The sequence below is a fragment of the Nocardia brevicatena NBRC 12119 genome, from assembly GCF_000308495.1.
Classification (GTDB): Bacteria; Actinomycetota; Actinomycetes; order Mycobacteriales; family Mycobacteriaceae; genus Nocardia; species Nocardia brevicatena.
Genome location: NZ_BAFU01000078.1, coordinates 1 through 100,059 on the forward strand (window position 1 = coordinate 1; position 100,059 = coordinate 100,059).

Annotated in this window: 73 protein-coding genes and 1 pseudogene; 34 read left to right on the top strand and 40 right to left on the bottom strand. The window is 67.8% G+C overall.

Translation table 11 applies throughout. The annotated features are described in order from the left end of the window. The 3 genes from ON20_RS22340 to ON20_RS22350 form a co-directional block, all read right to left on the bottom strand. Nucleotides 1-25,858 (bottom strand): non-ribosomal peptide synthetase (locus tag ON20_RS22340; RefSeq protein ID WP_040838317.1); only part of this gene is annotated, 25,858 nt, incomplete at its 3' end. A gap of 409 nt (nt 25,859-26,267) precedes the next feature. After that, complete coding sequence (cobM, locus tag ON20_RS22345; protein WP_040838318.1) at nt 26,268-27,026, bottom strand: precorrin-4 C(11)-methyltransferase; 759 nt, start codon at nt 27,024-27,026, stop codon at nt 26,268-26,270. A gap of 125 nt (nt 27,027-27,151) precedes the next feature. Further along, on the bottom strand, nt 27,152-27,574 hold the full coding sequence (locus ON20_RS22350; protein WP_040838320.1) for a PPOX class F420-dependent oxidoreductase: 423 nt from the start codon (nt 27,572-27,574) through the stop codon (nt 27,152-27,154). Between the two features lie 286 nt (nt 27,575-27,860). Here ON20_RS22350 and ON20_RS22355 point away from each other — a divergent pair, with 286 nt between their 5' ends. After that, on the top strand, nt 27,861-29,246 hold the full coding sequence (locus ON20_RS22355; RefSeq protein WP_040838321.1) for an MFS transporter: 1,386 nt from the start codon (nt 27,861-27,863) through the stop codon (nt 29,244-29,246). Between the two features lie 190 nt (nt 29,247-29,436). On the opposite strand, the gene ON20_RS22360 is transcribed toward ON20_RS22355, so the two are convergent. Genes ON20_RS22360 through ON20_RS22370 form a run of 3 tightly spaced genes read right to left on the bottom strand, consistent with a single transcriptional unit; the run spans nt 29,437 to nt 30,994 of the window. Then, nucleotides 29,437-30,219 (bottom strand): AraC family transcriptional regulator, encoded by a 783-nt coding sequence (locus ON20_RS22360; RefSeq protein ID WP_245547394.1) that lies wholly within the window; start codon nt 30,217-30,219, stop codon nt 29,437-29,439. Between the two features lie 14 nt (nt 30,220-30,233). Further along, nucleotides 30,234-30,599, bottom strand: coding sequence for a DUF4345 domain-containing protein (locus ON20_RS22365; protein ID WP_086009050.1), 366 nt, complete (start codon nt 30,597-30,599; stop codon nt 30,234-30,236). Beyond that, on the bottom strand, nt 30,596-30,994 hold the full coding sequence (locus ON20_RS22370) for a phosphopantetheine adenylyltransferase (RefSeq protein WP_157228945.1): 399 nt from the start codon (nt 30,992-30,994) through the stop codon (nt 30,596-30,598). Before ON20_RS22370 ends, ON20_RS22365 begins: the two co-directional genes overlap by 4 nt. Nucleotides 30,995-31,591: 597 nt before the next feature. Between ON20_RS22370 and ON20_RS22375 the strand changes: the two genes are divergently transcribed. Then, nucleotides 31,592-32,056 (top strand): helix-turn-helix domain-containing protein, encoded by a 465-nt coding sequence (locus ON20_RS22375; protein WP_040838323.1) that lies wholly within the window; start codon nt 31,592-31,594, stop codon nt 32,054-32,056. Nucleotides 32,057-32,087: 31 nt separating this feature from the next. Here the strand turns inward: ON20_RS22375 and ON20_RS22380 are convergent, their stop codons facing one another. Beyond that, complete coding sequence (locus ON20_RS22380) at nt 32,088-32,939, bottom strand: DUF6545 domain-containing protein (protein WP_157228946.1); 852 nt, start codon at nt 32,937-32,939, stop codon at nt 32,088-32,090. A gap of 189 nt (nt 32,940-33,128) precedes the next feature. Here ON20_RS22380 and ON20_RS22385 point away from each other — a divergent pair, with 189 nt between their 5' ends. Next, the gene (locus ON20_RS22385) at nt 33,129-33,884 is read left to right on the top strand and encodes an MmyB family transcriptional regulator (RefSeq protein WP_157228947.1); all 756 of its coding nucleotides are present in this window, start codon (nt 33,129-33,131) and stop codon (nt 33,882-33,884) included. A 16-nt stretch (nt 33,885-33,900) separates the two neighbouring features. Here ON20_RS22385 and ON20_RS22390 read toward each other — a convergent pair whose 3' ends face one another. From ON20_RS22390 to ON20_RS22405, 3 genes are all read right to left on the bottom strand, one after another. After that, complete coding sequence (locus ON20_RS22390; protein WP_040838329.1) at nt 33,901-34,275, bottom strand: hypothetical protein; 375 nt, start codon at nt 34,273-34,275, stop codon at nt 33,901-33,903. 491 nt (nt 34,276-34,766) lie between these two features. After that, nucleotides 34,767-36,131: a cytochrome P450 gene (locus ON20_RS22395; protein ID WP_083865139.1), complete on the bottom strand. Its 1,365-nt coding sequence runs from the start codon at nt 36,129-36,131 to the stop codon at nt 34,767-34,769. Nucleotides 36,132-36,739: 608 nt separating this feature from the next. Beyond that, nucleotides 36,740-37,369, bottom strand: a complete 630-nt coding sequence (locus ON20_RS22405) for an SACE_7040 family transcriptional regulator (RefSeq protein WP_040838331.1) — start codon at nt 37,367-37,369, stop codon at nt 36,740-36,742. A 149-nt stretch (nt 37,370-37,518) separates the two neighbouring features. Here ON20_RS22405 and ON20_RS22410 point away from each other — a divergent pair, with 149 nt between their 5' ends. The 6 genes from ON20_RS22410 (at nt 37,519) to ON20_RS22435 (ending at nt 46,322) form a co-directional block, all read left to right on the top strand. Next, nucleotides 37,519-39,072, top strand: coding sequence for a carboxyl transferase domain-containing protein (locus ON20_RS22410; RefSeq protein WP_051163129.1), 1,554 nt, complete (start codon nt 37,519-37,521; stop codon nt 39,070-39,072). Between the two features lie 8 nt (nt 39,073-39,080). After that, nucleotides 39,081-41,426 carry an ATP-binding protein gene (locus tag ON20_RS22415; RefSeq protein ID WP_083865147.1) on the top strand — a complete coding sequence of 782 codons (2,346 nt, stop codon included), beginning with the start codon at nt 39,081-39,083 and terminating at the stop codon, nt 41,424-41,426. A 7-nt stretch (nt 41,427-41,433) separates the two neighbouring features. Then, a complete protein-coding gene (locus ON20_RS22420; RefSeq protein WP_040838332.1) occupies nt 41,434-42,594 on the top strand; it encodes an acyl-CoA dehydrogenase family protein in 1,161 nt (386 codons plus the stop codon). A gap of 56 nt (nt 42,595-42,650) precedes the next feature. Beyond that, nucleotides 42,651-43,133: a MaoC family dehydratase gene (locus ON20_RS22425; protein WP_040838402.1), complete on the top strand. Its 483-nt coding sequence runs from the start codon at nt 42,651-42,653 to the stop codon at nt 43,131-43,133. Continuing rightward, nucleotides 43,130-43,966 carry an HpcH/HpaI aldolase/citrate lyase family protein gene (locus ON20_RS22430; protein WP_040838335.1) on the top strand — a complete coding sequence of 279 codons (837 nt, stop codon included), beginning with the start codon at nt 43,130-43,132 and terminating at the stop codon, nt 43,964-43,966. The genes ON20_RS22425 and ON20_RS22430 overlap by 4 nt, the downstream gene beginning before the upstream one ends. A 403-nt stretch (nt 43,967-44,369) precedes the next feature. Beyond that, a complete protein-coding gene (locus ON20_RS22435) occupies nt 44,370-46,322 on the top strand; it encodes an acetoacetate--CoA ligase (protein WP_040838403.1) in 1,953 nt (650 codons plus the stop codon). A 135-nt stretch (nt 46,323-46,457) separates the two neighbouring features. Here the strand turns inward: ON20_RS22435 and ON20_RS22440 are convergent, their stop codons facing one another. Further along, a complete protein-coding gene (locus ON20_RS22440) occupies nt 46,458-47,144 on the bottom strand; it encodes a TetR/AcrR family transcriptional regulator (protein WP_218002587.1) in 687 nt (228 codons plus the stop codon). 66 nt (nt 47,145-47,210) lie between these two features. Here ON20_RS22440 and ON20_RS22445 point away from each other — a divergent pair, with 66 nt between their 5' ends. Next, on the top strand, nt 47,211-47,642 hold the full coding sequence (locus ON20_RS22445) for a hypothetical protein (protein ID WP_174361918.1): 432 nt from the start codon (nt 47,211-47,213) through the stop codon (nt 47,640-47,642). A gap of 46 nt (nt 47,643-47,688) precedes the next feature. Here ON20_RS22445 and ON20_RS22450 read toward each other — a convergent pair whose 3' ends face one another. Beyond that, entirely contained in the window at nt 47,689-48,072 is a 384-nt protein-coding gene (locus ON20_RS22450; protein ID WP_040838336.1) for a VOC family protein, read from the bottom strand. 416 nt (nt 48,073-48,488) lie between these two features. Here ON20_RS22450 and ON20_RS22455 point away from each other — a divergent pair, with 416 nt between their 5' ends. After that, nucleotides 48,489-49,643, top strand: coding sequence for an MFS transporter (locus ON20_RS22455; RefSeq protein WP_218002588.1), 1,155 nt, complete (start codon nt 48,489-48,491; stop codon nt 49,641-49,643). Further along, on the top strand, nt 49,616-50,653 hold the full coding sequence (locus tag ON20_RS22460) for a hypothetical protein (RefSeq protein ID WP_218002589.1): 1,038 nt from the start codon (nt 49,616-49,618) through the stop codon (nt 50,651-50,653). Before ON20_RS22455 ends, ON20_RS22460 begins: the two co-directional genes overlap by 28 nt. On the opposite strand, the gene ON20_RS22465 is transcribed toward ON20_RS22460, so the two are convergent. From ON20_RS22465 to ON20_RS22480, 4 genes are all read right to left on the bottom strand, one after another. Next, nucleotides 50,631-51,230, bottom strand: coding sequence for a GNAT family N-acetyltransferase (locus ON20_RS22465; RefSeq protein WP_218002590.1), 600 nt, complete (start codon nt 51,228-51,230; stop codon nt 50,631-50,633). The genes ON20_RS22460 and ON20_RS22465 overlap by 23 nt on opposite strands. A gap of 448 nt (nt 51,231-51,678) precedes the next feature. Next, nucleotides 51,679-52,476 (bottom strand): substrate-binding domain-containing protein, encoded by a 798-nt coding sequence (locus ON20_RS22470; protein ID WP_040838338.1) that lies wholly within the window; start codon nt 52,474-52,476, stop codon nt 51,679-51,681. Continuing rightward, a complete protein-coding gene (locus ON20_RS22475; protein ID WP_040838339.1) occupies nt 52,419-53,297 on the bottom strand; it encodes a metal ABC transporter permease in 879 nt (292 codons plus the stop codon). The genes ON20_RS22470 and ON20_RS22475 overlap by 58 nt, the downstream gene beginning before the upstream one ends. Beyond that, complete coding sequence (locus ON20_RS22480; RefSeq protein ID WP_040838342.1) at nt 53,294-53,959, bottom strand: ATP-binding cassette domain-containing protein; 666 nt, start codon at nt 53,957-53,959, stop codon at nt 53,294-53,296. Before ON20_RS22480 ends, ON20_RS22475 begins: the two co-directional genes overlap by 4 nt. 362 nt (nt 53,960-54,321) lie before the next feature. On the opposite strand from ON20_RS22480, the gene ON20_RS22485 reads away from it, so the two are divergent. Next, complete coding sequence (locus ON20_RS22485; protein WP_040838344.1) at nt 54,322-54,978, top strand: SRPBCC family protein; 657 nt, start codon at nt 54,322-54,324, stop codon at nt 54,976-54,978. Beyond that, nucleotides 54,978-55,385, top strand: a complete 408-nt coding sequence (locus ON20_RS22490; RefSeq protein WP_040838346.1) for an ArsR/SmtB family transcription factor — start codon at nt 54,978-54,980, stop codon at nt 55,383-55,385. The genes ON20_RS22485 and ON20_RS22490 overlap by 1 nt, the downstream gene beginning before the upstream one ends. Nucleotides 55,386-55,564: 179 nt before the next feature. Here the strand turns inward: ON20_RS22490 and ON20_RS22495 are convergent, their stop codons facing one another. Next, on the bottom strand, nt 55,565-56,440 hold the full coding sequence (locus ON20_RS22495) for a LysR family transcriptional regulator (protein ID WP_040838347.1): 876 nt from the start codon (nt 56,438-56,440) through the stop codon (nt 55,565-55,567). An 82-nt stretch (nt 56,441-56,522) separates the two neighbouring features. Here ON20_RS22495 and ON20_RS22500 point away from each other — a divergent pair, with 82 nt between their 5' ends. Then, nucleotides 56,523-57,503 carry a bile acid:sodium symporter family protein gene (locus ON20_RS22500; RefSeq protein WP_040838348.1) on the top strand — a complete coding sequence of 327 codons (981 nt, stop codon included), beginning with the start codon at nt 56,523-56,525 and terminating at the stop codon, nt 57,501-57,503. Here the strand turns inward: ON20_RS22500 and ON20_RS22505 are convergent. Continuing rightward, a complete protein-coding gene (locus tag ON20_RS22505) occupies nt 57,484-58,677 on the bottom strand; it encodes an acyl-CoA dehydrogenase family protein (RefSeq protein WP_051163112.1) in 1,194 nt (397 codons plus the stop codon). The genes ON20_RS22500 and ON20_RS22505 overlap by 20 nt on opposite strands. A gap of 87 nt (nt 58,678-58,764) precedes the next feature. Between ON20_RS22505 and ON20_RS22510 the strand changes: the two genes are divergently transcribed. The 3 genes from ON20_RS22510 to ON20_RS22520 all read left to right on the top strand — a co-directional run bounded on the left by ON20_RS22510 (nt 58,765) and on the right by ON20_RS22520 (nt 62,942). Beyond that, nucleotides 58,765-60,447: a CoA transferase gene (locus tag ON20_RS22510; RefSeq protein WP_051163114.1), complete on the top strand. Its 1,683-nt coding sequence runs from the start codon at nt 58,765-58,767 to the stop codon at nt 60,445-60,447. Continuing rightward, nucleotides 60,444-62,141 carry a class I adenylate-forming enzyme family protein gene (locus ON20_RS22515; protein WP_218002591.1) on the top strand — a complete coding sequence of 566 codons (1,698 nt, stop codon included), beginning with the start codon at nt 60,444-60,446 and terminating at the stop codon, nt 62,139-62,141. Before ON20_RS22510 ends, ON20_RS22515 begins: the two co-directional genes overlap by 4 nt. 102 nt (nt 62,142-62,243) lie before the next feature. Beyond that, nucleotides 62,244-62,942 carry a DUF8020 domain-containing protein gene (locus ON20_RS22520; protein ID WP_040838350.1) on the top strand — a complete coding sequence of 233 codons (699 nt, stop codon included), beginning with the start codon at nt 62,244-62,246 and terminating at the stop codon, nt 62,940-62,942. An 80-nt stretch (nt 62,943-63,022) separates the two neighbouring features. Here the strand turns inward: ON20_RS22520 and ON20_RS22525 are convergent, their stop codons facing one another. The 4 genes from ON20_RS22525 to ON20_RS36665 all read right to left on the bottom strand — a co-directional run bounded on the left by ON20_RS22525 (nt 63,023) and on the right by ON20_RS36665 (nt 65,195). Further along, complete coding sequence (locus ON20_RS22525; protein WP_040838352.1) at nt 63,023-63,631, bottom strand: sigma-70 family RNA polymerase sigma factor; 609 nt, start codon at nt 63,629-63,631, stop codon at nt 63,023-63,025. A 323-nt stretch (nt 63,632-63,954) separates the two neighbouring features. Then, on the bottom strand, nt 63,955-64,512 hold the full coding sequence (locus tag ON20_RS22530) for a hypothetical protein (RefSeq protein WP_218002592.1): 558 nt from the start codon (nt 64,510-64,512) through the stop codon (nt 63,955-63,957). A 57-nt stretch (nt 64,513-64,569) separates the two neighbouring features. Next, a complete protein-coding gene (locus tag ON20_RS36660) occupies nt 64,570-64,869 on the bottom strand; it encodes a zf-HC2 domain-containing protein (RefSeq protein WP_051163118.1) in 300 nt (99 codons plus the stop codon). 125 nt (nt 64,870-64,994) lie between these two features. Continuing rightward, a complete protein-coding gene (locus tag ON20_RS36665; RefSeq protein WP_157228950.1) occupies nt 64,995-65,195 on the bottom strand; it encodes a hypothetical protein in 201 nt (66 codons plus the stop codon). A 746-nt stretch (nt 65,196-65,941) separates the two neighbouring features. On the opposite strand from ON20_RS36665, the gene ON20_RS34715 reads away from it, so the two are divergent. Both ON20_RS34715 and ON20_RS34720 read left to right on the top strand, forming a co-directional pair. After that, nucleotides 65,942-67,309 carry a helix-turn-helix transcriptional regulator gene (locus ON20_RS34715; protein ID WP_083865141.1) on the top strand — a complete coding sequence of 456 codons (1,368 nt, stop codon included), beginning with the start codon at nt 65,942-65,944 and terminating at the stop codon, nt 67,307-67,309. Then, nucleotides 67,309-68,028, top strand: a complete 720-nt coding sequence (locus ON20_RS34720) for a flavin reductase family protein (RefSeq protein ID WP_083865142.1) — start codon at nt 67,309-67,311, stop codon at nt 68,026-68,028. The genes ON20_RS34715 and ON20_RS34720 overlap by 1 nt, the downstream gene beginning before the upstream one ends. Here the strand turns inward: ON20_RS34720 and ON20_RS22550 are convergent. Then, nucleotides 68,025-68,846 carry a MerR family transcriptional regulator gene (locus ON20_RS22550; RefSeq protein ID WP_245547396.1) on the bottom strand — a complete coding sequence of 274 codons (822 nt, stop codon included), beginning with the start codon at nt 68,844-68,846 and terminating at the stop codon, nt 68,025-68,027. The two genes, ON20_RS34720 and ON20_RS22550, sit on opposite strands and share 4 nt — an antisense overlap. A 138-nt stretch (nt 68,847-68,984) precedes the next feature. Between ON20_RS22550 and ON20_RS22555 the strand changes: the two genes are divergently transcribed. Continuing rightward, nucleotides 68,985-69,620, top strand: a complete 636-nt coding sequence (locus ON20_RS22555) for a putative DNA-mimic protein (RefSeq protein WP_051163121.1) — start codon at nt 68,985-68,987, stop codon at nt 69,618-69,620. Nucleotides 69,621-69,777: 157 nt separating this feature from the next. On the opposite strand, the gene ON20_RS22560 is transcribed toward ON20_RS22555, so the two are convergent. After that, nucleotides 69,778-70,224 carry a hypothetical protein gene (locus ON20_RS22560; RefSeq protein WP_040838356.1) on the bottom strand — a complete coding sequence of 149 codons (447 nt, stop codon included), beginning with the start codon at nt 70,222-70,224 and terminating at the stop codon, nt 69,778-69,780. A 394-nt stretch (nt 70,225-70,618) separates the two neighbouring features. On the opposite strand from ON20_RS22560, the gene ON20_RS22565 reads away from it, so the two are divergent. Further along, nucleotides 70,619-71,896, top strand: a complete 1,278-nt coding sequence (locus ON20_RS22565; protein WP_040838358.1) for a TetR/AcrR family transcriptional regulator — start codon at nt 70,619-70,621, stop codon at nt 71,894-71,896. Between the two features lie 131 nt (nt 71,897-72,027). Next, complete coding sequence (locus ON20_RS22570) at nt 72,028-72,324, top strand: hypothetical protein (RefSeq protein ID WP_157228951.1); 297 nt, start codon at nt 72,028-72,030, stop codon at nt 72,322-72,324. A gap of 349 nt (nt 72,325-72,673) precedes the next feature. On the opposite strand, the gene mftG is transcribed toward ON20_RS22570, so the two are convergent. From mftG to mftA, 4 genes are all read right to left on the bottom strand, one after another. Further along, nucleotides 72,674-74,158, bottom strand: a complete 1,485-nt coding sequence (gene mftG, locus ON20_RS22575; RefSeq protein ID WP_040838360.1) for a mycofactocin dehydrogenase MftG — start codon at nt 74,156-74,158, stop codon at nt 72,674-72,676. A gap of 16 nt (nt 74,159-74,174) precedes the next feature. Beyond that, entirely contained in the window at nt 74,175-75,575 is a 1,401-nt protein-coding gene (mftF, locus tag ON20_RS22580; RefSeq protein ID WP_040838362.1) for a mycofactocin biosynthesis glycosyltransferase MftF, read from the bottom strand. Nucleotides 75,576-75,802: 227 nt separating this feature from the next. Further along, nucleotides 75,803-77,308, bottom strand: coding sequence for a mycofactocin radical SAM maturase (mftC, locus tag ON20_RS22585; protein ID WP_083865143.1), 1,506 nt, complete (start codon nt 77,306-77,308; stop codon nt 75,803-75,805). A 13-nt stretch (nt 77,309-77,321) separates the two neighbouring features. Further along, the gene (gene mftA / locus ON20_RS34725; protein WP_083865144.1) at nt 77,322-77,468 is read right to left on the bottom strand and encodes a mycofactocin precursor MftA; all 147 of its coding nucleotides are present in this window, start codon (nt 77,466-77,468) and stop codon (nt 77,322-77,324) included. A gap of 264 nt (nt 77,469-77,732) precedes the next feature. Here mftA and mftR2 point away from each other — a divergent pair, with 264 nt between their 5' ends. The 4 genes from mftR2 to ON20_RS22605 all read left to right on the top strand — a co-directional run bounded on the left by mftR2 (nt 77,733) and on the right by ON20_RS22605 (nt 80,168). Beyond that, nucleotides 77,733-78,356 carry a mycofactocin system transcriptional regulator MftR2 gene (mftR2, locus tag ON20_RS22590; protein ID WP_051163133.1) on the top strand — a complete coding sequence of 208 codons (624 nt, stop codon included), beginning with the start codon at nt 77,733-77,735 and terminating at the stop codon, nt 78,354-78,356. Between the two features lie 58 nt (nt 78,357-78,414). Continuing rightward, a complete protein-coding gene (locus tag ON20_RS22595; RefSeq protein WP_040838424.1) occupies nt 78,415-79,470 on the top strand; it encodes a ferredoxin--NADP reductase in 1,056 nt (351 codons plus the stop codon). Between the two features lie 82 nt (nt 79,471-79,552). Then, a complete protein-coding gene (locus ON20_RS22600; RefSeq protein ID WP_040838363.1) occupies nt 79,553-79,798 on the top strand; it encodes a type II toxin-antitoxin system Phd/YefM family antitoxin in 246 nt (81 codons plus the stop codon). Beyond that, complete coding sequence (locus tag ON20_RS22605; RefSeq protein WP_157228952.1) at nt 79,785-80,168, top strand: type II toxin-antitoxin system VapC family toxin; 384 nt, start codon at nt 79,785-79,787, stop codon at nt 80,166-80,168. Before ON20_RS22600 ends, ON20_RS22605 begins: the two co-directional genes overlap by 14 nt. Here ON20_RS22605 and ON20_RS22610 read toward each other — a convergent pair. Next, nucleotides 80,127-80,921, bottom strand: coding sequence for a glutamate racemase (locus ON20_RS22610; RefSeq protein WP_040838367.1), 795 nt, complete (start codon nt 80,919-80,921; stop codon nt 80,127-80,129). The two genes, ON20_RS22605 and ON20_RS22610, sit on opposite strands and share 42 nt — an antisense overlap. A gap of 9 nt (nt 80,922-80,930) precedes the next feature. Next, a complete protein-coding gene (locus ON20_RS22615) occupies nt 80,931-82,130 on the bottom strand; it encodes an NAD(P)/FAD-dependent oxidoreductase (RefSeq protein ID WP_040838426.1) in 1,200 nt (399 codons plus the stop codon). Nucleotides 82,131-82,367: 237 nt separating this feature from the next. Here ON20_RS22615 and ON20_RS22620 point away from each other — a divergent pair, with 237 nt between their 5' ends. The 3 genes from ON20_RS22620 (at nt 82,368) to ON20_RS22630 (ending at nt 85,393) form a co-directional block, all read left to right on the top strand. Beyond that, nucleotides 82,368-82,724 carry an SPW repeat protein gene (locus ON20_RS22620; protein WP_040838369.1) on the top strand — a complete coding sequence of 119 codons (357 nt, stop codon included), beginning with the start codon at nt 82,368-82,370 and terminating at the stop codon, nt 82,722-82,724. Next, nucleotides 82,724-83,338, top strand: a complete 615-nt coding sequence (locus ON20_RS22625; protein ID WP_040838371.1) for a TetR/AcrR family transcriptional regulator — start codon at nt 82,724-82,726, stop codon at nt 83,336-83,338. Before ON20_RS22620 ends, ON20_RS22625 begins: the two co-directional genes overlap by 1 nt. A gap of 132 nt (nt 83,339-83,470) precedes the next feature. Then, on the top strand, nt 83,471-85,393 hold the full coding sequence (locus ON20_RS22630) for a hypothetical protein (RefSeq protein ID WP_157228953.1): 1,923 nt from the start codon (nt 83,471-83,473) through the stop codon (nt 85,391-85,393). A gap of 70 nt (nt 85,394-85,463) precedes the next feature. Here ON20_RS22630 and fusA (ON20_RS22635) read toward each other — a convergent pair. The 7 genes and pseudogenes from fusA (ON20_RS22635) to ON20_RS22665 all read right to left on the bottom strand — a co-directional run bounded on the left by fusA (ON20_RS22635) (nt 85,464) and on the right by ON20_RS22665 (nt 93,688). Then, nucleotides 85,464-87,546, bottom strand: a pseudogene (gene fusA, locus ON20_RS22635) (elongation factor G). A 258-nt stretch (nt 87,547-87,804) separates the two neighbouring features. Continuing rightward, a complete protein-coding gene (gene tuf, locus ON20_RS22640) occupies nt 87,805-88,995 on the bottom strand; it encodes an elongation factor Tu (RefSeq protein WP_040838375.1) in 1,191 nt (396 codons plus the stop codon). An 84-nt stretch (nt 88,996-89,079) separates the two neighbouring features. Then, complete coding sequence (fusA, locus tag ON20_RS22645; RefSeq protein WP_040838377.1) at nt 89,080-91,182, bottom strand: elongation factor G; 2,103 nt, start codon at nt 91,180-91,182, stop codon at nt 89,080-89,082. A 217-nt stretch (nt 91,183-91,399) separates the two neighbouring features. Further along, nucleotides 91,400-91,870, bottom strand: coding sequence for a 30S ribosomal protein S7 (gene rpsG, locus ON20_RS22650; protein ID WP_040722238.1), 471 nt, complete (start codon nt 91,868-91,870; stop codon nt 91,400-91,402). A gap of 1 nt (nt 91,871) precedes the next feature. Continuing rightward, nucleotides 91,872-92,246 carry a 30S ribosomal protein S12 gene (gene rpsL, locus ON20_RS22655; protein ID WP_030525247.1) on the bottom strand — a complete coding sequence of 125 codons (375 nt, stop codon included), beginning with the start codon at nt 92,244-92,246 and terminating at the stop codon, nt 91,872-91,874. Nucleotides 92,247-92,606: 360 nt separating this feature from the next. Beyond that, nucleotides 92,607-93,149, bottom strand: coding sequence for a DUF3558 domain-containing protein (locus ON20_RS22660; RefSeq protein WP_040838428.1), 543 nt, complete (start codon nt 93,147-93,149; stop codon nt 92,607-92,609). An 8-nt stretch (nt 93,150-93,157) separates the two neighbouring features. Then, entirely contained in the window at nt 93,158-93,688 is a 531-nt protein-coding gene (locus ON20_RS22665; protein ID WP_051163125.1) for a DUF3558 domain-containing protein, read from the bottom strand. 322 nt (nt 93,689-94,010) lie between these two features. Between ON20_RS22665 and ON20_RS22670 the strand changes: the two genes are divergently transcribed. After that, a complete protein-coding gene (locus tag ON20_RS22670; protein ID WP_040838383.1) occupies nt 94,011-94,241 on the top strand; it encodes a hypothetical protein in 231 nt (76 codons plus the stop codon). 118 nt (nt 94,242-94,359) lie between these two features. On the opposite strand, the gene hppD is transcribed toward ON20_RS22670, so the two are convergent. Further along, complete coding sequence (gene hppD, locus ON20_RS22675; RefSeq protein WP_040838385.1) at nt 94,360-95,559, bottom strand: 4-hydroxyphenylpyruvate dioxygenase; 1,200 nt, start codon at nt 95,557-95,559, stop codon at nt 94,360-94,362. 126 nt (nt 95,560-95,685) lie between these two features. Between hppD and ON20_RS22680 the strand changes: the two genes are divergently transcribed. Next, nucleotides 95,686-96,210, top strand: coding sequence for an Lrp/AsnC family transcriptional regulator (locus tag ON20_RS22680; protein ID WP_040838387.1), 525 nt, complete (start codon nt 95,686-95,688; stop codon nt 96,208-96,210). 37 nt (nt 96,211-96,247) lie between these two features. Here ON20_RS22680 and ON20_RS34730 read toward each other — a convergent pair whose 3' ends face one another. Then, entirely contained in the window at nt 96,248-96,439 is a 192-nt protein-coding gene (locus ON20_RS34730) for a hypothetical protein (protein ID WP_157228955.1), read from the bottom strand. Nucleotides 96,440-97,077: 638 nt separating this feature from the next. Between ON20_RS34730 and ON20_RS36670 the strand changes: the two genes are divergently transcribed. Beyond that, nucleotides 97,078-97,554, top strand: a complete 477-nt coding sequence (locus ON20_RS36670) for an integrase core domain-containing protein (RefSeq protein ID WP_218002593.1) — start codon at nt 97,078-97,080, stop codon at nt 97,552-97,554. Here ON20_RS36670 and ON20_RS22690 read toward each other — a convergent pair. After that, nucleotides 97,541-98,515, bottom strand: a complete 975-nt coding sequence (locus ON20_RS22690; RefSeq protein WP_040838389.1) for an NADPH:quinone oxidoreductase family protein — start codon at nt 98,513-98,515, stop codon at nt 97,541-97,543. The two genes, ON20_RS36670 and ON20_RS22690, sit on opposite strands and share 14 nt — an antisense overlap. A 294-nt stretch (nt 98,516-98,809) precedes the next feature. Here ON20_RS22690 and ON20_RS22695 point away from each other — a divergent pair, with 294 nt between their 5' ends. Beyond that, a complete protein-coding gene (locus ON20_RS22695; RefSeq protein ID WP_040838391.1) occupies nt 98,810-99,586 on the top strand; it encodes an acyl-[acyl-carrier-protein] thioesterase in 777 nt (258 codons plus the stop codon). Nucleotides 99,587-100,059 lie beyond the last annotated feature (473 nt).

The following is a 100,059-nucleotide window of genomic DNA, read 5'->3' on the forward strand; positions in this document are numbered from 1 at the left end:
CGGTATCGATCTCGACCACCGTGTGGGCACGCGTATCGAAACCGCCGGCGGCCGTGGCCAATACGCACACCGGGCGGACGGTGTCGAGGATGTAGTCGATGCGCTCGGCCGGATGGTCCGGGTCCAACGGCACATACGCACCACCCGCGGCGTGCACCGCGTACATCCCGACCACCAGGTCGAGCGAACGCCGCATGCCCAGTGCCACGGTCGAATTCGGCCCCACACCCACGGCGATCAGATGACGGGCCAGTCGATGCGCCCGCGCCGCGAACTCGGCGTAGGACAGACCTGTCCCCTCGAACGTGATCGCGGGCGCGTCCGGGGTGCGCTCGACCTGGGCCTCGAACAGCTCGACCAGGGTCTCGATGCCCGGCAGCGCGTGGGCGGTGTCGTTCCACCGCCGCAGCACCAGCTCGGTTTCGGCGGAGTCCAGCAGGTCGATATCACCGACCGGGCGGTTCGGGTCGTCGACGACGGCGCGCAGCAGGCGGGTGAACCGCCGGGCGAACTCCACCATCGTGGACCCGTCGAACAGATCGGTGGCGTAGACGAGCTCGGCGGCGATCCCGGAGTTGTCCGGGTTCTCCGACAGCACCAGTTGCAGATCGAATTTGGCGGTCTCGATGGGCAGTTCCACCCCGGCAGCCGTGAGACCGGACAGTTCGAGGCTGCTCTGGCCCTGGTTCTGGAAGGCCAGCATCACCTGGAACAGCGGATGCCGCGCGGTGGAGCGGGCCGGGTTGAGGATTTCCACCAGCCGCTCGAACGGCAGATCGGCATGGCCGAAGGCGGCGATATCGGCGGCGCGCACCGACCGCAGCAGATCGGTGAAACCGGTGCCCGCGTCGACCGGTGTCCGCAGCACCAGGGTGTTGACGAACATGCCGATCAGATCGTCCAGCGCGCGTTCACCGCGACCGGCGACCGGGGTGCCGATGGCGATGTCCTCTTCCCCGGACAGCCGCGACAACAGCACCGCGAGCGCGGTGTGCGCGACCATGAACAGCGTCGCGCCGCGGGCACGGGCCAGGTCGGCGAGCCGGGCGTGGGTGTCGGCGTCGATCTCGAAGACATGGGTGGCACCGTGCCCGGTGGCCACCGCGGGGCGCTGCCGGTCGGCCGGCAGGTCCAGCTGATCCGGCAGGCCGGCCAGGGCCTCGGTCCAGTAGGCGATCTGTGCGGCGATCACCGAAGCGGGGTCGTCCTCGGAGCCGAGCACCTCGCGCTGCCACAGCGCGTAGTCCGCGTACTGCACCTCCAGCGGTCGCCAGGCGGGTTCCGCGCCGTCGACCCGGGCGGCGTAGGCGGTCATCAGGTCCCGGGTCAGCGGGCCCATGGAGAAACCGTCGGCCGAGATGTGGTGCACCACCAACGCCAGCACGTGCTCGGTGGGGCTGAGTTCGAACAGTCGGGCCCGGAACGGCACCTCGGCGGTGACGTCGAAACCGGTCAGCACCAGTTCGGACAGTTTCGCGGGCAGATCGGCCTCGGTGACCTCGACCGGGGTCAGGTCGGGGATGACCCGCCCGGTCGGCACGATCTGCTGGTAGGCGGTGCCGTCGACCTCCGGGTAGTAGGTGCGCAGCGATTCGTGCCGGGCCAGCACATCGGCGACCGCGACCTGCAGGGCCTGCCGGTCCAGCAGGCCGGACAGCCGCACCGCGGCCGGGATGTTGTCCACCGCCGAGGCCGGGTCGAACCGGTTGAGGAACCACATCCGCTGCTGAGCCGGCGACAGCGGCACCCGTTGCACCGTCTCCCCGGACGGCAGGGTCTGCGTCGGACGCTGCTGCGGGACCAGAGCGGCCCGGGTTCCGGCACCGGCCCGGGTTTCGGCGCGGGCGGCCAGCGCGGCCACCGTGGACGCCTCGAACAGTTCCCGGACCGCGAGCTCGGTGTCCAGGGCGGCGGACAGCCGGGCCGCGACCTGGGTGGCGCTGAGCGAGTTGCCGCCGAGGGCGAAGAAGTCATCGTCCAGGCCGACCCGTTCCAGGCCGAGCACCTCGGCGAAGGTCTGGGCCACGATCTCCTCGACCGGGGTGGTCGGGGCGCGGAACACCGCGGCCTCGAACACCGGTGCGGGCAGCGCCAAGCGGGCGAGCTTGCCGGAGGCGTTGAGCGGGAACTCGTCCAGCTCGATGATGACGGCGGGGACCATGTAGCTCGGCAGCTGCCGGGACAGGTCCTCGCGCACGGTCTCGGTGTCGAGCACCACGTCCGGCGCGGCGATCACATAGGCGACGAGCTGGTCGCCGGTGTGCTGGTCACTGCGCACCACCACCACCGATTGGGCGATCTCGTCCAGCGCGGTGAAGGCGGCCTCGACCTCGCCGAGCTCGATACGCAGACCGCGCAGCTTCACCTGGAAGTCGGTGCGACCCAGGTATTCCAGCTCACCGTCGGCGGTCCAGGACACCAGGTCGCCGGTGCGGTACATCCGCTCACCGCTACCGAACGGGTTCGCCGCGAACCGGTCCGCGCTCAGATCCGGGCGCGCCACATAGCCGCGCGCCAGCTGGGTACCCGCCAGATACAGCTCACCCGCGACACCCACCGGAACCGGCCGCAGCCGGGCGTCGAGCACGTACACGCGGGTGTTGAACACGGGTGCGCCGATCGGCACCGAGACGGTGTCGGCGTCGGTCACCTCGTGATAGGTGACGTCGACCGCGGCCTCGGTGGGGCCGTACAGGTTGTGCAGGCTCGCGCCGGTCAGCTCACGCAGCCGGTGCGCGGGCTTCGGCGACAGCGCCTCACCGGAGGCGAACACCAGGCGCAGCGAGGCGCACTGCTCCGCGGCGGGATCGGCCACGAAAACGGCCAGCATGGATGGCACGAAGTGGATGACGGTGATCCGCTCCTCGGCGATCACCGATGCCAGATACGCCGGATCGCGGTGGCCGTCCGGTTTGGCGACCACCAGCCGGGCACCGACCTGCAGCGGCCAGAAGAACTCCCACACCGACACGTCGAAGGTGGCCGGTGTCTTCTGCAGGACCGCGTCGGAGCCGGTCAGGCCGTACTGCGACTGCATCCACACCAGGCGGTTCACGATCGCGGCATGCGAAACCGCCACACCCTTCGGGCGGCCGGTGGAACCGGAGGTGAAGATCACGTAGGCGGTGTTCGACGTACGCAGCGGAGCCCGCCGGTGGGCGTCGGTGACCGGCTCGTCGGGCAGCCCGGACAGATCGAGCAGATCGATGCGCACCTGGGCGGTATCGATCTTCAGATCGTCACCCGCGGTGAGTACGCAGACCGGGTCCGCGGTCTGGAGGATGTACTCGGTGCGCTCGGCCGGATGATCCGGATCCAGCGGCACATACGCACCGCCGGCGACGCTCACCGCGTACATGCCGATCACCAGATCGAGCGAACGCCGCATCCCCAGCGCCACATACGACTCGGGGCCGACACCGCGTTCGATCAGCCAGCGGGCCAACCGGTTCACCCGGCGAGCGAACTCGGCGTAGGACAGAGTCGTCCCCTCGTAGGTGACCGCGGACGCGTCCGGGGTGCGCGCGAGCTGCGCGGAGAACATCGACACCAGGGTCGCGGCGGTGTCGACCGGGCGCGCGGTGTCGTTCCACCGCGACACCACCAGTTCTCGTTCGGCGGCTTCCAGCAGATCGATATCGCCCACCGCCGCATCGGGTTCGACGGTGATCGCGGTGAGCACCCGCACCAGGCGGTCGGCGATCCGGCGCACGGTGGGCTCGGCGAACAGATCGCGCAGATAGCCGGCGCGGATCCGCAGTCGGCTGTCCAGTTGCGCGATGAGGGTCAGCGGATAGTGGGTGGCGTCGACGGCCTCCAGACCGGACACGCTCATACCGTCGATATCGGCGGCCTGCGCCTGCAGGCCCTCGGAGTCCACCGGGTAGGACTCGAACACCACCAGGGTGTCGAACAGGTTCCCGATCCCGGCCGCGGACTGGATATCGGCCAGCCCCACATAGTGGTGGTCGAGCAGGTCGGCCTGTTCACCCTGGATTCGGGTGAGCAGCCGGCGTGCCGATTCGGCCGGGTCGAACCGCACCCGCACCGGCACGGTGTTGATGAACAGGCCGACCATGGACTCCACCCCGGCCAGCTGCGGCGGCCGGCCGGACACCGTTGCGCCGAACAGCACATCGTCGCGGTCGGTCATCCGGCCGAGCAGGACCGCCCACGCGACCTGCAGCACCGTATTCGGAGTGACACCCAGTTCGGCGGCCAGCGCGGTGAGCCGCGCGGTGGCCGGTTCGTCGAGGTCGAACACGTATTCGCCGGACAGGCTGGTGATCTCCCGCGACGAACCCGCGCCGTCCGGGCGCGACAGCATCGTCGGTTCGGTCACGCCGCGCAGTGCCTCGGACCAGGTGGCCAGCGAGACTGCGTGGTCCTGTTCGGCCAGCCATTCCAGGAAATACCGGTAGGACCGGGCGGCGGGCAGCGCGCCGGTATCGGCGTGCGCCGCGTACAGCACCAGCAGATCCCGCATGAGCAGCGGCATGGACCAGCCGTCGAGCAGGATGTGGTGGTTGGACACCACGAATTCCCAGCGCTGCTCCGCCACCTGGATCAGGGTGAACCGGATCAACGGCGGTTCGGTGAGGTCGAAGCGGCGCAGCCGGTCCTCGGTGATCAGGTCCGCCGCGTCGCCGGTGGCGGTGCGGTCGTGTTCGGTCCAGTCCACCCGGACGCCGTCGAGCACCACCTGCACCGGGTTGCCGGCGCTGTCGGTGAGGAACGCGGTGCGCAGGTTCTCGTAGCGGTCCACCAGCGCCTGCGCCGCGGCCCGCAGTCGGGTCGAATCCAGCCGGCCGGTGAGGGTGAGTACCGCCTGCGCGGTGTACACGTCGACCGACGCGGCGGCCAACCGGGCGTGGAACAGCAGACCGGACTGCAGCGCCGACAGCGGCCACATATCCGTCAGTGTCGGGAACCGCCGCTCGAAGGTGTCGATATCGCCCTGGGCGATCCGCACCAGCGGGAAGTCCGACGGGGTGTGTCCACCCGCGGTCTCCGATTCGGCGTGGCGGGCGACGGCTTCCAGCGCCGCGACCCACAGGTCGGCGAATTCGCGGATCTCGGCGGCCGACAACAGCGTGGACGGGTAGCGGATGGTGGTGGTCAGCGTTTCGCCGATCACGATGGCGTTCAGGTCCAGCGGTGCCATGGCGGGCATGTCCGCGTCGTAGTCGCCACCGAGCGCGCCCAGTTCGGGCGCGGGTACCCAGCCGAAACTGTGCAGCGCCTCCGGGATCTCGCCGGCGGTCACCCGGCCCAGGTAGTTGAAGCTCACCTGGCCCGGCAGTTCGATCGGGAGTTCGCCCGAGGTATCGCGGTTCAGGTAGCGCAGCAGGCCGTAACCGATGCCCTTGTCGGGCACGGCGAGCAGCTGTTCCTTGACCGCCTTGAGCACGGCGCCGAGTTGGTGGCCGCCGCCCAGGGCGGCCTCGATATCGAGGCCGGCCAGGTCGAACCGCACCGGGAAGATCGCGGTGAACCAGCCGACCGTCCGCGACAGATCCGCGCCGGGGACGACGTCCTCTTCACGGCCGTGGCCCTCCAACCGGATCAACAGCGGATCGTCGGTGCGGGTCTCGGGTCGGCGGCGGGCCCGCCAGGTGGCGGTCGCCAGTGCGAGCGCGGTCAGCAGACCGTCGTTGACGCTGCCGTGGAAGAGCGCCGGCACCGTGGTGAGCAGTGACCGGGTGGCCTCCGGCGAGATCTCGACCTGCATCAGGTCGATCACGCCCACGGTGTCGACCGCCGGTTCCATCGGACGGTCGGTGAGCAGCGGATCCGGGGTGTGGACCACCGAACGCCAGTAGTCCAGCTCGGTCACCCGCTCGGGGGTGTACGCCTCGCGTTCCAGCGCGTGCGCCCACGCCCGCATGGAGGTGGCGGGGGCGACGAGTTCGGGCTGCCGGCCGGCGGTGATCTGTCCCCAGGCGGCGACGAAGTCGGGGACCAGGATGCGCCAGGACACACCGTCGACCACCAGATGGTGCGCGAGTACGACCAGTCGGCCCGCCCGGTCGGCCCGGTCGGGTTCCAGCCAGACGAAGCGGATCACCACGCCTGCCGCGGGATCGAGCCGATCCAGGGCGGAATCCACGGCCTTGGCGGCGACCTCGAACAGTTCCTCATCGTCGGCGGAGGCGTCGAACACGGCCTGCTCGATGAGCGCGTCCACGTCCACGGTGCCCGGGGCGGAGGTCTCCACCTCCCAGTCGCCGTCCACCGGGTACAGCCGAGCGCGCAGCACATCGTGCCGGTCGATGACGGCGCCCACCGTGGCGGCGATACCGGCACGGTCGATACCCACCGGGAGCTCCAGCGCCATCGACTGGTTGAAACGGCCGAACGATCCGCGCCGCTCGGCCATGAACCGCACCACCGGGGTGAGCGGCATCCGGCCGACACCGCCGCCGGGCGGTTCGGCCAGCGCGGGCACGGCGGCGGCGGCCTCTCCGGTTTCGGCGACCGCGGCCAGGCCGGCGACGGTGCGCTGCTCGAAGACGTGCCGTGGGGAGAAGAACACCCCGCGCGCCTTGGCGCGCGACACCAGCTGGATGGAGACGATACTGTCGCCGCCCAGGGCGAAGAAGGAATCGTCCACACCGACCCGCTCCACGCCGAGCACCTCGGCGAACAGTTCGGCGATGCTCTGCTCCACCGGGGTGCGCGGAGCCCGGAACGCGACATCGGCCGCGAACACCGGCTCCGGCAGCGCCTTGCGGTCCAGCTTGCCGACGGGGGTGAGCGGAATATGGTCGAGCACCATGATCGACGACGGCACCATATAGGTGGGCAGCCGCTGCTCGATATGATCGGTCAGGGCCGGAACGTCGATCGAACGGCCCGGCGCGGCAACGACATACGACACCAGCGAGACAGCGCCCGCGGTGCTGCGGTGCCCGATGGTGACCGCGAAGTCGACGTTCTCGTGCGAGGTCAGAGCGGCGTCGATCTCGCCCAGTTCGATACGGAAACCGCGGACCTTGACCTGGAAGTCGGAGCGGCCCACATATTCCAGGCGGTGTTCGATCTCGCCGTCGGGCAGGGTGCGTGAGGTCCAGCGCACCACGTCGCCGGTGCGGTACATCCGCTCGCCCGGCGCGTACGGATCGGCGACGAACCGGTCGGCGGTGAGCGCGAACCGTTCATGGTAGCCGCGGGTCACCGCGGCGCCGGAGATGTACAGCTCGCCCGCCACGCCCTCCGGGACCGGTTGCAGCCGGGTGTCCAGCACCAGCGAGCGGATCCCGCGGATCGGCCCACCCATGGTGAGCGCGTCGCCGGGGCGCAGCGCGGCACCGATACCCACCACCACGGTGGTCTCGGTCGGACCGTAGATGTTGTGGAAGGCGCGCAGCGGGCGGTCCGCCAGGGATTCGTCGCCGAGTGGCGTGGCCCACTTGGCGAGCAGGTCCGCCGAGTAGGCCTCGCCGCCGACGGCGATCGTCCGCACACTGTCCAGTCCGGTGGGATCCACCGTCGCCAGCGCGGCCGGGGTCATGAACAGATGGGTGACCTGTTCGCGGCGGATCAGGTCATACAGTTCCTCACCGCCGAACACACCCGTGGGCACGATGATCAGCGCGGCAGCCGGTCCCACCGCCAGCAGCAGTTCCATGATCGAGGCGTCGAAGCTCGGCGAGGAGAAGTGCAGGGTGCGGGAGTCGGAGTCCAGACCGTAGCGCGCGATCTGGTCGGCGCTGAGGTTCGCCAGACCCGCGTGCGGGACGATGACGCCCTTGGGCACGCCGGTGGAGCCCGAGGTGTAGATGACGTAGGCCAGGTTGTGCGGGCGCAGCGGACGGACCCGGTCGGCGTCGGTGACGGCCGCGGCGCTGTAGGCGTCCAGGTCGAGGTCGTCGAGCACCAGCCAGTTCACCGAATCCGGCAGGTCGTCGCGGACGGAGGCGACGGTGAGACCGACCTGGGAACCCGAGTCGGTGAGCATGTGCTCGATACGGTCGGCGGGATAGGCCGGGTCGATCGGCACGAACGCCGCACCCGATTTGCTGACCGCCCATTCGGCGAAATACGAATCCGCCGAACGCGGAATGGCGACAGCGACCAGATCCTCGGTGCCCAGCCCCCGCTCGATCAGCAGGCGCGCCAACCGGTTCGAGCGTTCGTCCAACTCGCCATAGGTGAGACGGGTGTCCCGGTAGACCACGGCCAAGGCGGACGGGTCCCGGGAGACCGCGTCGGCGAACAGGTCCGGCAAGGTCCGGGCCGCCAGACCCGGACCGCCGGTGCGCCGCACCAGCTCGATCCGCTCGTCGGCGTCGAGAATATCGATCGCACCGACCCGCACCTCCGGATCGGCGGCGATGGCCGCCAGTACCCGCTGCCAGCGGGTCACGAACGATGCCGCGGTGGATTCGTCGAACAGATCGGTGGCGTAGGTCAGCGCCAGCGCCATACCGGCGGGACCGTCGGCATCCGTCCGGTTCTCCGACAGCGTGAACTGCAGGTCGAACCGGGAGACGTTCTCATCCAGTTCCAGCGCCGACACGCTCAGGCCGGGCAGCTCGAACGTGGCGCGGTCGAGGTTCTGGAACGACAGCGCCACCTGGAACAGCGGGTTGTGCGACTGCGACCGTTCCGGCGCCAGCAGGTCCACCAGCCGTTCGAACGGCACATCGGCATTGCCGAACGCCTCCAGGTCGGTGTGGCGGACCCGGTCGAGCAGTGCGGTGAACGATTCGCCCGGCTCGAACCCGGTGCGCAGCACCAGGGTGTTGACGAACATGCCGACGAGGTCGTCGAGTTCGGCCTCGCCGCGTCCGGCGATCGGGGTGCCGACGGCGATATCGTCGCCGCCGGACAGCCGCGCCAGCAGCACCGCCAGCGCGCCGTGCAACACCATGAACAGTGACGCACCGCGCTGCCGGGCGAGCTCGTCCAGTGTCGCGACGAGTTCCGGAGAGAGGTCGCGGTACAGGGTCGCGCCGCGGTGCGAGGCGACCGGCGGCCGCGGCCGGTCGGCCGGCAGGGCCAGCTCGTCCGGGATACCGGCCAGCGCCCGCTGCCAGTAGGCGACCTGACGCGCCAGCAGCGATTCCGGATCGTCCTCGGAGCCGAGCACCTCGCGCTGCCATACCGCGAAATCGGCGTACTGCACCGGCAGCGGCGCCCAGCCGGGGGCGCTGCCCTGGATGCGGGCGGTGTAGGCGGTCATCACGTCACGGGCCAGCGGACCCATCGAGAAACCGTCGGAGGCGATGTGGTGCACGACCACGACCAGCACATGCTCGTCGCGGCGCACCCGGAACAGCCGGGCCCGCAGCGGAACGTGTTCGGCCACATCGAACCCGGTGGAGGCGAATTCGGTGATGGTCGCGACGAGCTCGGCCTCGCCCACCGAGCGGGCACGCAGTTCGAGCTCGATCTCCTCGGCGGCGACGACCACCTGATGCGGTGTTCCGCCGTGTTCGGGATAGCGGGTGCGCAGCGGCTCGTGCCGGCGCACCACATCGTAGATCGCGAGTTCCAGTGCGGCGGTGTCGAGTTCACCGGACAACCGGATGGCCAGCGGCAGGTTGTAGGCCGCCGAGGAGGTGTCGTACTGGTTCAGGAACCACATGCGCTGCTGCGCGTACGACAGCGGCACCGGTTCGTCACCGGAACGGTCGCGCGGCGCCAGGCGGACGCGGGACTCGCCCTCGGTATGCGATTCCACCCGGGCTGCCAGGGCCTCCACGGTGGTCGCCTCGAACAGCGCCCGCACACCGACGGTGGTGCCGAGGGCGGCACCGATCCGGGACACCACCCGGGTGGCGATCAGCGAGTTGCCGCCGAGGTCGAAGAAATCGTCGTCCAGGCCGACCCGCTCCACGCCGAGCACCTCGGCGAAGACCGCGGCCACCGCTTCCTGGACCGGGGTCTCCGGCGCCCGGAACGCCCGGGACTGCGCGGTGGGCGCGGGCAGGGCACGGCGGTCCAGTTTCCCGTTGACGGTCAGCGGGATCCATTCCAACCGCACGATCGCCGAGGGCACCATGTACGACGGCAGCAGCTCGGCGGCGCCGTCGCGCACCGTGTCCAGGTCGGGCGTGGCGTCGGCGTCGGCCACCACGTAGGCGACGATGCGCTGGTCGCCCGGCTGGTCCTCGCGCACGATCACCGCGGCCTGCGCGATACCCGGCTGTGCCAGGACAGCGGCCTCGATCTCGCCGAGCTCGATCCGGAAACCGCGCACCTTCACCTGGTCGTCGGCGCGACCCAGGTATTCCAGTTCGCCGAAGCGGTTCCAGCGCGCCAGGTCGCCGGACCGGTACAGCCGGGAACCGGCGGCGTCCGCGTCCGCGAGCGGGTTCGCGACGAACCGCGCCGCGGTGAGGTCGGGTCGGCCCAGATAGCCGCGGGACAGCTGCCCGCCGGCGATGTAGAGCTCGCCGGCGACACCCACCGGCACCGGCCGCAGCCGGCTGTCGAGTACATACACCCGGAGTCCGGAGACGGCGCGCCCGACCACGCTGCCGGCCGCGCCCGCGATGGTGGCGGCGTCCAGCGCCCGATAGGACACGTGCACCGTGGTCTCGGTGATGCCGTACATGTTGACCAGCAGCGGCGACGCGGTCTCCCGGTCGCCCGTCGACAGCGCCCGGCCGGCGGTGCCGTCGCCGTGCCGGGCGACCCAGTCGCTCAGCCGGCGCAGTTCCAGCGCCTCACCGCCGAACACCACATAGCGCAGCGCCAGCGGCGAGGTCGCCGACGCGGTGCGGTCGGCCTCGGCCAGCTGGTAGAACGCCGACGGCGTCTGGTTGAGCACGGTCACCCGCTCGGCGCGCAGCAGTTCCAGGAACTGTTCCGGGGAGCGGGAGGTGTAGTAGTCGACCACCACCAGGGTGCCGCCGTAGAGCAGCGGACCCCACAACTCCCATACCGAGAAGTCGAAGGCGTAGGAGTGGAACAGCGTCCACACGTCGTCGGGGCCGAAACCGTATTCGCGGTCGGTATTGGCGAACAGCCGCACCACGTTCCGGTGCGCCACCGCCACGCCCTTGGGGCGACCGGTGGAGCCGGAGGTGTAGATGACGTAGGCGATATTGTCCGGGCGCAGCGGCGCGAGCCGGTCCGCGTCGGTGATCGGAGCGTCGTCGGCGTCCTCGACATCGCCCGCCTCCACGGCGAATCCGTCCACCACCACGCGCGGCAGCCGCGCGGGCAGGTCCACCTGCACCGCGGAATCGACGATCACACTCGCCGGACGCGCGTCCTCGATCACATAGGCGATACGTTCCGGCGGATAGGTCGGATCCACGGGGACGTAACCGGCACCGGACTTGATCACCGCGAGCAGCGCCACCACCAGGTCCAGCGAACGCGGTAGCAGCACGGCGACCAGCGTTTCCGGCCCGGCACCGTCGGCGATCAGGCGGCGGGCCAGAACATTGGCCCGCCGATCCAGTTCGGCGTAGGTGAGGCTGTCACCGCCGTAGCGGGCCGCCACACGGTGGGGGTGTTCGGCCGCGGCGGCGTCGAACAGGACGGCCAGGGTCGCCGTGGCGGGGTCGTCGACGGGCATATCGTCGGCGGTGAAAACACCCACGCTCGCCTCGGCGCCGGAACCGGCCCACCGCTGGGCGACATCCAGCCGCTCGGACTCACCGAGCAGATCGATATCGCCGACCGCGATTCCCGGCTCGTCGACGATCGTGCGCAGAATGCGCAGCAGTCGGTCGGCGAAGGCGGCCACCGTCTCCGGGTCGAACAGATCGGTGGCGTAGCTCCACGACAGGTTCAACTCGCCCGCCGCCCCGCCGGCGTTCTCGACGGCCTGGGCTTCGGCGACGGTGAGCTGGATATCGAATTTCGCCAGGCCCGCGTCGAATTCGACCACGTCCAGGTCGAGTCCCGGCAGTGTGACCGTACCGGCCTCGGCGGCCGAGGCGGCCTCGAAGGTGAGCGCCACCTGGAACAGCGGGTGATGTGCCTGGGACCGGACCGGGCTGAGGATGTCGACCAGCCGTTCGAACGGCACATCGGCATGCGCGAAGGCGGCCAGATCGGCCCGCCGCGCCTGCTCCAGCAGGTCGGTGAACGGCATTCCCGGCTCGACCTCGGTGCGCAGCACCAGGGTGTTGACGAACATACCGACCAGATCGTCGAGCACCTGGTCGCCGCGGCCGGCGATCGGGGTGCCGATGGCGATATCGGTGCTGCCCGACAGCCGCGCCGCCCAGGTCGCCAACGCCGCGTGCACCACCATGAACAGGGTGGTGCCGTGGGCCCGGGCCAGTTCCTCCAACCCGGTCCGCAGCCGGGTGTCCACCGAGAAGGTGTGGGTGGCACCGGTATTCGAGGCGACCTCGGGGCGGGGGCGGTCGGCGGGCAGTTCGATCTGGTCCGGCAGATCGCGCAGCCGTTCGGTCCAGTAGGCCACCTGGCGGGCCGCGAGCGACTGCGGGTCGGACTCGTCGCCGAGCACCTCACGCTGCCACAGCGTGAAGTCGGCGTACTGGACCGGCAGCGGCGCCCAGCCCGGCACCTCGCCGCGGCTGCGTTCGATGTAGGCGACGACGAGATCGCGCAGCAGCGGACGCAGCGAGAAACCGTCCCCGCTGATGTGGTGCACGACCAGCAGGGCGATATGGGTCCGCCCGTCGATGCGCAGCAGATGCGCGCGCAGCGGCGGGGCGGCGGTGACGTCGAAGTGCACGCTCGCCAATTCGACGATGCGGGCGGTCACCTCGGCGGCGGTCACCGGTTCGGCGGACAGCTCCGCCCGGGCCTGGTCGATGGGCAGCACGTGCTGGTAGCCGACACCGTCCACCTCGGGGTACACGGTGCGCAGCGCCTCGTGCCGGGCCAGCACGTCGTCGAGGGCCGCGTTCAGGACCGCGATATCCAGCTCGCCGGTCAACCGGACGGCCACCGGGATGTTGTTGACCGCGGTGCGGTTGTCGAACCGGTTGAGGAACCACATCCGCTGCTGGGCGAGCGACAGCGGCACCAGTTCCCCGCGTTCCCGCTGCTCCAACCGGATCCGGCCGCCCTGTCCGGCGGTGGATTCCAGGCGCACCGCGAGCGCGGCGACGGTCGGCGCCTCGAACAGGGTCCGCACCGGGACCTCGGTATCGAAGGCGACGCCGAGCCGGGCCGCCACCTGGGTGGCGATCAGCGAGTTGCCGCCGAGGGCGAAGAAGTCGTCGTCCAGGCCGACCCGTTCCACCCCGAGCACATCGGCGTAGGTGCCGGCGACGATCTCCTCGACCGGGGTGGTCGGAGCCCGGAAGGTGGCCGCGGTGAACACCGGATCGGGCAGTGCCTTGCGGTCGAGCTTGCCGGAGGCGTTGAGCGGAAAGGCGTCCAGTACCACGTAGGCGGTCGGCACCATATAGGCGGGCAGGCGTTCGCCCAGTTCCCGCTGGACGGTCTCGACGTCCACCATCCGGTCGGGGGCGGCGACCAGATAGGCCACCAGCTGGTCGCCGGTCCGCTCATCGGTGCGCACCAGCACCACGGCCTGGGCGACGCCGGCCGACGCGGTGAGGGCGGCCTCGATCTCGCCGAGCTCGATACGCAGACCGCGCAGCTTCACCTGGAAGTCGGTGCGGCCCAGGTATTCCAGTTCCCCGTCGGTGTTCCAGACCACCAGGTCGCCGGTGCGGTACATCCGCTCCCCGCCTGTGCCCCTGGACCTGCCCACACCGAACGGCGTGGCGACGAACCGCTCGGCGGTGAGGTCGGGCCGGCCCACATAACCGTGGGCCAGTTGGGCGCCCGCCAGATACAACTCACCCGGCACACCCACCGGAACCGGCCGCAGCCGGGCGTCGAGCACGTACACGCGGGTGTTGAACACCGGCGCGCCGATCGGCACCGACGCGGTGTCCGCGTCGGTGACCTCGTGGAAGGTCACGTCGACCGCTGCCTCGGTGGGACCGTACAGGTTGTGCAGCCGGGCACCGGTCAGCTCGCGCATCCGCTGCGCGGTCGGGGCGGGCAGCGCCTCACCGGAGGCGAAGACATTGCGCAGGCTCGGGCACAGCGGGCCGGCCCCCAGCGGCTCGGCGGCGCCCGCGTCGGAGTCGGCGAGCCCGGTCAGCGCGCTCACGAACACCGAGAGCATGGACGGCACGAAATGCGCCGTGGTGACCTGTTCGGCGGCGATCAGCCGGGCCAGGTACACCGGATCGCGGTGCCCCTCCGGTTTGGCGACCACCAGCCGGGCACCGACCTGCAACGGCCAGAAGAACTCCCACACCGACACGTCGAAGGTCGCGGGCGTCTTCTGCAACACCACGTCGTCGGCGGCGAGACCGTATTCGGCGTGCATCCACACCAGGCGGTTCACGATCGCGGCATGCGAGACCGCTACGCCCTTCGGCCGACCGGTGGAACCGGAGGTGAAGATCACGTACGCGGTGTTGTCCGGGCGCAGCGGACGGTACCGGTCGGCGTCGGTCAGGGGCGCGTCGGAGAACTCGGACAGGTCGAGTTCATCGATCCGCAGTTGGCGCGAACGGGAGATATCCAGGTCGGCACCGGAGGTGAGCACACAGACCGGGTTGGCGGTTTCCAGGATGTAGTCGATGCGCTCGGCCGGGTGGTCCGGATCCAGCGGCACGTACGCACCACCCGCGGCGTGCACCGCGTACATTCCGACCACCAGGTCGAGCGAACGCCGCATTCCCAGCGCCACATACGATTCCGGTCCCACCCCGTCCCGGATCAGCCGGCGGGCCAGCCGGTGTACCCGGGCGGCGAACTCGGCATAGGACAGACTCGTCCCCTCGAAGGTGACCGCGGTCGCGTCCGGGGTGCGCACGACCTGCGCCTCGAACAGCGAGACCAGGGTGGCCGCGGCATCCCCGACCGGGGAGGTCAGCGCGGCGTCGAGCGGGAACTCGGTGGCGTTCCAGCGGTCCAGGATCCGCAGCCGCTCGGTCTGTTCCAGCAGTTCGATATCGCCCACCGCGATATTCGGGGCCGCCGCGACGGTACGCAGCACGCGCAGGAACCGGCCGGCGAAACCGCGGGCGAAGTCGGCGTCGAAAAGGTCGGTGGCGTAGACGAGTTCGGCGTCCATCTCCGACGTGTCGGAGTTCTCGCTCAGGGTGAGCTGGAGGTCGAACTTGGCCGTCGGCGGGTCCACCCGCAGTTCCGACACGGTCAGCCCGGGTAGTTCGAGCATGCTCGTGCCCAGGTTCTGGAAGGTCAGCATCACCTGGAACAGCGGATGCCGGCCCTGCGAACGGGCCGGGTTGAGCACCTCGACAAGCCGTTCGAACGGCACACCGGCGTGCGCGAAGGCCGCCAGGTCGTGTTCGCGCACCTGGGCGAGCAGCTGGGTGAACTCGGCGCCGGGTTCCACCCGGGAACGCAGCACCAGCGTATTGACGACCATGCCCACCAGGTCGTCGAGCGCGGCCTCACCGCGTCCGGCCACCGGGATACCGATGGCGATATCGTCGGTGCCGCTCAACCGGGCCAGCAGGGTCGCGAAAGCGCTGTGCACCACCATGAACAGGGTGGAGCCCTGGGCGCGGGCCACCTCGTTCAGAGCGTCGACGAGATGTCCGGGCACCGGGAAGCGGTGCGTCCCGGCCATATACGACGCCACGGCGGGCCGCGGCCGCGGTGACAGCCGCAGTTCCTCCGGCAGACCGTCCAGCTCGGTACGCCAGTAGTCGAGTTCGCGGGAGACCAGCGAACGCGGATCGTCCTCGGCGCCGAGGGTTTCGCGCTGCCACAGCGCGTAGTCCACGTACTGGATGGCGGGTGGCGCCCAGTCCGGCAGCTCGCCCGCGGTCCGGGCCAGGTACGCGGTCATCAGGTCGCGGACCAGCGGACGCATCGAGAAACCGTCGGCGGCGATATGGTGTGCCACCACCACCAGGATGTGGTCGTCGACCTCGCGGCGGAAGACGCGCATCCGCACCGGCGGTTCTGCGGTGACGTCGAAACCGCGGTCGATGAACTCTACGACGGCCGCGAGCAACTCGTCCGGATCGGGCTCGTCGATCACCTCGATGGTCGGAACCGCCTGCGTGGACGGCAGCACCCGCTGGTAGCCGACGCCGTCGTGCGAGGGGTAGACGGTGCGCAGCGATTCGTGCCGCGCGACCACATCGGCGACCGCCCCGCGCAGCGCGGTGAGGTCGAGCGTGCCGGTGAGCTGGACCGCGACGGGAATGTTGTTGGCCGCGGATTCCGGATCGAACCGGTTGAGGAACCACATCCGCTGCTGGGCCGGCGACAGCGGCGGGCGTTCGGGACGGGGGCGGGCCGCGGTGAGCGCCGGACGCGCCCCGGTACCCACATGCGAGCCCACCCGGGCGGCGAGCCCGGCCACGGTCGGCGCCTCGAACAGCGTCCGCACGCCGACCTGCGTGTCGAGCGCCGTACTCAGCCGCGCGGTGACCTGGGTGGCGATCAGCGAGTTACCGCCCAGGGCGAAGAAGTCGTCGTCCGCGCCGACCCGCTCGAGACCGAGCAGTTCGGCGAAGATACCGGCCACCATCTCCTCGATCGGCGTGGCCGGCGCCCGGAACTCGCGGGCGACCAGTTCGGGTTCAGGCAGGGTCTTGCGATCCAGCTTGCCCGCGGGGGTCAGCGGGATCTCGTCCAGCACCATGATCGAGGTCGGCACCATGTACGTCGGGAGCCGCTCGGCGGCGTACGCGGACAGGGCCGCGGTATCGACGGTGTGTCCGGGCACCGCCCGCACGTACGCGACCAGCATCGTGGAGCCGGTGTGCAGTTCGTGGCCGAGAGTGACAGCGAAGTCGACATCCGGATGTGAGGTCAGGGTGGCGTCGATCTCGCCCAGCTCGATACGGAAACCGCGGATCTTCACCTGGAAGTCGTTGCGGCCCACGTATTCCACGGCCGGCTCGCCGGAACCGTCGCGGCGCCAGCGCACCACGTCGCCGGTGCGGTACAGCCGCTCGCCGAGGCCGCCGTACGGGTCGGCCACGAACCGGGCGGCGGTGAGCTCGGCCCGGGCGTGATAGCCGCGGGCCAGCTGGATACCGCCGACATAGAGTTCGCCGGCGACCCCTTCGGGCACCGGGCGCAACCGGCTGTCCAGGACCAGCGCCCGCATACCGCGGATGGGCCCGCCGATAGTGACCGGGTCGCCGGGCGCGAGCCGCGCACTGATATTGGTCGCGACGGTGGCCTCGGTCGGACCGTAGGCGTTGTGGAAGCTGCGGTACACCGAATTGCCGGGTACCACCGACCATTTGGCGACCAGATCGGCCGAGACGGCCTCACCGCCCGCGATGATCACCCGCATACCGGCCAGCGACGCCGGATCCAGCGACGCCAGCACCGACGGCGTGATCAGACCCGCCGTCACCCGCTCGCGCGCGATCAGCTCGCTCAGCTCGTCGCCGCCGTAGGTGCCGGGCGGCACCACCACCAGGGCGCCGGCCGACCCCACGGCCAGCAGCAGCTCCAGGATCGAGGCGTCGAAGGACGGGGACGCGAAGGCCAGGGCCCGTGCCGAGGAGTCCAGGCCGTAGCGCTCCACCTGGACGGCGCTGAAGTTCGCCAGACCCGCGTGGGTGACCACTACGCCCTTGGGCAGACCGGTCGAACCGGAGGTGTAGATCACGTACGCCGTGTGCCGCGGCTCCAGCGCACCACGCCGGTCCGTGTCGGTGACCGGCTCCGACGAACGGGACTCGATATCGGCGACAACCGCCGGATCGTCGAGCACCAGCCAATCGCCGGCAGCGACCGACGGCAGCGTGTCGGCCTCGGCGGCGAGGGTGATACCCAGCCGGGCACCCGAATCGGAGATCATGTGCGCGATCCGGTCGGCCGGGTAGGCCGGGTCGACCGGCAGGAACGCCGCACCCGATTTGGCCACCGCCCAGACCGCCAGCACCGATTCGATCGACCGCGGCACCGCCACGGCCACGATCGTCTCCGGACCGGCCCCGCGGTCGATCAGCACCCGCGCCAGCCGGGCGGCGGCCGCGTCGAGCTCGGTGTAGGTCAGCGAACGTTCCTGGAAGACGACCGCCTGGCCGTCGGGATTCGCCGCTGCCGCGGCCGACATCAGTTCCGTCAGCGTCCGCGGCCGCACCGCCGGTCCGCCGGTCCGGCCGAGCAGACCGGCGCGTTCGGATTCGGACAGGATCTCCAGTTCGCCGACCGGCCGATCCGGTCGTTCGGTGATCTCCTCGAGCAGCCGGATGAAGCGTTCGGCGAAGACCTGGACCGTGCCGTCGTCGAAAAGGTCTCGGGCGAAGGAGAATTCGCCGAGCATCCCGCTGTCGGTGTCCCCGCCCGCCTCGCGGAGCGTCAGCGAGAGGTCGAATTTCGCCAGGTCGACCTCGAAATCGACCGGGGCGACCCGCAGTCCGGGCAGTTCGAAGGTGTTGTCCGGCAGGTTCTCGAACGACAGCGCCACCTGGAACAGCGGATGCCGCGCCTGTGAACGCGCCGGGTTGAGTACCTCGACAAGCCGTTCGAATGGCACGTCGGCGTGCGCGAACGCCTGCAGGTCGGTATTGCGCGCCTGCGCCAGCAGTTCGGTGAATGTCATACCGCCGTCGACCTGGGTGCGCAGCACCAGGGTGTTGACGAACATGCCGATCAGGTCGTCGAGCGCGGCCTCACCGCGACCCGCCACCGGCGTGCCGATGGCGATATCGGCCATACCGGTCAGCCGGGCGAGCAGCACGGCCAGCGCGCTGTGCAGCACCATGAACGGCGACGCGTTGTTGCGATGGCCCAGTTCGGCCAGCCGGCGCTGGACCCCGGGGGCGATGACGAACGAATGCACACCGCCGCGGTAGGACGCCACGGCCGGCCGCGGCCGGTCCGAGGGCAGCGTGAGCTCGTCGGGCAGGTCGGCCAGTTCCCGCTTCCAGTACCGGATCTGCCCGGCGATCAGCGAATTCGGGTCGTCCTCGGACCCGAGCACCTCGCGCTGCCACAGCGCGTAATCCGCGTACTGCACGGGGAGTTCGGACCAGGCGGGTGGCTCCCAGGTGGTGCGGGCCGCGTAGGCGACCATCACATCGCGCGCCAGCGGGCCCATCGACCAGCCGTCGGCGGAGATGTGGTGCACCACCATCCCGAGCACGTACTCGGTTTCGCTGATCTCGAAAAGCCGTGCGTGCAGCGGCACTTCGTTGGTGACGTCGAAGGCCATGGTCGCCAGCTCGATCAGGTGATCGATGAGGGTGTCCTCGGTGACCCGGAACGGGGTCAGGTCGGGCACGATCTGGGCGGCGTCCAAAATCACCTGCACCGGCGCGCTGCCGGTCTCCGGGAACACCGTGCGCAGGGATTCGTGCCGGTCGATCACGTCGATGACGGCGACCTGCAGGGCCGCCACATCGAGATCGCCGGACAGCCGGATGGCGACCGGGATGTTGTTGACGGCCGATTCGGTGTCGTAGCGGTTGAGGAACCACATCCGCTGCTGCGCCAGCGACAGCGGGATCTCCTCCGGCCGGGTCTGCGCCACCAGCGCCTGGCGCCCGCCGTCGCCGGCGTGTGATTCCACCCGCGCGGCCAGCGCCGCGACGGTGGACGCCTCGAACAGCATGCGCACCGGCACCCGGGTGTCGAGCGCGGTACCGAGCCGGGACGCGACCTGGGTGGCGATCAGCGAGTTGCCGCCGAGTTCGAAGAAGTCGTCGTCCGCGCCCACCCGGGACAGGCCGAGCACCTCGGCGAAGATCCCGGCCACGATCTCCTCGATCGGCGTGGACGGGGCGCGGAATTCGCGCACCTCGAACACCGGGGCGGGCAGGGCCTTGCGGTCCAGTTTGCCCGAGAGGTTGAGCGGGAACGCGTAGAGCACCATGATCGCCGACGGCACCATATAGGCCGGCAGCAGCCGCTGTAGCGAGTCCCTTACGGCGTCCACGTCGACCGCGGCGTCGGTGCCGACCACATAGGCGACGAGCCGGCCGCCGGCAACCGTATCGGCGACGACCACCGCCGCCTGCGCAACCTGCGGATGCTCCAGCAGTGCCGCCTCGATCTCACCCAGCTCGATCCGCTGTCCGCGCACCTTGACCTGGAAGTCGGTGCGGCCCAGGTACACCAGTTCCCCGTCGAGGGTCCAGCGGACCAGGTCGCCGGTGCGGTACAGCCGCTGTCCCGCCGCGCCGAACGGGTCGGCGACGAAGCGTTCCGCGGTCAGGTCGGGACGATCGTGGTAGCCGCGGGCGAGCTGCGCCCCACCGAGGTAGAGCTCGCCGGGGACACCGGCCGGGACCGGCCGCAGATCCTTGTCCAGCACATATGCCCGGGTATTCCATACCGGGCGACCGATCGGCACCGTCCCGGTGGGGACCTCGTCGGCGAACCATGAGGTCGCGTTCACCGTGAATTCGGTGGGGCCGTAAAGGTTGTGCACGGCCGCGGTGGAGAACTTGCGGACCGCGGCGACCGTGGCCGCCGGCAGCGCCTCGCCGCCGACGGACAGCGAACGCAGCGAGGAGCATTCGGCCGCGGACGCGGTGGTGAGGAAGACCGACAGCAACGACGGCACGAACGAGGTCGCGGTAACCCGGTGCTTGCCGATGATCTCCGACTGGTACATCGCGTCGCGGTGACCGTCGGGCACCGCGATGATCATCCGGGCGCCCACGGCCAGGGTGCTGAACAGCTCCCACAGTGAGGCGTCGAAGGTGAACGGCGTCTTGTGCAGGACCACGTCGGCGGCGGTGATCCCGACGGTATCGATCTGCCAGCGCAGCTGGTTCACCAGCGCGGCGTGGCTCACCGCGACCCCCTTGGGGCGGCCCGTCGACCCGGAGGTGTACAGCACGTAGGCGATATGTTCCGGGCGCAGCGGGGCCGTGCGTTCGTCCGGGGAGATCGGCGCGGGGTCCACATCGTCCAGGACGAGCGCATCGATGTGCAGGACCGGGCAGGTGTCGGTCTCGGCCTGGTCGTGGGTGGTGGTCAGCAGGACCCGGGCTCGGGAGCCGGCGAGCACGTATTCGCTGCGTTCGGCCGGATGGTCGGGGTCGATCGGCACATAGCCCGCGCCGGCGGCCAGCGCCGCGTAGACGCCGACCAGCATATCGACCGAACGGCGGATGCCCACCGCGACAAGTGTTTCCGGGCCGATCCCCTGGGCGATGAGGACTCGGGCCAGTCGATGCACCCGAGTGGCGAGCTCGGCGTAGGTCAGTTCGACGGTGGGGCCGAATTCACCCCGGTGCGTGTCGCCGTCGAACACCACGGCGATCTCGTCCGGCCGCGATCGCACCTGTTCCTCGAACAGATCCAGGACGGTACCGGCGGGAACCGCGTGCTCGGTGCGGTTCCAGCGGTCGAGGACAGCGGTCCGCTCCTCGGTGTCGAGGAGGTCGATATCCCGGACCTTCGTCTCCGGGGCGGCCACCACGGCGTCGAGCAGCCTGCGGTACCGCTCGACGAACCCCTCGATCGTCGCGGAGTCGAACAGATCGGTGGCGAAGGAGACCGCGGCGTCCATACCGGCCGGTTCGCCGGAGCCGCCGCGTTTCTCGGTGATCGTCCAGCCGAGGTCGAATTTGGCGATATCGACCTCGAGCTCTTCTACGCGCAGCGACAGCCCGGGCATTTCCAGGGTCGCGTGCGCCATCTCCTGGAACGACAGCATCACCTGGAACAGCGGATGCCGCGCCTGGGAACGCGCCGGGTTCAACACCTCGACCAGCCGTTCGAACGGCACGTCCGCGTGCGCGAACGCCGCCAGGTCCCGTTCCCGGGTATCGACCAGCAGTTCGGTGAACGACTGCCCGCCGTCCACCTCCGAACGCAACACCAGGGTGTTGACGAACATGCCGATCAGGTCGTCGAGCGCGGCCTCACCGCGACCCGCCACCGGCGTACCCACCACGATATCGGTGGTGCCCGACAGCCGGGCCAGCAGCACCGACAGCGAGGCGTGCAACACCATGAACAGCGTGACACCGTGGCGTCGGGCCAGCGCCTCGAGCCGGGTGTGCATATCGACATCGATCTCGAACGACACCCGGCTGCCGTGGAAGCTCTGCACCGACGGACGCGGTCGGTCGACCGGCAGATCCAGCTGATCGGGCAGCCCCGCCAGTTGCTGCTGCCAGTAGGCGATCTGGCGCGCGGCGATGGAATCCGGGTCCGTCTCCGCACCGAGCACAGTGCGCTGCCAGACGCTGAAGTCCTGATACTGCACCGAAAGCGGCGGCAGTTGCGGCTCGGAACCGGCCGCCCGCGCCAGATACGCGGCGGCCACGTCGCGCGACAGCGGCCCGAAGGAGAAACCGTCGGCGGCGATATGGTGCAGCACGAACGCGACCGCGTATTCCGCGGTCCCGTTGGAGCGGTTGCCGGTCACCTCGTAGATCCGCCCGCGGAACGGCAGTTCGCGGGTGACATCGAAACCGGTGGCGGCGAATTCGGTCAGCGCCGCGGGCAGTTCGGCCGCGTCGATCGTCTCGACCGGGATATCGATGTCGACCTGGTCCATCGGCAGCACCAGCTGGTAGCCCCCGTCGCCGGATTCGGGGTAAACGGTCCGCAACGACTGCTGCCGCTCCACCACATCACCGAAGGCGGCATGCAGCGCCGCCAGATCCACCTGGCCGTGCATCCGGATCACGAACGGCAGGTTGTAGGTCGGGGCCGTCGGATCGAACTGGTTGATGAACCACATCCGCTGCTGCGCCAGCGACAGCGGAACCCGTTCGGGCAACCGCTGCGCGACCAGCGGCAGCCGGGACTCGTCGGCGGGGGTGCTCTCGGCGCGGGCGGCGATACCGGCCACGGTGGGGGTCTCGAACAGCGTCCGCACCCCGAGCCGGGTGCCGAAGGCGTCGCTGATCCGCGCCACCACCTGGGTGGCGACCAGCGAGTTACCGCCCAGCTCGAAGAAGTTGTCGTCGACGCCGATCCGCTCCCGGTGCAGCACGTCGGCGAAGATGCCGGCCACGATCTGCTCGGCGGGGGTCTGCGGGGCCCGGAAAGCCGCCTCGTCGACGGCGAACACCGGTTCGGGCAGCGCCTTGCGGTCCAGTTTGCCGCTGGTGTTCAGCGGGAAGGCGTCCAACACCATGATGGACGCGGGAACCATGTAGGCCGGCAGCTTCTCGGCGACGAACCTGGTCAGTTCGGCGGGCTCCACGGCGTGGCCGGGCGCCGGCACCACGTAGGCCACCAACTGCTGGCCGGTGGCGGTGTCGACCACCAGCACCACGGCCTGGCTCACCGCGGGATGTGCCAGCAGATCGGTTTCGATCTCACCGAGCTCGATGCGCTGGCCGCGGAACTTCACCTGGAAGTCGGTGCGGCCGATGTATTCCAGGACCCCGTCGGCGCGCCGGCGCACCAGGTCGCCGGTGCGGTACATCCGCTGCCCGGCGGCGAACAGACCGGCCACGAACCGGTCGGCGGTCAGATCCGGGCGGCCGTGGTAGCCGCGGGCCAGCTGGCGGCCCGCCAGATACAGCTCTCCCGGCGCTCCGATCGCAGCCGGACGCAGCCGCGAATCCAGCACGTAGGCCTCGACATTCCATTCCGGAACGCCGATCGGCACCGTGGTGGTGTCGGCGGCGGTGACCTCCCAATAGGTCACCGAGACCGCGGCTTCGGTGGGGCCGTAGAGATTGTGCAGGCCCGCGTCGGTGAGGGCGCGGAAACCGGCGGCCGTTTCCGGGGGCAGCGCCTCGCCGATCACGAACACCGCGCGCAGCGATTCACACTGCTGCGGGGTGGCCTGCGAGACGAAGACCGTCAGCATGGACGGGACGAAGTCGGTGACGGTCACCCGCTGTCGGGCGATGGTCTCGGCGACGTAGACCGGGTCGCGGTGACCGTCGGGGGTGGCGACGACGAGTTTCGCGCCCACCATGAGCGGCAGGAAGTAGCCCCACAGCGAGACGTCGAAGGTGGTCGCCGTCTTCTGCAGGTACACATCGTCGGCGGTGAGCCGGTACTCGTCCAGCATCCACAGCTGCTGGTTGACGATGGCGTGCTCGGAGACCGTGACGCCCTTGGGACGGCCGGTGGAACCCGAGGTGTAGATGACGTAGGCGGTGTTGTCCGGACGCAGCGGCGCGAGCCGGTCGGCGTCGGTGACCGGCTCGTCGGAGTACGCGGAGGTGTCCAGGGTGTCGATCCGCAGCTCGCGCACCGATTCCGGCAGCTCCAGATCGTCGGCCGAGGTGGTGAGCACGCAGACCGGCGCCGCGCTGTCGAGGATGTAGGCGGTGCGGTCGGCGGGATGGTCCGGATCGATCGGCACATAGGCGCCGCCGGCCCGCAGCACGGCGTGTATACCGATGACCAGGGCCGGCGAGCGGCGCATCCCCAGGGCGACCCGCGATTCCGGGCCTACTCCGTCGGCGATCAGGTACCGGGCCAACCGGTTCACCCGGGCGCCGAACTCGGCGTAGGTGAGCGCCTCGCCCTCGAATTCGACGGCGATCCGGTCCGGTGTGCGCGCGATCTGCGCGTCCAGCAGCGCGGGCAGCGTGGTGGTCGGCACATCGCGCACCGTGTGGTTCCACTCGGTCACCGACCGGAGGCGTTCGGCGTCGGTGGTGATGTCCAGCCGCCAGACCGGCTCGTCCCCGGACGCGGCCAGGAACCGGTCGAAGAATTCCAGGAAGCGTGCGTGGTGCCGGCGCGTTTCTTCCTCGGTGTAGAGGTTGGGGTTGGTCTCGAAGTCGATATGGGACCGGGTGCCGCCCACCGAGGTGTAGAAGTTGACGCCCAGGTCCTCGATACTGCCGGTGGACAGCACGTGCAGGGCACCGACCATATCACCGAGCACCAGCTCGTCGTTGAACAGCATGATGTTGACCCACGGGCCGAAGAATTCCGTGGTCACCACCCCGCCGCCGGCGGTGTCGCGGCGGATGTCCTCGTGCCGGTAGCGCTGGTGCCGCAGCGCGCCGGACACCTCTACCGTGACCTGTTTCAGCAGTTCGGCGACGGTGGTGTCGGTGCCGACGTGCAGCCGCAGCGGCACGATGTTCGACGAGACGCCACCGGAGCGCCGCATGGCGGCGGTGGTGCGCGCGGTCACCGGCAGGCTCAGGATGACGTCGGAGACGCCGTTCCACTGGGCCAGATACCCGGCGAAGGCGGCGAGCAGCAGCCCGGCCTGGGTGGAATCGTGCCGCTGCACGGCGGCCGCCAGCAGCGCGTTCTGTTCCTCGGACAGCGCGGCGCCGGCGATACTGTTGACGGCGGCGGGCGGGGCGGACCGACCGGCCAGGCCGATGCCCTCCTCCAGACCGGCCACCCGCTCGGCCCAGTGCTGTTTATCGGTTTCGAACCGGCTGCTCTGGCGGTAGGCGATCTCCTGCTCGTAGAGCGTGCGCAGGTCGACGGCCTTGGAATTCGGGGCCTCGGCACCGCTGACGTACGCCGTGTAGAGCTCGGCGATCCGGTTCATATTGGTCATGGCGCCGAACCCGTCGAGCGCGATGTGATGCGCCCGCGAGTACCAGTACCAGTGATCGTCGGCCAACTGCAGCGCGGCGATCATGATGAGCCGGTCTTCGGTCAGGTCCAGCGGCCGGCTGTACTCGGCACGCATCCACTCCTCGGCGGCGGCCTCCGGGTCGTCGGCGTCGCGGAAGTCTACGTAGACGGCCTTGTCGTAGTCGGCGATGCCGTGGTCGATGTACTGCAACGGTTCCCCGTCGCGTTCGACGATGCGCAGGAAGCCGGAGCCCAGTTCGTGCGAGGCGTCGATACCGGCCCGCTCCAGGATGTCGACGTCCAGATGTCCGTGCAGGTCGACGTACTGCGCGATATTGACCGGCACCTGTGGGTCGACATGCTGCGCGTACCAGATACCCAGCTGCGCGGGAGACAGTGGGAACGTATCCCGATCAGCGGCCCCTTCACCACTGCCTGCTCCGTTCCCGCCGTTTTCCAGCCGGTCCAACCGTTACCTCGCTTCCGGAAAGCCCGGAGGGCATTCCCCGACAACACCCGGGCTCGACGCACGCCTGTGCCGGCGGCATCGTCCTGCTCCGGATTCAGTTCTCGTACCAATCAGACAAAATGTTCATCGGCAATATCCGCTTGCCCGCCCGACCCCGTTACATCGGGGGTCCCGCCTCGCCGCACACCTCACCGGCGCACGACGTACCGACGCATCCGGGAAGTTCGCTGCAGGCCACCGATTCAATCTACCGTCGCCTCCCCCCGCCACCAACAAACGTCCATAGCGGTTGAACATCACCGCAGGCACATGGTTCGGATGGGCGGACGGCCTGCGGCGCGACGGCCGGTCGCGCGGTGCCCGGGCACCGGCGAACCGCCTCGGTCCCCCGCCCCGAGGGTCGGGCAGATCACACCCCGAGTGGCCCGCGGTCGCGCCCCGGATCATAGAGATGCGACTGCGTGCACTCGACCCTCGGCGCGAGCGACCGGCCGACCAGGATCACCGCCGCCCGGCGCAGGCCCGCGGCCTCGACCCGGTCGGCGATATCGGCGAGGGTGCCCCGCAGCACCACCTGGTCGGGTTGGCTCGCCCGGTACACGACGGCAACCGGACAATCCGGGCCGTAGTGTCCCGCCAGTTCCGCGGCCAGCTCCCGGGTTCGGGTTATCGCCAGGTGCAGCACCAGGGTGGCGCGGGTACGGGCGAATTCCACCAATGCCTCGGAGTCCGGCATGGCGGTGGACCGCGCCCACGTCCGAGTGAGCACCACCGACTGCACGACCTCGGGAACGGTCAACTCGGTGCCGAGCAGGGCCGCCGCCGCGGCGTAGGCGGGGACACCGGGGGTGACGTCCCAGGGGACGCCGTGGGCGTCCAGGCGCCGGGTCTGCTCGGTGAGCGCCGAGTACAGCGACGGATCACCCGAGCACAGCCGGGCCACATCCCGCCCCGCCGCGTGCGCGCGCACCAGGTGCGCGGTGATCTGGTCCAGGTCCAGCCGCTGGGTATCGATCAGCTCCGCTTCGGGCGCGCAGTGCGCCAGCACTCCCGGATCCAGATATGTCCCCGGATACAGGCACACCGGACAGTCGCGCAACAGCCCGACCGCGCGCACGGTCAGCAGATCGGCGGCACCGGGACCGGCCCCGATGAAATGCACGGTCATGCCAGGAGTGTAAGTGGGCGCCCGTGTGGCCTCGTGACGTGCGCGCCCGCCGCACCCACCCACCCGGCGGGCCCACCGTCCACTCGACCGCGCCTGCGATGCGGAGGCCGACCGGGACCCGACGCTCAGACCGCGCTGAAGAAGGCGGTCACCTTCGTCGGCCGTACCCGCACCACCAGCTCCCCGGGCACGCCGTTGCGCCGGCCGAACTCCTCGGCGCGGTCGGCGCCCATATACCGACCGCCGATCTCGGTGGCGGTGCGCAGCAGCTCATCCGAGTCCTCGGACAGGGCCACCGTGCCCTGGATCAGGACCGCCGCATACGGCGGCTCCTCCAGATCCACCGACAGCGCGACCCGCCCGTCCCGGATCAACGCCTTGCCCTTCCCGGTCGTCTTGCCGGTGTTGAACACCAGTTCGTCCCCGTCGAGGATGAACCACACAGGCGCGACCACCGGACGTCCGTCGCTCGCCACAAAGGCCACCTTGGCCGTCCGTGTGCCGTGGGTGAGGAACTCGCGCACCTGGGGATCGGAGAGTGAGGCCATAGGGGCAGCCTAGGCGTAGTGCCTCGAGAGGCGCGCGACGCGGCCGGCCGCGTCGCGCGAAGCCGCATCGGTGGTTCACGGGTGCCTCGATGACCCGGCGAACGGGCCCGCTCGGCCGGTGGAAAGAGGCCACCGCCGGCGGCCGAGCGATACCCGGCGGAGGGGCGACGCCGAGTCCACCGGTCGAGAGGGTCCACCGTTTCGCGAGAAAAACCGCGCACACGGTCCGATACTCGCTGTGGCGGTCGGCTCGATGGCCGCCACTGTTCGATGAGGGAGTAAGTGGATGAGCGTGCGGGACGAGTCGCTACGGGCCGACGGAGAATCCGAGCAGGCCCCGACCGGACTGCGGCGGGTGGTCGCCGCGTCCATGGCGGGGACCGTGGTGGAGTGGTACGAGTTCTTTCTCTACGGCACCGCCGCGACGCTGGTGTTCGGCAAGATCTTCTTCCCCGACGACACCAGCGAACTCGACGCGATCCTGGGCGCGTTCCTCACCTACGCGGTCGGTTTCGCCGCCCGGCCGCTGGGCGGGGTGGTGTTCGGACATTTCGGAGACAGGTACGGGCGCAAGAAACTGCTCCAGTTCAGTCTGGTGCTGGTGGGCACCGCGACCTTCCTCATGGGGTGTCTGCCCACCTACCACCAGGTCGGCTACGCGGCCCCGGCGCTGTTGGTGCTGCTGCGCTTCCTCCAGGGGTTCGCGGTGGGCGGCGAATGGGGCGGCGCGGTGCTGCTGGTGGCCGAGCACAGTCCGAACCGCGGCCGGGGGTTCTGGGCGAGCTGGCCGCAGGCCGGTGTTCCGGGCGGCAACCTGCTCGCCACGGTGGTGTTGCTGACCCTGACCGCGACCCTGACGGAGGACGCGTTCCTGTCCTGGGGCTGGCGGGTGGCGTTCTGGCTGTCCGCGGTGGTGGTTCTGATCGGCTACTACGTGCGCACCAAGGTCACCGACGCGCCGATCTTCGTCACCGCGCGGCGGGAGGCCGAGCAGGTGCGGGCCACCTCGTTCAGCGTGCTGGAGGTGATCGGGCGCTACCCGCGCGGGGTGCTCACCGCCATGGGGCTGCGCTTTGCCGAGAACATCATGTACTACCTGGTGGTCACCTTCAGCATCACCTATCTGAAGGTGCAGCTCGATATGGATGCCTCCGCCATCCTGCGGTGGCTGCTGGTGGCGCACGCCGTGCATTTCGTGGCGATCCCGCTGGTGGGCGGGCTCTCCGACCGGGTCGGGCGGCGGCCGGTGTACCTGGTCGGCACGCTCGCGACCGCGGCCTGGGGCTTCTACGCCTTCCCGATGATGGATACCGGCAGCAGCCCGGTGATCCTGTCGGCGATCACCATCGGACTGGTCTGCCATGCGCTCATGTACGCGCCGCAGCCGGCCATCATGGCGGAGATGTTTCCGACCCGGATGCGGTATTCGGGTGTGTCGGTGGGCTATCAGGTGACCTCGATCGTCGCCGGATCGCTGGCACCGATCATCGCGGTGAAGCTGCTCGACGTCTTCGATTCCTCGGTGCCGATCGCCTGCTATCTGGCGGCCGCCTCGATCGTCACCGTGGTCGCGGTCTGGTTCGCCCGGGAAACCCGCGGTCTCGATCTGGCCGATATCGACCGCCACGATGCCGTGGTCCGGAAGCCGGTGGACAGGTCGGCGACCATCTGACCATACGTATGCGAGGCGGCTGCCGGTCGCGCGTGCTTCCGCGGCCGTCTCGCCGGTGCCGGCCGGTGCGTGGCGAACCGCTCGTACCGCACTCGGCCGAACGGCACCGCGTCGAACCGGCCATGGCCGCACCACACCGCCGAGCGGCGTGTCCGCGAAGATTCCCGCTGGGGTCGGCGGCACGGGCTGCTCAACGGTTATACCGATGATCGACCGAGACACTTTTTTTCCACGGTCTTGTATGCCCGGGGGTCTTCGGCGGGACATATTCCTCCGCGACCACGATCCGGCTGCCCACCGCGAGCAAATCGGAGGCGGTAAGCCCGAACAGGGCATGGAAAGTGTCACTGAAGTGGCTCGGCGAGGCGAAGCCCGCATCGGTGGCGGCGCGGGTGAGATCCTGCCCCGCTGCCAGGGCAGCGCCGACCCGCAGCATCCGGGCCCAGAGCCGGTAGCGGCGGAAGCTGGTTCCGGAGTGCGCGGTGAACAGGTGCAGGAATCGGGAGGACGAAAGGCGCACCGCGGCGGCGAGGCCGGTGGCGCCGGGGCTGCCGGCCGGGTCGGCGGCGATCCTGCGCATCGCCCAGACGATCCGCGGGTCGGCGGGTTCGACGGGAGTGTCGCCGAGCACCATGCGGCGCAGGGTGTCCGGGTCCGGGCGCCCCGCCAGGTGAGCGAGCAGGGCGGCTTCGTCAGGGCACGGCGCCGTACTGCCCGGGTCGAGGCAGAAGAACAGCATCCGACCGGTACCCGCGCGAATCCGGTGCGGGGTGCGGGCCGGGATCACCGCACTGCGTACCCGGCTCTCCGCACCGGCCACGGTGAGGGTGAATGAAGAGTCGACACCGAGCGCGAAACAGTGCACGGCGGTGGCGTGCGTGTCCAGATGCAGGGATGGGCCGAGGTAAGCCGCGCCTCCTTGCCACAGCCAGATCGTCGGTGTCGACCGATCCGCACCTGCCCCGGTGTCCACCTCCTCATGGTGCCTCATGCCACGGCCAGGAGCGCGGCCGCGCCGACTGCCTCCACCACCAGATAGAAACTCAGCGGATAGAACGGGGTCGCGGAGTCGAATACACGCGAGACCACTCGCCCCACCGCCATCCCGGCCAGCGCTGCCCCGACCGCCATCACCGCACCGGTTCGGGGACCTCCGGTGTCGGTGGCCGCCCACCACAATGTCACTGCCATGGCCAGACCGAAGCCGCCGTAGACTGCGCGAATCTCGGACCGGCTCTCCGGTGTGGTGACACCCAATCGGAACGGGGCCGCGAGCCGAGCGGGTGCGACCAGCGCGTAGACACCCATCCCGGCAAACAGCAGGCCGATCACGACCAGCACCACAATCCTCAGCACAGCGCGCTCCCCCGGTTACGGCGCAGCAGCACCACACCGGTCGAGAGGGCCGCCACCGCACCGATGTCAAGCGCCGCCACCCGTAACAGCGCCGTATTCACCGGCCCCGCCGTGAGCGCCAGTATCGGGAAGGTCATCAGGCTTACCGCGTTCGCCGCGGCCGTTGGACCTCGCCAACAAGGTCGCCATGCGGCCACCACCAGGCTCGCTCCGAGCATCCCGAACAGCACCGCGCGGTGCCGTAGCAGTAACGCGAGGTCATTGCTCGAGAGGCCGAGGCCATAGGCCGACCGCATCCATTCCGCCGACACCAGCCCCAGCGCGGGCACAGCGTTCACCACCCCGACCACGACAAGCAGCGCCCGACCACATCGATTCGATCTCGTTTCCACCTCATCATCGTCGAGCAACCCCCGCCGCACCGCTTCCGAAAACCTGCTGGACCCTGACATCCGGAGCACCCGATGGTCAGCGACCCTGCCGGCGTCGTCATTCCTGGTGGAGATGGTCGTCGGGCCGAGCGATGACAGCGCAGCAGCCCAGGGACATCCTTCCGACACGCCGAGCACCGCAAGAGCTACCGCCTGCTACCCGGTGGCCGCCCCGGCCCTCGAACGGCGGGAGCTTGTGGCCGGTCTGGTGGAACTGCGTTGAGGGGCCCGAATCACCCCGGCATGTCGCGGGAGGCTTCGTCTCATGAGGACGAAGCCTGTGAGTTCGAGGAAGTACCCACAAGAGTTGCGTGAGGAGCGTGTGGATGGTCGCGGAGGTTCGTGATCAGCACCGCGAATCCATAGGGAGTGTTTAAGAAATATAAAGGGAAGATATTAGGAATCTCCTTGGCGCTGGTGGCCGTGGAACCTTCCGACTCGGGTAACCAGGAAGGACGGAGGGAAGGGACTTGGTACCGATAACGTGCTTGTACTGCGCAGGTTGGACGAGCTGCGGCGCTATTCCCTCGTCCGATGCAGACCGGTAGCATGCGGACTATGGAAGAAAAGGCGACGCCCGGGGACGAAAGGGCGAAGCTGAAGCGGTTCGGACGACTCGTGAACGAGCAGCGTCGCGGGGAAGGGCTGACACCGCAAGAAGTCCATGGCCGTGGCGGCCCATCGGCCAAGCGCCTGCTCGAGATCGAGGCCGGCACCGCACCCATGCCTCGCATCTCCACTCTGCGGAAGATCGAGAAGGGCTTGGGCCTGAAGCCCAACTGTGCTTCGAAGGCACTTCACGGTGACGGCGTACTCGTGCCGGAGAAGCAGGCGAGGAAGCAGACCTACACCGAAGAAGATGTCCAGCGCCGGGTGGAGTTGGCCAGGGCGCTGGACCGGGCCGGTATCACGGGCATCGCTACGCGCAATCCCGGCAGCGACGGTGAGTTCAGGCTGCCCGCCGAGATCGTCGACCAGCTGATCTCCATCCTCAACTCGTTGCCCGATTCGCGCCACGACTGACATCACACCGATCGCTCCCCGGCTCGGATACTCACCGACAACGGTTGTGCCAGTAGGTTTTTGCCTGTCCCCACAGTCGCACTATGGTCGCGGTGTCGGGTATTTCCGGTAGCCGTCCCCCGGCCGCAGGGCGCGATGGTGGACACTCGCGCTGTGTCGCGTCGACCAAGGCGAGCACACGACGCATGTCCTCGCGTTCGTCGGCAGCGATGTCGACCTCGACCAGTGCGTTCGGCTCCACCGGTAGTGGGTGTGTGCGACGGCCGACGATTGCGGCCGCATCCTGGATTTCCACTTGTCGCCGGTGCAGTTGTTCGCTCGGCAACCATTGCGACCCGTCGTCGGTTCGGGGCAATACGACTTGCGGGGCCACTGCCGTCAGGTCTTGCCATGCCGGTGTCATCGTGTGCAGTGCACGTCGATCCGCCTGCGGGTTTTCGGCTCGTCCCCGCGTCATGATCATCGTTGCCAGTACCTCGGCCTTGGCTTCGGCGTGGTCGAGGTAGGTGCTGTTGCGGGCCGCCTGCACGACGGAGGTGTCGGTATCCCTGAGCTCGGCTCCGGTCAGCAGAGTGGCCAGCTCGGCGGGCGAACCGGAGATACCGTCATCGAGCAGCATATGCGCCACTTCGTGGCATAAGATGTGCGTATCGTAAACCGGGTCCGACGAGCGGCGTCGAAGCACCACATCCCGGTCCGTTTGAGCGAGCCACAGCCCGCATAGATCTGCCGGTGTCCCATTGGGCAACCACAGCAGCGCGATCCTGCGGCCCCGCACCCGCTCGACGGCCGCGACGAACTCGCGTGTCGTCCAGTTCTTCGACAGTTCGAGTTGCTCGACGAGCAACTCGAACTGTCGCCGAGTCGATCGAGGTGGTCGCACCTCACACCCCTTTGGTTTGCGCTACCTGCCGTGCGTTCTCGCCATGGCCGTGGCGAAGAACATGTAGTGTTCATCCAACCAACGGGCTGTGTCCGGAACAACAGGATCGACTGCCCCAACTCAGTGGCAGTTCCGATGACCCACTGGTTCACGGCAGAGATGCTTCAGGATGAAAGGATTCGTGCGGTCGTGAACACACACGACGACCAGAGCGAAGGGCTGCCACTGCCGGATCTTGCAGAGTTCATCCTCACACGGCGTCGTCGAGCCAATCTGACCCAGCAGGGCCTCGCCCAGAAAATCAAGCTCTCGCCCAGTGCCATCAGGAAACTCGAACAACGCGATCCCGCGTACCGTCCCTCTCCAGCGGTGTTGAACAGCCTTGTAGAGGCGTTCCGCCTCACCCAGCACGAGCGGGAACATCTCGATGTCCTCGCAGGATATGTACCCGCCACGGCAGTGGCGTGGCGGCTACCCGAGGACGCCGAGCGGAGCATTCTAGAGGTTATCGACCCGCATACACCGGCGGCATGGCTCGAGGACTGGCGAATCGTCCACGCAAACATCCGCTTCCGAACCCTGTGGCCCGGACTGGCCGATGCACCCTCGATCCTTGACTGGTGGTTCACCGATGAACGGGCTCGGAAGGTGACCCCGAACTGGGAGGAGGAAGGGCTCGTGATCGTGGGTCAATTGCGGGTCTACGCAGCGGACACCAAGAACAGCGGACGCGCCCGTCAGTTGCTCGATGGACTTGCCGGTATCCCCGCGTTCCGGAAACTGTGGGACACCGGCACAGTGCACCGTGCGCGTCCGGGACTACGACGAGTGTGGTCTGCGAGCGAGCAGCGCGAGGTGGCCGTGAACGACGTGCTGGTCGTCGCCGGTTCGACTTCGCAGTGGGGTCGCGCCCTGTACATAGGCCTGCCGAACGAAACCGGGTAATCGTGCGCTCGGCCACTCATCGGTGCCGGAGGTCTGGTCGAAACTCTTCCAGACTCTTTGCGTTGGGATAGACGATATAGAACCGTGCGCCCTGCTCGGCGAGCTCGGCGAGTTCGACGAAACGCCGTTTCCGCGGTTCCGCTGCGGTGGACCTGTCGCTGTCGCTGAGCAGCGCAGCGACAGCTGCGTACTTCTCGGCTTGAGCCCGTCGGGTGATTTCGTCGAACGTGTATTGCAGCCGTCTTCCTTCCTCACAGGTCAGAGAGATTTCAGGGCCGCTCATGCGAACCACACGGTAGGCCGGTTGACCGTCTTCTGTTCCGGTTTCGAACCAGACCGGCAGATGATAGTCGGAGTGAACCATCTCGGTTCTCGTCGGCTCGAAGGTCATGGCTTCCTTGCCAGAAGTCGTGTATATGGTACACCGGACAATGTATAGCCGTGCGGGCGCCCGTCGCGGCCATGTTCCCGGTGGTAGGCTGCGCCAGGCCGGTGACCGGCCGCCGCCGTGGGTCTACAGAGTTTCCACGTAGGGCTGCATGCACCTTGCCTTACCCGCTCTATCTGCGAGAACGTGGAATACGGAGCGGTGCGGAAGCTGCGTCTCATAAGCACAGAGACCTTTCTCGGTCGGTCCTCATGTGGAATTTTGAGGGAATAATCGATGAATGTCAATGGAATCTTTCCGCGCACCGACGGCTACGATGAGACTCACCGGCACTTGATTTCGCCCCTCGAACGCAGCAGGCGCACGGAAATCTCGTCCTGCCGGCTCACCATCTGCCGCACCCGGTGCGCTCGGTGGTGATCGCTATCCCGGAAAGGTCTGTCCGCCAGGTAGTTCCACCGAATATATCGGTGAGGGCGGGTTTTCGGTGGCGTTCAGGACGGCGGTGCGGTCGGCGCCGTGGCGCGTAGGTGGACGGTGACGGGGAGGTGATCAAGTTCCAATGTGGCACGTGCGACTTCGTGGCCGGTGGCTTCTGGGGCCAGTTCCAGGCGCGTGCGTGCGGTAATCGTGGCGAGAATGGTGACTGCTTCGTACCAGGCGAATGGTTCTCCGATGCAGTTTCGGTTGCCGATGCCGAAGGGTTGATATGCGCCGGAACGGGTCACGTCTTTGCGGTATTGCGGTGTCCATCGGTCGGGGTCGAACCGTGCCGGTTCGTCGAAGTACTTCGGGTCGTTGTGCAGTGTGTAAGGCGAGTAGAAGAGTGTGGTGCCCGCGGGTAGCGTGACCCCGCCGAGGTCGAGTTCTTCGATCGCTTCGCGGGTGCCGAGCCATGTGGGTGCGTACCGGCGTAGCGTTTCTGCCACTACTCGTTCGGTGTATTCGAGGTTTCGGATATTGTCGGCGGTGACCGGGCCGCCGTGTAGCACCTCGGCGACTTCCTTTTCGACACGTTCCCGTATGTCGGCGCGCCGGGTCAACTCGTAGAAGGCGAAAGCCAGGGTGTTGGCGGTGGTTGCGAACCCGGCGGCATAGAGTGTCATCACTTCGTCGTGGAGCTCGTGATCGGTGAGTCCGGTGCCGTCGTCGAACCGTGCCGCGAGCAGCATCGATACCAGATCGCCGTAGTCGGTGTCGCTTGCTCGGTATTCGGCGATGATACGGTCGATCGCAGCGGAGAGCCTGTACACCGCGGCGTCGAACGTGCGGTTGCGCAGCGGGACGTGGGCCAGCCAGGGCAGCAGTGTGCGTTTGGGTAACTCCTCGACGATAACCGGGAACGAACGCAGCGACTCGGCGATCACCTCTTCACCGAGTTCGCTGGCGAACAATGCCTTTGCGACGATCCGCATGGCCAGCACTCGCATCTGCTCGTCGAGTTCCAGTCGGACACCGTCACCCCAGCTGTCGACCATGGCGTTGGCTTCTTGCTGCATGATCTGCACGTAGCCGGCGATTTTCTCGCGATGAAAGGCCGGCGCCATCAGACGGCGATGCCGCATGTGCTTGGGCTCGGTCGAGATCGACAGGCCGTCACCCAACAGTGCTCGCATAGCCTCGAAGAACGCTCCCTTCTCGACACTGTGTGCCGGTTTGCCGCGCAGCAACGAATCGATCAACTCCGGTGTGGTCACCAGGTATGCGTCCTTGCTGCCCAACCGGATTCGCACCAGTGGCTCCGGCATGCGGTGCAGTTCGGCGAAAAACTCCAATGGTTTGTGTCGTAGTAGTAGGCCGTGGCCGATGATCGGCCATGCTCGCTGTACGGGGCAGCCAACAGCAGTGTTCGTACTCATGAGGGACCCCGGGGGTAGACAAGTGCAACAAGGTTCATGGTAGGCCTTCCGCCCCCTGGTTCGACGTCGAATCAGGGACAATTCGACGTCGAATCAGGGCAGATCGCGATGCAGATCCCCGACCCGCAGTTCCACTCATCGCACAGCAAACCCCCGGAATCCGAACCTACCGGTCGCACCGATTCGACACCGTCTGGTCACGGACGATCCGGTCCGATCCCCACGCACTACGTCGAACTGCGCAGACTTCTCGACCCCTACGCCCGCGACCTCGCCCGCAGCATCGACGACGACCGACACCCACCGGCCAACCAGCATTTCCCGCCGGGGTCATCTACCGACCCTTGAAACGCTCTGACCCGTTCCTCGGACCAAAAGCCGAGGTCAACTATCGCTCTTTGTCACATGTCCACCGGCAGCACCCGATCCGAGCGGCACACCGGCCGCCATACGCTTGCGCGACAGCCCGGCCATACGCTGCCTCGCCGGAGCATCCGACCATCGACACCAATCCCCAGGGGACCGACACCGAAGGCCGAACCACACCGAATTGATTGATGTCGTGCCGGTCGACAAGACGAGACCGACAATTCCGGTTCGCGGCGGGCTCACCCCGATGCGGTCAGCGCCGACAGTGCCATTTTCCGCAGGACCGGCCTGCTACCGTTCCGAACCGATCGTGTGCTGTGCGGGGTGGAGTTGAGCAGACCGAATACCGCGTGCGCCTGCACCCGCGCGGTGTCATCGGCCAGCCCAGGACACAGATCACGGAGCACCGACACCCAGACCTCCACATAACGGCGTTGGGTGCGGCGGATTTCGCGGCGTGCGGCATGGGGAACGTTGTCGAGATCGCGGTCCTGGATGCTGATGAGCTCCGGCTCGCCGAGGGCGAAGTCGAGATGGAAGTCGACCAGTCCGGCCAGCGCCTCCTCCGGTGTGGCGGCCCGCGACACCACCGCGGTGCCGCCGTCGAGCAACCGCCGGCTCACTCCGACCAGCAACTCCACCAGCAGTGCTTCCTTGTTCGGGAAGTGCCGGTATACGGCGGGGCCACTGATACCGACGGCGGCGCCCAGATCGTCCAGGCGCATACCGAGGAATCCGCGTTCGGCGATCAGCCGGGCGCCGGCGGCGAGCAACTGCTCCCGCCGTTGCGCCTTCTGCTGTTCGCGGCGGGTGGGCAGGGCGGGCTCGGTATCGGTCACCAACACTCTCCTTCCGCCGGCCCTGGACATCTCGGTTAGTCAAGATTAACCTCAATTCCAGTTATCAGCGACTAACTGAACGACAGGATGACGCGATGACGACGCTCTCACCCCATACCGCCGACACCGCGCCCCTCGGCGCGGGCGGCGGCCCCGCCGATAACCGGGCGGCACATTCGATGCTGGTCGCCGACCTGCGCGAACGGCTCGCACGCACCGCCCGCGGTGGCCCGGAGAAGGCTCGGGAACGCCATCTCGCCCGCGGCAAACTGCTGCCGCGTCAGCGCGTGGATCAGCTACTCGATCCCGGCAGCCCGTTCCTGGAACTGTCCCCCCTGGCCGCGAACGGAATGTACGACGACGAATGCCCCGGCGCGGGCATCATCACCGGCGTCGGACGGGTCTCCGGCCGTGAGTGCGTCATCGTGGCCAACGACGCCACGGTCAAGGGCGGCACCTACTACCCGATCACGGTCAAGAAGCATCTGCGCGCCCAGGAAGTGGCGCTGCACAACCAACTGCCGTGCGTGTACCTGGTCGACTCCGGCGGTGCCTTCCTGCCCCGCCAGGACGAGGTGTTCCCCGACCGGGAGCATTTCGGCCGTATCTTCTACAACCAGGCCACCATGAGCGCCCGGGGAATCGCGCAGATCGCGGCCGTGCTCGGCTCCTGCACGGCGGGCGGCGCGTACGTGCCCGCCATGAGCGACGAAGCGGTGATCGTGCGCGATCAGGGCACCATCTTCCTCGGCGGCCCACCGCTGGTGAAGGCGGCGACCGGCGAGGTGGTGACCGCCGAGGAACTGGGCGGTGGCCTCCTCCACTCACGCACCTCGGGGGTGACCGACCACTTGGCCGCCGACGACCGGGACGCGCTGCGGATCGTGCGCCGGATCGTGTCCACACTCGGCCCGCGACCGCCCGCGCCGTGGGAGGTACTGCCCGCCCGCGAACCGGCGGCCCCCACCGAACAGCTCTACGACGTGGTGCCGGTCGATCCGCGCACCCCCTACGACGTGCGCGAGGTCATCGTCCGCATCGTGGACGGCGACGCGCCCGGCGAACCCGGATTCCACGAATTCAAGGCCGAATACGGAACCACCCTGGTCACCGGGTTCGCCCGTATCCACGGACATCCGGTGGGCATCGTGGCCAACAACGGTGTGCTGTTCGGCGAATCCGCCATGAAGGGCGCGCATTTCATCGAACTGTGCGACAAGCGCAAGGTCCCGCTGCTGTTCCTGCAGAACATCACCGGCTTCATGGTGGGTCGCGACTACGAGGCCGGCGGTATCGCCAAACACGGCGCCAAGATGGTCACCGCGGTGGCGTGCGCCCGCGTGCCGAAGCTGACCATGGTGATCGGCGGATCCTACGGCGCGGGCAACTATTCGATGTGCGGGCGCGCGTATTCGCCGCGGTTCCTGTGGATGTGGCCGAATGCCCGTATCTCGGTGATGGGCGGCGAACAGGCGGCATCGGTGCTGGCCACGGTACGCGGCGATCAGCTCGACAGTTCCGGGCGGCCGTGGAGCGAGGCCGATCGGGAGGCGTTCAAGACGCCCATCCGGCAGCAGTACGAGCACCAGGGCAACCCCTACTATTCGACGGCCCGGATCTGGGACGACGGCGTGATCGACCCCGCCGATACCCGGACGGTACTCGGGCTGGCGCTGTCGGTGTGCGCGCAGGCCCCGCTGGAACCGGTCTCCTACGGCGTTTTCCGAATGTGATGACAATGATGATGAACAAGAACCGGCCCCTGCCGTTCGATACCGTATTGGTGGCCAATCGGGGTGAGATCGCGGTGCGCGTCATCCGCACCCTGCGCGCCATGGGCCTGCGGTCGGTCGCGGTGTACAGCGATGCCGACGCGGGTGCCCGGCATGTGCGCGAGGCCGATACGGCCGTGCGGCTCGGACCGGCCGCGGCGCGGGAGAGCTATCTGGATATCGCCGAAGTGGTGAACGCGGCGCGCCGCACCGGCGCCCAGGCGGTGCATCCCGGGTACGGGTTCCTCTCCGAGAACGCCGCCTTCGCCGCGGCGCTGGCCGAGGCGGGGATCGTCTTCCTCGGCCCACCCGTCCGGGCGATCGAGGTGATGGGCGACAAGATCACCGCCAAGACCACGGTCGCGGCGTCCGGTGTCCCGGTGGTTCCGGGAATCGCCGAACCCGGTCTCACCGACGCGGCGCTGCTCGAGGCGGCCGCCGAGATCGGCTACCCGGTGCTGGTGAAACCGTCGGCCGGTGGCGGAGGGAAGGGGATGCGCCTGGTCACCGACCCCGCGCGTCTGCCGGACGCGCTGGCGAGCGCGCGGCGGGAAGCGGCCGCGGCGTTCGGGGACAACACCCTGTTCCTGGAGCGTTTCGTTACCCGGCCCCGGCATATCGAGGTGCAAATCCTCGCCGACACCCACGGCACCGTCCTGCACCTGGGGGAACGCGAATGCAGTCTGCAGCGCCGGCACCAGAAGGTGATCGAGGAAGCACCGTCGGCGCTGCTGGACCCCGCCACCAGGGAACGAATCGGCGCGGCCGCCTGCGCCACCGCGCGCAGCGTCGACTATGTGGGCGCGGGCACCGTGGAGTTCATCGTCTCCGCCGACCGCCCGGACGAGTTCTTCTTCATGGAGATGAACACCCGGCTGCAGGTGGAACACCCGGTCACCGAAATGGTCACCGGCGTGGACCTGGTGGAATGTCAGATCCGGATCGCCGCCGGGCAGCGGATCGGGGCGGCACAGGAAGATATCCGGCTCGTCGGGCATGCCGTGGAGGCCCGCATCTACGCCGAGGACCCCGGCCGCGGTTTCCTGCCGACCGGCGGCACCGTACTCGACCTGAGGGAGCCCGGGGGACCGGATATCCGGGTGGATTCCGGTATCGAGGTGGGCAGCGTGGTCGGCAGCGACTACGACCCCATGCTGGCGAAGATCATCGCCTACGGCCACGACCGGCACGAGGCACTGGCCAGACTGGACCGCGCACTGGCCGATACCGTCCTGCTCGGCATGCCCACCAATATCGAATTCCTGCGTTTCCTGTTGGCCGATCCGGATGTGGCGGCCGGACGACTCGACACCGCCCTCCTCGACACCCGGGCCGCCGACTTCCGTCCCGCGCCGGTTCCCGACGACGCCTTCGCCGCGGCGGCCGTGTACCACTGGCTGAGCCTATGGCCCGAATTCCCCGCCGACCCGTGGACCGTGCCGTCCGGATGGCGACTCGGTGGGCCCGCCCCGGTTCCCCTCCGCCTGGTGGGCGGCAACCGGGTGGAGCACGTGTACTTGAGCGGTACCCCCGAGGCGGCCGAACTGCGTCTCGGTGACGGGGAACCCGTACCGATCGCGGCCGAAACTCTCCGCGCGGGCGTACTCACGACGACCCTCGCCGGTATCCGCCGCGACTACCGCGTCGTCGAACACGGGGGACACCTGTGGTTGGCCGGCGCGTCCGGGGTGGCGGTACTGCGGGAACTCGCCGAAGAGCCCGTGCGCGGCGGAGGGCTCGACACCCACGACGCCGAAATCCGCAGTCCCATGCCGGGTTCGGTCATCGCCGTCAACGCCGTTTCCGGCAGCACCGTGGCCGCCGGCGCCCCGGTGCTCGTGGTGGAGGCGATGAAGATGGAGCACTCCCTCACCGCTCCCCTGGCGGGCACCGTCGAGGTGCTGGTCGCTCCCGGCGCCCAGGTCCGGCTCGACGAGGTACTGGCCCGGATACACCCGAATACGGACGTATCCGGTCCCGATACCGCCGAGGCCGCGGCGAACCGTTCCGGGCCATCCACGGGGACCGCCGATATGCCGACCGGACCCGAGGGCGCGACAACACCTCTCACGCAGCCCTTCGACCCTGCTTCGCCGTCCGCACCGGCCGGAGCCGGCGGGGCCCCGAAACCCTCTTCGGAACACCCCGATGGCGCACGCCCGACCTCCGATTCGGCGAAGCCGACCGAGGCCGCACCGATGGCGTCCGCCGCACAGTCGACCACCCAACCCGTGTCCGCGCCATCGACTGCTCCGACGGATTCCTCCCGGGAACCCGCCGAGTCGAGTGGCTCCGGCACCCCGACCAGGAAGTGAGCATCAGGTGACCGATTTCCTGTCAACCGGCACCCTGCCCGACCACTACCGCGATCTGGCCCTGACCGTCCGGGATTTCGCCGACAAGGTCGTGGCCCCGGTCGCGGCGAAACACGATGCCGAACACAGTTTCCCGTACGAAGTGGTCGCCGGAATGGCCGAGATGGGACTGTTCGGGCTGCCCTTCCCCGAGGAGTACGGCGGTATGGGCGGCGACTATTTCGCCCTGTGCCTGGCCTTGGAGGAACTCGGCAAGGTCGACCAGAGCGTGGCCATCACCCTGGAGGCCGGCGTCTCGCTGGGCGCCATGCCGATCTACCGGTTCGGCACCGACGCCCAGAAGAAACAATGGCTGCCGCAGCTGGCCACCGGCCGCAACCTGGCCGCCTTCGGCCTCACCGAACCGGGCGCGGGCAGCGACGCGGGCGGCACCCGCACCACCGCCGTCGAGGACGGCGACCACTGGGTGATCAACGGCAGCAAACAGTTCATCACCAACTCCGGCACCGATATCACCACCCTGGTGACGGTGACCGCGGTGACCGGGCAGCGGGACGGCACGAAGGAGATCTCCACCATCCTGGTGCCCACCGACACCCCCGGTTTCACCGCCGAACCCGCCTACAACAAGGTCGGCTGGAATGCCTCCGACACCCATCCGCTCGCCTTCACCGATGTCCGGGTGCCGCGGGAGAACCTGCTCGGTGAACGTGGCCGCGGCTACGCCAACTTCCTGCGCATCCTGGACGAGGGCCGTATCGCCATCGCCGCACTGGCCACGGGGGCGGCGAAGGGTTGCGTCGACGAAAGTGTCCGCTACGCGGGGGAACGCGAGGCCTTCGGTAGGGCGATCGGCCGCAACCAGTCCATCGCCTTCAAGATCGCCCGGATGGAGGCCCGCGCCCATACCGCCCGCACCGCCTATTACGACGCCGCCGCGCTCATGCTGGCCGGAAAGCCGTTCAAGAAGCAGGCGGCGATCGCCAAACTGGTGGCGAGCGAGGCCGCCATGGACAATGCCCGCGACGCCACCCAGATCTTCGGCGGCTACGGCTTCATGAACGAGTACCCGGTGGCCAGGCACTACCGGGACAGCAAGATCCTCGAAATCGGCGAGGGAACCACGGAAGTCCAGTTGATGCTGATCGGACGGGAGCTGGGGCTATGAACACGGCCGAGAAGGACTCGGGTTTCTCCGCGGACGCGGAGTTCGACACCACCGGTATGCGCCGGGTGGTGCAGACCGGCAAATGGTTCGAGGAACTGGAAACCGGGGTGGTATACGAGCACCGGCCGGGCCGCACCATGACCGAGGCCGACAATGTGCTGTTCAGCACGCTGTCGATGAACCCTCAGGGACTGCACGTCGACCGGGCCTACAGTGAGGCCACCGAGCCGTTCAACGAGCGCCTGATGAACTCGCTGTTCACCCTCGGCGTTCTGGTGGGGCTGTCGGTGGCGCATCTGACCCAGGGCACCACGGTCGCCAATCTCGGTTTCGAGCAGGTGAAGTTCCCGGCCCCGCTCTTCCACGGCGACACCCTCTACGCCGAAACCGTGGTGCTGGCCAAACGCGAGTCGAAGAGCCGCCCCGGCACCGGCATCGTCACCTTCCGTCACACCGGCCGCAACCAGCACGGCACCGTGGTCGCCGTCGCCATCCGCCACGCCATGATCCGGCTGCGGCCCACTGGGGACGAGTCATGACGGACGAGTGGACCTCACCAGGGCCGGCCTGGCTGTTCTGCCCGGCCGACCGGCCCGAGCGGTACGCCAAGGCCGCAGCGGTGGCCGATGTGGTGATCCTCGACCTGGAGGACGGTGTCGCCGCGGCGGACAAACCCGCCGCCCGCAAGGCCCTGGTCGAAACCCCCCTCGCCCCGGACACCACCGTGGTGCGCGTCAACCCGGCCGGTACACCCGACCACGAACTCGATCTGGCGGCGCTCCGGGAAACCGACTACCGGCTGCTGATGCTGCCGAAAACCGAATCGGCCGAGCAGGTGCGGTCCCTGACCGGCTACCTGGTGGTCGCCCTGGTCGAAACCCCCGCCGGAGTGTTGGCCTTCGAGCGGATCGCGCACGTGGACAACACCGTCGCGGTCATGTCCGGCGCGGAGGACCTGGTCGCCGCGCTCGGCGGCACATCGAGCCGGAAACCGGACGGCGGCTACCGCGATGTCGCCCGACAGCTGCGCACCACGGGCCTGCTGGCCGCCAAGGCCCACGGTCGCCTCGCCCTGGACATGGTGTTCCTCGATATCCGCGATCTCGACGGACTGCGTGCCGAGGCCGAGGACGCGGTCGCGGTCGGTTTCGACGCCAAGGTCGCCATTCACCCCGGCCAGGTCCCGGTCATTCGCGCCGCCTACGCACCCTCCCCGGAGGAGGTCGCCTGGGCCCGCGGCGTTCTGGCCGAGGCCCCGGACCACCGCGGTGTCTTCGCCTACGAGGGCCGAATGGTCGACGCCCCTCTTCTGCGCCACGCCGGACACATAGTCCGTCGCGCAAGTTCCTCCGATACCGCCGAAAAGAGGTGAAACACCAAGGCTCACCGGCCCGAGCGCTCCACCTCGATGATCCGGGCCCGCCTCGGGTTCGGAGCGGACAACAGCGCAACAGATCAACATCGCCACACCCACGCGAGCACCACAGAGCACCGATAATCCGAAACCGTCTCCCGGCACCCCGCTTCGGCGGTCGAGGCCGCATCCCGGGTCTGGACCGACCGGAGCGATTTCGCGCAGCGGAATCGGGAGTAGAGGGAAATCCGGGACATGAGAGCGGCCCCGACCGCGCCGTCGGGAAGTGGTGCAATTGAACGCAGCTTCCCGGAGCGAAGCGAAGGGCACAGTGGTGGGAGAACCCGAATCACGGTCCGCGGCCCACGCCTCAGCACACGTCGCCGCGAACACCACCGAGCAACAGACCCAGGAGACCACAGTGGAACCGCAGTGGGTGCCCACCGACCAGGATGTCGCCGAGGCGCGAATCACCGATTTCGCTCGCTTCGTAGAGAAGCGGACGGGTGAGTCCCTACCGGATTATCGGTCCCTGTGGCAGTGGTCGGTGACCGATCTTCCCGCCTTCTGGCACGCGGTCTGGGACTATTTCGAGCTCGGCGATATCGCGGGCGAGGTGCTCACCGGGACGGAAATGCCGGACACTCGATGGTTTCCCGGTACCCGCGTGAACTATGTGGACCGGGTGGCGCGCCGCCGACGCACCGATCGCCCGGCCATCGTGCAGGCCACCGAGGGCAGCGACGAGGTCCGTGAGGTCTCCTGGCAGGAGTTGCTCGACCGTACCGCCGCCCTCGCCCGCACCCTGCGCGAGCTGGGAGTGAAACCCGGTGACCGGGTGGTCGGCTACCTGCCGAATATCCCGGAGGCGGTGATCGCCTTTCTCGCCACCGCCGCGATCGGCGCGGTCTGGAGCGCCTGTGGCCAGGACTACTCGGCCAAGGCGGCCCTGGACCGGCTCGGCCAACTCGAGCCCGTCGCGCTGATCACCGCCGACGGCTACCGCTACGGCGGACGAACTCATGACAAGTGCGACGATATCTCCGTCCTGCGCGCCGGACTGGATACGCTGCGCGCCACGGTCGTGGTCCCCCGGTTGGGCGGAGAGGACACCGTCCCCGATTCCCTGACCTGGCCGGAAGCCACCGAAACCGCCGAGGTGCCCACGCTCGATATCGAGCCGGTGGACTTCTCCCACCCGCTGTGGATCGTCTTCTCCTCCGGCACCACCGGCCTGCCCAAGGGTATCGTGCACGGCCACGGCGGCATCGTGCTGGAACATATGAAAGCCGCTGCCCTGCAATCGGATATCGGAACCGACGACACATTCTTCTGGTACACCAGCCCCAGCTGGATGATGTGGAACTTCCAGCTGGCCGGCCTGCTGGTAGGCGCCACCATCGTCTGCTACGACGGCAGCCCGGCCCATCCGAAGCCGGACAAGCTGTGGCGGATCGCGGCCCGGGTGCGCGCGACGGTCCTGGGTACCAGCCCCGGCTATGTGCTGGGCTGTATGAAGGCCGGCGCCGTACCGGGAACCGAGCACGACCTGTCGGCGCTGCGGCTCATCGGTATCACCGGATCGTCTCTGCCGCCGACCTCGGCGCTGTGGCTGCGCGACAAGGTGGGCGCGCATATCCCGGTCGCCTCCATCAGCGGCGGCACGGATGTGGTGTCCGCGTTCGTCGGCGGGGTGCGCACCGTACCGGTGTGGCCGGGTGAATTGTCCGCACCGTATCTCGGGGTGGCGCTGGACGCCTACGACGAGCGGGGCCGACCGGTGCGCGGCGAGGTCGGTGAACTGGTGATCACCGCGCCCATGCCCTCGATGCCGGTGCACTTCTGGCGCGACCCGGACGGAAAACGCTATCGGAGCGCCTATTTCGATTCCTTCCCCGGTGTCTGGCGGCACGGCGACTGGATCACCATCACCGAGCGCGGTAGCGTGGTGGTGCACGGCCGTTCCGATTCCACCCTCAACCGGCACGGTATCCGGATGGGCAGCGCGGATATCTACCAGGCGGTCGAACGGCTCCCGGAAATCGCCGAGGCGCTGGTCATCGGCTCCGAACAGTCCGACGGCGGCTACTGGATGCCGCTGTTCGTCGTCCTCGCCCCCGGCGCGGAACTCACCGACGAGCTGCGCGACCGGATCGCCGCGGTCATCCGCATCGAGGTCTCGCCCCGCCACGTGCCGGACGAGATCCTGGTGGCTCCCGGCGTCCCGCACACCCGCACCGGGAAGAAGCTCGAGGTCCCGATCAAACGGCTGTTCCAGGGCGCCGATGCGGCCCGGGTGGTCGAGCGCAGCGCGGTGGACGATCCGGACCTGCTCGACTGGTATACCCGGATCCGGCCGCCCGGTCAGCGGTAGGCACACCTCGTCTCCGGCGCGGCCTATCACCACACCCCGGCATACGGCGGAGTCGGCGCCCCGACTTCGTGTACTGGTGTCCGGGGTGCGAACACCCGAGCGGCGGTGAGGCCGGCGTGAGCCCGGCGAGGCCCGCTACGCGGGCGGCTCGGCCGATGCCGCGGTGGTTATCGGCGTCGCCGGCCGTTCGGTCTCCGAAGAGCCCTCTGGGTGATCGATGAGCGCCATATCGGATGCCAGGGCGCGGGCGGCGTCGGCGAAGTACTGCTCGTCGACACCAGAGGCGAGTTCGAGGACAACGCCTTGGCCGAGACCGACGAACAGTGCCCTGAGCGCGGTGGCCAGGCGTTGCGCCTGCTGTGCTGTCACGACGCCTCCCCTGTGTGTCCTTCCGGTGAACAGCGCGATCAGATGGTCCTCCTGTGCCCGGACGGACGCGGCGAGCCGAGACCGGAGGCCGGGGTCGTGCACGCCCATGTCCAGCAGGGTGATCTGAAGCGACAGGACGGACAGCGCATCCGGAGCCGCATAGCCGCGGTGGTAGTACCGGGCGAAGGCATCGACTGCTTCGAGCAGGCCCATATCGGCGGGAACCGCCTGCTCGATCTCTTCATAGTGCGGTCGCAGATAGTCGGTGACCATGGCGACCACCAGGTCGTTCTTACTGCCGAACAGCGAGTAGACGGCGCCGGTGGTCATCCCGGCCTGCTCGGCGATCTCGTCGAGCCTGGCGCGGTACCCGTCTCGGGAAACGACCTGGAACGCGGCATCCAGCAGGGCGCGTCGGTTGCGCTCCCTGGTCTCCGCTCTCGTCATTCTCATAATCAAATTATTACCGTAATCTGATTACGAAAGCAGCGGTTGGTGACTGCATCCAGGAGGAACCCCATGACCCAGGTTCAGGCCATGACAACGGCATCCGCACGCCTGAGGGTGGGGATCATCGCCGACGGCATCGTCAAGGTGGTACTCGCCGGCGTGTACGCCATCGGCGCCGTACCGCTCGGCCATCGACTCGGCGTGGAAACCTGGCCGATGATCGCCTGCGGCGCAGCCCTGCTGGTCGGTGGCGGGGTAGAGATCGGGTACGCGCGCAGCCGCCCGGTGCGCACCTGTACCCGGCTCATGACCGCCTACGACAGCGGCTGGGCGGTGGCGACACTCGCCGGCCTGCTGGTGGCGTGGCGCGGCAGCAGCGCCGGGGGCGAGGTGTGGATCGGATACCAGACAGCGGCTCCCCTCGTACTCGCCGCACTACTGGTGGCCGCCGACCCCGGACAGACAACTTCCCACCCTCCCGCCCAGGACCTCGCACGCTGATCCGAACGGGAAGATCCAGGACGTCGGTGTCATAACGGCTTCGCCGTCAACGGCCGAAAAAGTAGAGGGTGAGTCCGTTCGGCTCTCGCACGCAAAAGCTGTGGTGACCCCAACTCTGTCTCGACAGCTCCTTCTGAATGAGCAGGTCGTTGCCGATCGCTCGGCGATAGGCCTCCTCGGCGTCGGCGACCTCGATCACCATGAACGCGCCCTGCGGTGGACGCGGGTCGAACAGAGGCTCCGCATCGTCGGCCGTGGGTCGCTCGAGAACCTCGATCCGCCCGGATGCGGCGGCGAAGAGCGTCCCGCGATCGCCGCCACCACGGTCCCACGATTCCACCACGGGAAAAGCCAAACCGTCCCGGTAGAAGACCACCGTCGATTCGTAGTCCGAAGTGAAGTACGTGAAGCGGAACTCACCTTCCGACATCGCTGGTACTCCTTCGGCTGCGGTGGACGATCATCGCCCGCATAGCGGCGACAGTGGACCGCCTCCCACGGTAAAACCTCAGCTCGACTTCAGGTCAAGGCCTCGGCCGGAGGGGAAGTCGGGCCAACCCTCCACATCCCGGACGAGATTCCGGTGGCCCCGGCGGACCGCACGCCCCTCGGCTCGGTTGCCGACACCTGTCACCGATGGGCGAGATCCGGATCGGGTGCGGGATCCGCGCACCGCGCACCCGGCACCTTGCCCGGCCGGCGGCGTCGACCTCGACCCACGAGCCGAGCATGCGATAGGCCACCGTCCGCAGCCGGGACCGGTGCCGCTCGAAGCGGCAGCCGGCCGGTCACGGGAACTTTCGTCACGGCCGATCCGACTTCGTCACCATGAATATGGATGCGGCTGTGGAGCACCGGCAACGGTTGCTGACGGGTGCGCTGGTCACCGCGATGACGCTGTCGATGCTGCCGTTGTTCCTGCTGGGGACACTGGGCTCTCGCGTGATCGAGGACCTCGGCGTGGACGCGGCACTGCTGGGGGTGCTGGTCGCGGCCGGTTTCGCGGTGGCGGCGGCGGTATCGCTGCCGGCGGGACCGATGGTGGACGCGGTGGGAGCTCGGCGGTGTCTGATCGTGTTGTTCGTGGTGTCGGCGGTGGCATTGGGGGTGTTCGCCGTCGCCCCGAGCTACCCGGTGCTGCTGGCGGGAATCACCGTCTCGGGGTTGGCGCAGGCGTTGGCCAATCCGGTGACGAACAGGTTGATCGCCACGCGAGTCGCGGCGGAGCGACGTGGACCCGTCATGGGGTGGAAGCAATCCGGTGTGCAGTTCGGGGCCTTCGTGGCCGGTGTTCCGGCGGCCGTGGTCGCCGCGGCCACGAACTGGCGGTGCGCGGTGGCCGTGGGTGCCGCGGTGTCGGTGCTCGGCGCAGCAGCCGGATTCCTGCTCGCGCGGGACCCGAACCCGGCTCACCGGCCCTCGACGCTCTTCGTGCGTCCGGGTCGGCGAGCAGCTCGGCTCGGTGTCTTCTCGGTGCTGCTGGGCTGCGGACTCTCCGCGATCAACACCTATCTCGCGATGTACGGGAACACGGAACTCGGGATGGCGGACGGGATGGCGGCGGGGTCGATCGCGGTGTTGGGGGTGGCGGGAATCGTCGGGCGAGTGTGGTGGACGCGACGATCGGCTGCCCTGGGGGATCCCGCGCTATTGCTCGGTCCGCTGGCGGTGGGATCGGCGGCCGCCGCCGGTCTGATCGCGGGCGCCGAGTGGGTCGGTTCGTGGGTGGTATGGGTCGGAGTGGTGGGCATCGGCGGATGCGCGGTGGCGGCCAACGCGGTGTCGATGATGGCCGTGATCACGGGCGGCGGGCCGGAACAGGTCGGGCGGGATTCCGCCGCCGTGTCGGCGGGGTTTTTCAGCGGCTTCGTCATCGGTCCGCCCGTTTTCGGGGCGGCCGTTCATGCCGGCTCCTACGGGGTCGGGTGGTCCATCGTCGCGGGCGAGTTCGTCACGGCCGCGGTGGTCGCGTGGTGGCAGTGGCAGCGGGCGACACGATGACCGGGCGATTTCGGCGGGCGCTCGCCCGGCTGGTGAAGCATGTCGATGCGACGGAAGCGGCGGTAGGCGAACGTTTTCCGGTGTACGCGGATCCCGTTACAGGATCGTGGACGACGAGTCGGCGTGGTTCGTGGGTCGCGGGATTCTGGGTGGGTCAGTTGTGGCTGCGGGCCCGGCTGACCGGCGACCGTCCGCATCTCGGTGCGGCCGAGAGCTGGGTGCAGCGGCTGTGGCCGGCCGCGGAGGCGGATACGGTGACGCGCGGGCTGGTGCTCTGGTACGGGGCGGCCGCGGGTAGCCGACTCGGGATGTCGGACGCGGGCGTCGAGCTCGCTCGACTCGGGGCGTCGGGGCTGGGAAAGACGCTCGATTCCCATGCCGGTGTGCTGCCGTGGGGTACGGCGTTCGGCGATCCGGCCGAACCGGTGATCGCCCGCGTCGACGGCCTGGCCGGGACCGTTCCGCTGTTGGCCTGGGCTGGCATCACAGGGGCGGCGGACGTTCATCTGCGCACACATCTGGACATCTGCTGTGTCGACGACGAAATAGTCCCGGCATGGGAGTGGTCACATGGTCGATGGCGGGTGCGCTCGGAACCGCCGGTGGGTTGGTCGCGCAGCCGACCGTGGCTGCTGTTGGCCCTGGCCGATGCGTCCCGGTGGCTCGGCGCGGACTTCGGCGACCGCGCGAACCGTCTGATCGACCGATCGCCACGGCTGCTCGCGGTGCCGGCCGCCGGGTACTGGCATCCGGAGATCCGCGACACCTCCGCCGCCGCGATCACCGCGGTCGCGTTGTGCAAGCTCGAGCGGATGGACGAAGCAGCCGAACTCGTGGACGTTCTGCTGGGCCACCATCTTCGCGCGGAACCCGGTACCGGCGGACTGCTCGGCGGCTGCTACGACCTCGAACGCGGTCTCGCGGTCGAGCACGAACTGATCTGGGGGAACTTCTTCCTCATGCTTGCCGTGGCGATCCTGGCCGGTGCTATTCCTGCCACCGCGATCTGAGGTCGGGGCGGTCGATTCGGTAGATGACGTGGCGTTTGTCGTCGATGGGGTTGTCGGATGTCAGCTCGCCGATGGCTACTCGGCGGAATCCGGCCTTTTCGAGCATGCGCCACGATGCGATGTTGTCCGCATGGACCGGCACGATCGCGGTGTTGCTGTCCGGGCAGTCGCGCCAGGTTTTGTCGAGCATCGAGCGCATCATGCGGGTTCCCAGACCGTGGCCGATCAGTGTGGGATCACCGATGAGGTAGTCCAGACTGATCGCCGAGTTCGGAATCGTCAGGATCGGGGCGACCTCGTCGATGTATTCGGGATAGTCGTCCCAGCGGCACCGTTGCATCACACCGACGGGCGTCCCGTCGAGCAGGGCCAACCAGTCCTGATTGGGCTCTTCACCGCGCGCCGACGGGCCGAAGTCGCGGCGCACGGCCTCATCGGAGGTCTCGTGCGCCCACCAGCGCGCTACGTGTGGTTGCCCCAGCCATTGCGCGACCAAGGGGAAGTCGCGCTCGTCGAGTCGTCGCCAGCTGATCACGCCGGCGAGTATTCTCCGCACTTGATCGGTCGTCCACCGCATTTCCGCTCCCTACAGCGTGTCGTTTGCCAGGTCGAAGCACACTGACAGGCGACTCGAGCAGCATCCACGCAGGATCGGTCGGCGACGAGGACGGACAGAAACGGGCACTTCGGCAACTCGCAGCGGGCCGGGCACGACGAACATGGTCAGGTAAGCGCCGCCGGCACAGGAACTCTCGGGGACAACCGACAGGTCCGGTAACCTCGGCCGTACCGGGAGTTCCTCTATATACGAGTATATATGGGCCACCACACGCCGACCCGAAACCAAGTTCTCGGATGCCCTCTGAGAAGCCCGGCCCGACCGCGGCCGGGTGGTCTGCCCGCCGATCGCGGTCACCGCGTCCGGCGTCGTACAGCGCGTCGAGCGAGCGGCCCGGCCGGCACATCGGGCGCGGTCGTGCCGGACGGTCCCACCTCCGCTCGAACAGGAGATCCGAGCGGGTCTTTCAACTCTTCAGCGCGTCGACGAGCTCGGATGCCGCGGTGCGGTACACCGACAGCAGGTCGTTTCCTTCGGTGGGATAGTTGCCGATCCCCACTTGGCGGGCAGCGGAATCCGATAGCACGGTGCCGGTGTCCATCTGTTCGTTGGCGAGTACGAGGTCCGGTTTCGCGGCGGTGAGGTCGGCGACCTGGCGGGCGGTGAGCGGTGCGGGGCCGTAGGTGGCGAGCACCTGGGCCCCCGACAGCCGCGCGGCGAAGCCCACGAAGGTCTGCGCCACCGCCGTCGGTGGCCGCCCACCGCGCCACGCGGCCTTCACTTCGGCGGCGAGTCTGTCGTATTCGTCGGTGAAGGCGCGCAACCAGGCGTCGGCGGCGGGGCGGGTGCCGAACAGGTCACCGAGCCGCGCAACCTCGGCGACCACATTGTCGCGGTCGTTGTCCAACTCGACGGCGACGGTGCGCGCCGAGGAACCGGCGGCTTCCTCGAGCTTGCCGGCGAATCCCTCGAACCGCGCGTACAGGACGACGTCGGCCTGCGCCACGGCGGCCAGATCGGACGGTTTCGGGTCGTAGTCGGGGGCGTGGGTGATCGAATCGGGCACGATCACGTGCACATCGGTGGCGCCGGCGGCGGTGGCGAATGCGGCTTCCCAGCTCGTGGCCGCCACCACCCGGGGGCCGGTGTGGTCGGTGTGCGCCGGCTCGGCGGTGCCGCAGCCGGCGAGGGCGCAGCAGGCCGCGATCAGTGCGGCGACACCGAGTCGGATGCGGGTGCGCGGCCGCCGGGTGGCGAGAACCATCGTCGTCTTCTCCCATCGGGTAATAGATGAACGGCGAGCGCGATCGCCCCCGCCGACAGGACCAGCACCGGGCCGGGCGGCAGATCCAACGCGACCGCGGCCAGGAAACCGAGCACGTTCACCACCAGCCCGACCACCACCGCCGCCGCCACCATGCCGGGCAGCGATCCGGCAAGGCGGCGCGCCGCCAGGGCGGGCAGTAGGGTCAGCGCGTCCACGAGCAGGGCGCCGGTCAGCCGGATACCCGCCGCCACGGCCACCGCGACCAGCACGAGCAGGACCATGGTGAGCCGGTCCACCCGCACTCCCGCGCAGGCGGCCAGCTCCCGGTCGTACAGCAGCAACCCCAACTGCCGGCGGCGGGTCAGATACACCAGCGGCACCACCGCCGCGAGCGCGCCGAGCAGCAGCACATCGCCGGGTCGGGTCGCCAGGATCGACCCCCACAGCAGTTCGAAGGCGCCGTTGGCATTGACACCCGAGATCGATAACACCAGCAGCGCACCGGCGATCGCCACACTCATCAGCAGCCCCATCGCCCCGGACAGCCCACCGGGGCTGCGGGCGAGCGGGGTGAGCGAGGCCCCGGACACGGCGCAGGCCACCAGCGCGCACAGCAGCGGGTCCAGGCCGGTCAGCATGCCGACCGCGATCCCCAACAGGGCCACGTGCATCATCGCGAACCGGACCGGCATGATGTCCAGCCCGATGATGATCACGCCGACGATCGGCAGTCCGATGGCACCGAGGACGAGCGCGAGCAGCGCCCGCCGCACCGACGCCAGCTGCCACAGCTCGGCGAACTCCGCGGCCCTGTTCACCCGATCCTCCGCCGGCCGAACTCCCGCAGACGACCGTCGGCCATCTCCAGTACGCGTTCACACCGCGCGGCCAGTGCCCGGTCGTGAGTGACCACCAGCAGCGTGGCGGGCAGATCGGTCAGTACCGCGCCGACCTCGGCCTGACCGGCGAAATCCAGTGCGGCGGTGGGTTCGTCGGCGAGTAGTGCGCCGGCACCCGCCGCGACGCACCCGAGCGCGCGGGCAAGGTACATCCGCTGCAGTTGCCCGCCGGAAAGCGTGTGCAGCGGTCGGTCGACCGATCCGGCCACCCCCAGCCGTTCGGCGGCGGCGACCGCGGCGGCGTAATCCCCACTGCTGTCGAGCAATTCCCGAGATAGCAGCGGAAACCGGCCCGGCGCCTGCCGCTGCGGTATCCAGGCGACCGCGCGCCGGCGGCGTTCCCAGTCCCGCCCGGATCGCGCGACGGTCGCGTCCACGGTGACGGCCCCCGACGTGATCGGGTGCAGTCCGAGCACTGCGCGCAGCACTGTTGTCTTGCCCGAACCGTTGGTCCCGGTTATCGCCACTCGTTCACCGGCCCGGACCCGGAGGTCGACGCTGTGCACCACCGTCCGCCCGGCATGCGCACAGCACACACCGGACAGCTCGATCTCCGAACCGGTTCTCGCCTTGTCGCCCATATCGCATCACTGGTCGGTCGGGCGGAACGAAAAGTTCCCGCCCCTCGGAATCCGTACAACGGCGAGAACAACCGTCCGTAGGACACGGCGCGGGCCGGCTTGTCGAGCAGGCAGCGCAGCGCACAGCCCTCGCTCGGTGACGGGCGGTGGGGGCACCAACCTGCACCTGGCGTGTGAGCAGGGCTGTCGTGTGCTGTCGGCGCTGGTCGGGCCGGTGACGACCCCGGTTCACGGCAGTGCTCAATGGGATCGGGTACTCCGCGGGGCGATTCGTGAGCGTGGCCGGCGTCATCGGGGTCCGCACGGTTGCGTGCGTCCGGCGCAAAGGTCTAATATAAGTTAAAACTTATTAAGGAGAGGGCATGCCACTGCTGACCGACCCCGCCGCCATCGCCGGGCTCGTAACCCGTGAGGTGCGCACCGGAACCCGGGACGGGGCACCGACCAGGATCGCTGTCGCTCGACGCAGTTACCCCACCGACCGCGCCGACCTCTGGGACGCGGTGACCAATATCGAACGGATTCCGCGCTGGTTCCTGCCGATCAGCGGTGAGCTGCGGGTCGGCGGTCGCTACCGGCTCGAGGGCAACGCGCACGGTGTCGTCGAACAGTGCGACGCACCGGAACGGTTCGCGGTGACATGGGAGATGGACAACCGGGTCTCCTGGCTGACCCTCGAGCTCACCGCCACCGCCGACGGCACCCAGCTCGAACTGGCGCACGAAGCGCCGGCCGACCCCGAGTTCTGGACGCAATACGGACCGGGCGCGGTCGGCGTGGGCTGGGATCTCGCCCTGATGGGACTGGGCCTGCATCTGGCGAGCGGAGCGCCGGTCGATCAGGCGGAGGCGATGCGTTTCCCGGCCACACCCGAAGGGGCGACATTCATCCGGACCGCGGCACTCGAATGGGCGGACGCGGCGACCGACGATGGCGACGACCCGAACGCCGCACAAGCCGCGGCCGCGCGGACCATCGACGCCTACACCGCCGTTCCCGAGGACGGCTCCGACTCCTGATGGACGGTTCCGCGGCAAAGATCTTCGAGGCGCTCGGCGACCCTGTCCGTCGCTGCATCCTCGAACTGGTGGCGACCGGCGAGCAGCCCGCGGGCACGATCGTCACCGCTGTCCAGGAACACACGTCGATCTCACAGCCCGGCGTCTCCCAGCACCTCAAGGTGCTCCGGGATGCCGGGCTGGTGAGCGTCCGCGCGGAGGGCACCCGACGGCTGTACAGCCTCGATCCCACGGGTCTCGATACGGCTCGGACCTGGCTGGCCGCACTCGTCGACCCATTGCACCAGTTCGCCCAGCCGCTCGACGCCCTCGCCACCGAGATCGCTCGCGGCAAACGGGCCCGCCGCGCGGCCGGAGTCCCGCGGCCCGGAGACGAGTCTCCCGGACGGGAGATACGCCACGCCTGACCGAGGGTTCGTACCGGGTGGGTCGTGCCGGAAAGCGCGGATTTCCTGCCGTAATCCGGCGAGGGGCGCGTCTTCGTCCCGGCATGCGCACAGCGCACGCCGAGCCACGCCGAGACAAGCGCGATGGCAGACCCCGGCGTGGAGACGAGAGGTCCCTGAGCACGCGGACTACGAGCAGGTCAGCCCGATGGTCGGCCGGTGTCCCAGAGTCGTGGGAGTGACTGCCGGATCGCATCGGTGAGCGCCTGCTCGGCGTGATTGGGGGTGCTGTGGCGGTGGATCAGCACGAATTCCACGGTCCCGGGGTCGGGAAGACCGAGCCGGTCGCCGATCGGGACGAGTCCGTCGGGCAGGAGAGAACGGGGGTGCACGATGTAGCCGAGTCCGGCCAGTACCGCCGCACGTAGCCCGGCACGGGAGTTGGCCGTGCATGCGGGGCGGAGGGGCAGTCCCGCGTCGTGCAGGGCGGCGTACGCGCAAGACCGGGTGATGCTCGGTGGTGGATAGGCAACCAGGGGCACCGGGTCGGTGGCATCGCGATCACCGGTATCGGCCGGACCGGCCCACACCAATTGATCACTGTGGATGGGTTGCCCATGGGTTTCTCCCGGGCGGCGCATGACGAAGGCGAGATCCAGGTCGCCTGCTTGGAGCCGCTCGTGAACGGTGCGGCTCAGTCCGACGGTCAACTGGAGGTCGACCCGCGGATATCGGGCGCGGAAACCACGCAGGATTTGCGGCAGACCTCGGGCCACGAGGTCTTCGGCGGCACCGAACCGTAGCGGACCGGACAGCACCGACTCGGCGAAGTAGCGGTAGGCCCGCTCATGGGCCTCGAGGATCGCTTGCCCGAATCCCACCATCGCGGTGCCGTCAGGCGTCAATTCCATGCGGTGGGTATCGCGTGACAACAGCACCGCGCCCGCCTGCCGTTCCAGCCGGGCGATGTGACCGCTGATGGTCGACTGTCGTACCCCGAGTTGCTCGGCGGCGGCGGAGAAACTGCCGGCCCGGACGACTGTCAAGAAGCTGCGTACCAGGTTCGGATCGAACATCCCACCTCCTATCACGGATCGCGATGACAATTATCGCTGTCATCTTGTTTCCAGATAACGTACCGGTGGGTACGGTGGCGGCGTGAAGTTTGCGCAGGCGTTCGACGGGTTCGTGATGGCGATATTCGGAATGGTCGCGGTCGCTGTGCTCCTGCCCGCCCAGGGCGCGTTCATGGAGGCCGCGCAGTGGCTCGTGAAACTGGCGATCGCGGTGCTGTTCCTGCTGTACGGCATGCGTCTGGCGCCGTCCGAGGCGCTCGCCGGCCTCCGGCAGTGGCGCTTGCACGGGACGATCCTGGCCATCACCTACATCCTGTTCCCGTTGATCGGTCTGGCCGCGTGGGCACTCACCTCCGGAGCAATCGCCGACGAGCTGCGTGCCGGGCTGTTGTTTCTGAGCCTGGTGCCCTCCACGGTGCAATCATCGATCGCCTTCACCTCGATCGCAGGGGGAAATCTCCCGGGAGCCATCGTCAGCGCGTCCTTTTCCAATCTCCTCGGGGTGTTCGTCACACCGCTACTCGTGATCACGCTGATCGACACCGCGGGGTCCGCGCATATCGATCCGTCCACAGCTGTGTACATCGTCGTACAGTTGCTGGTTCCATTCCTGATCGGACAGGCGCTGCGACCGAGGCTCGGCCCGTGGTTGCAGCGGCATCGCCGTGCGGCGACATCGGTCGATCGCGGATCGATCCTGCTGGTGGTCTATGCCGCGTTCAGTGAGGGAATGAACGAACATATCTGGAGTACGACCTCGCCCGGCCAGATCCTCATCGTGAGCGCTATATGCTGCACAGTCCTCGCCACCGTCCTGGTCACCTGCACGCTGGTGGCCCGCCGTCTCCGTTTCGAATGGGCCGACCGGATCGTGATCATCTTCTGCGGGTCCAAGAAGAGCCTGGCGACCGGTCTGCCGATGGCGACGGTCCTGTTCACCGGACAGCCGGTCGGACTGCTGGTATTGCCGCTGATGATCTTCCACCAGATCCAGTTGATCGTCTGCGCCTGGCTCGCGTCGTCGTTCGCCGCGAAACGTGCAGTCACCGACCTGGCCCCGTAGTTTCGGCCGGCTCCCCCCCGGTGCCGTACACGCGCACCAGCCGGCGTGCGGTGGCCTCGATGTGGAACTCGTCCGCGCCGTCGAGGATTCGGGCCGCGCGAGCGACCCGGAGCAGACGCGTTAGGCCCGTGGCGGCCGTGAGTCCTTCGGCACCGAAGACCTGAATCGCCGAGTCCACCGCGGTGGTCAACGCGCGGGACGCGGACACCTTGGCCAGACTCACCTCGATCTGCGCCGGTTCACCGGCCGCGACGAGCCGCGCCGCCCGGTTGGTGACGAGCCGGGCGGACCGCACCGCCAATTCGGCCTCGAACAGCAACCGCTGCACCAGTTGCCGATCGGCCAGCACACCGTCCCCGAGCCGGCGATGCGCAGCCCGCGCGGCCAGTTGCTCGAGCGCGCGCTGCGCCTGACCGACCCACCGCAGCGCGCGCAGGGTGCGGCCCAGGGCGAGGCGTTCCCCGGCGATGGCCGACCCGGCGCCCACCGCGCCGACCAGGTGTGTTCCCGGCACCGCGATATCGTCGAAGGCGAGCTCGTACTGTCCGCCGACGCCCAGGACGTCGAGTTCGCGGACCACCTCGAAACCGGGTGCGTCGGTGGGCACGGCCACAATGGACAGCGCCTCGCGCGCGGGTCCGTCGCCGGTGCGGGCGACGACGAGGACGAGATCGGCGCGGCCGGCGCCGCTGGTGAACCATTTGCGGCCGGTGATCCGCCATCCGTCACCGTCGCGGACCGCACGCGTGCGCAGCGCCGCCGGGTCGGAACCGGCCACGCCGGGTTCGGTCATGGCGTAGGCCACCCGGAGCCGTCCCGCCACCAGATCGGGCAGCACCGCCTCGCGCAGCCGCGGGTGCGCATGCGCGGCGAGCATACGCGCGGTGAGCAGGGACGCCGAACCCAGCGCCTCGGGCCCGTGATCGCTGCGGCCCTCGACCTCGGCGACGGCGAAGTACTCCGGCAGCGACAACCCCCCGCCCCCGTACTCGACGGGTAGCGGCAACGCCCACAGTCCCGCCTCCACGGCCAGGTCACGCAACCGATCCCAGGTCGCGACCTCCCCGGCGTCGAGCGTGGCCTCGACCGGAACGACTTGGCGCACAACGAAATCCCGGATCCGCCGCTGCAACGGTGTCGGGGACTGCTCGACACCGCGTATGGGGTCACTCATACGCAGATCACACCATCCGGCCGGAACCGAACGGGCACGGCGCCCGACCTTGTGGACATCCGCAGTTGTCTCGGTGGAAGGCCGGTCATGACGAAAACCTCCCTACTCGCCCGGGCGATTCCGCAGTTGTCGACGGGATCCACGGCATCCGTCGGCGGTGTGGGCGCCGCGGCGGATCTCGTGCGCCGTCAACTGCGCGCGCTCGGCGTCGCGGTCATCGACGCCCCCGAACCCGTCGACACGGCGGCGAACGCGCTGCTGCGGCTCGCCGACGGCCGGCGCCGCACGCTCATCGTGTCCTGGACCGAATCGGTCGCCGATCCGGCGATCACCGATGAGACGGCGGTCCAGGCCGGCTGCGGGGTGATGCACGTCAACGGCCGACGGGGCGGCCGACCCCGAGCCCTGATGGTGGACTACTGCGCCGCCGCCGCCGGCGCGCTCGGGATGACCGGGCTGCTGGCGAGCCTGTTGGTACCGGTCGACGAGCTGACCGTCCGGACCGGTGTCGCCGAGACCGCGCTGCTGGCGATATCGCAGTACCTGGCCGCGGCGGGCGCCGACGACCCGGAGGCGGTCGACCTCGCACCGGGCGGACCGCCGTTCGTCAGCGCCGACGACGTCCGGTTCGAAATCGAATCGTTGCGGCCCGAGCCGTGGGCGGCGTTCTGGACCGCGCTCGGCATCGAACCGCGCACCGTCGGAAAGGGCTGGAAACCGTTCCAGTTCCGCTACGCCACGGCCACCGCACCGCTACCGTCCGCCCTGCACGACGCGACCCGGGCACACGGATTCGCGGCCCTCACCCGCGTCGCGGCCGAGGCCGGTGTCTCGGTGTGCCGGCTGTACCGGCCGGACGAACCGGCGACCCCGCGACCGGACGCGCTCGCCGAACCATGGGCGGTCCGTATGCTGCCCAACGCAGCCGGCCGGCGGCGAGACCCACTGGCCGCCACGGTATCCGGTCCGCTGGCCGGGTTGCGGGTGCTGGAGGCGGGACGGCGCGTGCAGGCGCCGATGGCCGCCCACCTGCTGCGCCTGCTCGGTGCCCGGGTCACCCGGATCGAACCGCCCGGCGGTGATCCACTGCGTGATATGCCGCCCTACAGCGGCGATGTCTCGGCCCGCTGGCTGGCCCTCAACCGCGACAAGGACGCCGTCGAATTCGACATCACCTCGCCCGACGACCGGGCCGCGCTGCGGGCGGCAGCGACCGAAACCGATGTCTTCCTGCACAACTGGGCTCCCGGCAAGGCCGAGGAACTGGGCCTGTCGGCCACCGATCTGCCGCCCGGTCTCGTCTACACCTACACATCCGGATGGTCCGGGCTCGAACTCGACGACCTCCCTCCGGGCACCGATTTCATGGTGCAGGCCCGCACCGGTCTGGCGTATCTCGTCGACACCCCCGAAACACCGCCGGCGCCGTCGTTGATGACCCTGCTCGACGTCCTGGGCGGCATTCTGGGAGCCGAGGCCACCGTGATCGGGCTGCTGGCGCGCCGCGAGACATCCGGCGGTGTCGCGGTCGAGAGCAGTCTGCTCGGTGCCGCCGATACCCTGCGGCGGCACGGCCTCACCTCGGTGGAAGCCGCTCTGCGGCAACCGTTCCGATCCGGCGGCGTATGGCACGCCGGTGCCGGCCGTGACGCGACCGTCACCGTCACCACCGATCTCGCCGACCTGCTCACCGACCCCCGATTCGCGACGGTCATCGGTCGCGACGAGCACGGTTGTCCGGCCCTGACCACTCCCTGGAGACTGTCGTGAACCGTATCGAGAACGCCGGACACTACCGCGATCTGGTTCCCACCGATCTGCGCCGCACCTGGTCGCGGGCCGGCCACTACCCCGACCGCGATATCTACTCGATGTTCGCCGAGCACGTCGCGCGGCGGCCGGACGCCGAAGCGGTAATCGACGCCGACGGCACGGTCACCTACGCCGAACTCGACACTCTCGCCCGCCGCCTCGCCGCCGGGCTGGCCCGGTTGGGCATCGGCGCCGCCGACGTGGTGGCCGTTCAGTTGCCCAACAGCCGGCTGGCCTGCGCCGCGGATCTGGCCATCGCCGCCCTCGGCGCCATCGCACTGCCGTTCCCCATCGGACGCGGCAGCCGGGAGGCGGCCAACCTGGTCCGCCGCTCCGGCGCGGTCGCGGTGCTCGCACCGACCGAGCACAACGGTTTCCACAATGCGGCGAACATCCGGGATATGAGCGCCGAACTGCCCTGCCTGCGCGCCGTGGTCAGCGTCGGCCACCACACCTGCCGCGGCTGCGTCCCCATTCACGCTCTGCTCGCCCCCGACCCCGACGGCTTCCGACCCGGTCGCCACGATCCCGACAGCCCGGCGCGGATTCTGGTCACCTCGGGTTCGGAGGCGGAACCGAAAATGGTCCTGTACTCCCATAACGCCCTGATAGGCGGCCGCGGCGCCATGCTCGCCACCTTGCACGACGATCCCGCCGCCATGCGCAATATGTTCCTCGTGCCCTTGGCCTCGGCATTCGGTTCCAGCGGTACCGCGGTCACCCTCGCCGCGTTCGGCGCGAGCCTGGTACTGCAACCGAAATTCGATGCCGCGGCGACCCTTGCCGCCGTCGCCCGGGCCCGTCCGACACATCTGCTGGGTGTGCCGACCATGCTGCGCATGCTGCTCGACCATCCTCGGCTCGAGCAGACCGATCTGTCGAGTCTGCGGGCCGTGGTGTTGGGCGGTTCGCCCCTCGACGCCGAAACCGCGCGGCGGGGACGTGAGCTCATGGGAGTTCCGATCATCAACCTCTACGGCTCGGCCGACGGTGTATCCACCCACACCGCACTCGACGACCCGCACGAACGTGCCACCACCGCCGGCCGCCCCGATCCGGCCGTCGCCGAGATCCGTATCGTCGACCGCGACGACGAACCGCTGCCCGCCGGTCGAGTGGGCGAAATCATCGCCCGCGGACCCATGTCCCCGCTGTGTTACGTCGATGCCCCCGACCTCGACCGCACACTCCGCACCCCCGACGGCTGGACCCGCACCGGCGATCTCGGCCGATTCGACGACGACGGCTACCTCACCGTCGTCGGCCGGAGCAAGGACGTCATCGTCCGCGGTGGTCTCAATATCAGCCCCGCCGAGGTCGAGGCGCTGCTCATCACCCACCCCGCCGTCACCGACGTCGCCTGTATCCCCGTCCCCGACCCGCATTACGGCGAACGGCTCTGCGCCTGTATCACCGCGACCCGGCCGGTCACCCTCGACGACCTCATCGGGCATCTGACCGCGGCAGGGCTCGAACCACGCAAATTTCCCGAACGCCTGCTCCGACTTCCCGCATTGCCGCTGGGACCCGCCGGAAAGGTCGACCGGCGCGCCCTCCGCGCGTACGCGCGAAGCCGAACCGCCGACGCCGGGCGAAGGAGGGACGACACCTCGGACATGGCAGGTGAGAGACCCAGTTCGACGCATGAGTGACCCACATAACACCACTGCTGGGAACCACGGAGAGACCGCGGTCGACTTGTGGTCGACAGTAAGCTCTCGCTGAGCACAACACGATCGGAAGTAGAGACACACATGGTCTTCCGTAAGGGGGCCGCGGTAGCGGCCCTGGTTATCTCCGCCCTGGGAATCACCGCGGGCACCGCGGCAGCCGACCCGGTTCAGGACACGCCCGATATCCGATTCCGCGGCACTATCGTCGACCACTCGGTCGTTCTCGACATGGACGCCGGCTCGGTATCCGTCGCCGACAACCACCTGCGGTTCATCGATCGGCACGGCTCTACCGTCGCCTCGCTCCCACTCACCTACATTCGCGGCGGCACGGCGCTGCCGATCACGGCGCGACTCGACGGCGACAACTCCGTCACTCTGACCGCCGTCACCGATCCGGCCGCGGCACGGCCGGTCGACCCCGCCACCGCGGCGGAGCTCGAGGAGATCGCACACCCGGACAGCGACGCCCTGAACGACTTCGGCATGGCGATGATGACGGCCACCACCGTTGGCAGCCTGCTCGGCAGCGCGATCGGCGCGGGAATCGGCTGTGTGGCCGGCGGGATCGTCGGCGCGGCCGCCGGCGTGATCGTGACCATCGGTCTGCTCGCCATCCCCGGCGCGATCGGCGGCTGCCTCATCACCGGTGCCGCGCTCGGCGCCATAGGCGCGGTCGCCGGAACGGTTATCGTCGGTCTGCCCGCCCTTGTCGCCGCCGGAATCCGGTTCTGGGAAGATACGCACCCGCCGGCGATACCCGCTCCGCACGAAGCCTGATTCGGCCGACGGTGGTGCCGGCGGGCAAAACGTCCGCCGGCACCACCGCGCTTATTCCTGCATCAGTACACGCGAATCTCTCACTGCGCCACCGACAGTGTCGAACCCACCCGTGGCATCGATCGGATGGCTTCGGATCTGCGTTCCGCCTCCTGCCACAATTCCACCAATGTCTCCCGGGCTCGGGCCACCCGCGAACGGATGGTGCCGACAGGACAGTCCGCCGCTTCGGCCGCCTCGGCATAGGACAACCCGAAGACCTGGGTCAGCACGAACGCCTCTCGCCGGTCGTCCGGCAGCCACCGCAGCAGTTGGCCGATGACCACCTCCTCGCCGATATCGCTCTGCGCCCCTTTCCGCCGACGATCCATCTCGGCCTGCCAATCGCAGCCCTGGGTGATCTTGGGTCGCGCGGCGGCGGTGCGGATCCGGTCGACAACGGTTCTTCGGGCGATCGACAACAGCCAGACCCGCGCCGAGGACCGTCCGGCGAACCGCGGCAGGCTGCCGAGCACTCGGAGGAATGTCTCCTGGGTGAGATCGTCGGCCGACTGCACATCGGTGAGATGCGCGACGAAACGCCACACCTCGTGTTGGGTCCGGCGCACGAATTCCTCGAGGGCGTGCCGATCACCCGCGCCCGCGGCCAGCGCCAACGCGGTCACCTGGTCCTGGTCATCGGATGACATCGCCGGTCCAGGGCAGAGCCGAGCAGGAGGAATCGACGGTTGGTGCGGGACCGTCCGGTATGCGGTGCGGAAATCGAGGGCATAACGAATACATCTGGGTTCTCTTCGGTTCAGGGGACGCGCACAGGCGACATCCCGTCGAGTCCGCTGCCGCACGGTCCGCGCTCGAATGGTCACGGGCCTTCGGCACCGGGTGTTCACGGCGCTCTCGCGGCCGGACAACGGCCGGAGGTGACGTCCGCCGATCTCGCGCAGTCGGGTGCGTGCGAAACGGTCGGGCCGGCGGGCGCGCCGGCCGGCATCGGCGGGTTCTGCGAGCGAACTCAGAACCGGGGCGGTCCCCGCCGATCCATCGAATGGCGCAGTATGTCACCGATCCGAGGCGGAATGGGTTCCCGCCCGGTCGGACACAACAGCACCGGCGGGCCGGCGAGGTGGAAACGGGCGCCTGCCAACAGGAACAGCGGGACGAGGGCCCGAGCGCAGAGCGTGCCCAGCAACGTGAAGAAGGTTCGCTCCCCCCGCCACAGCCACACCGAGCAGACGAGAGCGGCCAGACAGTGCGCACCCACCATTGCCGGCGTCCCGTGCAGGGCGGACGGAACCTCATGCGCCCGACCGTGGACAGCGGCCGACGGCGCCACCGAATACCACATGTGCAGCACGCCCTGCCCGGCCAGCAGCCCGGCACCGATGGCGCACAACCCCACCTGCCGTTCGGCGAATGCCCAGGCACCGCCGGCGACCCCGAGCACCGCGAGTACCAGCGTCGACGGCGACAACGCGTGACCCGACACCTCGGCATGCCCGATCGCCGAAAGCAGTACGCAGACGAGTGCGAAAACCGATGCGCGAACCACCCGGATCGCGGGTGTGTGCATCGAGGTCATCGCACCACCCATCGTCGTCTCCGCGCGTCGAACACGATCAAGTATGGGCTACTGCTCGGCCCTGGGAACCCGGGTCGGCGCGGCGGGCGGCGTGGTGTTCGTCTCGGTCGCGACGGCGTCGCCCGGTCGGGAACGGTTGTCGAACGCCTCGAGGATGCGGGCGGTCAGATCGGGCGCCCGCGGCGCGAGTCCGACGCGCGTCCGACGAGTGAGTTCGGCGGCGGCGGTGTACCACCGGCGGCATTCCGCGCAGTGCTCGATATGCGCGTCCACCTCGGCCGACGGGATATCGTCGGGTTCGCCGTCGAGGCGTGCCGAGAGTGCTTCCCTTGTGACCGAGCAATCCACGCCCCGATTCTGGCACCGATAGTGAGCGTGGAAGGGTTCGCGGTTGCGAACGTCGCGGCGTCCGGGCAGCCGAGACACTCCCACTCGGCGACGGGCGTGGCAGCACACCGACGATCCTCGAGACATCAATCCGGCACCGGAGGGTCCTCGGTGCCCGTGCCATCGAAAGGATCGATATCGCCGCTCGGACACTCCGCCGCGCCGGGGACAGTGGGCGTGGACGGTTCCAGGTCCTCGAGTTCCACGGGAAACCCGTCGTCCCCGAGTGCCGATACGGTGCCGTCGGAGAAGATGAGCAGACCACGGTAACGAGGGTCGTCGATCATGGAAGCTCCCGATGTGGGTGAGAAGTGATCGTTCGCCAACCGAGGTGGCGTGAGAAGCCCGGCGTAGTGGAGGACACGAACCGCCCACCTCTTCGCGGTGCATTCGGTGATGTCGTGATTTCGATGGCGGCGGTAGACGGTTCGCGCGGCGTCGATGCCGATGTACGGCAGGATCACCGGTCCTGGTCTCGGTGGCCGCGTGAGTGTTCGGGGGATCGCAGTGATTCCACGATCCGTTCGAGGACGGCGATGTCGGGGACATCCACCAGTAGTGAAAGCCTTTCCGCTGTAGGCACTTTCACGCGATGTGCGAGCGGCGTTTGTGTGGGAGAGACATCGCGGTCTACTCCCCTACGGAATGATCGGACCGCTCCGGACGATCCGATTCGTCCGAGCGTCTACCCGTCACGCTATCGAGGAAAGCCCGAGCCGAACGCCGCGCGCAGCACACATCGGAAGAGCAGTGATGATGTATGCGCAGCAGAGTCTCGGCTTCCTCGTAACTTGTCACGCGCACGGGTTGGTTGCACCGCAGGGCGATGGAAAATCCCTCGTGCCCGAAGGACAACGCCATAGTTACCTCCTCGCTGTCAGGACTTGTATCGGCTCACATCCGTGGCCGACGTGCCGTGCCCACATCGAGCAAACCGATGAGCTCAGGAGGCAAGAAAGGTGGCAAGTCATCGAAAGCCGGCTTGCCACGGCAGTGTCGTAGGCCAGAATGAACCCATGCGCAGGGGGATACGATGAACGAACTGATCAATGAACACGAGCACCATTCAGCGACAATCGCCAACCAGTTGGCTCGCGAAATAAGACGGCTGAGGCTCGAAGCAGGGCTCAGCCAACGCGTCTTGGCGGTAAGGATCGGCTATTCTCGCCAGTACGTCTCCATGGCCGAATGGGAGGACACCAACCTTCCTTCCCGTGAGCTTGTTGCTGCTATAGACGCCGCATTGGCCGCCCAGGGACGACTGGTTGCTTTGCAGCGGCGAGCAAATAGGGAACGCCGGTCACTGCGCGAGCAGACGGTGGATGACACACCGTCTCCGGAGGCAGGAGGTAATTCGACGAAGCGACGAGACGCGCTGCGCGCTTTAGGGATCGGGATAGCTACTGGTACCGGACTTCGCGATCTCGTACTGGGGGCTGCGCATGAGTCATCCCGGCTCAGCGGTGCACTGAATCGACCACCGATTGCGGCGCATACTATCGAGGACACCACTGATGATTTGCGAAGGGTCGCAACCACCTACGTGCTGGCGCCTGATCTCCACGGCGTCTTCGTAGACCTTGTTTCTCTCCGCGACAGCATAGCCGCGCAACTCGTCTTCGCGGTACGACCTTCCGACATTCGTGAGCTATACGTTCTCATGTCTGCCGTATGCGCTCTTCTCGGCTCGGTTTCGCACGATTTGGCCGAGCCGAACGCAGCCTTTACACAAACCAGGAGTGCCACGATATATGCAAAGCTTGCAGGGCATAGACCGCTGGAAACGTGGGCGCACTGCACCCGTGCAATGATTGCCTCTTGGTGGGGAACACCTGAAAGCGTTTTGACCGAAGCAGACAGGGCGGGAAGTACTCATGGCATCCCCGGTATACGGCTTTCCGGACTGACTGCGCGCGCTTATGCAAAGCTAGGAAATAGAAATTCTGCGCAGCGAGCAATATATTCCGCGCTCGACATGCGAGAGCAACTGCCAATAAATGACGATCTCTCCTATCTCGGTTCCACATTCTCATTCTCGCCCGCCCGGCAGCATTATTACAACGCCATGACGTACGCAGAACTCGGCGAATGGTCAAAAGTGGCCTCGGAAGCGAACGAGACCATAGTCTTGTATTCGCCTATCCAGTCGCATACTTGGCCCACAACGCTCACTCTTGCGCAGATCAATCTTGCTCGCGCTCTCCTGCACCTCGAAGGTCCTGATGCCGCACTAAAAGTCCTGCATCCCGTACTCACAATCCCTTACGTCCAACGGATCCCCCAGATAATTTCGGGTTTACAACGATTGAGAGCCGATGCGGGGCGGCTCGACGCCAGCATGAGCCGGGAACTCGAGGAAGCGATCCAAAATTTCAAACCGAGTCGGAAGGAGGCCGAATAATGTCGGATACAAAAGCGCACGCCGTGGCGCACCGGCTACTCGCTCCCCGCATTGCTTATCTCATCGGGACCAGGGGTGAACAAGGAGAACCGGACCTCATCCCTGTTTCCAACTTGACATCGGTATCAACCGAGCCTCAACTTATCGCTGCGGCAGTCTTCAAGAAATGGCAGACATACCGCAATCTCTCAACCGCAGCTGGCTTCACTGTCAGCGTCCCGTTATACACCCGGTTGGATGCGGTTTGGAAATTGGGTTCGAAATATTCTGGGTTTGCGTTCGATTCCACGACAGACAAACTTGTTGCCAGCGGAATCGATTTAGACAATGAGCGTTCTGCATATGGTCCGATTACTCCGTCCGGAATCGGCTGGATGAGCTGTCGAATTATTGCCCGTATAGACTTGTCCGGCAACCACGGAATATTTGTAGGGGAGGTGGAGGAGGCCTGGTTCAATCCAGAGTACCTTCATTCCGACGGCACACCCATGGGCTCTGTGAAACCTGTGATGCAGCAGACGGGGAATCTCTTCACTACGGCCGCTGATGAATTGTCCTCTGTACCCTACTTCGAGGACGAGGCCCGAGCATCCTCCGAGGTCGTATCGGCAATGGATACCTCCGGAAGAGATTCCACAGTAGGCGGGGTCCATAAAGGCCTGCCGCCCGTTCCTCCGGCCGGGCTTACCTCACAACCGGCCCCTGAGAACGGGCTCTAGGTCAGCGGTGACATGAACGACCACAACCGCTGCTCGAGGTCACGGGCGCTGTACTCGCGGTATCCGTAGGGTTGGTCGGTCGGTGAGTAGACGATGTCCGCACCCCGCTGTTCGGCGTGCCGGTGGTGGGCGTCGACATCGTCGACGACGATCGACATTCCATCGGTACATGCGCCCAAGGTCTGCGGTGAGTGCAGTCCGAACTGTTCGGAGACCTGATGCAGCCAGATCACTCCGTCCCCGGCGGTGACCTCGGCGTGGTAGACGGTTCCGTCGGGCGTGCGCGCGATGCGGCCCGGTTCGAAACCGAAGACGGTGGTGAGGAATTCGTGGGCCGCCGCGATATCGCGGTAGACCAGGGTGGGGATGCGGCGTTGGATCTTGGTGTCGAGCATTGCCATGTCCTCCAATGTGTCGAGGAGTTCGCGGATATCGAGCCCACGGTGTCGGGCAAGGGCCTCGGCCATCGCGGCCAGGCGGTTGCGCAGCCGGTGTTCTACGCCGAGCCGCTGATCGAGGCGGGCGATGTGACGGTTCACGGTGGCGAGCAGATCCCAGTCCGGATCGCCGAGTGCGGCGGCGACCTCGTCCAACCGCAGCCCGAGCTGCCGGAGCAGCCCGATACGGTAGAGCCGCTCCACATCCCTGGCCGAGTACAGTCGGTGCCCGGCACCGGTCCGTCGAGATGGTGACAACAGTCCGATCTCGTCGTAGTAGTGCAGGGTGCGCACGGTGAGCCCGGTCGCGGCCGCCAATTCGCCGACCTTGACGGCGCTATCGGTCCCGCGCTGTGTCCTGTCGCTGCCGGTCTTCGTCACGGATCCGACCATAGAACGTCACGTTACGTGAGGTGCAAGCCCTGCGAAGGCGTTGACCGAGTGCCCCACCATGCCGAGATGGCAGCGATGGCCTTTATGTCACCCGGGCCCGCTAGCCTCTGGCGCATGGGACTAGCGGTGGCAACACACACATACGCCGATGCACTGATCGAGGACGACGACCCCGAACTTCTCGACGAGCTGCGGGATCACCTTCGCGCGCTCAACGAGCTGCTGATCGCCGAGAAACTCCCACTCCATCACGAGGCGACGGCTCGCGGCGCGGAGACTCCACGGGATCGGGTGGGCAGCGTTCCCTACAGTTTCGTGCACTACCTCCGGCGCGCGTACGCACGGGCGTACGAAAATCCCGACGAACCGCTGGCCCCTGTCGCGGACGGTGAGGACCCGACCGACGATCCGGTGCTCGACAGCCTCGTCTACATGTTCGAGTCCCATCTCCTCTGTCATTCGGACTGTGAGGGTTACTACGTACCGGTCGATTTCGACGAGGTGCTTTTCCCGGACGACGAACTGGGCCTGCCCGGCGGCATGGTCGGATCGAGCATGGCGTTGCTGCGCGAACTCGTCTACGTGGCACCGTATCTCGGCATCACCGTGTCCGACGGCGAACTGACCGATACCGAAATCGACCGGATCTACGAAGAGCACAACGACGAACACCCGCTGTACCGCGAACGGGAGACGTGGGTGCTCCTCTACGAGGCGGCCCGCGTCTCCGTGGCGAACAACACCGTCATCACCTTCTGCTGAGGAACTACCGGTCTACTCCCGCTCGACCGGTACACCCGATCCGCCCGGACGGTCGGGAGCGCCGGGCGGATCGGGTGAGTGGACCGATGGGCCCCGAGTCGGACGGTCCGCACCGAGATGCGCCGGCGACGGTTGAAGGCCGACGCGGCGAGACCGCTCACACGGTGATCTCGCCCGAGCACACCGGCGCGGGCAGAACCAGCAGGCCGTGGTTGACGGCGGAGATCGTGATCCGCACCCGCCCCGGACCGCTGTTCACCTGGTAGAGCTGGTAGCCATCGGTCTCCTTCATGCCGTGCCGGTAGCCGATCTGGTGCACCCCGGTGCGGCCGTTGTCGAGGTTGCGCCATTCGACCCGCGCATCGGTGGCGTAGCCGAATACGCTCCTGCTGTTCGATGTGAAGGTGAAAACTCCCGGAGTGTCCGTACTCGTCACCACACTGCCGCCTCCGTTATAGGGCAGGTCGACGAGGTTCGGGCTGACGCCGTAGCAGTTCATCGCCACGTACTGGCTGCGGCTCCACGCTTGAGCCGGTGCGGCGACCGCGGTGGCGGCGGCCAACCCCGCGAGTGCGATACCGGCCATGGCGCATTCGATGCGCATTGATCAATCCCCTCCGTGCTCGTTCCGTCTACCGATCTCCTGGTCCGTCTACCCCGAAGCGGGTTTTTCACACACGCAATCGAATTCACGATGTCGGCACCGCCCGAACCTCCCCGTCACAGGCGTGATCGGGTACCCCACCGACATTATCGGTAGTTCGTCGCCGGCGAGAACCATACCGAACCGACACCACGCGTCCCTCCTATGGCGCCGGGCGGCCATTGCGTTCGGGCACTCGGAGACGATGATCGGGAGGGCGATCGGGAAGGACTCGGCAGGCCACGGCCCCGCTGCCGGGGACCCGATGCACCGACGCGCGACAAGAGCGCGATAATGCGATGGTGCGTCGGAACATAGTGCCGGATGACCAGCCGGCCGACGATAACATGGCCGGATGAGTGTCGATAATCGCCGTTCCGTGCGCGCGAGGGAAAGCCAAGACCTCGCGAAGGCCGGCGAGCCGGCACCCAGACAGATCCGGCGCCGGCCGAAGAACCGCCGGGCCCAGATCGCCGCGGCAGCGGCCAACGCGTTCGGAACGCTCGGCTACCACGGCGTGAGCATGGAGGATATCGCCTCCGGCCTCGGTATCAGCTCCGCCGCCCTCTACCGGCACTACCCCAGCAAGTACGCGCTGTTCCGGGAGGAACTGCTGCGGGTCGGCCAGGCCATGACCGAATCGGTGCGGTTGCCGGACGAGGCGGGGCAGTGGCCGCCCGAGCGTCGGTTCCGCCATCTTCTCGACACCCTGATCACCGTCACGGTGACCAACCGCACCAGTGTCACCCTGGTCCGCTGGGAGGGCCGCTACCTGGAGGACCCTGACGAGCGGGTCCGTATCGAGCAGCAGACCACCATCCTGTCCGCGCTCGACACCCAACTCGCGCTGCTGCGTCCCGAACTCTCCGACGGCGACCGCGGAGTCCTGGTCGCCTCCATTCTGTCGACCATCACCAGCATCGCCGACCACCATGCCTCGCTCCCGGCGAAACCACTGACCTCCCTGTTGGTCTCGGCGTGTATGGACCTCGCGGGCGCGACACTGCCACCGCCCACCGAGGGAGAACCCGCTCGGACGGTGGAAATCCCCGAGTCCTTCAAACACGAACTACTGCTGCGCAAGGCGGTCGAACTGTTTCACGCGCGCGGCTATCCGAACGTGAGCGTGGAGGATATCGCCACCGCCGCCGGCCTATCCGCCGCATCGGCGGTCTACCGCTTCTACCGCGGTAAAAGCGATATCCTGACCGCCGCGTTCCGGCGCGCCGCCGACCGAGTGGCCGGCGCCATCGGCCCGGCGGTGGCGGTGACCGATAACGCGGAGGCGGCGCTGACCTCGCTGATCCGCCAGTATGTGGACGGCTCGTTCGCCGAACGCGCGCTCACCTTCGTCTACTACACCGAATTCCAGCATGTCCCGGCCGAGCAACGAACCGCGTTGCGCAATATCCAGCGGGTCAGCGTCGAGGAGTGGGCGCGATTGCTGCGCGAGGTCCGTCCCGACCTGTCCTCGGCGCAGTCGCGATTTTTGGTGCATGCCGGCTTCGCACTGGTCGTCGACCTCGGGCAGACGTTCGACACCGCCCCCATCGCGTCCCAGGAGCGGGTCGCGCGCCTGGTACAGACCGTGCTGTTCGGGCGACCGGCCCAGGACCGACGGCCTATCGGGTAACCGGTTCGAATGGGTTGTTCATCTGGTCGACCGGCCGGCGCCCGTCGACCTTCTCCATCCGCATCACCATGGCCAACCGGGCATACCTCGACCGTCACCGCCGAGCACGACCGGTCGATGATTACCGTCCCGTGACCCAAGTCGAATGGCTCGGGTTCGAGGAGCACTTCGACCAGCGCAAAGTCGCCCCCGTCGACCTCGGCATACCAGCTGTCGGCTCCTGGAACGGATCAGGACACAACACAGTGGGACCCTTGTCGACGTCAATCTGGAGAGGCGGCGGTGTGGCAACTCCGACCGAAGCGGCGCTGCGTTCCTTCGATCAGCGCGACCACCAGATCGGCGAAAGTGCGGAGAAGGATCCGGAAGAACAAACTGCCGATCTGAACCGAACCGGACGAGCGCGGGATGCTACACCGTGGACGTAAGCAGCGAATTTCTCGTTAATGGATTGGCGTACAACCATCTACGCAGCACCATCAGGGGAGTTGACGGAAATCTCACTGTATCAGCGGATTTCCCCGGATGATCCCCGCCGGTGCCGGACCTTCCCCGTGTCCGGCGCCGGCGTGGAATCCGGTGATCTCGAGTCGCACTTGGGATCTCGTTCACACCGCTGTCCAGGGTACTGGCAATCGCCGAGATACCGGGGAGATCCCGTCGGGGTGTCCCGAGTTTTCGGTGCATTTGCGCCGAGTCGTGTTGGCAGCGCATTGATCACATGCGATCGGCATCTCGCCGGGTACCGCCGCGGAAATCGGCGCGCCAGGCCCGTGATCAGCGCAGATACTCCGCAATCCGTTCCGCGAGTAGCACCGTCGTCGCCTGCGGTCCCCGGCACAGGGCCACCGGAACGATGGAGAGGTCGGCCACCGACAAACCGGAGATTCCGTGTACCGCACCCCGATCATCGACCACCGCGCGCGGATCGGTCACCGAACCCATGCGGCAGGTTCCGGACAGATGTTGCGAGGTGCCCAGAGAACGGGTCAGCCACTCACCTGGCACGGCGGCCGGGACCGTTCCATCCCACTGGGGATCGGCGGAGCCCACCGGTTGCGCCCCCATTCGCCGCAGCAGGTCTATGGCCAGTACCGAGGCGCTGCCCAGCCGGGACAGATCGGTTCCTTCGGTGAGATACCGGTATTCGATGATCGGCGGCACCAGCGGATCGGCCGACCGCAACCGCAGGGATCCGCTGCCGTGCGGGCGCATGAGGGCGACTCCCAGCTGCCGTACCCCGGGTACAAAAACGGCCGTGTACGGGCGGATCTCGATATCCTCGAAGGCCAGGACGGATTCCAGCGGCACCGTTCGCCCCAGCGCCGCCGGGTGACGGTAGGTGATCCCGATTTCGGGATGGTCGAGGCACCACGCGCCGACAGGGGACGGACATACCACCGAGATCCCCAGCGCCTTCAATTGGTCGGGCGGCCCTACACCGGAACGCAGTAGCAGGGCGGCCGTTTCGATCGTGCCCGCGCACAGCACCACCCGGTCGGCCCACAGCGTCTGTTCGCGGCCTTCGATCAGGCAGTCCACGCCCGTCACGCGGTCTCCACGAAAACGTAGCCGGGTGACGGCCGTGTTTCCCGTGATGGTCAGGTTCGGGCGCGGCAGCACCGGCAGCAGGTACGACCGGGCGGTGCCTATCCGCTCCCGGCGTCCGGCCTCGTCGGCGGGACCGATATTGCACGGCACCGGCCCCACCCCGGAATCCGGCCCGCCGGGCATCGCGTTCCAGTCGGCGACCGGGGGAAAGCCCAGTTCATCGCATGCCGCGGCGAAGTCCTCGGTGAGGCCCGCGGCCCGAAAGATCCGCCGCACCGGAACCGGTCCCCCGCGGCCGTGCCCGGGGAGGTCGGCGTAGTCGTAGTCGTGTTCGAGCGCGCGGTAGTACGGCAGGACCGCCTGGAAATCCCATGCGCGACTGCCGGCTTCGCTGCTCCAGGCGGCGAAGTCCCCGGCGGTGGCGCGGACGAAATAGCAGCCGTTGACGGATCCGGAACCGCCGACCACCGTGCCGCGCACAATACTTCCGGACCGCCCGGCGGTGAGTTCGACCGGATAGCGCCGCAGCCAGGGGGCGTCCGCGGCGAGCGGGAGACCGGTGCCGTCGCGCAGTTCCTCGGGGAACAGTTCGGCGGTGGTCCACACCGGGCCGGCCTCCACCACGCGCACGATATGCGAGGGGTCCTCGCTCAGCCTGGCCGCCAGCACACAGCCGGAGGTTCCGGCGCCGACGATCAGGGTGTGCACCATCTGCGACGGATCCGGCTCAGCGCGGCGGCAGGGTGGGTCGCAGCGCCTCCGGACTGCGCGCCCGGACCGCGCCCAGCCACAGACCGGCCCCGTAGCCGATATCGTCGAGCCGGCGGAAGACCAGGTAGCGCAGCGGGTCCAGTCCACCGGAATCGCGATGGGTGTACCAGTCGGCCAGACCGTCGGCCAATGCCATGGTCAGCGCTATACCGCGGATACGCCGGGAGAGCAGCATGGCCACCAGGGTCACCGGCCAGTAGTGGCGGCACATGGCCGACGCCAGCCGCCATACGCCGGCGCAGTATCCGCGGGCCAGATAGATCGCGGCGATCCGGGTGGGATTGTCCACCCCCGTGAACAGCGGACGCATCCGACGCAGCGCGGCCAGCAGGGTGGTCGCCCCGCAGGCGAAACCCCACCGGGTGCGGGTGGCGAAGAAGACCGTCGCCAGGACGGTCCAGATCGGCACCGACAGGGGTGTCACCTTCCCGGCGTGCCGTTCGCTCAGCGGAGCGGCACCGGTTCCGTAGAACACCTTGCGTCGAAACCAGTCGCGGAACGACACCCGATGGTCGTGGGCCACCTGCGCGGCCGGTTCGTAGCGCAGCCGCCACCCCGCGCGCTCCAGCCGCCAGCACAGGTCGACATCCTCGGCCACCTGCATGGTCTCGTCGAAACCGCCTTCGGCCAACAGCACGTCACGCCGCACCAGCAGGGCCGCGCTGGGCACATACGACACCACCCCGCGCGACTGCACCGCCGATTCACGCCGTCCCAGATCCAGCGACGAGCGGGTGTGCTCGTAGCGGGCCAGGGTATTGGACTCCGGGTCGAGCGCGACGATGCGCGGTGCCACCAGCGCCACCTCCGGATCGCTGAAATGGCCGAGCATGACCTCCAGCCAACTGCTGCGCGGCACCACGTCCGAATCGAGGAAGGCCACGAACTGGGTTGTCGCGGCCCGTAAACCGGTGTTGCGGGCCGCGGCCGGGCCGCGTTGCCGCTCGTGCCGCAGGACGGTGACGTGGCAGCGGAGCCTCTGCTCGTCGGGAAGGCGCACCGGTTCGTTCGAACCGTCGTCCACGACGATCACCGTATGGCCGCGCAGGGCGCCCAGCAGGCGCAGCAGCCCGCCCTGGTTGTTGTGCAGCGGCACGATGACCGTGACGTCCTGCGGCGAGGGCAGCAGCCGGGGCCGGGGGTTGGCCACGCCGGAATCCAGCAGCCGGCGGGCCACCACGGCCGACTGTGGGCCGTCCACCTCGAGATATCCGTCCCCGATCATTTCCGCGGCCTCCGGAGCGAGCCGCAGCAACCGGGCAGGCGAACCACCGATCAGGATGCGTCCCCCCGAGTATGCGCGTACCCGCGGGTCGATCCGCACCCCGAATCCATCGGGCAGGCGATCATGGCGCATTCCTGGCATGTTAACTGCAGATTCGACCGCTGACATCAGCACGGTGGAAAAAGTATCGGGGTACGGAAGAACTACGCGAAACCGTAGCCGAGTAGGCCATGATCTGCGTCACGATTCGTCGGCACCATGACGAATCGCGGCCCGGAGCAACGGCACAGCAATCACTCGGCTGCCGTGTCGTCACTCCGGTTGCATTCACCACATATGCCCCATGAGCCGCAATAGCCTCATACCAACGGGCTTTCGTCACAGGCCCGCTTCGGCCGCCGCGTGGGCGGCAGCAACGTCAGCGGCACCGGTCCCGCCGAGCGGGACCGGCGGGGCGCCGATGTGCGCGAGTGGTCGACGGCCGGACGGGGAACAACCCGACCGGTATCGGCCAGCGCCGCGGCACCATAGCCCTGGACGCACTCCGGGTCCGGACCGTCGGCGGGCAGCCCGGTGAAGAACTTCGCCGCCATACAACCGCCCCGGCAGGAGTCATAGTGGGCACACGAGGAACAGGCCCCGCCCCCACTGGGCTCCCGCAGCTCGGCGAACAGCTCCGACTCCCGCCATACCGCGGCGAAACCGCCGTCGGAGACCACATTCCCGGCATGGAACCGCTCATGGATGGCGAATGGGCAGGCGTACACATCGCCCACCGGATCCACCAGGCACACCACGCGGCCCGCACCGCACATATTGAGGCCGGGCAGCGCCTGTCCGTAGGCGGACAGATGGAAGAACGAGTCCCCGGTGAGCACACCCTCTCCGTTGCGCAGCAGCCAGTCGTAGAGCTCGCGCTGCTGCTCCGGCAGTGGATGCAGATCGTCCCAGACGTCGGCACCACGGCCGGACGGACGCAGCCGGGTCAGCCGCAGGGTGGCGCCGTATCGGTCGGCGATCTCCCGGAACCGATCGAGCTGGCCGATATTGTGCCTGGTCGCGACCACCGACAGCTTCGCGTCCGCGAATCCGGCGGCGGCCAGGTTCTCCAGGGCCCGAATCGCCATATCGTAGGAACCGGGCCCGCGCACGGCGTCGTTCACCTCGGCGTCGGCGCCGTCCAGCGAGACCTGGACGTCCACATAGTCACTGGCGGCCAGCCGCCGCGCGGCCTCCGGGGTGATCCGCACACCGTTGGTGGAGAACTTCACCCCCACCTGGTGCGCCGTCGCGTAGTCGACGAGCTCCCAGAAGTCCGAGCGCACCGTCGGCTCGCCGCCGCCGATATTGACGTAGAACACCTGCATGCGCTGGAACTCGTCGATCAGCGCCTTGCACTGTTCGGTGCTCAGCTCCCGCGGGTCCCGCCGCCCCGACGAGGACAGGCAGTGCACACAGGACAGATTGCACGCGTAGGTGAGTTCCCAGGTGAGGCAGATCGGGGCCGCCAGCCCGGATTCGAACCGGTCCACCAGCCGTACCGCCGGGTCGGCCGGAGCCATGTTCGCCAGTGGCGCCGCCGGCACCAACTCGGCGGTCGGCGGCGCGACGGTGAGCATGTCCGAATCGACGAGTTGGGTCAGTGCCTTCACATAGGGTTCGGCGTTCTCGTCCCGGACACCCGCCGCTCGCAGGGCCGAGCGGGCCGAGTCGTGACCGGGCAGTGACCGCACGATCTCGACGATCCGCGGATTCTTCAGGAACGACAGTTTCCGGTTGCCGAAGTGGTACAGCAGCGCACCGAACGGCTCTGGCCGCAACGCCACCCTCGGATGTAGCCGCCAGCGGGTCTCCAGGTCGAGCATCTCGGGCCGCCGGTCAGTAGACGCCGCACATGCCGTCGATGGACACCTCTTCGATCAGGGTCTCCTCGATAACCGGCGCGTCCTCCGACCGCGCCTCGACAGTCCCGACCGGGCCGCGGTGATCGGTATCGGCATGTCCGAAGGAGCGGTTGTCCGCCATGGGTACCTCCACAGGTTGTACGACACCATCGCCGCCACGGCCGGGGCCGGCGGCGATGCCGACTGCGACCGCCGACTGCGACCGCCGTCACACCATAACGTCATGGGCTGACAAAATGGAACAGTTTTCGTGTGATGGCCGCGCCCGGTTCCGATTCGCTTTGGCTCTAGAATTCCGATGGCAAGCAGCTGAATAACGGGCAGCTGAACGGGACGTAACGGGCAATACCGCTCGGCGCGCAGAGGTGACATGGGAGTCGTGCGTATGCAGACGAACGGGGGCGGCAATACACTGTCGGAAACCGAGATCGTCGAAGCGGCACTACGGGTCGTGCGCGCGGACGGCGTGGAGAAGCTATCCATGCGCCGGCTGTCCCGAGAACTCGGCGTTTCCCCGATGGCGCCCTACTACTATGTCGCGGACAAGCGAGAGCTGCTGGACCTGGTCGCCTCGGCGGCGCTGGCCGGCGTGCGCAAACCGCCGCCGGAGGCCGGACCCTGGCAGCAGCGGCTGCGGGAGCTGGTCGACCAGATCGACGAGCGGTTGCGCAAACATCCAGGCCTCGGCGATGTGCTGATCGAGCAGATGCTGGGCAAGCAGCTCGACCTCATCGCCTCGATCATGGAGATCCTGTACGAGGCCGGGTTCGGAGAGCGCGATGTCCTGTCCGCCTACGCGACCATCCACACCTATCTCTTCGGTCGACGCCGGGTGAACCCGCGGGACCTCGGCACCCCGCCCGATGTGGTGATACCCGACAGCGTGCAGCGGGCCATGCAGCATCTGCCCGACCTGCGCGGCCGGTACTCCTACGACTTCGGGATGGAGGTGCTGATCGCCGGGCTGGAAAGCCGCCTTGTCCAGCAGCCCCGGGCCGACGTACGATGAAACTGAAACACGTTCTAGTTTTGTGGCGGTAACCACCGCGCCGGTACGAGAGGACGAGATGACCACCGTCGAAGTTCCCCATGGCTCGCGTTCGGTGGTGCTGCGAATCGCCGCGGTCATCACCGAAACCGCCGACGCCTGCTCGCTCGTCTTCGACGTGCCCGGCGACCTACGGGAACGCTTCGAGTACAAACCGGGCCAGTTCCTCACCCTGCGCATCCCCAGTGAACTGACCGGATCGGTGGCCCGCTGCTACTCACTGGCCAGTTCGCCTTACACCGACGACAAGCCCAAGGTCACGGTGAAGCGGACCGCGGGCGGCTATGGCTCCAACTGGCTGTGCGACAACGCCCGCCCCGGCCAAGAGGTCGAGGTGCTGCCGCCGTCGGGCGTGTTCACCCCGAAGAACCTCGACGAGGACCTGCTGCTCTTCGCCGCCGGCAGCGGAATCACCCCGGTGATGTCCATCCTGAAGTCCGCGCTGGCCCGCGGCAGCGGCCGAATCGTGCTCGTCTACGCCAACCGCGACCAGGACTCGGTGATCTTCGCGACGGAACTGCACGAACTCACCCAGAAGCACCCCGACCGGCTCACCGTCGTCCACTGGCTGGAAACCCTCCAGGGCCTGCCCACCGTCTCGGCGCTGATCGGCCTGTCCCGCCCCTACACCGAGTACCGGGCCTTCATGTGCGGGCCCCGGGCCTTCATGGACAGCGTGCACGAGGCTCTCGGCGGGCTCGGGGTGCCGCGCGACCGCACCCACGCGGAGACCTTCAACTCCCTCGCCGGCGATCCGTTCGCCGACCAGACCCCGGTCGAGGTCTCCGAGGAGGAAGCCGCCGACGCCGCCACGGTCGAGGTGGAACTCGACGGCGAAATCCACGAACTGCGCTGGCCGCGCAAGCAGACCCTGGTCGACATCATGCTCGACAAGGGACTCGATGTCCCCTACTCCTGCCAGGAAGGCGAATGCGGGTCCTGCGCCTGCACCGTCCTGGAAGGCGAGGTGGAGATGGACAACGCCGAAATCCTGGACCCGGAGGACATCGAGAACGGGTACATCCTCGGCTGCCAGGCACACCCCGTCACGGACCATTTGCGTATCCAGTTCTGAGCACGGCTTCCCACTGGGAATGGACCTTCGGCCACCGCCACATAACTGGACTAGACTTAGCTAGATCTAGTACCGTGATGAGATGACGGCGGTGAACATACACGAGGCCAAAACACATCTGTCCAGGTTGCTCGAACGTGTCTCGAAGGGGGAACGCATCGTGATCTCGAAGGCGGGGGTGCCGATAGCCGACCTGGTGCCTCATCGGGCAGCGCCGGTGACCATCGGCGGACTGAAGGGGCAATTGCGATACGACGACAGTGCATTCGAGATCGACCCGGACATTCAGCGAATGTTCCACGGGGATGACGCGGATGCTCCTGCTTGACAGCCAGACCACATTGTGGCTGCTGGACGACAATCCTCGGCTGGGTGCGGCAGCACGCAAGACGATCACATCCGCGACGGAGGTGTACGTCTCGTCGGCAACGATCTGGGAGCTGACCCTCAAATCCATGCTGGGCAGACTGACGGTGCCGACGAATCTCACCGAGGTGTTGGGCGATCAGGGCCTGGGAATCCTCGATGTAACCGGACAACACGCGGAGGGCCTGCGTGAATTCCCCGAACTGGTACGCCACGACCCATTCGATCGGTTGATCACCTCACAGGCATTCTGCGAGCGATCGCTGCTGCTGACCGCGGATACCGTACTGCTAGGGCTGCGACGAGATTTCATCACCGACTCGACGCAATAGGGCACCGAGGACACGCCCCGGCTCGTAAGCCGCCGCACCGGCCGGGAGTTCGCCGGGACGGCCACTGTTGTACACCCGCACGGTCCCATTGCCCGTACTCGGACGACCGAGTGCGTCCATCCGGCGGATGGTCTGCGCGGCCACCGCTTGGGCGCTGTCGAACAGTCGCACACCGTCCGGCAGCGCGGCGACGATATGGTCCACCACCAACGGATAGTGGGTGCAGCCCAGAACCACGCCTTCGACATCGTCGGGAGTGCGCGCGGCCGCGGCGGCGATGGACTCGCGTACCGCGACCATATCGCCCCGGTCGACAGCCTCGGCCAGGCCGTGACAGGCCACCCCGGTCACCGTCGCGTCCCCACCGAACTTCGCGATGAGATCCGCCTGGTACGGACTCGCCGTCGTCGCCGCCGTCGCCCAGACGGCCACCGACCGGCACACCGCCGCGGCGGGCTTGATGGCGGGGACCGTGCCCACCACCGGGATATCCGGTCCGATCGAGGCGCGGGTGTGCTCGAGCGCGGTGACGCTCGCCGTGTTGCAGGGGATCACAATGACGTCGGCGCCGAGTTCCACGGCCGCTCGTGCGGTACCGACGACGCGGTCGATGACCCATTCTCCGGGCTTGGGTCCCCAGGGAGCCCCATCGGGGTCCAGTTGCAGCAGCAGATCCACATGGGGCCGCAGCTTGCGCAGCCACGCCGCGGTGGGCAGCAGGCCGAAACCCGAATCGATGAGCGCAACGATCACGGAATCAGGTTATTGGCCCGCGCCGAGCAGCTCCGCCACCGGGGCGCCCGCGGCCACCTTCGCGCGCATCTTCATCACCTGGCCGGCCATCCCCGCGCCGACCACCGCGGCCAATCGACCGTCGCGGATGTAGTAGGCGAGGAACTTGCGGCCGTCATCGGAGACGATCCGCACATCGTCATCGGCGCGGGGGGCGCCGAGCGACTGAATTTTGATGTTGTACTGGTCGCTCCAGAAGTACCGCACCTGCGCCGCACCCGGCGGTTCGACACCCAGCAGCGCGCAGGACAGCAGCTTCGCCTGCTCGCCCGCATTGGTCCAGTGTTCGACCCGGCGGCACTCCCCGGAGGGATACCGCCAGGCGGCGACATCGCCGACCGCCCAGACACCGTCCACATTGGTGCGGCCGGCCTCATCGGTGCGGATACCGCCACCGAGCGAGGGCGGGGCCAGTTCGATATCAGAGTCCTCCAGCCAGTCGGTCACCGGCCGCGAGCCCACACCGACCACCACCAGATCGGCCCGCACCTCGCTCCCGTCGGTGAGTGCCGCACCGGCCACCCGACCACTGTCCTCGGTCAGCAGCTCGCGCACCCCCATACCGCAGCGCAGGTCGACCCCCTCGGCGCGGTGCATCCGGGCCACCAGCTCCCCCACCTGTTCACCCAATACCGCCGCCAGCGGCGTCGGCTGCGGTTCCACCAGCACCACCGGCACATCCGCGGCGCGGAAGCTCGCGGCCAGCTCACAGCCGATGAAACCGGCACCGATCACCAGCGCCCGGCTCGCCGTCTTCAGCTCGTCGCGCAGTGCGGCGGCGTCGTCGTGACTGCGCAGGACGTGTACGCCGGGAATGTCCTCGGTGCCGGGCAGCCGCCGCGGCACCAGGCCGGTCGCGATGATCAGCCGGTCGTAGGCCAGATCGCCGCCGTCGGCCAACCGCACCCGCCGGGCGGAGAGGTCCACGCCGACGGCCCGGGTGTTCATCCGCAGATCGATCCGCTGTTCGGTGAAGAACTCACTCGGACGCAGCGCCGTATCGTCGGTTTCCCCGCGCACGAACTGTTTGGACAGCGGCGGACGATCGTACGGCGGTCGCGCTTCGGCACCGAGCAGCACCAACTCGCCCTCGTATCCGGCCCGGCGCAGCTCCTCGGCGGTGCGCAGCCCGGCCAGGCCGGCGCCGACGATCACGATCGGTGCGGTCATACCGAACTCCCTTCCGGCAACCGGCTCGACGGTGCCGGCCATATGTTGCGAATCGCAGAATGTAGCCCACCCTAACCTGCACCGATCCGCAATCTTCGTGACCCACATCATGCTTCATTGATATTCGGATCGCCGCGCAATCGTGTCCCTGGCGCTGTCGACCGCGCGGTCAAACAGGTCTATACCAAGGTCGGAGCCCTATTTCGGGTTCTGTTCCAGTAGAGGAGGGCCACCGAAATGTTCACCGAAAGCCGCGCCCAGGATTTATTGGCAATGGTGCTCGGCATCTTCGTCGCCCTGTCGCCGCTGTGGCTGGCCACCAGCAACCGAGCCGCATGGACGATGGTCGTGCTCGGCGTGCTGATCGCGCTCACCGGCCTGGCCCAGATGTCTCGGCCGGAGTTGTCCATCGCCGACTACGCCATGGGCCTGTTCGGCGTACTGCTGTTCCTGGCCCCATGGGTCATGGACTACACCGGGTACACCGGTGCGTCATGGACCTCGTGGATCGTCGGGATCGTGACCGTACTGGTCGCCGCGGCGGCACTGCCCGCTATCGCCGGGCGGGGGCACCGCACCGTACCGCACCACTGATGACATCGCGGCGGTCCGGGCGGCGCCGCAATGCGAAAACCGACGGCGACGCCCGTCTGCTCATCCTGGACGCGGCCGAGCGACTGTTCGCCCAACAAGGATTCGATGCCACCAGCACCGCCGCCGTCGCCGCGGCGGCCGGAGTTCCGAAAGGACTGATCTTCTACTACTTCCCCACCAAGGAGGCGATTCTGTCGGCACTGGTATCCGAACGGGTACCGGATCGGCCGGTCGTCGATATCGGCCCGCTCGTCGCGCCCGGCGATCCGACGACAAGTCTGCTCAACCTGGATGCCGCCCTGAACCGGGACGACCGACACGGGCCGGTGCTGCGGACGATCATGTGGCAGGAGGCCCGCACCCACCCCGAGGTCGGCCGGCGACTGCGCGGCGTACGAGACCAGTTGCTCGATCTGACGGCGCGGGTACTGCAGGCCAGTGCCCCGGCGCCGGTGCGGCCCGGCACGCTGCGCGCCTGCGCCGCGGCATGGGTGTCGGCCATGTTCTCCCTCGCCGACTGGCCGGCCGCTCCGGGCGACAGAACACCGGCCGGGGGTCCGGAACCGCTGCGCGTGGCGCAGGTCATCACGGCCGGGATGGCCCAACTCGGGTGACACGGTCCGGGGACGAGCCCCCGGCAACAAAACCGGACAGAATGTAATTCTCGTCACTCGGAACGCATAGCCGCCGGCAACGGGCATATCGGGGGATCACAAAACCTGTGTCGGCAGGTAACAATGGGCGGCATGGATGCCGAATACGCCAGCCTCGGAGACGAACTACGCGCCCGCCAGGAGGAATACCGGCGCAACCAGCAGAACTCCGAGTCGGGGGGATGGTCGAGCACGGGGATGACCGGTGTCACCCCCGCGAACGGCTCCACGGGTCGGCCCGAGTTCATCTCGGACAACAACTACGCGTGGACCCCGGCTCCCACATTCACCACACCACCACCCGGACCGCCGCAGCAGACCAACGGGTCCTATTCCTCCGGCACATTCGGCAGCTACCCGTCGGGCACATTCAGCGGCCAGAACGGGACCTATTCCTCCGGCACCCCGCACACCCCGAACGGGAGCAACCCTGCCGGCTCGTCGAACACCGGGAACGGGACCTATCCGTCGGGTTCGTTCAACGTCCAGAACGGCTCGTACACATCGGGTTCGTTCAACGGCCTGATAAGCCCCGAGGGGTTCACCGACAGCGGTGGCGACGCGGGCGGCACGTCCCCGTCCGGCAACGAGTCCTACACCACGGGCATCTTCGACGGGCCGAGTTCCCCGAACACCGTCGGCTTCACCGACCTCTCCGCCACAGGCGGGTCCGTCCCCTCCCCCGCCACTTCCGACAGCGCGGCCACGATGGTGGTGAACGCCCCGAACAGCTCCAAGTTCACCGCCCCACCGCAGCGGCCGGACAGCCACTCGTCGGTACCCGTTCAGCCGACTCCTCCCGGACCACCTGCCCTACCGGCCTCACCGAGCGCATATGCCGCACCGGCCACGCAGGACGACGATTCACAACCCATCACGGCGGTCCTGCCCAAAACGGGTTCCCTGCCCGCTCTTCCGACACGGTCCTCGGCAACCCGAGCGTCGAGCCGGCCGGCAGCACAACCGACAATGGCGGGCCGGCCCACGACATCCACATCGGCGTCCTCCGCCGGGACCGCCGCGTCACGGGACGACCGCTTCCCGGAAACGGCCGCGCCGGCCACCTCCGCGCCCGAGGCTCCGGGACCGCGGACTCCGGCGCCGGATACGCCCGCGATACAGGAGACCCCTTCGCGGGAGCCCCGGTCGGCCGAGGCCCTGGCATCCCTTTTGGCGGAACAGTTGGCGTTGGCCGAGCGACTGTCCTCGGCGGCCTCGAGGGAGACATCCGCGGCGGCGTCCCTGTCACGGCAGACACCCGAACCGGAAGCACATCCGGCGCACTCGTCGAACGGCCGGGTGCCGGGCATACCGTCGACGACATCCGCCCCCGCACCGAGCCGGTCGGCCGTGCCGCGGCTCCCCGCACCCGACGCGGATATCGCCGCCTCCACGGCTACCCAGCCATCCGATCACTCCGGCTGGTTCTCGACGATCTCGGACGAAAACACCGCTCCACCGTCCCCGCCATCGGATGAGGCCGGCGAGCCGGCCCCGCACACCACCGACCGACCGGAGAGTTCCGAAGAACTGTACGGCCCCATTCGGGACGAAGCCCATAACACCGCTCCTCCGGTGTTCGAGGCGCCGCCGGCGGCCACGCGAAGCGAACGCAGACGCAACGGCTCCTCCGAGTTCCGCCCGCGCGCACTCACCGAGTTCCATGCCGCACTCGCGCCCGCCGCGCCGACAGAACCTCCCGCCGGAGCCCCCGATAGCCGGGCCGCGGCACCGGCACCGGCCGATACCGCCTCCCGCCGTTCCCGGCGGCGCAGCGCCGACAACAACTCCGAGATCAATATCCACCTGATCATGCAGTTGCTGCTGGCCGGCGATGAACTCCACGACGTCGCCACCCGCGCCGAAGCGGGCGACGCGTCGATCGAAGAGTTCATCCACACCGCCCGGCAGGCCCGCGACGCCTCCCTGGCGGTGGTCTCCGCGTGGTACGGCGGGACCGACCGGATGGTGAAATTCGCCCAGTCCCTCCTGCACGCGGCCGGCGAATCCGACTGAATCCGGACAACGCGCCGGATGTCGGTTCGCCGGCCGCGCTCGGGCGGCCCGCGCCCAGGCGCTCGACCGGTTACCGAGCCAGGATCCGTGCCGCCGCCGTAGGCGGAACCTGCGCGTAGGAGTCGAACACCATGGTGTAGCTCGCCCGGCCCTTGGTTTTCGACCGCAGGTCACCGATATAGCCGAACATCTCCTCCAGCGGAACCAGGGCGGTGACCACCCTGGCGGCACCCCGGAGCGCCGTGGCCTGAATCCGTCCGCGGCGAGAGTTCAGATCACCCATCACCTCACCCAGGTACTCCTCGGGTGTGGTGGCCTCGATCCGCATGATCGGCTCCAGCAGTACCGGACCGGCCTGCGCCAGTGCTTTCCGTACCGCGTCGGCTGCCGCGGTACGGAAAGCGAGTTCGGACGGGTCCTTGGTGTGTGCGGCGCCGTCGAACAGCACGACCCGCACATTCACCATCGGGTACCCGCCCAGCACGCCTCCTGCCACGGCGTCCTGTGCACCGGCGTCGACCGCCGGCACATACTCCTTCGGCACCCGCCCACCGACCACCCGGCTCTCGAACTCGTAGACCGCGCCGTCGTCGGCGACCATCGGCTCCACCCCGAGCACCACCTTGGCGTACTGCCCGGAACCGCCCGTCTGTTTGCGGTGCGTGTATTCCAACCGATACGTCTCGGTGATGGTCTCCCGATATGTCACCCGCGGTTTCCCGATCGCGGCCGCGACCCCGAACTCTCCGCGAAGCCGATTCGCCAGCACATCCAGATGCAGTTCTCCCATACCGCCGAGCACGGTCTGCCCGGTTTCCGGGTCCAACCGCACCGAAACGGTCGGGTCCTCCTCGGCGAGAACCTGAATTGCCGCACTCAACCGCTCCCGGTCGCTGCCGGTGGCCGGTTCCACCGATACCGTGATCACCGGTTCGGGAAACGTCATCGACTCCAACGCGATCGGCTGCCGCGGATCGCACAGGGTGTTACCGGTGGTGGTGTCCTTCAGCCCGATCACCGCACAGATATCGCCCGCTCGGACCCGTTCGACCGGGTATTCGGTGTCGGCGTGCATCCGGAACAGTTTGCCCAGTCGCTCCTTTCGTCCGGTGGTCGAATTCAGGACGGTCGCCCCGGCCGCCACCTGTCCGGAGTACACCCGCAGATAGACGAGCCGGCCGAAGAACGGATGTGCGGCGACCTTGAACGCCAAGGCCGCGAAGGGACCGTCGGTATCGGCGTCGCGGTACACCACGATGTCCGTACCCGGCAGGTGCCCGGCCACCCCGCCACTGTCCGACGGCGACGGCAGATAATCCACCACGGCGTCGAGCAGCGGTTGCACGCCCTTGTTCCCCAGCGCCGAACCGCACAGCACCGGGTAGACCTCGGAGGCGACCGTCATCCGGCGGATCGCGCCCTTGATCTCCTCGACGGTGAATTCCACACCGCTCGAGAATTTCTCCAGCAGCCCCTCGTCCGACTCGGCGACCGCCTCCATCAACTCGCTCCGATACCGTCGCGCCAGTTCGGCCGACCCGTCCGGAATGGCCACCGTGCGGTACCGCATCCCGAAATCATCGGCATCCTCCCACACCTTCGCGGTCATCTCGACCAGGTCGACAATGCCCTCGAAGGTGTCCTCCGCACCGATCGGCAACTGGATGACCAGTGGTTTCACCCCGAGCCGAGCAGTGATGGACGCTACGGTGGCGCCGAAATCCGCACCGCGTTTGTCCATCTTGTTCACAAAGCAGATCCGCGGCACACCATAGCGATCCGCCTGCCGCCATACCTGCTCCGACTGGGGGTTCCACGCCTTCTTTGGCATCGAAAACCACCACGGCGCCGTCGAGCACTCGCAGGCATCGCTCCACTTCGACGGTGAAGTCGACATGACCCGGAGTGTCGATGATGGTGATCCGGTGCTCGTTCCAGAAACAGGTCGTCGCGGCGGCGGTGATGGTGATACCGCGTTCGCGTTCCTGCGCCATCCGGTCCATCGCCGATGTGCCGTCGCGCACCTCACCGAGTTTGTGGGTGACACCGGAATAGAACAGGACACGCTCGGTGGTGGTCGTCTTACCGGCATCGATATGCGCCATGATGCCGATATTGCGCAACCGGGCCCGCTCGTCTCGTCCTCGCGTCATCGCGGGAACTCCCCTCGCATCAATCGTTTCGTCGTACAGGACGACACTCGCCGAACTGATGCGTTCCGCGACGGCGCGAGCGTCACGCGGTATGCCGACAGCACACCGGATGGCGCCCGTCGACTACCGCAGCTGCGGACCTCCCGAAACCATGCCCACCTGTATACCGCCCACCGCACACACCGACAACGGGATTTCCCCCGACACGGCAAAGGGCCGCTCCCCGAAGGAAGCGGCCCTTTCTCGTAAGACCGGGTCTTACTTGATGATCTTCGTGACGCGACCGGCGCCGACGGTGCGGCCACCCTCGCGGATCGCGAAGCGCAGACCCTCGTCCATGGCGACCGGCTGGATCAGCTTCACCGACATCTCCGTGTTGTCGCCGGGCATAACCATTTCGGTGCCCTCGGGCAGGGTCACAACACCCGTCACGTCAGTGGTACGGAAGTAGAACTGCGGACGGTAGTTGTTGAAGAACGGGGTGTGGCGGCCACCCTCGTCCTTCGACAGGATGTAGGCCTGACCCTCGAACTCGGTGTGCGGGGTGGTGGTGCCCGGCTTGATGACGACCTGGCCGCGCTCGACATCCTCACGCTTGATACCGCGGATCAGCAGACCGGCGTTGTCACCGGCCTGAGCCGAATCCAGCATCTTGCGGAACATCTCGATACCGGTGATGGTGGTCTTGGTCTTATCCGGACGGATGCCGACGATCTCGACTTCCTCGTTGAGGTTGATCACGCCGCGCTCCACACGACCGGTGACCACCGTGCCACGGCCGGTGATGGTGAACACGTCCTCGATCGGCATCAGGAACGGCTTGTCGGTCTCACGCACCGGGTCCGGGATGGACTCGTCGACCGCGTTCATCAGCTCGAGCACCGACTCGGTCCACTTCGGGTCGCCCTCGAGCGCCTTCAGACCGGACACGCGCACGACCGGGGCGTCCTCGTCGAACTCCTGCGAGGCCAGCAGTTCGCGGACCTCCATCTCGACGAGCTCGAGGATCTCCTCGTCGTCGACCATATCCGCCTTGTTCAGCGCGACCAGGATGTAGGGCACGCCGACCTGACGGGCGAGCAGCACGTGCTCACGGGTCTGCGGCATCGGGCCGTCGGTGGCGGCGACCACGAGGATGGCACCGTCCATCTGGGCCGCACCGGTGATCATGTTCTTGATGTAGTCGGCGTGACCGGGGGCGTCGACGTGCGCGTAGTGGCGCTTCTCGGTCTGGTACTCGACGTGGGAGATGTTGATCGTGATACCACGAGCCTTCTCCTCCGGCGCCTTGTCGATCTGATCGAAGGCAAAGCTTTCGTTCAGATCCGGGTACTTGTCCGCCAGCACCTTGGTGATCGCTGCGGTCAGCGTGGTCTTGCCGTGGTCGACGTGACCGATGGTGCCGATGTTGACGTGCGGCTTCGTCCGCTCGAACTTCGCCTTCGCCACTGTGGTGTCCTCCTGGACTTGTTGGTGCTTGCTAGTTGCAGCAGTGCGGATTATTTACAGGGGGTCGTACTGACGATCCGGGAATCACTCCCCGGTCGCCTTGGCGATGATCTCCTTCGACACGTTGGCCGGAACCTCCGCGTACGAATCGAACACCATGGAGTAGTTCGCCCGGCCCTGGGTCTTCGACCGCAGGTCGCCGATGTAGCCGAACATCTCCGAGAGCGGAACCAGCGCCTTGACGACACGGGCACCACTGCGTTCCTCCATGGCCTGGATCTGACCACGGCGGGAGTTCAGGTCGCCGATCACATCGCCCATGTAATCCTCGGGCGTGGTGACCTCGACCGCCATCATCGGCTCGAGAATCACCGGACCGGCCTTGCGGGCCGCTTCCTTCAGCGCCTGCGCGCCGGCGATCTTGAACGCCATCTCGGAGGAGTCGACGTCGTGGTACGCACCGTCGAGCAGGGTCACCTTCAGGTTGACCAGCGGGTAGCCGGCCAGCACACCGTACTGCATGGCGTCTTGGGCACCGGCGTCCACCGAAGGGATGTATTCCTTGGGCACGCGGCCACCGGTGACCTTGTTCTCGAACTCGTAGTGCGCCCCGTCCTCGCCGACGAACGGCTCCAGGGCGATGATGACCTTCGCGAACTGGCCCGAACCACCCGTCTGCTTCTTGTGGGTGTACTCGAGCTTCTCCACCGTCTTGGTGATGGTCTCCCGGTAGGCCACCTGTGGCTTGCCCACATTCGCCTCGACCTTGAACTCGCGTTTCATCCGGTCGACCAGGATGTCCAGGTGCAGCTCGCCCATACCGCCGATGACAGTCTGGCCGGTCTCGGAGTCCAACTTCACCGAGAAGGTGGGGTCCTCTTCGGCGAGCTTCTGGATCGCGGTCCCCAGCTTCTCCTGGTCGGACTTGGTCTTGGGCTCGATGGAGACCTCGATGACCGGGTCGGGGAAGGTCATGGACTCCAGCACGATCTGGTTGTTCGGATCGCACAGGGTGTCACCGGTGGTGGTGTCCTTGAGACCGATCACCGCGTAGATGTGGCCGGCGGTCACCGACGGAACCGGGTTCTCCTTGTTGGCGTGCATCTGGAACAGCTTGCCCAGCCGCTCCTTCTTGCCCTTGGTCGCGTTGATGACCTGCGCACCGGAGTCGACCTTGCCGGAGTAGACCCGGACATAGGTCAGCTTGCCGAAGAACGGGTGCACCGCGATCTTGAACGCCAGCGCGGCGAACGGCTCGTCGGCGCTCGGCTTGCGGCTGAGTACCTCGTCCTCCTTGCCGGGGACGGTGCCCTGCACCGACTCGACGTCCAGCGGCGAGGGCAGGTAGTCGACCACGGCGTCGAGCATGGGCTGCACACCCTTGTTCTTGAACGCCGACCCGCACAGGACGGGGTAGAGCTCGGAGTTGACCGTCATCTTGCGGATGGCGCCCTTGATCTCTTCGACCGTGAGCTCCTCGCCGCCGAAGAACTTGTCCAGCAGCGCCTCGTCGGACTCGGCGACCGTCTCCAGCAGTTCCTGCCGGTACTGTTCGGCCTTCTCCGCCAGCTCGGCCGGGATCTCCTGGACCTCGTACTTCTCACCGAGCTTGGTCTCGCCGGTCCACACCTTGGCGTTCATCTCGACCAGGTCGACGATGCCCTCGAAGGTGTCCTCCGCGCCGATCGGCAACTGGATGACCAGCGGCTTGGCCCCGAGACGGTCCTTGATGGTCTGCACGGTGAAATAGAAGTCCGCACCGAGCTTGTCCATCTTGTTGACGAAGCAGATCCGGGGCACGTCGTACTTGTCGGCCTGTCGCCACACCTGCTCGGACTGCGGTTCGACGCCTTCCTTACCGTCGAACACGGCCACCGCGCCGTCGAGCACGCGCAGCGAACGCTCCACCTCGACGGTGAAGTCGACGTGACCCGGCGTGTCGATGATGTTGATCTGGTTCTGGTTCCAGAAGCAGGTCACCGCGGCGGAGGTGATGGTGATGCCGCGCTCCTGCTCCTGTTCCATCCAGTCGGTGGTCGACGCGCCCTCGTGGGTCTCACCGATCTTGTAATTGACGCCGGTGTAGTAGAGGATGCGTTCGGTTGTCGTCGTCTTGCCCGCATCAATGTGGGCCATGATGCCGATGTTGCGGACCTTGTTCAGGTCGGTGAGCACGTCCTGTGCCACGGAAATCTTCCCCGCTCGTAGCTAGTTGGGATTCTCGGCGACGACCCGGTGCGGCCGTCTTCATATCAAGGCCGGAAGCGAAACCTTGGTGCCACTTCCGACGCTGGGTGCGATACGGCGTGTTCGAAAGCCTGCCCGGTGACGACCGGTCGCCGTCACCGGGTCCGACCGACTATGCCGTCTGCCTCCCGACCCCACAGCCTGGGCCGGGTAGACGTCACCAGCGGTAGTGCGCGAAGGCCCGGTTGGACTCGGCCATCTTGTGGGTGTCCTCGCGGCGCTTCACCGACGCACCCAGGCCGTTGCTGGCGTCGAGCAGCTCGTTGGCCAGGCGTTCGACCATGGTCTTCTCCCGACGCTGCCGGGAGAAGTTCACCAGCCAGCGCAGGGCCAGGGTATTGGCGCGCCCCGGGCGAACCTCGACCGGAACCTGGTAGGTGGCACCACCGACACGGCGCGGCTTGACCTCGAGCGAGGGCTTGACATTGTCCAGTGCCCGCTTGAGGGTGACGACCGGGTCGGTGCCGGTCTTCTCACGTGCCTGCTCCAGCGCGCCGTAGACGATGCGCTCGGCGGTGGACTTCTTGCCGTCGAGCAGGATCTTGTTGACCAGCTGGGTGACCAGCGGCGACCCGTAGACCGGGTCGTTGATCAACGGACGCTTGGGTGCGGGGCCCTTGCGCGGCATATCAGCTCTTCTCCTTCTTGGCGCCGTAACGGCTGCGGGCCTGCTTGCGGTTCTTCACACCCTGGGTGTCGAGGGATCCACGGATGATCTTGTAACGAACACCGGGGAGGTCCTTCACACGACCGCCGCGGACGAGCACCATGGAGTGCTCCTGCAGGTTGTGACCCTCGCCCGGGATGTAGGCCGTGACCTCGACCGCGCTGGTCAGCTTCACACGTGCGACCTTGCGCAGCGCGGAGTTCGGCTTCTTCGGGGTCGTGGTGTACACGCGGGTGCACACGCCACGACGCTGCGGGCTCCCCTTGAGCGCCGCGGTCTTCGTCTTCGCGACCTTGTCGCGGCGACCCTTGCGGACCAGCTGGTTGATGGTTGGCATAGACCGGCTTTCCTTATTGGTTATTGCGGTGTGGTGTAGGTCTGTCTGTATTCAGTTGCGGCGCCCACGCACCCTTGTTGGTCGCGAGCTCTCTCCGGGCCCGACGTTCGCGCCGCCTGTTCATCGAGCTTTAACCCGCACGTCCAACCACGTTTCTCGCGTCCCGAGGTCGGGCGTGTCGCACGCAGTTCGATTCCCACTTTCCGGGCACGCCGAATCTGTCGGCCGCTCTCGCTGGCCTACGGTACTGCGCTCGAACCGGCCCGCTGCTTCCGGGCACAGCGATCCACTGTACTCGGGCGTAGGAAGAGGGGTCAAAGGGGGGTCGACAACGACCCTGCACCCGCCGAAACCCAGCGATCACCGCGCCAGGTTCACGGTGAGTTCTACCAGTTTCTTGGCCGCTGCGCACGGATCCGGATGGGAACTGCCCGGCCGATAGTTGACCCACCAGCCGACCACACCGGAATCCGCGGCGCGTGCGCTCACCCCACACGAATCGGGATCGTTCGGCCGCCGGATCTCCAACGCCAGAGTGCCCTGCACCGAGGTGTTCGTGGTGGTGTAGCCGAGTCTATCGTTGGTCGACCGCTCATTGCGCAGGTTGCCGTTCTCGTACCAGTTGAGCGTGGCCATACCGATACCGCCCGGCGCGCTCTCCAGATCCCACATGCAGACGGCGCCGTTGAACGAAGGTCTCGGGCTACCCCCGCCGACCGCGTCCGCGATCTGCTCCTCGGTCACCACGTGGCATTCGCGCAGCAGTTTGTCGAAATTCATGTTGACCTGGGTGCTGCCTCCGACCGGGTTCGCGGATCCGGGGACGGTGTCGCCACATGCCACCCCGGCACCTCCCACCAGCACCACGAGCGCAACCACCCCCGCAGCGCCACGTGCCCTCATACCGGTCCTCATTTCAATCGCTGGATGGTCAGCTCGGCGAGCTTGCGGTTCTTCTCACACGGATCGGCGTTCCTGCTCCCGAAGAAGCCCACATCGCTGGACCATTCGAAAAAGTCGTCGTCGAGTTGGACCGCGAGGTCACAGATGCCGCCGTCCGCCGTGGAATCCTGGAAACCGGGATGGCCCACGACCGTGATCCGCTGCGGATTACGGCCCTGCGCGGTGACCCAGGCCAACTCACGATCGATGGGACTGCCGCGGTACCAGGCGAATGTGATACTGGACGAACCGATCCCTCCCGCCTGCCAGTTGCATCCCACGGCGTTCTTGAAGACCTGAACCGCCGGCCCCAGCCCCGCGATCGTGCTCACCTCCTCATCGGTGACGTGGCCGCACTCACCCGCGAACGGTCCCAGCGGGACGACCTTCGGCGGAGGTCGTAGTGACCCGGCCGAATCATCCGAATCACCCTCCGCCCCGCAGGCCGACACCAGCAACGCCAAGGCCAGCCCGCCGATGATCACTCGCGCCATCCGCATGCCCACGACTCTACCGACGCACCAACCGCTCCGGCGGTCCGAGACGATGACGACCCATCCGCGCCGACCCGACCGCGCCGACCCTTGCTTCCGGAGCGGCGCCTCCCTACACTGAGCCTTATCTCAAAGTGTTTCTCCTACAATATCTTTGGGAGAGCGGGGCGGGTCTCAACAGCTTATCGGGAGGGGGTTCGCTTTCTTCGTCATGACCGAGGTCATCCATAAGAGGCCGACCGGATCGGACCGGCCGGCGTAAGGAACTCGGCATCATGCACCGAATACACGCCCTATCGGCTTGTTTATACAAACGCATGGAGCCCAGATGAAAAGTGCTATGAAAACAGCCTTGGTTACCGCGATCATCGGTATCGCCCTCACCGCGGCTTCGGGTACCGCGACGGCGACGAATGCCATTATCGGCCACTATCCGAGCCACCGGGCCTGCATGCAGGTGGGGGAGAATCTGTTCGGTCCCTGGCACGGTCAGTACTGGTGCAACCCGGTGGAGGGTACGGACCAGTGGCAATTGCGCCGCGGTTCCGGAACCCCGTAACGCGCGGCACCGCACCTCAGGACCCGATTTCCCGAACCCCTAGGTGCTGCGGAGTCTTCCCGAAGGCAACCGGCCGTCCGGGAGGATTCCGCGTCGCACCGAGTTCACGGGCACCCGGTCACAGGTTTCCCCGGGCGTCCTGGTCCCGTTCCAACGCCTGGAAGAGCGCCTTGAAGTTACCCTTGCCGAAGCCCAGGGAACCGTGGCGTTCGATCAGTTCGAAGAACACCGTGGGACGATCGGTCAGGGGTTTGCAGAAAATCTGCAGGAGATAGCCGTCTTCATCGCGGTCGACCAGAATGCCGTGGCGCCGCAATTCCTCGATGGGAACCCGGACCTCGCCGATTCGGGCGCGCAATTCGGGGTCGCGGTAATAGGTGTCGGGAGTGGAAAGGAATTCCACGCCTTCTCGGCGCAGGGCATCGACACAGCCCAGGATATCGGAGGTGGCCAGGGCTATATGCTGGACACCGGGGCCGCGGTAGAACTCCAGATATTCGTCGATCTGGGAGCGTTTCGGACCGATGGCCGGTTCATTGAGCGGGAATTTCACGCGGTGATTGCCATTGGCGACCACCTTACTCATCAAAGCCGAGTATTCGGTGGCGATATCGTCGCCGACGAATTCGGCCATATTGGTGAAACCCATGACACGGCGGTAGAACCCGACCCATTCGTCCATCCGCCCCAGTTCGACATTGCCCACCACGTGATCGATCGCCCGGAACAGGCGGGCGGGGGCGTCGGGTCGGGGCCGGTACGTCGACGTGCGCGCCACATAGCCGGGCAGATACGGACCGGTGTAGCCGGAACGGTCCACGAGAGTGTGGCGGGTTTCCCCGTAGGTCGCCAGGGCGGCGCTGCGGACGGTACCGAATTCGTCGCTCTCGTCATGCGGTTCGACCAGCACGGTGGCGCCGTGGTCGCGGGCCCAGCGCACACAGCGGTCCACATCGGGAACTTCGAGCGCGATATCGACGACACCGTCGCCGTGCCGGCGGTGGTGCGCGATCAGCGGACTGTCCGGATCGACGGCGCCCCGCACCACGAACCGTACCCCACCACTGCACAGCACGAATGCCTTGTGGTCCCGGTTGCCGGTCTCCGGGCCGGAATACGCCACCAGCCGCATCCCGAACGCCGATTCCAGGAAATGTGCGGTCTGAGTGGCATTGCCGACCACCCACACCAGGGCATCCCAACCGATCACCGGGAAGGGGTCGGTATCGATGTCATGATCAACCAGGCCGACGAGCCCGCGCAATTCTTCTTCGGCGGGGGATGCCCGCCGGTCCTCCGGAGTGGGCGCGATGGTCATGAAACCAGGAAATCCCCACCCGAACGAGTAGGCAACACCATGGTCCAACAGTGGACACTCTGGTGATTCGGCCTAGTAGTTGCCCCGAAATGCTGGACAATTTGAATAGCAGAACGGAGGGCAGCCATGTCCCGTACGCCGGCGAAACTGGACGAGCTCGATCTCGCCATCCTCACCGCCATGCACGAATACCAGAAGGCAGGTGTGCTCGAGCTGTCCCGACGCACCCGCGTGGCACGGGCAACTGTGCAATCCCGGATCAACCGGATGGAGGAGGCCGGCATCATCGCCTCCTACGATCCGCAGATCGATATCACCGCCGCGGGTTTCGATGTGCAGGCCTTCGTCACCCTGGAGATAGCCCAGGGGGCGCTGGATATGCTGGCGGTCGAACTGGAGACGATCCCCGGGGTCTTGGAGGCGTACGCGACGACCGGTATGGGCGATGTGCTGTGCCGGATCGGCGCGGATTCCCATGCGGGGCTGCAGGGCGTGCTGCTCAGTATCGACCGGACCAGTTCGGTGGTCCGGTCGCACAGTGTCATCGTGCTCTCCACGGTGGTTCCCCGCCGTGCCCTACCTTTGCTGCGCACCCGGGTCGCCACCGGAACCACCAAGGCTCCGGCCTATCGGGACGTCCGCGAGCCCTGAGGGACGGCCCGCACGCCGCATGGCGCGGACACCGAACTCAGGGCGTGGTATCGGCGCCGATGTCGAGAATCTCCACCGCGGTCCGCAGTTCGGGTTCCGGGAAGCCCAGCGGCGCGTAGGCCTCGGCCTCCACCTCGGCCCGCTCGGCCGCCGTCCACGGACACAGAGGCGATATCCGCAGCCGGGCGGCGGCGTATCTGTCGCAGGCGAACTCGACAGTCGGGTCCACCGGCTCGAAATAGTGTTCCCTCTCGTCCGTGAATCGGCAGCGGCCGGCACCCACGTGAGGGTGTCGACCGCGGTGGTGTGCGGGGTGCTCGGCTTCTCGAAGCAGAAGTATCACAAGTGGTTGCGTAAGTTTGTCGGCGACCGCGACCGGGACGAGACGCACTTGATCAACGCAGTGCGCGACGTCTGGGATGAGCGCCGCTGTCAGGGAACCGGCCGAGCGCTGATGAACTCATCGACGGCTGGGCGGTATCGGAGCGTCGCGTGCGGCGGATCTGCTCGCAGGAGGGCAGGTTCTCGGTCGCGCACCACCGCAGGGGTCGGAAGAAGCACCGCCGGCCCGGTCCCGCGGTGCACGACGGTCTCGTACACCGCGAGTTCACCGCCGACACCCCGAACCGGTTGTGGCTCAGGGACAGCACTGAGCACCACACCAGCAAGGGCAAGCTCTATCCCTGTGCGGTCGAGGATGTGTTCTCGGACCGGACCCGTGGGGATACTCGATCGGCGACCGAATGAAAGCGCGCTTGGCCGTCGACGCGCTCACCGACGCCCGCGAACCGGCGCAGGACGCCCACCGGGATGATCGCCCACTCGGAGAGGGGACCGCAGTTTCGATCCCGGCGCTATCGCCGTGCGTTGCGCCGATTCGGGTTGCGCGGACCGATGGGCCAGGTCGGTGCGTGCGCGGACAACGCGGCGATGGAATCGTTCTTCGGCCTGCTGCAGAAGAACGTCCTCAACCAGCACTTCTGGGGCATCCGCGAGCAGTTCCGGCTCGCGACCGTGCACTGGATCGAAGCCCGCTACCACCGCAGACGCCGACAGCGCCGGCTCGGGAAGTTGACCCCCGTCGAGGAGGGTCATGCGCACGACCGTGCGCTCCCGCAGTGTCGTGGGCACGGTCGCCGGATCGAAATCGGCGATCCGGCTCCACAGCACGACGAGGCGGCACCACCTTCTGGGACGCAGACCCACCGGGCGGGCGCAAACCTCGTGCGCCGAGAGAGTGGAGCGCCGCAACGGCAGTTGGCGGGCCGGCAGGGCGCGGTTGGGCACCCGATTCGACAGTTCCACGGCGCCTCGCCCGTCGGCCGCGCGCTCAGCGCAACGTGACGACGACCTTTCCCGTGGCAGTGCGATTCTCCAGCGACGCCACCGCGTCGGCGGCCTTGTCCAGCGGGAACAGCACCGGCTGCGGCGGCGCGATTCTGCCGGCGGCCAGCAGCGGTTCCACCTCGGCCCACTGTTCGGCCAGGTACCCCGGATGCGACATCATCCAGGCGCCCCACCCCGCGCCGACCACCTCGACATTGTTGAGCAGCAGCCGATTCACCTTGACGGTGGGGATCTCGCCGCCGGTGAACCCCACCACCAGCAGCCGGCCCGCGGGTGCCAGCGATCGGATGCTGTCGGTGAACCGGTCCCCGCCCACCGGGTCGAGCACGATATCCACGCCCCGGTTGCCGGTCAGCTCCTTGACCCTGGCCAACCATCCGTCGGTGAGCACCACATCGGTGGCCCCGTTCGCCCGCGCGGTCTCCGCCTTTTCCTCCGTGCTGACCACGGCGATCACCCGGCCCGCACCGAGGGCCGCGGCCATCCGCAGTGTCGAGGTGCCGATACCGCCCGCGGCGCCGTGCACCAGCACGGTCTCACCCTCGGTCAGCCGGCCGCGGGTGCGGAGACAGAAGTGCACGGTGAGGTCGTTGAACAGAATCCCCGCACCGGCCTCCATCGAGATGTTGTCCGGTAGTCGGAACACCATCTCCGCGGGGGTCACCGTCACCTCGGCCATGGCATTGCCGAGCAGGGTCAGCGCGAGCACCCGGTCGCCCGGCTTCACATGCGCGCCCTCGGGAGCCTCGCGGACCACGCCCGCGACCTCGCCGCCGACGATATAGGGCATCTCGGGTTTCATCTGGTACAGCCCGCGCGTCATCAGCACATCCGGAAAGGCCACACCGGCCGCGTGCACGTCGATGACCACTCCGCCCGGGAAGACCTGCGGTTCCGGGATATCGACGATCTCGATCGCTTCCGGTCCATCGAGCCTGCTGACCTGAGCTGCGCGCATTTGCCGACCTTTCTGTCCGTGCCGTCGACGCGACCCGTCGCGCCGAACGGCCTTCCGGATCCACCTAACCGTCTCGCGACAGCCGCTGTCCAGATACCCGGGTTCACCGGGCCGAGCAAGCTCCGATATGACGGGACAAAGGGTCCATCGGCGGACAACCGACCACCGATCGGCACCGCGCCCGGGCCTGCCGATCGGACGGCTCGGCGCAAGAATGTGACGCACGCCCCGTAAAGTCGTCTCACAAGAGCACCGCAGAAGTACCGCGGACACCGTGCAGCGCGAGGAGCACAAGTGTCACTCGATCAGCCACTCGCCCCGCTTCCCCAGGAGGGCAGGGGCTTCGCTTCGACGTGGCCCGTCCGGGCCGGCGACGTGGATCCGTACAACCGGGTGCGGCTCGACAGTATCGCCCGCTATCTGCAGGACATCGCGTGGGAAGAACTGCAGCAGACGATGCTGCAACGCACCGACCCCGCGTGGATCATCCGCCGCACCGTCATCGATGTGATCCGCCCCGTGCTGTGGCCGGATCGGGTCCATCTGCTGCGCTGGTGCTCGGCCATGTCCACCCGGTGGGCCAATATGCGGGTCCAGATCACCAGCGAAAGCGGCGGCCTGGTCGAGACCGAGGGCTTCTGGATCAATATCAACGAGTCGAACAATATGCCGGCGCGGATCAGCGACGAGGGGCTGGCGTATCTGGCGCGAACCACACAGGAGCAGCGGCTGCGCTGGCGGCCCTGGCTCGTCGACACCACCCCGCCGGAATCGGATACCGATCTGCCGTTCCCGCTACGTGCCACCGATATCGACCAGTACAACCACGTCAACAATGTCAGCTACTGGCAGGCCGTGGAACAGTTCCTGGTGGACTATCCCAAGCTGGTGAGCAGCCCCTACCGCGCCGTTGTCGAGTACGTGGCGCCGGTGCTGGCCCGCCAACACATCAGCGTCCGCAGCCGGTACGAACCCGGCGACCGCACCGGGGGACGGCCCACTCTGCGGCTCTGGTTCGTCGTCGAGGGAACCACGACCACCGTTGTCCGGATCATGCCCCTCCCCCACTGACCCGGCCCGCCCCCACCTCCTGAGGCACATCGCCTGGGCGGCCGGGCACCCCATTCCGGCCCGAACCGCCCACAACGATCCGCACCGGAGGAATCGCGCGGGCAGGAATGACCGGCTCACCCACGCTGCCATCCCGTAGCGTCAGCGTTACTTCCCCGGGACCCACCACCCGGCGATCACTGGCCCGCCCCGGCCGCACCCCTCGGAGCGGAGCCCTGGTCTCTGCCTCACGAGAGGAGGAAGCCCCAGACAATAGACCCCGCCCCACGCCCCCTCGGACATCTCACCCAACGGTCGCAGCCCGCCCCGGGTCCGGACCACCCGAAGCGACATCGCCTCGGCGGCGGCGCGGAGAACTCGGCGGCGGCGCGGAGAAAGAGAACAACCAGGGCCACGAAGACCCCGACAGCACCACCGCTGGCGCCCCGATCGAACACAGCCCGCCCCGGCCCCGACCACCCGAAGCGACATCG

Coding starts and splice junctions, on each gene's coding strand:
- cobM (WP_040838318.1), bottom strand. CDS start 27,026: ATGACCGTGCATTTCATCGGGGCCGGTCCCGGTGCCGCCGATCTGCTG.
- ON20_RS22350 (WP_040838320.1), bottom strand. CDS start 27,574: ATGGCCTCACTCTCCGATCCCCAGGTGCGCGAGTTCCTCACCCACGGC.
- ON20_RS22355 (WP_040838321.1), top strand. CDS start 27,861: ATGAGCGTGCGGGACGAGTCGCTACGGGCCGACGGAGAATCCGAGCAG.
- ON20_RS22375 (WP_040838323.1), top strand. CDS start 31,592: ATGGAAGAAAAGGCGACGCCCGGGGACGAAAGGGCGAAGCTGAAGCGG.
- ON20_RS22390 (WP_040838329.1), bottom strand. CDS start 34,275: ATGACCTTCGAGCCGACGAGAACCGAGATGGTTCACTCCGACTATCAT.
- ON20_RS22395 (WP_083865139.1), bottom strand. CDS start 36,131: ATGAGTACGAACACTGCTGTTGGCTGCCCCGTACAGCGAGCATGGCCG.
- ON20_RS22405 (WP_040838331.1), bottom strand. CDS start 37,369: ATGTCCAGGGCCGGCGGAAGGAGAGTGTTGGTGACCGATACCGAGCCC.
- ON20_RS22410 (WP_051163129.1), top strand. CDS start 37,519: ATGCTGGTCGCCGACCTGCGCGAACGGCTCGCACGCACCGCCCGCGGT.
- ON20_RS22415 (WP_083865147.1), top strand. CDS start 39,081: ATGATGAACAAGAACCGGCCCCTGCCGTTCGATACCGTATTGGTGGCC.
- ON20_RS22425 (WP_040838402.1), top strand. CDS start 42,651: ATGCGCCGGGTGGTGCAGACCGGCAAATGGTTCGAGGAACTGGAAACC.
- ON20_RS22430 (WP_040838335.1), top strand. CDS start 43,130: ATGACGGACGAGTGGACCTCACCAGGGCCGGCCTGGCTGTTCTGCCCG.
- ON20_RS22440 (WP_218002587.1), bottom strand. CDS start 47,144: ATGAGAATGACGAGAGCGGAGACCAGGGAGCGCAACCGACGCGCCCTG.
- ON20_RS22445 (WP_174361918.1), top strand. CDS start 47,211: ATGACCCAGGTTCAGGCCATGACAACGGCATCCGCACGCCTGAGGGTG.
- ON20_RS22450 (WP_040838336.1), bottom strand. CDS start 48,072: ATGTCGGAAGGTGAGTTCCGCTTCACGTACTTCACTTCGGACTACGAA.
- ON20_RS22465 (WP_218002590.1), bottom strand. CDS start 51,230: ATGCGGTGGACGACCGATCAAGTGCGGAGAATACTCGCCGGCGTGATC.
- ON20_RS22470 (WP_040838338.1), bottom strand. CDS start 52,476: ATGGTTCTCGCCACCCGGCGGCCGCGCACCCGCATCCGACTCGGTGTC.
- ON20_RS22480 (WP_040838342.1), bottom strand. CDS start 53,959: ATGGGCGACAAGGCGAGAACCGGTTCGGAGATCGAGCTGTCCGGTGTG.
- ON20_RS22485 (WP_040838344.1), top strand. CDS start 54,322: ATGCCACTGCTGACCGACCCCGCCGCCATCGCCGGGCTCGTAACCCGT.
- ON20_RS22490 (WP_040838346.1), top strand. CDS start 54,978: ATGGACGGTTCCGCGGCAAAGATCTTCGAGGCGCTCGGCGACCCTGTC.
- ON20_RS22495 (WP_040838347.1), bottom strand. CDS start 56,440: ATGTTCGATCCGAACCTGGTACGCAGCTTCTTGACAGTCGTCCGGGCC.
- ON20_RS22505 (WP_051163112.1), bottom strand. CDS start 58,677: ATGAGTGACCCCATACGCGGTGTCGAGCAGTCCCCGACACCGTTGCAG.
- ON20_RS22510 (WP_051163114.1), top strand. CDS start 58,765: ATGACGAAAACCTCCCTACTCGCCCGGGCGATTCCGCAGTTGTCGACG.
- ON20_RS22520 (WP_040838350.1), top strand. CDS start 62,244: ATGGTCTTCCGTAAGGGGGCCGCGGTAGCGGCCCTGGTTATCTCCGCC.
- ON20_RS22525 (WP_040838352.1), bottom strand. CDS start 63,631: ATGTCATCCGATGACCAGGACCAGGTGACCGCGTTGGCGCTGGCCGCG.
- ON20_RS22530 (WP_218002592.1), bottom strand. CDS start 64,512: ATGCACACACCCGCGATCCGGGTGGTTCGCGCATCGGTTTTCGCACTC.
- ON20_RS36665 (WP_157228950.1), bottom strand. CDS start 65,195: ATGATCGACGACCCTCGTTACCGTGGTCTGCTCATCTTCTCCGACGGC.
- ON20_RS34715 (WP_083865141.1), top strand. CDS start 65,942: ATGAACGAACTGATCAATGAACACGAGCACCATTCAGCGACAATCGCC.
- ON20_RS34720 (WP_083865142.1), top strand. CDS start 67,309: ATGTCGGATACAAAAGCGCACGCCGTGGCGCACCGGCTACTCGCTCCC.
- ON20_RS22560 (WP_040838356.1), bottom strand. CDS start 70,224: ATGCGCATCGAATGCGCCATGGCCGGTATCGCACTCGCGGGGTTGGCC.
- ON20_RS22565 (WP_040838358.1), top strand. CDS start 70,619: ATGAGTGTCGATAATCGCCGTTCCGTGCGCGCGAGGGAAAGCCAAGAC.
- mftG (WP_040838360.1), bottom strand. CDS start 74,158: ATGGTGCACACCCTGATCGTCGGCGCCGGAACCTCCGGCTGTGTGCTG.
- mftF (WP_040838362.1), bottom strand. CDS start 75,575: ATGCGCCATGATCGCCTGCCCGATGGATTCGGGGTGCGGATCGACCCG.
- mftC (WP_083865143.1), bottom strand. CDS start 77,308: ATGCTCGACCTGGAGACCCGCTGGCGGCTACATCCGAGGGTGGCGTTG.
- mftA (WP_083865144.1), bottom strand. CDS start 77,468: ATGGCGGACAACCGCTCCTTCGGACATGCCGATACCGATCACCGCGGC.
- mftR2 (WP_051163133.1), top strand. CDS start 77,733: ATGCAGACGAACGGGGGCGGCAATACACTGTCGGAAACCGAGATCGTC.
- ON20_RS22595 (WP_040838424.1), top strand. CDS start 78,415: ATGACCACCGTCGAAGTTCCCCATGGCTCGCGTTCGGTGGTGCTGCGA.
- ON20_RS22600 (WP_040838363.1), top strand. CDS start 79,553: ATGACGGCGGTGAACATACACGAGGCCAAAACACATCTGTCCAGGTTG.
- ON20_RS22605 (WP_157228952.1), top strand. CDS start 79,785: ATGCTCCTGCTTGACAGCCAGACCACATTGTGGCTGCTGGACGACAAT.
- ON20_RS22615 (WP_040838426.1), bottom strand. CDS start 82,130: ATGACCGCACCGATCGTGATCGTCGGCGCCGGCCTGGCCGGGCTGCGC.
- ON20_RS22620 (WP_040838369.1), top strand. CDS start 82,368: ATGTTCACCGAAAGCCGCGCCCAGGATTTATTGGCAATGGTGCTCGGC.
- ON20_RS22625 (WP_040838371.1), top strand. CDS start 82,724: ATGACATCGCGGCGGTCCGGGCGGCGCCGCAATGCGAAAACCGACGGC.
- ON20_RS22630 (WP_157228953.1), top strand. CDS start 83,471: ATGGATGCCGAATACGCCAGCCTCGGAGACGAACTACGCGCCCGCCAG.
- rpsG (WP_040722238.1), bottom strand. CDS start 91,870: ATGCCGCGCAAGGGCCCCGCACCCAAGCGTCCGTTGATCAACGACCCG.
- rpsL (WP_030525247.1), bottom strand. CDS start 92,246: ATGCCAACCATCAACCAGCTGGTCCGCAAGGGTCGCCGCGACAAGGTC.
- ON20_RS22660 (WP_040838428.1), bottom strand. CDS start 93,149: ATGAGGGCACGTGGCGCTGCGGGGGTGGTTGCGCTCGTGGTGCTGGTG.
- ON20_RS22665 (WP_051163125.1), bottom strand. CDS start 93,688: ATGCGGATGGCGCGAGTGATCATCGGCGGGCTGGCCTTGGCGTTGCTG.
- ON20_RS22670 (WP_040838383.1), top strand. CDS start 94,011: ATGAAAAGTGCTATGAAAACAGCCTTGGTTACCGCGATCATCGGTATC.
- hppD (WP_040838385.1), bottom strand. CDS start 95,559: ATGACCATCGCGCCCACTCCGGAGGACCGGCGGGCATCCCCCGCCGAA.
- ON20_RS22680 (WP_040838387.1), top strand. CDS start 95,686: ATGTCCCGTACGCCGGCGAAACTGGACGAGCTCGATCTCGCCATCCTC.
- ON20_RS22690 (WP_040838389.1), bottom strand. CDS start 98,515: ATGCGCGCAGCTCAGGTCAGCAGGCTCGATGGACCGGAAGCGATCGAG.